The organism is Verrucomicrobiia bacterium, assembly GCA_036268055.1.
GTDB lineage: Bacteria > Verrucomicrobiota > Verrucomicrobiia > Limisphaerales > Pedosphaeraceae > DATAUW01.
Map to the genome: position 1 here is coordinate 115344 of DATAUW010000012.1, position 115343 is coordinate 230686.

Consider the following 115343-nt stretch of genomic DNA (forward strand, 5'->3'; position numbering starts at 1 on the left):
CCAGATAACTGTGCTTCACGATCGGCAACGTCATCCCAAAAAAATCGGTCTCCTGAAAACCGCCCTTGCCAATCATCGCCTGCGGCACCTGCCCCGTGATCACCACCAGCGGGATCGAATCCATATACGCATCCGCGATGCCCGTCACCAAATTCGTCGCCCCCGGCCCACTCGTCGCCATGCACACCCCCGCGCGCCCGCACGCCCGCGCGTAACCCTCCGCCGCGAACGCCCCGCCCTGTTCATGGCGCGGGAGAATCGTGCGAATCTTCGACTTCGTCAACGCCTGGTGGAACTCCATGCTCGCCCCGCCCGGATACGCGAAAATCGCCTCCACCCCCTCGCGCTCCAGACACGCGATCACGATCTCACTACCCTTCATCGCCGGGCCCACCTCAGCCCGTTTGCGGGTGGAAGCTTTTCTATCAGACAACAATGTTTTGCTCATTTTATTATTTAAGTTGAAGCCGGTCGGCGCGAGTCACAATAAAAAACCCACGACCGTTGCCAGCCGTGGGTTTTTGTCGAAATCCGTTTTAGCCTCGACAAGCCCCGGCCACGCCGCCTACTACGACGACTACCAGGACCTGTTGAACATTTTTAATCATTACGCCACCCATCCTACCCAACCCGCGCCCGACCGTCAACCCCCAATATTCCACCACAAACCCCACTAATTCCAAGCCCACAACGTAAATCAACCCATAATACGGCAGGGCGGAGCGGCGGAGATGGCGTGCCGGGTTAGTGAGTTGGGAGGCGGAGTTGTGGTGCGTTTATGAAGGGGTGTGGCGGTTTTTAGGATCCCGCAACCTCAAGGGTTGCGGGGCGGACGGCGGACCGGCAGGTCCGCCGTACCAAGTTAGTGGTTGGAGGAGTGGGGAATAGGGTGTTTTGGAACGGTGGTGGGATGTGGAAGCGGTGGGTTGGTGGGTGGGCTTGCCTCGCTGCGCTCGGGATAGTTTTTTGGCGGGGAGGTGCGTACCCCGGGCTGAAGCCGCGGGGTTAATGAGAAGGGCTGGGTTGTCGGGGGTGATGGTAAATTAATGTTCGTGAGCGTTGTTTGGTTTGGAGGTTCTTTCGTCCCGTGGTTGACGGGACTTGGATGGAATGGGAATTCGACCCAGCAATAAATTGCTGGGCTAAGGTCTGCCGTCCCTGTCGGGACTTTGGCCGGCGGAGCGGCGGGGATGACGTGGCAGGTTAGTGGGTTGGACGGGTGAGTTTATGAAGGGGTGGGGGCGGTTTTAGGATCCCGCAACCTCAAGGGTTGCGGGGCGGACGGCGGACCGGCAGGTCCGCCCTACCAAGTTAGTGGATTGGACGGGGGGCGGTGGAATGAGTCGGAGGCGGCAATCTTTGTCGGGGTTGCTGCGGGTCATAGACCCGCGATCCATTGGGAGGCCGTCGCCGAGGCCCGCATCATACCACTTATTGACGTTGCTGCGGGTCATAGACCCGCGGTCCGTTGGGAGGGGAGGCGCAGGGGCGAGGTTACGGCTTGCGGGTACGTTCGGCCTTACATTTTAGACTATGCGAGGTCTACGGGGTCTATGTCTATGGAGATGAGGATGTCTTCGGGGGTTTTTAGATTTTCCATGAGGGTGGCGAGGCGGTGGCTGATGGTGGTCATTTGCCGGGCGCGGAGCATGATTTGATAACGGTAGAGGGTTTCGGCGCGGGCGAGGGGCGCGGGGGCGGGGCCGGAGATGACGAGGTCTTTGATTTGGACAAGGGCTTTTTCTAGTTCTTTGCGGAGATAGTTGGCGGTCATTTCGACTTTTTCTTCGTTGCGGCCTTTTAAGGTGAGCAAGGCGACGCGGCTGGTGGGGGGGTATTTTAGTTGTTCGCGGTATTCGATTTCTTGTTCGTAGAAGCCGTTGAAGTCGTGGCGTCGCGCATATTGGATGGCGGGGTGGAAGGGGGTGAAGGATTGGACGAAGACTTCGCCTTCGATGTCGCCGCGGCCGGCGCGGCCGGCGACCTGGGTGATGAGTTGGAAGGTGCGTTCGGCGGCGCGGAAGTCGGGGAGGTGGAGGGCGAGGTCGGCGTGGATGATGCCGACGAGGGTGACGTTGGGGAAGTGGAGGCCTTTGGCGATCATTTGGGTGCCGACGAGGATGTCTATTTTGCCGACGCGGAAGTCGCCCAGGATGCGGCGGAAATCGTCTTTGCGTTTGAGGGCGTCGGAGTCCATGCGTTTGATGCGGGCGTCGGGAAAGAGTTTGAGGAGGGTGGCTTCGACTTTTTCGGTGCCGAGGCCGGAGTAGCGGATGCCGGGGTTTTTACATTTGGGGTTGGGGCAGAGTTTGGGTGCGGGTTCGGTGTGGCCGCAGACGTGGCAGGCGAGTTTTTGGTCCTGGCGATGGTAGGTGAGGGAGACGCTGCAGTTGGGGCATTGGGCGACGTAGCCGCAGAGTGGGCATTGGAGGGAGGTGGAGAAGCCGCGGCGGTTGAGGAAGAGGATGGTTTGTTCTTTGCGTTCGAGGCGTTTGGTGATGGCTTCTTTGAGTTGGGGGGAAAAAATGGGAGGGCCTTTGCCGAGACGGGCGGCTTGTCGAAGGTCCACGACGCGGACGATGGGCATTTGGATGTTGTCCACGCGTTCGAGCATTTCGAGGAGGGTGTATTTGCCGCGCTGGCAGTTGTAGAAGCTTTCGAGTGAGGGGGTGGCGGAGCCGAGGACGACGGTGGCGGCTTCCATTTGGCCGCGGACGATGGCGACATCGCGGGCGTGGTAGCGGGGGGCTTCTTCCTGTTTGTAGGTGTGTTCGTGCTCTTCGTCCACGATGATGAGGCCGAGGGGGTCAACGGGGGCGAAGATGGCGCTGCGGGCGCCGATGACGATGCGGGCGCGGCCCTGGCGGATTTTGTGCCATTCGTCGTGGCGTTCGCCGGCGGAGAGGTGGCTATGGAGGACGGCGACGAGGGTGCGAAGGGGGCCGGTGCTGAAGCGGGCTTTGAAGCGTTCGACGGTCTGGGGGGTGAGGGAAATTTCGGGAACGAGGACGATGCCGCCGCGGCCTTTTTCAAGGGTGTGGGCGAGGGCTTGGAGGTAGACTTCGGTTTTGCCGCTGCCGGTGACGCCGTGGAGGAGGAAGACGGGATTGCGCGCGGTCGTGGGGGATTGCGCGCGATCGTGGGAGGAGAGAGGGGGTGGCTCGTCGAGGGCGGTTTTGATTTTGTCGAGGGCGACGATTTGCTGGGGGTTGAGGGTGTGGGGTTGGGTGGGGAGAATTTGTTCGCGGGCGTAGGGATCGCGTTCGGAAATTTCGGTGGTGATGGCGACGAGGCCTTTGTCTTCGAGATGGCGGACGGTGGCGGCGGTGGTCTCGGCGAGGGTGAGAAGTTCGGCGAGGGGAAGTTCGCGTCGCTCTTCGATGAGGTGCCAAACCTGGAGCTGGCGTTTGGGAAGTTTGGGCAGTGCGCCGGTGACGGGGAGCATGCGCACGAAGAGGCGTTCGCGCCAGCCGGCTTGCTCTTTGCGCACGGCTTCGGGCAGCACGCTCTTGAGGGCGATCTCGGGCGCGCAACAATAATATTCGCCGATCCAGCGGGCGAGTTGGAGGACCTTGGGGGTGACGAGGGTTTGCGCGCCGATGACTTTGACGATGGATTTTAAATTTGCGTGCGCGGATTCTTCAGCGAGCGCGGTAACAACGCCCAAAACTTTGCGCGAGCCGAAGGGGACTTGGACGCGGCTGCCGATATCCACCTGCCCGGCGAGCGCGGCGGGGATGGCGTAATCGAACTCCTTGCGGAGGGCGAGTTCGAGAGTGACGCGGGCGATCATGGTTTTTGGTTTGGCGAAATTTTTTTCACGCGCTCGCAATGATGACGATGAGCATGCGATGAAATTACGAGGAAACGCGGGAAAGTAAAATGAGGATTCGCGGCGGGTGGGAATTTTAAATAATGGAAAAATCAAAATCGCCAAGCGCGGGTTGATGGGTTAGAAGGAAGCGGTGAAGGGCAGGCATTGGATGACGATTTTGTTGCTCGTGCTTTTGGGCGCGGGGAACGGCTATTGGTATTACCTGGATTGGCGCGATCACAGCCAGGACTTGCCGATTCTCGCGGCGTCGCAGCGGTATGGAGTGGAGCCGGCGCTGGTGAAGGCGGTGGTTTGGCGAGAGAGCCGGTTCAACGCAACCGCGCGCGGCAGCCGTGGAGAAATAGGTTTGATGCAGGTGTTACCGAAGGCGGCAGGACGCGATTGGGCGGCGGCGGAACATGCGCAACTTGCGTCGGCGGCGTTGCTCGATCCGCGGACGAATGCAATCGTCGGCGCATGGTATCTGGAACGGTTGCTCAAGCGTTATGCGCAGACGGATCGGCCGATGGCTTATGTGCTGGCGGATTACAATGCGGGCCGCAGCAATGTTTTGAAATGGATGCAGGGGGCGGGGGCGACAAACAGCGCCGTGTTCCTGGAACAAATCAATTTTCCCAGCACTCATAATTACGTGGTGTCGGTGCTGCGGCGGTATGAACATTACCGGCCGATTTTTCCGCCAAAAAGTTGATTTATGCCATATAAAGCCCGCTTTTCGTCATAAAAAAGTTACTTGATTTCGCGCGAAAGTAGTAGCATTGTGCCCGGCTTACAAAAGCATTGAATGACGTAGTTGGTCTATTCATTGATTTGGCCCGCCACGAAATGCGATGCGCAACCGGCATAACATTAACCCATCAGAATCGCTTGGCTAAAGAAGAACCAATAGAACTGACCGGCGCGGTGACTCAGGTATTGCCGGGCACGATGTTTCGCGTAGCTCTCCCCAATGGCCATGAAGTGCTGGCGCACATCTCCGGGAAGATGCGCAAAAATTTCATCCGCATCAGCGTGGGTGATCGCGTGAATGTGCAGATGTCTCCCTACGACCTCGGCAAAGCCCGCATCACTTTCCGGCACGCCTGACGCCCGTCAACGGGTGTGCAGCGTGCGTCCGCCCGGGCTGCCTTTCTGCGGAACTTCCATGCGGAATTTCGGGATGCGCGCGATGACGCCGCGTCCCTTTTCATCTGAGCCAAGGTAACTACCCTCGGCGATTGCGGTCAGCGTATCGAGCAGGTGATAGCTGTCGTAGCTAAAGCTAGAACCCGGTTCGATGAGCGGAGTCTTGCCGACGACTCCCGCGCCTTCCACCGCTGTGATTTCGCCGCGCTCATTCGTGACGACCCATTTGCGTCCGCGAATGGTGATTGTGTGCTCGGTGCGATTGTGGATGGTGATGAAATAGACGAAGCAATGCGGACGATCCAGCGGTGTCTGCGCTTCGGCGTGATAGACGACGCGATCCACGGAGACCGTCAACCCCGGCAGCTCAAGAAAATGACGATGGGTGTTCACGCGGTTTAATGCGGAGACTGCCCGGCAAGGCTAAACGCCAGACCGAAATGAGCAGCCATCAGGGCGGCAACCAGCGAGATCCGTTTCATGTGATCATTGAGGCAAGGCGGCGGCTCCAAAGCCAGCAAAATTTTTACATGTTTCCGAACCGGCGGCCTTGAAGATAAGAACGTCCGGTTATGGGTTTTGTTCCCGTTGAGCAGTAGAATTTTTGGTGAAGAAAAAGGAACAACCGGCTAGCAGTGCGGAGTGCGGAGTACGGAATTTGGGAATGTGAATTCTTAAATTATTGGTTCGATTTTAATTTTTGTCGAAGTCAATGCGGTTCTTCGCTGAAAACTGAACACTTGAAACTTGAAACTTCTTCCCATTCCGCACTGTCACGTTCTGGGACACGAGCGAACCGTTTTTGGACAGAGTGGATGAAGCGGCAGGAGACGCGCCAAAAGAACCATTCGCGTTCGAGGCAGTTTGCGAATGGCAGCGCACTTGCTTGTATCCCGTCGAACCGGGCCCGCGGTGGTTGCAAGCGTTGGCTACAGTTCATAGGCGAAAGTTTGATTATCCCGGTGATTATTGCCGTGAAAACACAGTTAAAAAATTTACCTCGCAAGAGCGGATTTACCATCGCGGAGATGGTCGTCTGCTTTACGATCATCACGCTCGTGATCGGCGGCACCATGACGGCTTATAACCGGTCGGCGCTGTTCACTGAGCGTGCCGGTTATCAGTTGGCCGCGCAAGCCCAGGCGGTGCAGCAATTCGAGCATGTGCGCGCCGCGTTGTGGGACACGATGTCCACGCCGCCGGTGGACAACACCACCAATTTTTCCAGCTTCATCAACGTCGCGATTCTCGAATTGCCCATCTCCGGTACGAACGTCATCTATGCGACGAATTATCTTACCGTCAGCACCATCACGGTGACCAACAACCCGCCGACTTACGTCAAGCTGGTGCAGGTGGATACCTTCTGGCCCTGGAACGGCGTCACCATGAGCAATGTCATGGTCGCCTATCGCGCTCCTGACGAATGAAAATCATAATCAAACAACTTCGCGGCGTCCGGGGCACCCGGGGCATGACGCTGGTGGAACTGATGTGCAGCGTGGCGATCTTCGCGTTGCTGATCGCCGGATTGATTTCGGTCAACCTCTTCGGCCTGCGCCAGGACGAGCTGGTCAACAGCGCGCTCGGGGCGAATGACCAGTCACGCCTGAACTTCAATTTGATGCTCGATGAAATCCGTTCGAGCAAAGACATCCAGATCGGCCACGGTGATTACACCACCTTCGTCGCGTTGACCAACGGCCTGGCGCAACAGGGCGAGACGTTGCAGATCATCCCCAGCACGAACCTGACGATGTTCATCTATTATTGGTTCGACACCAATAACTGCGTGCTCTGGCGGGCGGGCGTCACCAATGGAAGCATCACGACGAATATCGTGGCGCAATACCTGACCAATATGACCAGCGCGTGGCTGACTAATTCGATGACCTTCCGCGCGATGGACTACACCGGCACGACGAACCTCACGGTGGATCCGACCAATTATAATTTCAACTACGTGGTGAATATCCTGATGCAGTTCTACCAGTATCAATACCCGCTGACCACGGTGGGAAGTAATTACCTGTATAACTACTACCAGTTGACTTACAGCGCCACCCGCCGCAGTCCTTAGTTTTATCATAGTCAGAGACGAGATGTATTATGAAAATTAAATCCTCATCCCGCGCCCGCCGGCAAGCGGGCTACAGTGCCCTGTTCATCACTTTGGTGTTGGTTGGAGCCAGCCTTCTGGTGCTGGGCGCGACCCTGAGCCGTTCCACGGCCAGTTCAAGATTGACGGACCGCAATACGCTGTTCATCGCCTCGGATGGCGCGGCGGAAGCGGCGGTGGAAAAAGCGCTCGCCCGCGTCATGGTGGACTTTGCCAACGGCGGCGAATCCCTCGTGTTGACCAACCTGACTTACTATCAAACCCAGTTGTTGCCGACGTCTGCCGAAAGTTCCTACTGGACCAATTTTACCTGGTCCGACGGCCAGGGGCATGACAACCAGATTTATGTCGCGCGCACAACCAGCGGAGCCAATGCGCCGTACGTCGCCCTCGAAGAACAATACCAAGGACTTTCGGGCTATGCTTCGACCTATCGCATCCTCTCGAATGTGCGGATGAAAAGCAGCACCTTCGGCTATACCTTCACCAACGCCGTGCAACAAGACGTGCAACTCGCGCAGATTCCCGTGTTCCAGTTTGCTATTTTCTACAATGGCCTGCTGGAGTTCAGCGATACGGCGACGCTCGTCGTCACCGGTCCCGTGCACGCGAACAGCAATATCTATGTCGGTTCGCCAGATAATTTGACCTTTAATTCCATCGTCACGACCACGGGCAACGTCAGCAAGCCCGGCAACGCCGGTTACAGCACGAACAGTTGGTCGGGCCAGGTCTATTACAACGGCACGCCGACTCCCGGGTTTCTGACCGGCCAGCCTTCGTTGAACCTGCCGATCGGCACGAACAGCAGTTCCTCCACGAACGTGCAACAGATCCTCTATCCACCGCCTACCAACGAAGTGTATAGCTCGGCGATGGGCCAGCAACGCTATTGGAACAAGGCCGATTTGACTATCGTAGTGAGCAATACCTTTTTCACCTGCACTTTCAAGAGTGCGGCGAATGATCCGCTTCCCTGGGTGTTCAGCACGAATATCAATTACCTGACAAATTCGTATGCGACCCAGACAGGCGCGAAATTGCCCTGGCTGTCCGCCACCAATAGTTTCTACGACTGGCGTGAGAACAAGACGGTGAATCTCATGCAAGTGGATGTGGGTGCATTGACCAACTGGATGGGACTTAACGGCTGGCTTACAACCAATGCCTACACCAGCGCGAAGTTCGGCAATAACAATCCGTTCAACATCATCTATATCGTGGATTATCGCACGACGAACAGTTCCACCTTGACCGCGGTCCGCCTGGTGAACGGCGCAAACCTTCCCGCTGCGGGCCTGACTGTGGCCACGCCGAACCCACTGTATATCCAAGGCGTTTATAATTGCCCGAACTCGGCTTATCTTGACACGACCAATACTACGCAATCAGCGCCGGCTTCCGTGGCGTGCGATGCGTTGACGATCCTTTCGCCAAGCTGGCAGGACTATGGCCCAACATATACTAACGGCACCAAAAAATCAGGCGGAAAGACTGTGCCAAATGTGGTGAGTTCTGAATTGGCCCAAAATGCAGCGAATGATACAGTGAACGCGGCGATCATCGCCGGAATCGTTCCCTCCACAGGCACGACTGCGAGTACCTACAGCGGCGGAGCGAACAATCTTCCGCGCTTGCTGGAAGATTGGGGCAACAGTGTTTCCGCAACGCTGACGTTGAACACGTCGATCGTCTGTCTCTACAACAGCACCTGGGCGACCGGTCCGTTCGTTCTGCCCGGAACTTACTACTATGCACCGTCGCAACGTAATTTTAGCTTCGATTTGAACTACACGCTCTCCTCGAAGATGCCGCCGGGCACGCCGAACATCTGCCGCCTGGTGCGCGCCGCCTGGTGCAATCCGCCGCCGCAAACCGTCACCTTCGCGCCGTCGCCGACGCTGGATTTCGTTCCGCAATGATTTGAATCATCCACCAGAACTTATGTTGCGCTTCACTCTTACTCTGGGCCTGCTTGGCACGCTGGCGGCCGCTTCACAAGCCGGCACGCTCGTGCCGAGCGGCGAGGCGATCACAACCTCCGTCCAACGCGAACAGGTGGACACCGTCGAACCATTCTATCGGGCTTATCTGACCACCGACGCGGAAAAATTCGCTTTTCTCATGCCGGACAAATACCGCCTGGGTGGCGATCCGGCCCACGGCAAGCTGCTCCTCGAGAACATGGAAAAGGGGGGGATGATCTCGTTCACGTTCATGCGTTCCTCCGATTCCGATCCGGCGGAAACCGGTCGCGACGCCTACCGTCAATTACTGGCGAGCCGTTATCCGAAGGCAAAATTTGTTGGTGAATTTTCCACCTCAGCGGGAGGCCATAGCGGAGATGGCTTTGAATTTCAATGGGTGGCGCCGAATGGCCTGGTGGAAAAAACCCGCGCGGTTTATCTCCACACCAACGCGGGCCTGCTGGAATTGATTTCGACACGAAGCGCGACCAACGCTCCCGAAGCCCAGAATTCCCTCGATGAAATCATCCACACCTTCGCGGCCAGCGCGAGCGCGAATGGACAATTAGTTGTGCATCACATCGCCCGCTCCAATTAACGCGTCATTCGGCGGCCAGACACATCGCTTCAGAAAATATTTCAGAATCTAACGCATCACCGAAACTACAACACGGTTGATGCGGCCGGCCTGCGTGGGCCGGTTTTTTTATTTTTGGAGAGAAAGCCGTGAATTGCGCCTTCAAAATGGGATAATGGAGAGCGGCGGTCTATGACCACCGAATCCGTTGGGAGCGCGGGTCTATGACCCGCAGCAACTCCCGCGAAGATTGCCGCTTTCGATTAGGCATAGGTTTTAAAAGTAACCGATCCGGGATGCGACAATTAAACATGTGGTGGGCTAAGCCGCAGACGGCTTGACCTTATGGACCTTGCTGCGGGTCATAGACCCGCGGTCCGTTGAACATCAAAGTTACGCCTCCGGCTTTTTGTAGGCTTCAATCGTATCAATCCGGTAACGCTTCTTTGCGCCGTCCATTTCAAAGTCCACCATCTCGCCGGGTTTTTTGTTGAGCAAGGATTGGGCGACGGGCGTGAGGTAACTGATGATGCCGGTTTCGGGATCGGAATCCCACGCACCGAGGACGGCGAATTGTTCGACGTTGTTGGTGTTAAGGTCGGTGACCTTCACGGTCGTGCCGATGTTGACGGCGTCGGTCTTGACGTTGGCGAAGTCGGTTCCGCGCGCGCGGACGAGTTGCGCTTCCAATTCGGATTTGCGGCGCATCAGAAGCTTCTGCATTTCCTTCGCGGCCTTGTATTCGTGGTTTTCGCGCAAGTCGCCGTAGCTGCGGGCGATGGCGATTTCCTTCGAGTTGGCCGGGATTTTCTTTTGTACCAGCTCGGTATATTCGTCTTTGCGGCGTTCGAGACTTTCCCACGAAACGAGGTAATTCGCTTCCTGTTTGGTCGCCTCGCCGGAGATGAGCGATTGGATGGCGGGGTAACTCTTGACGATGCGCGCGAGGAGCGAGCGTTTGTCCATGTCATCAAAGCACGGCGAAAGTTGCAGCGCGCGGGTCAAGTCCTTGATGACTTCCAGATCCGCGGAGCCGATGAGTTCGACGAGCAACTGCTGATCGTCGAGAATGAAATCGCGCAAACGGTTCGAGCGTTTTTCGTTGAACTGGTCGCGTTCCATCGCGCTCAGCATCGCGCGGAAAACTTCCGGCCCGAGGATGTCCGCAAAGGCATCCGAGCGTTCCTTGGCGAGCCACAAAAGCAATTCGCTGCTGGCGGTATGCTGGCTGATCAGGCGAGCGAGGGTTTCCTTGAGCAAATCAATCTTGCCCTCGCTGATAAGCAACTGCGCGCACTCGCGGCAGAGCTTGGCGGGAACCACATTGAGGGTCGCGCGAACGATTTCGAGCCAGCGATCCGGATTGGCGTCCTTGAAAGAGTCGAGCGTGCGGCGATGCTTCACGGCGGGCATTTGCTCGACAAGCTGGCCGAGACGGTTTTCCTGGGCCCAAATGCTTTTAGCGGTCAATTCGCCTTCGATCGGCGGAATTTTGGCGGCTTCGCGCAAATCGTCGCGGATGAAAATACCTTCGAGCGCAACGGGCGCCTGGGTGCGCTGATGCGTGAGGATCTCGGTGTTGAGTGTGGTGATGACTTCGGTCGCGGCGGCTTTGGGATCGCTAAGATCGGCGACGCTCTTGAGAATTTCGCTGGCGACGGCAATGTGCGCTTTCAAACCTTTGGCCGCGCGATAATCACCGAGCAAACGGTCCTGCAAGGAGACTTCCTTGACCTGGTAAATGATCGGGTCGGTCTTCTTGAGCGGCACCTGGAAATGGCCGTCCTTTTTCAACTCGCGTTTTGCTGCTTCCCACCATTTTTTCCAATCGTCCTTGATGACATCCGGCACGAGCACCGCCTGAATTTGATCCACCGTGGCGCGGCCGTTGTAACTCGTCAGCACAAGCTTGATGAGATCGAGATGATGCAACGCGGCCATCTGGCGCAGACCTTCGATATCCGCAGCTTTACGGGCGAGAATGTGATCCTTGGGAATCGGTTTCAGCGATTCAGCGGCGAAGGAAAGGTCCATCGTGTGATTGGCCTTGCCGGGAAAATCAATCGTGAACCGCGCAAACACCGTGTCCACCGTCGTGATCTTTCCAAATCCCCAACTGCGGTGCATACAATATCCGCTGGTGGTGAGCTGGACAAGCGGCTCGATCTGCTGCTTGTCGAGCTTGCCCGCGGCCGCCAATTTTTCGAACTCTTCTTTCATAAATGTATCTTATTTCTCGCCTGCTGACATGACAATGGCATTATTAAAAGTCGTGAGCGAACAAAAACCAAGACAAATTGCCGTGCAGGTCCTCAGGCAACGGCTACTGGAACAGGACTATACTGAGAATTTATTTGAAAAAGAATTGTCGGCGCACCGGCTGACGTCGTCCGACCGGGGGCTTTGCCAGGAGTTGGTTTATGGCATCGCGCGCTGGCAAATGACGCTCGACTGGCTCATCGCGCGCAAGACGGAAGGGCGCACGCAGAAGGAGGAATTGCGGATTCTTTTGCAGTTGGGACTTTACCAGATGTTCTGGCTGGATCGCATTCCCAACCATGCGGCGGTGCACGAGACGGTGGAATTGGCGAAACATCTCGGGCTGGGGCCGCAGGCGGGTTTTGTGAATGCGGTGTTGCGCGGCTACACGCGCGAGCGGGTGGAAACGGAAACGCTGCTGGCGGATTTAAAAATCAACCAACCCGCGCTGGGGTATTCGCATCCCGAATGGATTTATCAACGATGGTTCGCCCGCTGGGGCGCGGAAAAGACGGCCCAGTTGATGCAGTTGAACAACACGCCGCCGCCGACTTTCGCGCGATTGAACACGCTCAAGGCGGACGCTACGAAACTCATGGCGCAGTGGGACACCGAGCGCGTGAAGTTCGCGAGGCGAAGTTTCGATTGGACGGGCGGTGGGCTGGTGTATCAGTTGGAGTCGCATCCGTCGCTGGCGGAAATGCGGAGTTTCAAGGACGGGTGGTTTTATGTGCAGGACCCAAGCACGCTGCTCGCGGTGCGGGAACTCGACCCGCAACCCGGCGAGGCCGTGCTGGATTTGTGCGCCGCGCCAGGGGGCAAGACGACGTTCATCGCCCAGCAAATGCAGAATCGCGGACGCATCACCGCGCAGGACGCGCAACCGGATCGCCTGGATTTGATCCGGGAGAATTGCGCGCGATTGGGTGTGATCGTAGCGGAAATGTCCGTGGCGCCGAGCGGCGTGATTGCGAACCCGGCAAAAAAATTCGACCGCGTGCTGGTGGATGCGCCGTGCTCGAACACGGGCGTGATGCGCCGACGCGTGGATTTGCGCTGGCGGATTCGCGCGGAGGAAATCGAGCGCCTGCGCGCGGAGCAATTACAACTGTTGCGCGCCGCCGCACCGCGAACCAAACCGGGCGGACGACTCGTCTATAGCACATGCAGCCTGGAGCCGGACGAAAACACTGAAGTGGTGAAGCAATTTTTGGGTGAACATCCGCAATTCAAATTGGAACACGAACGTGAATTGCTCCCCTTCGTTGAAGGCGTGGACGGCGCATATATAGCCGTGCTAAGCGCAGCCGGACTTTAATTGATTCGACACCACAGAGCGCCGCTAGCGGACGATTATGCAATGACACACCATTGAATATTGGGAAGCCCTATGCTTTCAAATGTTTGATGGTATGATGACGGAAGGTGCGGGCCGATGGTTCGGCGCGCTGGGATGACTGTTATGGACAACGATAAAAAAGCGGCGGCGGAACCGAAAACGGGTTTGGACAGAATCGTAGCGCCGGTCACGGAGACGTTTGGATTGAGTTGGGCACTGGCGGCGGCCTCGGTGCTTCTGTCAGTGGCATTGCTGGCGGCGGCGGTTTTTTATTTTTTTCATTCCGCGCCGCCGCGCACGTTGACGATCAGCAGCGGACCGCCCGGCAGTTCGTTTGAATCCTTTGCGACAAATTATCAAGCCATCCTCGCCAGCAACCATGTGACTTTGAAGATCGTGGAGTCACAAGGTTCCGAAGAAAATCTCGCGCGTCTGAATGACAAAAAATCAAAGGTGGACGTGGGCTTTGTGCAGGGCGGCATCACGAATGGATTACAGGACAGCAAACTGGTTTCGCTGGGCAGCATCACGTATCAGCCGATGCTCATCTTTTACCACGGAACAAACGAGGTAAAGCTGTTGTCCGATTTTCGCGGCAAACGGCTCGCGCTCGGCCCGGCGGGCAGCGGCACGCGCGCATTGGCGACGACCTTGCTGAATCTCAACGGCGTGGACGTGGGTTCCAACGCGACGCTTGTGGACATTGACGCGACGAATTCACCGGAGGCATTGCAGAGCGGCAAAGTGGATGCGGTATTTCTCATGGGGGATTCGGCGTCGCCGCTGATCATGAAAAAATTATTGCTCTCGCCAGGCGTGCAGCTTTTCAACTTCGAGCAGGCGGATGGTTACGCGCGCAAAATCACCTACCTGGACAAACTCGAACTGCCGATGGGCTCGATTGATTTCGGCAAAAATATTCCGTCGCAGGACGTGTTTCTGCTGGGGCCGACGGTGGAGCTTTTGGCGCAGCCGAACTTGCATCCGGCGCTGGTGGATTTATTGCTGGAGGCCGCAAAAAGGGTGCATGGCTCAGCGAATTTGCTGCGGAAAAAAGATGAATTTCCCGCGCCGCTGGAACACGATTTTCCGATCAGCGCGGAAGCGGAACGATTTTATAAATCGGGAAAAGGATTTCTGTATAATATGCTGCCGTTCTGGCTGGCGAGCCTGGTGAATCGAATTTTAGTCGCGTTCGTCCCGCTGGTGGTACTGCTGATCCCAAGTGTGAAGGCGATTCCGGCGGCTTATAAATGGCGGATACGCATGCTGATTTACCGGCGGTATCGGTTGTTGCTCGCGCTGGAACGCGAACTGGATGAGAACGGCTCGCCGAAGAAGATCGAAGAATTATTGGCGCGGCTGGACCGCATCGAAGCGACGGTCAATGGAATGAAAGTGCCGGCGTCGTTTGCGGATGCGTTTTATGGGCTGCGCGGGCACATCGGTTTTGTGCGCCAGCGGTTGACGGATCGCCAGGGGCAGAATTAGCTGGCGTTCATTTATTTAACTCCGCCCGCGGTTTGACCAGTTCAAGCACTGGTGTTAGGATGAAATCGTTCCCTTCATTCGATTCAGATTCCTTCTGGATTACGAATTCCTTAATACAAAATCATTCAACACCGACTTGTTACTATTATGAGAAAGACACTTGCGATTATTTTTTCAGGCGCGGCGCTCGCCGGCACTTTGGCTTTCACCTTGCCTTCGGTTTTTGCGGAATCGAATATCGTGCCTACGCCGATGGCAGAAAATCGCCCAGCCATGCATCGCGCGATTGATGCGCTGGAAGCCGCGAAAACGGAAATGGAACACGCCGGCCACGATTTCGGCGGCCACAAGGCCGCAGCCATCGCCGAATGTGACAAGGCGATTGTCCAGTTGAAAGAGGCGCTGAAATACGACCGCTGATTCGCGAGTGCGGATTTGAACCGCGGAGGCACGGAGACGCGGAGGAAGAAGAAAGTTTTAGCCACGGATGGAACACGAAACAAACACTGATTGAGAACATTTTTCTGTGTTCAATCCGTGTTTCATCTGTGGCTGGTACCTCCTTTTTCCCTTTGGCCGTTCGCAAGGACCTCCGCGTCTCCGTGCCTCCGCGGTTAATTCTGATTTCCACGCACCATGTTTTGTGGACAAGGCGGAATTGCGGCTTATCATTGGGAAAAATTTAACGCGCAAAAACATGGCTAAGGAAAAATTGAAATCAGCGCCGATGCCGGTGGAGTTGCTGAACATGCAGGGCTTCACGGCGTCGCAGCAGGAGGCGCTGCTGGATCTGCTGGTTCTGGCGATGTATCTCGACGGCAATCTCGCCAAGGTCGAGGAGGCGCGCGTGCAACAACTTTTGACCGCGATGGGTTTTGCGACCGAGTATGATCGCAACCGCCAATTCGACGCATCAGTCACGCGCGTGCGGCGGGAATCGCAGACGGCGGAGGCGGTGAAGGCCTGCAGCGGACGGCTCGCGGATAAATTCACGTTGCCGGACCAGCAGCGGCGGATTTACCGGATGTTGCGCGAGTTGACGGCGCTGGATGGAAATATTTCAAAAGAGGAAAGCCAGTTCTTATTGGCGATCAAAGAGAAGTTTGGGATCTGAATAGAACGGAGTCGGGGGGCGCAATGGGGGAGGTGAGCGTACTTGCGAGCCCCATATAGATCTACCGCGTTAATTTTCCATCAGGGGCAACAAATTAATCAGGGCTCGCGATAAGCTCGCCCCCCATATTAATCGGAATTATTCCGCCTGATCTTCTGACTGGCCGCGCATGCGTTTGAACATGCCTTTTACCTGGTTAAAGACGGAGATGCCGGACATGACCTTGGAGATGATACCGCCTTTGCCGGGAGTTGCCGCGGCATTTTTTTTGGCCATGAACAATCCAGCCACCGATGCGCCGACGCTCAGCGCGACCGACGAAATTCCGAGAATGGCAAAACGCTTTTGCAAATGGTCAAAAGCTTCATGCGCGGCGGCCATCTGGACGCGAAATGTCTGCCGATGGATTTCGCTTTGCATCAGCAACAGTTTCTTGCGTTGAGAAAATTCTTTTACTTCGAAGATTCTAACCACTCGCGGTCCTTTTTCATTTCACCGATGGAACCCGCGAACGGCGGCGCCCCGGTTTTGAGAATGGATTTGAGGTTCAACAACGCCAGCAGCGCGCCCACGGCATAGATCACGCAGAATCCCACGAGCGCCCAGATGCGCAACGATTCGGGAAACAGCCACACGATCAAACTGGTGAATACGATGAGAAACATCAACCCCAGCAGACCCACGGCCATCGCCCAGACGAGCAATTCCATCAGGTGCGTCTTCTCCTCCTCCACTTCAAGCAAGAAGAGTTCGCCGCGGTTTTGCAGCGCGGAAAAACCGGTGCTGACCAGTTGCCGGATCTGCGTGAGCAGGCCGACGGGATTGGACTCGGATTCCACGTTTTATTTGCGATTGACCAGGACGCCGATAAGCAGGCCCAAACCAAAGGCGATGCCGATGGATTGATAGGGATGATCGCGGATCACCCTGTCGGTGGCCTTGGCGCCGGCAACAGTTTTGTCCTGGAGTTTGCGGGCGGTTTCCTTGGCGGAATCGAGCGCAGCGGAAAGCTTGGCGCGCGCGGCCACGCTTTTTTCGCCAAGTTCACCAACCCCTGCGCGGAGAACTTCTTCGCCGTCCTGAACGACCTGGCGGAGATCGTGCAATAATTTCTGGGTGGAATCGTGCAATTCACTGCTTGAATGGTCGTCCATAATTTTATCTCTGGTTTGAATTTTGAAATGCTTTTAATGCCGCAACCCGCGGCATCTGACCGGACTTCGGTATGCTCATTTTAACGAAGTCTGTCAACGGGATTGTAAACGAATAATGGGACCGGCGCAAATTTTTCTGCGGGAAGGTTTTTCAGCCGTGGCTGAAAAAAGGAATTTATGAATCTTTGTGGATGTAGCAGGTCACCTCACGGCGGGGTCTTGACGCGGTAGAAACGCTGGGGGTCAATGGGCGGATTGGGATCGCTGATGCGGAGGATGCCGCCAGTGCCGTTCACATTATTCGAGAGGGTGTTCCACGAGCCGTCCACGATGTTGCTGGTCCACATGACGCGATAGAGCGAGAGCGGCAGGCTGTTGAAACTGAGTTGAAGGCCTTTGCCCTGAAGTTGAATCTCAGTGAGTCCGGGCGTGGCGAGGGATTGTTTCAATGCGTCGAGCAGTGGCGCGCGCTGGGCGCCGGTTTGGGCCGGGAAAAAATCCAGACTGAGTTCCCAAATCATCACGCCGCCGAGGCCGCGATTGCGCGCATAACTGACTTTGACCTGGCAGGTGCGTTCGTCATCATAGGAAATAAATGCGGGCGAATTCGTTTTGCCCAGGTAAGCGGCCTGGGCGTTGGTGTCCCAATGATATTGATTGGACGCGTAATAGCTATTGATGATGTTCGCGTAGGAAGGCGTGGTGACGGTGGGCGCGTTGGTGGTCCATGATTGGCGCGGAATGGTCACGCCACCGGCAGGGACGGTGCCGCTGCCACCCGTCCACACGTAGCCATAGAACGCCACGCCGATGCCGAGCCGATACGGCGCCACGCCGCTGGAGATGAAATTATTGACTGCGCCATCCACGGACGGTAGCAAACCGCCGGTGCTGGGAAAATGGTAACCGTCATCATAGAGCGGCGAGTTGAACCACGTGACCCAGCCGGCGTACGGGCCGGACAGATCGTAAGTCATGATGTTGATCTGATCGAAATTCGTTTGGAGGGAAGCGAAGAGTTGATACTCGGCATTCACCGGATCGCGATAATCGGAATATGCACCCGCAGCGGCGGTGAGAAATTTGGGTTGGACGAAACCATTGAGATTCGTCCGCAGGCCGATGATAAAATTTGTGTATTGATTTGCGTCCGCTTGAAGCAGCGGTTCCCAATCCACATCAATGCCATCGTATCCGCGGGACGACATGAAATTGATCAGGTTCGTAATAAATTTTGCGCGATTAGCGTTCGTCGTCGCGCCTTCAAAACCCGCTCCGCTCCCCGCGCCACCGACGCACACGAGCACTTTTTTTCCGGCGGCATGCGCGCGCGTGATGAGGTCGCTGGAATGCGACGCGCTCAGGCCGTTGCCGCTGGTGTTCAGCGAGCCGTCGGTGTTTGGAATGATGCTGAAATGGATGATGTGCGAGAGCGCGGAGAAATCGAGATTGGAGGCAACCATCGTGTCCTGCTGATAACCGGCGTAATAGCCAGTGTTCCAGAGGTCGGCGCGCGCGGGTTGCGCGAACCAGCACGCGGCAGCGATGGCGATGAGAAAAAACGGCAGCGTCCAATTTTTTTGGCGAACGGCTTGGGCGCGGCCCGGTGTGGCGAACATCATAAAACTAATTTCCTGCAAATTCGGCGGTCACAGACTGGCGCTACAGGCGGAGGCGATGACGCGGCCGGGGACTTCTAAATTCTTCACTTGGACTAAAAAGGCCGGGGTGTTGTGCTCACCCCGGCCCCTGGCTTGCGGCTCAAAGGCCAGCTTCAACTATTGTGTCTGCACCTTGAAGAAGGTGTTCGTGCTGCCGATGCTATTTGTATAGGGCGAAGTCGCGCCAACGACCGGTGTATAAATGCCGTTAAGCGTGTGCGAGGAGAGCAGTGTGCCGACCGGCCAGCTCAACACCAGCTTGCCGCCCGACGTGCTCAACGGAGCCGCCGTTACCTTCACGGCATTATTGAAATGCGATACGACTTGTTGCGGGCTCAACGCGTAGTTGTAGAACGCGGTGTCATCCGCCGTGCCGACGAACGTGCCGAAAGTCGCGTCCGAGCGCTGGCCGATGACCGTATCGCTAAAGCCGCCGACACCCAACTGGTTATTGGGCAGGATGCCCGCGCCGTTGGCGATGAACTGGTCCCCTGCAACCGAGAAGGACGTGCGCGCTTCACCGTTGATATACATGGTGAAGGTGGTGCCATCATCCGTCACGACCAGGTGATACCATTTGAAAGGTACGATCAGATTATTATTCGCCGGATCATCCGGGCCGGCGACGATGAAGCCATTGCCGGGTTGTGGCACGAAGGCGAAGTTAGCGCTCGGTTGCTGATAAATATACCAGCCGTTGTAAGGATTCGGGAACGAGTTGAATTGCGAGGAGAGCACAACGCGATAATCGCCGAGTGAATAGGGCTGTATCCAGGTTTCCGCCGACCACGCGACTTCGGGATTGAGTTCGGGCGCATAGGCGATGTGAATCGAAGAACCGTTGGTCAGGCCGACGGCATCATTGGTTTCGTGCGGGATGCCCGTCGGAACGTCGAAGAGGAAACTGCCCAGGCCATCCATATACACACCGTCGAAGCTGCCCACGGCATCCGTGGCCGTGCCGCCATCGGCATTGGTTTCATCGAGACGCCAGTAAGCGACCGGGCTGTCGGCCACGACGATTCTGGCATATCCGGTAATCGGTACGGTGACCGCGCGCGGTTGAACCGTGAGGTTGACCATGAGCGGATCGTTCGTCATGAACGGATTGCTGACGATGACGCCGTAAGTGGCATTGGTGAACAGGCCCTTGAACCAGACGGTGTCGTTGGTTGCGCCGGGGATGACCACGCCCGAACCGCTGGTGAAGTCTTCCCATTGATACTTGATAGGGCCCGCGCCGTTGGCGATCACGCGATAAGCGACCCAACTGTTGCTGCCGCTATTGCGAGTGCTGTCCGTGGGAGCGCCGACGATGTTGAAGTTCGTAAGCACCGAGAGAGTGACGGCTGCGCTGTTGGTAACGCCGACGATGTTTGAGACCGAGAGGCTGAATGTGGAACCATCATCGGTCGGAGTGACGGCGAGCGAATAGGAATTGTTGGTCGCGCCGGTGATTTTAGTAGCGCCACGGAACCATTGATAAGACAGCGGCGCGGTGCCGGCGGCCAGGGCGCTGAAAGTGGCGGTCGTCCCGGCATAATTGGTTTGCGGCGCGGGAGCGGTCACGAAGGACGGCGCGATATTGGCGATCACGCGGAAAGAATTCGTGCCGAGTTGATAATGCGCGAGAATCTGGGCGGGCGTGAGCGCGTAACCGTAAATGGCGGCCTCATCGGCACCGCCGGTATAGGGTAATTGGCCGGTAGAGGCACCTGACCCGATAAACTCATCCGTGCCGGGATTTGCGATGTAACCTGTGCCCGGGCTGGTGCTGAAAGGAAGGCCATTGACGTAAAACACGAAGTTGGTGCCGTCGAAAGTGACTGCCAGATGATACCATTGGAGTAGTGAAATTGCACCGGTCTGCGAGAAAATTCCCTTCTGATGCACATTCAAAATCCATGCACTGGCCGGGCCAGGCGACTGATAAAAATTCCAGCCCGAGGTGTTGGGAAGGCCGAAACCGCCGAATTCGCTGAACGGGACAGTATAGTTGGGCGGCTGGGTGGTGGGAAACAACCAGACTTCCGCCGAGAACGGCGTGCCGGTGCCGTCGGGATTGGCGGGGTTGAGCAGTGTGCTGTAAGGAATATCCACATCGCCGAAGGTGTTGTCGGATTCCAATTTAAACGTCACGGAATTGGTATCAATGCCCGGCAAACCGAGCTGCGGGAAAGAACCATCCGCGCCGTCAGCAAAAAGGTACTCTCCGTCCAGGTGATTGGTGGTGGAGTCAAGCGCTGTCGTGCCATTGGTTTCTTCCAGCCGGTAGTAAGCCACCGGATTGTCGGAAAGGATTAACTGCGGATACGTCTGCGTTGCTTTCGCTTTCTGAGAGGAGAATAATGCGATTGCTGATACGCAAGTCATCAAAACACCCAAACTCAGGCCCGATCTTTTGATTAGTTTCATAGTTGTTTCAGTTGATTGGTTAGAACTAAGCGGCAGCATGAACGCCTTTGCCTGTCGCGCGGAATGACAAATACTGCGGGCATCGTATCAATACGATTTAAAAAATCAATATAAATATTTAATAATCTAAATGCAATATGTATGATAGTATCATATAAAGTATGATTTAATTCTTGACGTTTTGTGTATGGTTGGTATTTAATGGCGACACCGTTCTCGGATACCCCTATGAACTCGCCACGAATTTTACCTAAACGAAGCAAAAATGGATTCACCCTGATCGAACTGCTGGTCGTGATCGCCATCATTGCGATTTTGGCCGGCTTGCTTTTGCCCGCGCTGGCCCGCGCGAAGGTGCAGGCGCAAAAAGCCAAATGCGCCAGCAACCTCAAGCAGCTGCAACTCGGCGCGATTATGTATACCGGGGATTACAATGGCTATCTCCTGCCCAATTCGCCCGACTCGCCAGCGTCGCTGGCCGGGCCGGGCAAAGCGTGGATTGACAGCGATACCGGGACGGAAGGCTGGGACATAGCGTCCACAGGCAATACCAATTATGCCATTTATACTGCCGGTCTGATGGCACCTTACATGGCCAACCAGATCGGTGTTTATAAATGTCCGGCCGATAGAATTCCTTCGGCGAATGGTGACCGTTTGCGCAGTGTTTCAATGAACGGGCAGATGGGCGCGGACTATCTGGTGAAAGTTAATTTCAATCTTGACGCTCCCGCAGTCCAATATGTTAAGGACACCGATGTGACCTGCCCAGATCCGTCATCGGCTTTTGTATTCTGTGATGAAAGTCCCGATAGCATCCAAGATGGCTTTCTTGAAGTAGATACTCATGGGACGATGGGTTTCTTCCCGGATGTGCCTGCTTACTGGCACGGTGAGTCCTGCGGATTTTCCTTCTTTGACGGCCACGTCGAGGTGCATAAATGGCAGACGAGCGTGTTGAACATTCCCGTCAAGGTGAACAGCGACACCCACAATGTCACACCCTCCAACGGAGCGAAAAACGTGGACTGGATTTGGTTTCGTCAACATGCTGCGTGTGACCCGGGGCAGTCTCCCGGGAGTTGAGCCGTGCCATTGCAGGCCCGGCAATCATTCCACCAGAACTAACGTATGAACGAGACCAGTGGCGGCGAAAAAGGTACGACGAAGAATGGTTATAATCGGTTTCTATTATTAGTGGCGGGGCTTGGGGGTTTGCTGTACGGCGTGGACGTGGGAATCATCGCGGGCGCGCTGCCGTACTTGGAGGCGACGTCTGGACTCAACGCCGGGCAACTTTCTTTCATCGTGGCGGCGGTGCTGCTCGGCAGCGTGATCTCAACCCTGTTCGCCGGCGCGCTAGCGGATTGGATGGGGCGAAAGCCGCTGATGGCGTCAAGCGGCGTTCTCTTCGTGGCCAGCATCCCCATTATCGCGCTTTCACACGGTTATGTCCCGCTGGTTTTGGGGCGCTTGCTGCAAGGCATCAGCGCGGGGTTGATCGGCGTGGTCGTGCCGCTGTATTTGGCCGAATGTCTGGACGCGAAAAGCCGCGGCAAAGGCACGGGCATTTTTCAATGGCTGCTGACGCTCGGCATCGTGGCGGCGGCGTTCATCGGATTTTATTTCAGCTATCGCGTGGATGAAGTCGCGAAGCTCGGCGATCCCGCAAAATTACTCGCGTTCAAAGACACGGCGTGGCGCGGAATTTTTTGGGTGTCACTGCCGCCGGGAATTTTGTTCGTGATCGGCAGCTTCATGGTCGCGGAATCGCCGCGCTGGCTGTTCCGCCGCGGGCACAAACAAGCCGCGTATGCCGCGCTGTTGCGTTCGCGCACGGAATCGCAGGCGCAGGTTGAACTCAAGGAAATGGAAGAAACCGCCGCTGCCGCTTCGACCACCGCCGTGAAGATCAAGGAATCGTTGCTGCGCCGCAAATACGTCCTGCCCTTCGTGCTCGCGTGCATTATCCTCGCGTGCAACCAGGCCACGGGCATCAATTCCATTCTCGGCTACAACACGGCGATTCTTTTGCAGGGCGGCCTTTCCGATTTGCAGGCGCATTGGGGCTACCTGATTCTCACGCTCGTCAATTTCCTTACGACCATCGGCGCGGTACTGCTGGTGGACCGCAAGGGCCGCAAATTTTTGCTCTCGCTCGGCACGGCGGGCATCATCGTTTCGCTGATCTGCGCGGGCGTTTTGTTTCGCGGCACGGAACAATATCGCGTGGATTGCAAGGACTCGCTGCAAGCGCTCGTGACCGCGGATCAAAAACTGACCGTGGATTTCAATGAGCCAACCGCCGTGAAATTTCTCGCCGCGACCGGCGCCGCCCGCACCGCCATCAGCAGCCAGCCGACGACGCTCATCGTGATTTATTCCTATGGTGATTATCGCGCGGCCACGAAAGTTTTGCGCTCCGACGATGCTTCCGCGCAACCGCTGGTGATCACACGCGATAGCTGCGTGCCGCCCAACCGGGTTGTTTCCTTTTTCTCGAATCCATTCGCCGACTTGAAGGCCGCGCAAACCGCGCCGTTGAAAATCGAGAATGCCTTGATCACGCCGGTTCCGAGCACACGCAACGGCTGGCTCGTCGCCATTTCACTATTCGTGTTCATGGCGTTCTTCGCGGTCGGTCCGGGCGTTTGCGTGTGGCTGGCGTTGTCGGAATTGATGCCCACGCGCATCCGCTCCAACGGCATGAGCATCGCGCTTCTCATCAACCAGGCGGTTTCGACGGGCATCGCCGCGACGTTTCTGCCGATGGTCGGCAAGCATGGTTACTCAACGGTGTTTTTTGCGTTCGCCGGCTGCACGGTGATTTATTTCATCACGGCGGCGTTCTTTTTGCCGGAGACGAAGGGCAAGACGCTCGAAGAAATCGAGGAGCACTTTGAAGGGCGCGACAAGGCGAAAACTTAACCCGATTTAATCGCGAGGGGCGCGGAGAGAAAAAAAATTTATGAAACATGTGAAGAAAATTTTGATGATGGCGGCGGTGATGTCAGTTGCAAGCGCGGGTCGCGCGGAAACGCCGAGCATCATTCCCGCGCCGGTGAAGATGGAAGTGCAGAGCGGCAGTTTCGTTTTGCCCAATGGAGACTCGGCGAAAATTATTGCGACGCCGGGTGCTGAAGACACCGCGCATTATCTCGCCGATGAAGTGGCGCCGGCCCTTGGCTATAAAATAACTATCGTCAACAACAACTCCTCGACGGCGGGCACTATTTTACTCACGACCAATGACGCCAAAGCTTCACTCGGCGAAGAAGGCTATGAACTCACGGTCACACCGGCGAATGTGATCATTCGTGCGCCGACATCGGCGGGTTTGTTTTATGGCGTGCAGTCGTTGTTGCAACTGTTACCGCCGGAAATTCTCTCGAAGACCAGCGTCAGCGGCGTGAAATGGGAAATCCCCTGTGTGCAAATCGAGGACCAGCCGCGTTTCCAATGGCGCGGCATGATGCTCGACGTGGTGCGGCATTTTTTCAACAAGAACGAAGTGGAAGAATTTATTGATGGCATGGCCTTGCACAAGATGAACCGGTTTCACTGGCATCTCGTGGACGACCAGGGCTGGCGCATCGAGATCAAAAAATATCCGCAGCTCACCAAAATTGGCGCGTGGCGCAAGGGCATTGATTTCAAACTCGATCCGAAATTGAGCAAAGCTTACGGGCCCGACGGCCGTTACGGTGGTTTTTATACGCAGGATGAAATCCGCGAAGTGATCGCCTACGCGCAAGCGCGACACATCGTGATTGTTCCTGAGATTGAAATGCCCGGGCACTCGACCGCGGCGTTGATGGTGTTTCCTGAATTGAGTTGTTTTGGCGGGCCTTACAACACGGACCTGCCGGGCGGCGTTTTCAACGGCGAGTTTTGCACCGGCAACGAGCAGGTGTACGTTTTTCTGAGCGATGTGCTTGCGGAAGTGAGTGATCTTTTCCCGGGCAAATATATTCACATCGGTGGCGATGAAGTGCCCACGAAGAATTGGGAAAAATGTCCCAAAGACCAGGCGGTCATCAAAGCGGAAGGTTTGAAAGGGCCGAAGGAATTGGAAAGTTATTTCATCCGGCGCATCGAAAAAATTGTGAACTCGCACAACAAAACTTTGATCGGTTGGAGCGAGATTCGCGAAGGCGGGCTGGCACAAAGCGCGGTCGTGATGGATTGGGTCGGCGGCGCGGTGGAAGCGGCCAGCGCGGGCCACGATGTCGTGATGTCACCGCTCAAGTATTCTTATTTCGACCATTATCAATCCACTAATCATACGACGGAGCCACACGCCATCGGCGGCTATCTGCCGATGAAAGAAGTTTATGAGTTTGAACCCATCCCGGCGAAACTTGATGCGCAGTACGCCTCGCACATTCTGGGCGCGCAGGCGAATATCTGGACCGAATACATGCCGAACATCGGGCACGTGGAATACATGGCGTATCCGCGTTTGTGCGCGTTATGTGAAGTTGTGTGGTCGCCGAAAGCCGCGCGCGATTGGAATAATTTTTCGACTCGCCTGCCCGCGGATTTGCGCCGCCTGGACGCGATGGGCCTCACCTATCGCCACGACCCGCCGCAACCGCTCCCCATCATGAAAACCGTCTCGGCGAACTAAACAAGTAAAAGTGCAGAAAAGTTTATTTCCCGTTCACGGCTTCCAGGGCGCTGGCGCGCGCGAGCAGGATCCCCAACTGTTCGAGGCACAGCCGCGACCAGGATTCATAGCCGGACAAATCTTTGGTGGCTTCAGCGATGCGAATAAATTCCGGCGCGACAATCCCCGTGCGATTCGCCGCCACACTTTCGTCGGGCACGCGTAAAATGTGCACGACGCCGAAATGCACGTAGCCGACTTCGGTGCTGTCGTCGTTGATGGCGGCAACTGAGGGCTCGCTGCCGACGTCAATGCCCACTTCCTCGATCAATTCGCGCCGCATACCGGCCTGATAACCGCGGTCGCGCGAAAATTGCCCATTGTCCTCGTCGGAAATATGCCCGCCGATGCCGACGGAAAAAAGTCCGTGCAGGCGCGCCTCGCCGCCGGCTTTGCCGCGCCGATAGCGTAAAATTTTATCGCCGCAAACAATCAACACGTAAGGGATAAGTTGTTTGTAACGCTTGTCGAGTTCGGCTTCGCTGCGATTCAGATAAACGAGGTGCGGCGTGGAAGTGACTACGGACATGTATTTTTCCACGTCGGCATTGAGTCCTTGAAAGACGCCGAGTTTTTCGAGGAGTTTTCGTTCAAAACAAAGGACGCGTTCTTCGATGGCGGTGGGCATTTTAATTAGGCGGTTCAGGTTTGCGATCGCGGAAATGATGGCCAGCCACGCACAGCGTGACGAGATAAAATTGCTCGGATGCTATTAACCGTCAATGAACAGCTTATTCACAATACGGATGGAGTAAAATTCCGTGCGGACTGCGGGTCTATGACCCGCAGCAAGGTGCATACGGTCAAGCCGCCTTCGGCTCAGCCTGACGCGGCAATCTTCTTTTCGGATTGCTGTGGGTCATAGACTCGCGGTCCGTTGGAGAGGGAATTGTGCGCTGAAGAAAAACAGGTATGCTACTTTCAACATCAGGCAGTGGTGGGGCGAGGCCGTTAAAAATTTTATGGACATCAAAGTTGAAGGCGCGGAGACGAAGTTGATTTATAATATGCTCATCGGCTTGGTCGCGCCGCGGCCGATCGCGTGGATCACGAGCTTGAACCTCGCGGGGCAACTGAATGCCGCGCCGTTCAGCGCGTTTAACTATATGGGCACGGACCCGCCCATCGTCGCGATTGGCGTCGGCAATCTTCCCGGGCCGGGAATTGTCGGCAAGGACACCGCGCAAAATATTCGCAACACGCGCGAGTTCGTGATCAATGTCGTGAATGAAGACGTGGCCGAGGCGATGGTAGTCACGGCGGTGGATTTTCCGCCGGACGTGAATGAACTGGAGATCGTGAGCTTGCGCACCGAGCCATCACTGGTGGTGAAAGTGCCGCGCATCGCCGCCGCGCCCGCGAGCCTGGAATGCCGCGAGATCACGACAATGGAGATCGGGCGTTCGCGCGTGGTGCTGGGCCAGGTGGTGGCCTTTCATGTGAAGGACGAATTTGTGGATCCCAAAGGGCCATACATCCTCGCGGAAAAAATGCACGCAATCGGCCGCATGAACGGTTTGGGTTCTTACGTCAAAACGCGGGATGCCTTCCTGCACATCGAGCGGATGAATTACGAGGATTGGAAAAAGAAGAATGGGAAGTCGGACGCGAAAGAGTAGAGGCGATGCGTCCCCCCAAAAACAAAAGCCCCCGCCGGGGAGAACCGGCAGGGGTTGAGCAGAACTGAACTAACTTAAATTAGAACTTATAGACCACGTTGGCGATCAGCTCGAAGGAATCCTTCTGAGTGCCAGGACCATTGATGCCCGTAGCCGTAGTGCCGCCGAAGGCGTCACGACCATCGAGCGCGTGATCCCAGCGGAATTCCGCGCGGGTCAGGACGTTCTTCCAGAGGTCATACTGAACGGTGCCGGTGAGCGCGAGGATCTTACTCGCGGTGCCGGTCGGCAGCCCAGTGGTCGGTTGTGCACCACCGCCGGCGGGCGTGGGTCCGGTCGCGATACCAGCCGGGAAACCAAATGAAGCATATTCAATACGGCCACTGGTGCTCAATTTTTCCGTGGCCTGATAGGTCACGTAGCCGTCGAAGGCATTCGCGTAACCGTGGTGACCACCGATATTAGCAGGTGCTCCGCCGGGCGTTATTCCACCGGTCAAGCCCTGGTCGCGGACGTCTGCGTAGTCAAACGAGGCGCCAACTTTGAGGGCGGTGAGGGGAGTATTCATCGTCAGGCCGACATAATAGCTGGTTTGGTCAGCAGCGATTCCATCTGCCGCAGGTGAACCACTATTGAAGCCGTTGATGATGCAAGCCGAGAGGGTCGAACCACCGATCCAGCCCCAGTTCGTGGAAGCCGTAAAGGTCGCTGCGGCCATATAAGCTTTGTAGGATTCGCGAGTATTGCCGGAAATATCCGTGGCGCGGCCATTGATGGCCGGTCCAAAAGTATCCGCAACACCGGCGGAGACGCTCAGCATTTCGTTGACGGTATAGCTGGCCAACACACCAGTGTGAGTGGTGGGTTCGATGCTAAAGCCGTAGGAGCGGGTGAAGTTGGGGTTGTTCGGGGAGTCAGCGACTTCGTAACCGATCGGGGTGTCGAACACGCCGACTTTGAAGTCAATGCCGTTGCCGACGGGAGCCTTGAGGTCCACATAGGCGTTCTTGACCGAAAGATCGCCTTGACCACCACCAACACCGGCAGCATGGGTTCCGAGGGTATCAGCATCCGGTCCGAGCCAGAGTTCAACGCGATAGCCAGCGCCCCAGCCGTCAGCGGCATCAGCGTCTTTTTCGAGGTTGAGGTCAACGACGTTCAGGTTGAAACCGTCAGCCTTGCTAGGTCCACCGAAGCCGTAGGCCGGGGCATGCGAGGTTCCGCTGCCGAGGTTCCACTGGGCTGAGGTATCCACATAGCCGCTGAGCGTGGTTGAAGAAAGCGCCGTCATCACAGCGCTGGGTTTTTCGTCCGCGCGAGCTGCGGAGGTCAGACTGACCAATCCGAGAGCCGCCAATCCCAATGTCCATTGATTAAACTTCATTTTTTTTAATTCCTATGGTTAGTTAGTTAGTTTGTTGTTCTGCGTTATTTACTTTTCCGTTCCTGCCGACACAAACAGATTTGACATGAGTCCCCGCATGGCACAAGCACAAAAATTGCAGGAAACTCGATGGCAAAACGATTTCCGCCGACCGATATGGCATTTGTTATGCCAAGGTTTCCGGCTATTGCAAGCGATTTGTTACAAGCAAATTACAGTTTGGCGACCCTTACGTAACCTCAAAATTCATGAGTTCAATTAAGCAAACTGGTCAAAATACGCCAGTGATATTTATTTCGATAAATTACTTTCCTTGTGAAATTTAACGGGTGAATTCGTTCCACAAGGCAGCGGTTTTCGACGAAACCCACCCCACAATTTCGTCCCATCAACGAGTGTGGAGGTCCGTTTATCAGAAATTCGACCAGAAATAAAAATTAGGGCTCAAACAGCCGAAAAGGTAATCCAAGCCGCGAAGATTCCCGACCATATCTATATATACAGTCTCGCATTGCTAAAAGAAAAAGGCCGGCACAGGTAATACCCATGCCGGCCTTTGAAGACAGCTTTTTAGGCTTCCCAGCCCGCGCGGTTGTTCCGCTTCACGAATGCGGCGGATTCCGGCAGGTTCGGCGAGGTCATGTTCGGGCCATCCCATTCCATGCGGCGGCCTTCACCGCAACGCAGGGCGACGCAGCCGAGCAGGATGACTTCCGCCAGGTAGCCGGCGATCTCAAAGTTCGAATAGGACGGTGTGCCGGTGCGCATCATAATGAACCATTCATTCATGTGGCGCGTGGTGATGCCGCCGCCGCGGGGCAGACCCTGAATATCGGGGATCGTTACCGGCTGGACGCGGGGGATGGTTTCCGGCACGGCCTTGGCAGCTTCGTGCGTGTCGCCCGGGGTGAATTCCTGGCCGTTCATGGCGATGTAGAATTTTTCGCCGTAATCGCTCGGAGAGAAAATCTTGCCTTTTTCGCCGATAATCAAAGCGCCGCTGCCCGGGAGGCGGTCCTGCATATTGACGATTTCACGAACGGTATCAGCCGAGGGACGCAATGGGGCGAGGCTTGTGTCCGACGGATTGCCGTCATACCACCAGAATTTCATCGGCGGCAGGCCTTCGCGTTCGGGGAATTCAAAGCGGATGCGCGAGGTCTTGGGATACGATTCGGCGAACGTGCGGGAAGCCAATTCGAGTTCCACGACATTAGGGTAGCCGAGCTTGCAAGCGCGGAAGGGCATGTTGACCGTATGGCAGGCCATATCGCCGAGCGCGCCGGTGCCGAAATCCGACCAACCGCGCCAGCTAAAGGGATGATAGACATGTCCACCAGCCTGGTAGCCGACGAAGGTCGAAGGCGGATATTTATCCTTGAAGGGGCGCGGCTGCGTGGGGCCGAGCCACAAGTCCCAATTCAAATTTCCCGGGACGGGATCTTCACCCTCGGGACGGGGCATGCCTTGAGGCCAGATCGGGCGATTGGACCAAACGTGCAATTCGCGCGGCGCGCCGATCACACCGGCCTGAATGACTTCGACCGCGCGGCGCAGACCCGGTTCGGCGCTGCCTTGGTTGCCCATCTGCGTGGCCAATTTCTTTTCGCGGGCCAATGCGCGGACGATGCGCGCTTCATTCACGGTTTGAACCAGGGGTTTCTGGCAGAAAGCATGTTTGCCGAGCTTCATCGCGCGGATGGCCGCGACGCCGTGATGATGGTCGGGGGTGGAAACCGTGACGGCATCGAATTCACTATTAATCTTATCAATCATCTCGCGGTAATCGCTGAACTGCTTCGGCTTCTGGGAGAAGTGTTCGAGCTGGCGGGCCTTGCGTTCGAGGGCATTGCTGTCCACATCGCAGATCGCCACGATGTTCGCGCCGCAAAGCGCGGCGTCCAGGCTGTCCTGATCGCCCTTGCCGCCCACGCCGATGCACGCCACGTTGATGCGGTCATTGGCGCCGAGGACATTCCCGACATACGGGAAATATATCGCCGCCGCGCCGGTGGCGAGGGTGGTGCGTTTGATAAAATTGCGGCGGGAAAGTGCCGAAGACATTTTCAGTTTCTTTTTTTGCATCGCTAATAACTTTCTGTTTTGGGCGGTTGAAAATTTTGGCTCGACCGAGTAAACCGCCAACTGCTGGTCAGGTCAAGAGTGGTTTATGTACTCTGATTTGACGACAAGACGGGGGCGATGATTCATCCACGCCGTCAAAACCGCCGGCAAAATCAAAGCGAAAAGAATTTCATCACGATCAATTCCTCCCGGAACTGGATGAGTATCCAATTATTTTGCATCTCGGTTTTGAAGATATGTTCGTTGCCCCGATGGATGGACCAAATGTCGTGGCCATTCTTCGGATCGAGCAAATTCAAATAATAGTGGCGATCAGGCCCGTCCTCGAGATGCAGCGCGGCCATGGCGGTCGAGGCCATCGTGGAATACAAAAATTTTCCCGAGACGTAACAGGTATCGCCGACGGAAATCAGGTTCCAATCCACTTTGCCGGTGTCAGGATTGAGCCTCGCGATGACCGGATGGATTTTGTCCTTGATGTTCACCTCCTGCGAATACGTGATGGATTCGGGCCCGGCGGTGGTGGTGTCAATATAGATCGCGCCGCTGCGGTCGGTCTGGATTTTGGAAATGCCCACGGTGTTGTAACGCCAGCGGACATTGCCGGTTTGAAGATCGAAGCGTGTAAGCACTCCAAGATCGGCAAAATAGAGTGCGTCCTTGGTTTCAAGACAAGGATCGCCCTTGAAACGGTTCGCCACGGAAAAAGTGAGCTTGGCGTCCCACAATTTTTTATTGTTCTTATCGAAGACATAAATGCTCTGGCCGGCGCAAATAATATCCACCGTCTTGAGCGCGTAAAAACGCGGTGGCCCGATGATCTCGCCGGTCCAATCCGCAACGCCGGGCGCGAAGTAACGATGCAACGTCACTTGATAACGGCTGACATCCTCAATCTCCACGCCGCCCGTCGCTTCGCGATGCGAGTCATTCATCATTTCCTGCGCGACATCGAGCCCTTGGCTGGCGGTGACCTCGCCGCTATCGAGGATGGATTTTCCCTTGGCCTTCATGGCGACGTGCGAAATGGTTTTGTGTTCGAGAACTTTGGTTTCCATTTGCACGACGCTCGTGCCGTCCGGGATAAATGGATTTTCGCCCGCGTCTGATTCGTCTGAGGCGGTGTTGTCCGCGGCGGGTGCGGCTTGGGATTGAGTCACAAGATTTTTGATGCCGCCAATGGGAACTTTATCCACCGACGCATCCGGCCTGATGGAGCGGCCTTTGGTTGCGCTTGCGATGCCGGAAGGCGTCATGGATTTCAAGGATTCGTTCTGAACCTCGCCGCCCGCCATGGAGATCCGGTTAAGCGTTTCGCCGCCGTCCGAGTTTTCGGAGACTGCGATAATGGCGTCGCCGTTGCCACTCACATTTTCGATTTTGCCTTTGATGGGAACTTCGCGCGTCGAGCCAGTCGCGCGATCAAAGCGGCTAATGCGATCAGGGAAATAAATCCAAATGTCATTGGTCGTGGCGATGATGTGCGGGTCGCTGGACAAATTGTCCGCAAGCAAGTTCGCGGTCCAAATGGTTTTGTTTTGCGTCGTGTCGAAAAGAGAGAGTTTTTTGTCATCCGCCAGAACCAGGTGCCCCGGCCCGATCAATTCATAAAACGGCGGCGGTACATATTTGTCGCCTACAGGCGCGAGAAATTTGACCGAATAAACAATCTTCGGATCGCGCGCGAACCACGCGTACCAAAACCAAAAACCCAGCAACGCCACGACGACGAATGAAATCGCGTAAGTAAGCCGTTTCACAAGCGCATCTGATTTTCCCGCGACGATGGTTTTTTGATAGGCATAAACCGGCACGTCAATCCGGCGGCGCTCGGCTTGCTGGCGGCAATAAACGCTGCACACGTAACCGAATTGTTCCATGCACTTGAGACAAATCGGTTTTCCACACACGCGGCAGTTTTCGACCGCAGGTTCGGTTTTATGTTTCGGGCAAAGCGGCGCGGCGGGAGTTTCTTCGGCTGACGCGCTGGGCGCAGAGCTTTGGGCAGGTGCGGCATGACCTTTGTTGATTCTCAAACCGGAGACGGAAACTGGAATCGGCGGAGCGGGCGCGGCGGCGGGTGATTGACGCTGGATGACTTCGTTGGCGAGGGCGGTGGCGTCCGCACCGCAAGTCGGACAACTGATGGCCACGGGCATGCGGCCATTGACCGGCTCGACTTCAAATTCAAACTTCGACCCGCACGGACATTGGACTTTGACTTTCATGGATCAAGGTTTCGGATTCAGGAGCGTGACGTTCGTGGGAAACGTCAAATTGAAATCCGCGCCCGGCGAACTTCTTTGCACGTTGCCATCGCAGAACATGACATTGCCGCCATATTTATTATGGTTATTGCCGGGTTTATTGCCATCGGTGGAAAACAGCGGCTGGCCCGCGCTTTTGGAACTCGTATTCACCTGGCGGTCGGAAAGGAGCGGTTGCGTGGCGCCATCGTTCAACGTGTGCCCCATATAATAGGCGTAACTGATGCGGCGATCCGCGAACGGCTGCGCTTCCGGCAACGCGCTATCGTGAGTGCCGGGGCAGATGAAAAATTCGGTCTGCGTGGTGTCGCGCGGAATCAGCAGACTCAACACCGGCTCGGAAGTTTCCGCGTTGGTCAGCGCGGGAAGCTGATCGTGATTATCCAGGGAAAACGTCCGCAGTGCGACGTAAAGATTTTGCAGGTTGCGTTCGCACTTGGACATCTGCCGAGCCTGAAAAGACCTTGAGCCGCCGCTCCAATACATCGTGAACAGGATGACGATGATGGCCATGACGACGAGCAATTCGACGAGCGAGAAAGCGCGCAGCGCCGGCGTGGCATGGCCGCGAGGATGAAGTTGCGAATCTTTGAAAGCGCCGTCCGGAGTCACGATGTAATATGGAACATCGGGGGGAAATAAGGAATTAAAAATTTAAAATGCAAAAGGTAAAATGAGAACGAGCGCCCCAGGATCATTTGAAAGTTCGATATGCAACCACCGCATCCCCGCGATAGACCTGTGAAAGTGCCGCGATGCTGTGGTATCGTCGGGAATTAATTCGCCATGAGAAAGCGCCGGGTCATCGTGGGTTGCGGGTTGATTGCTGTGATTGCGGCGGTCGCCATGTGGATCTTTCATCCGCGCGAACCGGTGGTTGAAGGCAGGCGGCTGGGCGATTGGATCGAAATGATGCAGACCGACCGTTCGCGAGTGATGCGCGATCAGGCGCGCATGGTCGTTCGCCAGCTTGATACGAATAACGTCGCCGTCCTGCTCAAATGGCGCGATGAAGAACCCACGGACAAAATCAACTTCAAGGAACGCATCGCCAGTTGGTATGGCCGGTTGAGTGTTTTGATCGCGCGGCACGGTTTCGGAAGGGGATTGCCAAGTTGGGCGATCACCCGGCCTTACGCGCGGATGGATCATAGCAGTCTCGCGATGTGGGCGTTGCCGGAACTGGGGCCGGCCGCGCGGGAATTTGCCATCCGCGGTTTAATTGAGCGTTTGCCCAATACGAACGAATGGATCATGGGCAGCGCATGGCTCTCGCTGGAAAAGCTGGCGCCCGATTCCATCCCGCCGTTGCACGAGTGTCTCGCCAATACCAACGCCCAGGTGCTCGCGCTCGCGGTCAGCGCGCTCGGCGACATCGGCGATTTGTCCGCCGTCCCGCTGGCCACGCGCCTGCTTCAAGACACGAACATGGAAGTCGCCATCACCGCCGCGGAAACACTTGGCAAACTCGGCACTCCACCGTCACTGTTCCTGCCCGTCGTCGTTCGCGGCTTGAAAAATTCGACCGACCCCGAGGAAATATCCTACGAATTGCAAATCCTCACGCGTTATCCCGACGCCGCGCAATCAGCCGTGCCCGTGCTGAGAGAAATCCTGGATCGCACCCACAAATCCACCAACGGCGCCGAGGTCCGCGAATACGGCGAAACGTCCGAAGCCCTGCGCATCTTGAATTCCACCAACTCCATGCCAACGCCAAAGTAATATGGAAAGACCAGCCGCGTTAAAAAACTTTAGGCTTAGTGCACGACCGAGAATTGTCTCACCATGAACAAACGCTGGTTCATCAATATTTGCCTGCTGATCATCGCCATCGGCGTGGGCGTTTATTGGGTTCTTCAGACACGCGATCCATATATAAATGGCAAACCATTGAGCAAATGGATCGAGCTTGCCAATACCGGGTCACCCGAGCCGTTACGAGAAACAGCGCGGTCGGTGATTCGCAATTTAAGCACTAATCACGTGCTGGTTTTGTCGAAGTGGCTTAAAGAGCCGCCGATCTCGCTGCGCCAGCGATTGACCGGATGGCTGGTGCAGCATAAATATATTAGAGACCGAGGAGACCCGTTGTGGATAAACCAACTTTCGGGACATCGCACCGATCCATTTTTGGCCTTTTGGGCTTTGAGATATCTTGGACATGACGCACGCGTAATCGTAGCTCAAAGCCTCATTCCAGATTTAAGTTTGAAAAGAGAAAGAGAAAGGGTTTCAGCTCAACTGGCTTTAAAATTTATAGCGCCTGAATCTGTGCCGCTGCTCATCGAGTGCCTTTCAAGTCCCAATCCTGAAGTCCGCAAGGCGGCCGTTGAAGTGCTGGGTGATATCGGTTCCCCGGCAATCGCGGCGGTTCCCGCATTGAAAAAAATAATTGATGGCTCCGATGCCACCGCCGCATTGACCGCTGCCGACAGTGTGGCGGAGATTGGCGGTGAGCCGGCTATTTACATGCCGCTGGTGCTTCGTGGATTGGAGACTTCAAAGGATTTCACTTATGTGAATTCTTTGCTGGGCATACTCAGCCACAACTATGCCGATTTTCAACTGGCTGCTCCTTTACTTCAACAGATCGCAGATCAAACCGCCGATTCAAAAGATAAAAACGATTTCATGATTCATCAGCGCGTAAGCGAAGTGATGCGTTCCATGAATCCAGGGCCGGAAATGAGGACGCCAGGGCGTGGTTTTTAGCGAAAAGATACGTTTTTCGTTACATTTCACCGACGCAATCCGTCTATTTAAATGTGAACTTGAATTTGGCTCATCGTAATTTATAGTGAGTTGTGTGGTCGCCGATACGGCTACCGTTTCGCGGCACACTTGACCAACCCATGTCAACCAACCAAACAAGCTGGCAATCCTTTGAGGATATCAAAAGAGCCGCTGAAGCCGGAGATCCGGCTTCGCAATGCTACATCGGCATCTGCTACCAGACCGGCCAGGGCGTGCCGCTGGATTATACCCAGGCAGTGATTTGGTTGCGCAAAGCCGCGGAACAAAACGATTCCTCCGCGCAATGTTATCTCGGCGTTTGCTATCTCAACGGCTGGGGTGTGCCGCAGGAATTCGGCGAAGCGGCCAAGTGGTTCCGCGAAGCCGCCGAGCAGGATGATCCCGCCGCGCAATTCAATTTGGGTGTGCTTTACGAAACCGGCCAGGGCGTGACGCAAAATTATGCCGAAGCCGTCAAATGGTATCACGCCGCCGCCGACCAGGGCGAACCCCAGGCGCAATTCAATCTCGGCGTGTTTTACGAGATGGGCCAGGTTGTGCCGCAGGATTATGCTGAAGCCGTGAAATGGTATCTGGCTGCCGCTGACCAGGAAGTAGGCCCGGCGCAATGCAATTTGGGTTTGTGTTACCAGACCGGTCGCGGAGTTCCGCAAAGCAATTCCGAAGCGGTGAAATGGTTTTGCCGCGCCGCCAAGCAGGGCGACAAAACCGCCCAACACAATCTTGGTCTTTATTACGCAAGTCTTGAAGCCAAGCAAGCCGCTGCCGCAGAAGCGGCTGCCGCTGCTGCTGAAGCCGGCACTGAAACCGCCGCGTAATTAGCCAAACAGGACTAAACGCCCTTTCGCTTTTTCCGAAGCTCCTTCACTTTATCAATTCGTGCCCGCACGCGGCCATGCAGGCGAGCCTTCAATCCACCCGATTTTTTCTCCGGCTGCTCGCGTCGTAAAATATATGTCACATGCGGCACGGAGGTGCGTGAGATGTCTTCCGGCGTGGTGTTTTTTCCCGCGATGCCCGGCACGAGATCCAGGCCCGCTTTGCCGAACAAATGTTGGACGAATGCCGAGCAATAAATCGAACTTTCGCGCGCCAATAAATTTTCCTTCGCGCGCAATTTCGGCTCGCGCAGCGCGATCAGCGTGCCGATCAGTTCTCGCAGCGAATATCGCGTGCGCGCGGCCACCAGTTCCAGGCCTTCATGCAGCAACTTCGCCACCGACGTTTCGGGCAAAGCGAAATCCAGCACCGCCAGCGTCGTGTAAAAATTCTCGTCGAAATATTTCGCGATGCGATTTTCCTGCACGCCGAGCCGGATATGTTTGCGATTGATCTGGATGTCCGATTCGATCACCCAATGATGGCCGTCGTGGCGCGAACCCTGGAAAAGAAATGCATGTGACCACGCGCCCCACTCGCCAAGGGGATCAATGTGCCGCTCGGCGCGAAGGATGGCCTTGTCCACGAGCGTGCTGCCGCCGCAAAGCCCGACGCGGCCGGGACGCGCGTATTGCTCCAGAAATTCGCGATTGGAAATCCCCGTGACCACGACAACTTGATTTTGTGCCGCGCCCGTTTGCTTTTCTGCGTTTGAATTATCCATGCCTTTTCGAGAAAGTAATAATTTGAGGAAGAGAAGGCCACCCAAAATTTTTGTCTCTTGCTCCTTCTGTTTTTTCTCCGCGCCTCCGCGTCTCCGCGGTTAAACAAGGTTTCGACTCACGTAATTTCTCATGTTCAAACGCCCCGTTTCGCGCTTAAATCCGCGGTTCATGTTTGAATTATTCAAGACCGATACGCAATCGCGCGCGCGGCTGGGCCGGCTCACTACCACGCGTGGCGTGATTGATACTCCCGCGTTCATGCCCGTGGGCACGCAGGGCAGCGTGAAGGCGCTCGACCCCCGCGAACTGCTCGAAATGGGCACGCAAATCATTCTCGGCAACACCTATCATCTGCACCTGCGTCCCGGTCTGGAAATTATTACTGCCGCCGGCGACCTCCACAAATTCATCAACTGGCCCAAGCCCATCCTCACCGACAGCGGCGGCTTCCAGGTTTTCAGCCTCGCGAAGATTCGCAAGGTCAAGGCGCACGGCGTCGAATTTCGTTCGCATCTCGACGGTTCATTGTTATTTCTCGGGCCGAAGGAATCCATGCACATCCAGCGCGTGCTCGCTTCGGACATTGCGATGGTTTTTGACGAATGTCCCGCGCACACGAGCGCGCCTCATGAGATGCGCGATGCCGTCGAACGCACCATTACCTGGGCGCGTGAATGCCGCGAGCAGCCGCGCGCCGATGGACAAATGGTTTTCGGCATCGTGCAGGGCGGGAGCGACGCCGCGTTGCGCGAACAATGCGCGAAGGAATTGGTCGCGATGGAATTTGACGGTTACGCCATCGGCGGTGTGAGCGTCGGCGAACCCGAACCCGAGATGATGAAAGCGGTGGAACTGACCGAGCCGTTTTTGCCGGCGCACAAGGCGCGTTACGCGATGGGCCTGGGCACGCCCGCGCAAATGGTGGAACTCGTCGCGCGCGGCGTGGATATGTTCGATTGCGTTTTGCCGACCCGCGTCGCGCGCAACGGAACCGCGTTCACGACCAAAGGCGCCGTCAACATCAAGGGCGGTTTTAACAAGTTGGATTTCCGGCCCATCGAGGAAGGCTGCGAATGTTATGCCTGTAAAAATTTCACCCGCGCGTATTTACGGCATCTGCTCAAGGTGAATGAAATCCTCGGCCTGCGCATGGTGAGCGTCCACAACTCGCACATGTATCTCAAGCTGATGGTGGACATCCGCGCGGCGATTGCGGCGGGGACGTTCGCGGAATTCCGCCGCGAGTTCATTGCGAATTTCGTGCCGTCGAATAAAATTCTCGCCGCGCGCGAGGAGGCAAGCAAAGCCGGCATACAAACCTAAGCCCGCTTCTTAAAAATTAGTTGCAGCGCAATCGCCACAACCAGCAATCCCACGCCGAACATCAACAACTGTTTTTTGTGCAGTGACAAATAATCGCGGCTGAACATCGGCGGGTTCGGCACGGCATCAGTTTCGGCGGTGACTAAATTGGTAACCGTTTCGTCCGTGACTACGGGATGAAGGGTGCTTTCGCATTTGCCGATGATGCGATAGAGATGGTTGATCTGCACCATCTCCGCCTCGGTAAGTTTTTTCTTTGGCAAGGTGCGATCAATATAAAAGTATTTTGTATTCGCGTTGAATTCCAGTTCGGCGCCAAGAAACACCACGCCCGGATTCAAATCCGAAGTGACGTAGCGGTTTTGCGCATAAGGAGATTCCACCGTGGTGCGGATGTCCACATTGTTGTAGTCCGGTATATTCGCGCCGGGGTGAAACCAGCCCGGTCGAAATATTCCCACGTCCATGTTCGCCGCGCGGGCGAATTTGTGCACCGGCTGATTCACGATGGCCTTCACGCGGCGGAGGGCGTCGTCCATCACCGATTGCGCGTTCGTGCTGTCAATCACGGGATCGAAGGGCGCCATGGCCGAAGCCAGCGCCTGTTCGGGCGAAATCCTGGGAGTGGAATCGTAATGAAAATGTTTTTGCATCGTGGGATCGAGCGCGCTCAATTTCGCATTCGTGCGCCCCTGGTCGGACTTGAAATAAATATCCGTTGCCGTGACCGTGGTGACGGTGACGTTGCTGTAAGTGTTCCCGCCGGCTTTCAAGGTTGGGAATGACTCATCGGCGCGAGCAGAAACGGCGGCAATAACCAAATAGAATAACACAAAAAATCTACGGCGCATTGAAAAACTATAGTCGCGCCGCTATCGCGCACCAATAAATTTTACGAAATGCCTTGCGCCCTAAAAAACCGTTTTCCATGATAGATTAGGATGAGTAAAGAAAATCCAATCGAAGAAAACCAGACGTCCGCGAAGTCCGCCCCGGGTCCGCGCAAAGACAAACTCGACATCTACCTTGATGCCGTAAAGACGCTTCCGCCCACGCCCTCGCTCATGCTGAAATTGATGGCGATTTTCAAACAGGCGAATCCGGACATTGACGAGGTCGCCACGCTCATCAGCCGCGATCCTTCGCTGACTTCGGAAGTTTTAAAGTGCTGCAATTCGCCGCGTTATCGTGGTGAAAAAAATGTGGCGGACATGTTCGAGGCGATTGCACGGCTCGGGTTTTACGAAGTCTATCGCATCGTCATGATGATTTCAGCGACGCGCAGCATTTCGCTGGATAACATCGAGTCGGTGCTGGTGGTCGAAGCGCTTTGCCGGCATTCCAAAGCGACCGCCGTGGCGGCAAGTGTGGTGGCCAAGGCGACGGGAGAGGATTCCGACGCGGCGTTCATCGCCGGCTTGCTGCATGATATTGGCAAAATCGTTTTGGCCTCGGCGGAAGGCATGCGCTACCGGATGCTGTTCCAGAAATTCAAGACTTCAGGCGGCTCCATTTCGCAATCGGAAAAAGAGGATTTCGGATTTGATCACAGCGAGATCGGCGGACGTTTGCTGGATCGCTGGGGATTGGCCCCGGAAATTGTGATCGCGGTTCGTTATCATCATGACGTAGCCGCCGCAGTGGCTTCGGCGGAACTGACGGCGGTGGTCACCCTCGCGGACATGATCGCGAACGGCTGGAAAAAACGGTCGGCCAGCGACCCGGCCAGCCTGAATAATTTCACGAAAGCGATTGAAGCGCTCAATTTGGATGCCGACGCCGTCGCGGCGATCACCGTGCAGGTGGATGATCAATTAAAACTCGAAGCCGCGCTTTTAGCCACGCCCACCAAGGGGAAATCCACCTCGCCCGCGGCAAAAAAATAGTCCGATCCCCATGGACCGCGGGTCTGCGATCCGCAGCAAGGTCAATAGGGTCAAGCGGCTTATGGCTCCGCCCGCATCGTTCTATATGCAAGAACCAAACAGTTGGTTTTTTAAATGATTTCCAAATCGTGAGCGGCAATCTTCACGGGAATTGCTGCGGGTCATAGACCCGCGGTCCGTGGGGGAAGTGAAATGCCGCTGCTTACGAACCCGATAATCTATCACTGCACGAAAGGCCGGACGCTGACCGCAACGGCCTTCAATTTCAACACTCCATCCGCCACTTGCGGCGAATGCGCGGTCAGCACGATTTGACCAGGCTCGCCGGTGGATTGCACGATGACTTGCGCGAGGCCGCTGAAGAGACTTCGTTTCCATGGGCCGCAAGGTTTTGTCACGCACACTAGGCCCGGCTCGCCGGTGATTGGATTGCGCCGTGAGTCCCGCGAATTTTTCAGCGCAACCGCGATGATGTTTTTTCCATCTCGTAAATTTTCCGGTGGCAATTCAAAAGCCACGTTGCCGTCATTCCAGTTCGCGCCATGCGCCAGCGGACGCCCGTTGAGACACACTGATTCTTCATCACCCGTCGCGCGCCAGACCAGTGTGAGGGCCGCATCGCCCGCATTGGCCGGTCGCTCGAAACTTGCGCGATACACGAGGGGTTGCGCATTTTGATTTCGATTGCCGCGCCCATCGCCGGGCTTGAACGACACCGTTTGCCAATTCGAATCATCCACCTCGAAGGCCATCTCCGGGCGGTTTGTTAGCGACTCCACCGTTTTCATCCGCCAATTCTCCAGCGGCAACGCGCTCGTGGTCTCGACAAATTTATCCGGCTCATGCGACGAGGGATCGCCGTTGCCCACGCCGATGATCCGACCCGGCCCGGTGATGGAAAAAGTGATTTCGTTCGTGGCGTTGGGAACGAGGCGGCCTTGCGCGTCGTTCACTTGAGTGGTGATGACCGAAACATCTTCGCGGTCAGCGCGAAGATTTTCGCGATGCGGCGTGAGTTGGATCGCGGCGGGCGCGCCGGTCGTTTCCCGCTGGTCGGCGAGAATTTCCTTTCCGCCATTGAAGCCGCGCGCGAGCAGCGTGCCCGGCGCATATTTCACTTTCCATTCGAGATGCGAATTGCGCGGCATCTTTTTGCGGCCCTGGCTTTGACCGTTGAGGAACAACTCGACTTCCTCGCAATTACTCTGCACCCACACGTCAATGTCTTCGCCCTCGCGCCCCGGCCAATTCCAGTGCGGAAACAAATGCAGCACTGGCGCATCCGACCACCACGCCTGGTAATAATAAAAATTGTCCTTGGGAAAACCGCAGACGTCCATGATGCCGAATTGCGAACTGATCGCGGGCCAGCCGAACGGCGTTTCCTCGCCGCGATAATCAAAGCCGGTCCATTGAAAAGTTCCGGCGATGTACGGCCGCTCGACATAATGCGTCCACGCGGGTTCCGCGAGTTCGCCCCAATCAGGTTTGTTTACGTCGTAGGCGCTCAAATGTTGATGGTCGCGGTCGGTGACATAAATCCCGCGAGTGGAAAAAGTGCTGGCTTCCTCCGTCGCGACCATCGGCTTGCCGGGAAATTTCGCGTGAAACTGGTCTTCGCTGCCGTGGCTGAAATAATTGAGGCCCATCACATCCACAATCGTGGACGCGCCGTAACCCCAGCCGCCGCTGATTGCCGAAGTCACGCGCCGCGTCGGGTCAAGGCGCTGCACAAGCGACTGCATCGCCTCGGTGATGCGACGCCCGCGCTCATTGCCCTCGAGGTTCCATTCCTCATTGCCGAGCGACCAGATAATGACACTGGGATGATTGCGATCACGGCGGATGAAACTTTCCAGTTCGCTGAGAACTTCCAGGCTTGCGCCCATCCGGCGATTCTCGTCCATCACAAGCAAGCCGAGGCGGTCGCAAGCGTCGAGCAACTCCGGCGTCGGCGGATTGTGGCTGGTGCGAATGGCGTTCGAGCCCATCTTCTTGAGTTGCGTGAGGCGAAACATATTCAATTCATCCGGCACCGCCGCGCCGACGCCAGCATGGTCTTCGTGGTCGCACGTGCCCTTGAGTTCAACGTGCTTGCCATTGAGGAAAAAACCTTCGTTCGCATCCCAGCGCACCGTGCGAATGCCGAAGGAAGTTTCGTAACGATCCACGACCGCGTTTTCGGTGCGAATGGTGGTGACCAGCTTATGCAGATACGGTGATTCGCATGACCAAAGCGCGGGATTTGTGACGGTGAGCGATGACGAAAATTCACCAGGCGTGCCAGCAGCCAGCGACAGTGATTTTGATACGCCGCTCGCGAGCGGCTGCCCGTTGGCATCGAGAATCGTCTGCTCAATTTCAAATGGAACTGAATTGGTGTCATCGTTGTTCACGGTGACGCGCGCGGTAATGGTGGCGAGGTTATTCGTGACTTCGCTGCTGACGAAAGTTCCGTGATCGGCCACATGCAGCGGCGCGGTTTTTTCCAGCCACACATGACGGTAAATCCCCGCGCCCTCATAAAACCAGCCTTCCTCCAGCGAGGCATCCGCACGCACGGCAATGACATTTTCGCCGCCGTAATTAAGCACGGAGGTCAGGTCATAATTGAAACCAGTGTAGCCGCTGGCCTCGCGGCCCAGATAAAAACCATTCACCCAAACTGTCGAATCGCGGAAGACGCCGTCGAATTCCACACTGATGCGCCGCCCGGCATCGCTCGCGGGAATGAAAAAAGTTTTGCGATACCATCCGACGGAGGTCGCGGGAAAATTCCGGCCAATGGCTTTGTAACCGTGACTCGCGCTGCCCGCACGGTCGAACGGAACCTCCACGGCCCAATCATGCGGCAGGTCAAGCAAGCGCCAGCCGCGGTCGTCGAAATCAACCGCCGCCGCGCCCGCGCCGTTGCCGGCCTTGGCGTAGTAAGAAAAATAATTTCCGGCGGGATCGAAATCCTTGCCAGGCTCGCGCGCGTGGCCGAAGGCGAACCGCCAGTTGAAATCCATCAGCAAGCGTTCGCGCACGGCGCCATTGGTGGCTTGATCTTCCGCGTGCGCCACGCCCAGCACGGCCAGGCTAATCAACACAGCGGCGCAGAAAAAAATTCTGCCGCCGCGAATAATCTTTGCGCGATTGACGCTCATCATTTTCCCGAGCAGGGGTTTTGAAATTTCGCGGGCAAACCAAATTCCCGTGAGCGAACGCAAAACGATCCGATGCTGGACGGACAGTTTAGGCCAACGGGCGCGTCCTTGGCTTGTCGTTAAAAATTACGAGGGAAACCGGGGGAGGAAACTTTTAAGCTGGCACCTGAATTGACGTTATTTGGATATTCCTTGCGCATGGTGGCGGGCTGCAACAAAATCTCGCGTGTGTTCACCCCGCGTCCAGTTTCGAAATGTCCGCGACCGCGCGCTGGCGCATGCATCCGAAGCGGGCGAACATTTTTCTCGCCGCAAATCCAAATCGTTTTCGCGCTGCTGATAATATTGGCACCATTTTTCCACGCCTTAGCCACCACACCCATGGCGACCAATGGCATGGATTATTTTATTCGCCTGTGGCAGATGGGCGACAACGGGCTTCCCGAAAACAATGTCACCGCCGTCATTCAGGCCAGCGACGGATTTCTTTGGCTCGGCACGCGCAGCGGCCTGGCGCGTTTCGACGGCACAAGCTTCGAGGTCTTCAACAGCGGCAACGCCCCGGAGATGCGCAGCAGCCATGTCACGTGTTTGTTTGAAGGGACGAACGGCACGCTGTGGATCGGCCACGACAACGGGGATGTCACGACTTACCAGGCGGGAAAATTTTCGGCGGTGCCGGTGCTGGCGCATTGGCTGGGCGGGAAAATTTTTGCGATCTGCTCGGATGCGGCGGGCGATGTTTGGCTGTTGAACCAGCACGGCGAACTCGGACGCGTGAAAGACGGCGCGGTGATCGAATGTTCCAACGACCGCCCGGTGCATCTGCTCGCGGTGGCGAAAAATCCGCGCGGCGGTTTTTGGATCCAGCGCGATACGGATGTTTCCTTTCTCGACGGGGGCAAGTTGCATCCGATTTTGACCAACACGACGACGAACACTTATGTGCAGGGAATTTGCGCGACGCACGACGGCGGGCTTTGGGTGATGATGGAGCATCACATCAAGCTCTGGAAAAATGGCGAGTGGGCCGCCGATTTTGAACCCGCGCCGTCGGATTGGGCGCCTTCGCCCGCGATGATCGAGACGCGCTCGGGATATTTGGCGGTGGCGACTTCGGACCACGGGTTGTATATCGCGTTGCCGGGGCACGATTCGATGCGATTTTGCCGCACGAACGGCTTGTCGAGTGATTGGATCAATTCGATGTGCGAAGATCGCGAAGGCAATTTGTGGGTGGGAACCGGCAACGGCGGGCTGGCAATGTTGCGGGCGGTGAGTGTGAAAAAAATGGCGCCGCCCGATGCGTGGGAGGGCCGCGCCGTGCTGGCGGTGGATGCCGGAAAAGACGGGCGATTGTGGATGGGCACGGAAGGCGCGGGACTGTATTCGTTCGATGGCGAGACTTGGACAAATTTCACCGAGGCGGTGGGGCTTGAGCATCGGTATGTGTGGTCGGTCGCGCCGGATGCGCCCGGCGGAATTTGGGCGGGCACGTGGGGCGGCGGGGTTTACGCGCAGACGAACGGACGTTTTGAGCGTCCCGCCGGTCTCGCGAATTTATTTGTCGCGGCGATCTGCCGCTCGCGAACGGGGGCGATGCTTGTAGGCACGAGTGAGGGTTTGTTGTGCGTGAGTGGCGACAGAACAAATTGGTTCGCGGGAAAACCGGATTTGGTTTCGCCGGACGTGCGCGCGGTTTGCGAAGCTGCGGATGGGACGGTGTGGTTCGGGATGTCGGGCGGCGGGCTTGGTTGCCGGCAGAATGGCAAGGTGCGGCAATATCGGCGCGGCGATGGGCTATCGAGTGATTTTGTCCAGTGCCTTCATTTGGACGAAGACGGCGGCTTGTGGATCGGAACTTTGGGCGGCGGTTTGAATCGCTTCAAGGACGGACGTTTTGCCTCCATCACAAAAAAGCAGGGACTCAATGACGAGGTTATTTGCGACATTGAGGACGACGGGCAGGGAAACTTCTGGATCAGTTCGCACGACGGCATCATGCGCGTCAATAAAAGCGAGCTGGCCAGTTGCGCCAATGGGACGCGCAGCAAAGTGCTGTGCCTGAATTTTGGCTTGAGCGACGGCTTGCCTTCACTGGAATGCTCGGGCGGATTTCAACCGGCGGGTTGCAAAACCGCGGACGGCAACCTTTGGTTTCCCACGGCGAAAGGATTGGCGTGCGTGAATCCGAACACGATTCGCATCAATCCAAAGCCACCACCGGTGGTGATCGAAGAAATGCGCGTGGACGGATTGGCGGTGGCGAATCTTTTCGCGCTGACGAACGAGCTTAAAATTCCGCCGGGGCATCACCGGCTAGAATTCGATTACGCGGGGCTAAGTTATATGGCGCCCGAACGCGTACGGTTTCGGTATCGCCTGGACGGCCTTGATCACGAATGGGGTGAAACGTCGCAGAAGCGGCTGGCGGATTTCAGTTATATTCCGCCGGGCTCGTACGTGTTTCGCGTGACGGCCTGCAACAACGACGGCGTGTGGAGCGAAGACGGGGCATCGCTCGCATTCAATGTGCTTCCCTATTTCTGGCAGACGTGGTGGTTTTTTGGGCTGACCGGATTGGTCGCGGCGGCGGCGGTTGGTGGAAGCGTGCTGGTGGCGACGCGGCGGCGCATGCGGTTGAAACTCGACCGGCTCGAACACCAGCGCGCCATTGAGCGCGAGCGCACGCGCATCGCCAAGGACATCCACGACGACCTCGGCGCGAGCCTGACGCGCATCTCCATGCTGAGCCAGTCCGCGCGCAGCGATTTGACCAACGCGCCCGAAGCGGCGGCGCAGGTGGACCAGATCTGCGGCATGGCGCGCGAACTCACGCGGGCGATGGACGAAATTGTGTGGGCGGTGAATCCCGAACACGACTCGCTCGACAGCCTGGCGATCTACATGGGAAAATACGCGCAGGATTATTTGCGTTCGGCAGGCGTCCGTTCGCGCCTGGATATTCCCGAAGAATTGCCGCCGTGGCGCGTCACCGCCGAAGTGCGGCATAATATATTTCTCGCGTTCAAGGAAGCATTGAACAATGTGGTGAAACATTCCGGCGCATCCGAAGTGCGCGTGACGCTGACGCTCGGCCTCAAGGCGTTCGTATTGTCAGCGCAAGATAATGGGCGCGGGTTCACGCCAGGGTTAATGCTGCACGCAAATTCGAGCGACCCCGACCGCGTGGAAGGCGGCCACGGACTGGCGAACATGAAATTACGGCTGGAAGAAATCGGCGGCAGTTTTGAGATTCAAAGCGCACCACAAGCAGGCACGACCGGGACTTTTTCCGTGCCGTTGAAGGCATCGCGGTTTGAGGATTTGAAAATGGCGGCGACGATGCCTCGTAAAAAATGACGAGAGCAATGTGCTGGCGGGCGGGTGGAAAATTGGCGATAAGAATTTTGTGAGCATAGGCGTTTCGATTATTGAAGATGACGAGCCCACGCGGGAAATCCTGATGGGCTGGATCAAGCGTTCGCGGGATTTTCATCTCGTGAGCAACCACGGCAGCGCCGAGCGCGCGTTGCTGCGGCTGCCCGCGGAGAAGCCGGAAGTCGTGCTGATGGACATCAACCTGCCGCGCATGAGCGGCATCGAATGTGTGCGGCAGTTGAAAACGCTCATGCCCGACACGCAATTTCTCATGCTCACCGTTTATGAGGACTCCGACCATTTGTTCAACGCGCTCGCCGGCGGCGCGAGCGGTTATCTGCTCAAGCGCACCTTGCGCGAGGAATTGATCGAGGCGCTCAAGGATGTCCACTCCGGCGGTTCGCCGATGAGCAGCAACATCGCGCGCAAATTGGTGCAATCCTTTCGCCGCACTCCCGAGCAGGTGGACGGGGTGGAAGACTTGACGCCGCGCGAGCGCGAAGTATTGCGGCTGCTGGCGGCGGGAGATTTGTACAAGGAAATCGCCGACCATTTGCGCATCAGCATCACGACGGTGAATGCGCACGTGCGGCGCATCTACGAAAAATTGCACGTCCGTTCGCGCGCGCAGGCATTGGCAAAATTTCCCCACCTCGCCATGCCGGAAGCGCCGCGGGAGTAGTTAAAATTCACTAGACAAGGGCTAGTTAATTTTAACGACCTGCTTTTTCTTCACTTCAAAAACTTCACGGCTAACATGGCAGGATGAAAGCCATCGCCCCGTCTTGCACGACCACGTTCCTGCGCGGATTTATGCCCGCGTTTGGAAACCCGCAAATGGCTTGTGTAATTTGATCGTTTACCGTCAACCAACAGAAGACCCTCAACCACCTACTATGAAAAAACTACTCCTCACGATGATTGGCCTCGGTGCCCTCGCGGCTCCACTGGCTCAAGCTCAGTTGCTGAACTCCTGGGAGAATTCCCAGGAAGGCTGGGTGATAGACGAAGGCAACTGGACCAGCCAGGGATTCAGCACGACTAATGGAGTAACTCTCGGCACTTATAGCTGGGTGTTGGCGGCGGCGAGCGGCCCGGATTACGGCGCAGCTTTCACGGGGCCATCTTCGACGACGCTCACTTATCAACTCGCGCATGGCGCATCGGTCAGTGTGGACGTGCTCGCGGATGCTGGCCCGGCTTTCGGTTTTTTCATGCAGTGGGATCTCGCCATCAATCAACCGGGGTCGCTGGGCGCGGGTTTTCAATCGCTGGATGGTTTTACCTATTCGCAGAGTCCGAATTTGGGCAGCGAATCCACTTTGACCTGGACCATTCCTCCGGCCATTCGCCAGGCGTTGCTGGATAATCCCTCGCTGGCGACTTCGCTGACGTTTCAGGTCGGCGGCGGCGGGGGCGGGACGATCCGCATGGATAATCTGCGAGTCACGCCGCTGGCATCGCCACCCGCGCCGGTGGCGGCAAACTTGAACGTGCGCGAAACGTGGGATGACTATAACAAGATCGGCGACCTCTATCCCGCGAAGCAGACCGTGACGAACAACGTGTCTTCCCTCGGTTTCGTGGCGACCGCGCCGTGGCTTACGAATCCGCTGGAAAGCGGCCTTAACGGCACGCCGACGAACACGACGATCATGAGCATCCGCAGCTTTTTTGCCGAGCCGTTGCTGATGGGTTTGCCGGCGAATCTGGACGGCACGACGGTGGCGCTGGTGGAGGACAACAGCGGCGGGCCCGGCGGCTTGACGACGTTGTGGTCGAGTGGCGACTGGATGGTGCGCCCGCTCGCGCAGACCAACGCGATTGATTTCAACGCTGAAGGCGAATACTGGTTTTCGATGACGGTGGGGCAACTGTTCGACGCGCAATTTTCCGGTGACATCTCGGCCTCGGGCGCGGGCGGCATCGGTTTCTCGGACGGCGCGAATCCAAATGCGGGCTTCGTTGCCATCGGCATCACAGGCACGAACCTGTTCCTCGGGCCGCCGGATGACGCAGACCCTTTCGGCACCATCAACGCCAGCAAGTCCGTTTATATTTCGCAGGGAACTTTGGGCCAGGCGGGCAATACAAATTCGCTCATCTATAATCCGATCAACGATCCGGCTTACGGGCCGACTTTCGTCGCGTCGAATCCGCAGTCGCTCACGAACTTCACCGGCGGACCTTATTTCGTCAACGCGTTCGGCACGAACCGCCAGGGCATGGCGCAGGGCGAAGGCATCGTCGTGCTGGGCCATTTAGTAACTCACTCGAATGGCAACGCCACCATAGACGCGAAGTTCTATAACGCCGGAAATGGCGATCAGTTGGACTTGACGCCCACGGGCATCACGTGGGATTGCAGTTATTCGTTCCATTACACGAACACGATGGCGAACATGCTGGTGTTTGAGAACGGCGAGTTTCCGTTTTATATCTATGCGTTCCGCGCGGGCACGACCCTCGCGAGTGTGGTGGGCATGGATGCGGGTTATGTCACCGTCGCGCCGCTGGCGAATACCTTCACCGGTTTTCCCATCAACATGACCAACACCGCCGCCGTGGCCACGCCGCTGTCGAACAACCAGCTCTTGAACATCCAGAACTACGGCACGATCAATTATCAGTGGTATCAAAATGGCATCGCGATCCCGGACGCGACGGCCCGCGCATTGAACATCGCCTCCGCCGCGACCAACGATCCAGCCATGCCGGCGGGCACGGATGCGGGTATTTATACCTCGGTGGCCACGGATGCTTCGGGCACGTGGGGTTCTGTTACTACTGCGCCGGTCACGATCACCGTCACGCAGTTGCAACCGCCGCACCTCGTCGGATTCAATCTGATCCATGATGGCTCGACGATTCAACTGACCTATGACGAGCCGAATCTTACCGGCGCGGACCAGGCGACGAATTACACCCTTAACGACGGCGTGGTGGTGACGAATGTCATCATGGTAGCGATCAATGGCGGCACGGAAACGGCGGCGCAATTACAGACTACATTGCAACCGCAATCGGCCCTGCTGACATTGACCATCAATAACATCATCAATCAGACCGGCGGCAAAATCGCGACGAATACGAAGACGAATTTTTGGAGCGATAGTCTCAATCCCGGAATCGCGGTGATGGATATTTGGAGCGCGCCCTCGAGCTTCGACCAGAACTCCTATTACAATGTGTTCCTGGTCGCGACGCCGCATCCTTATATTGAAACCAACGTCATCTTCACACGTTGGGACCAGGGTCCGCCGCAGAACCTGAACCTGCTGCTCTATGGCGTCGGCAACAATCAGTTTGGCGGACGCCAATACGGCTGGTTCACGCCGGCGGTGACCACGAATTATGTGTTCTTCTGCTGCGCGGACGATGGCTGCCGTCTCTCGCTCAGCACGGATGAAGATCCGGCGAACTTGAAAGTCATCGCCGCGGAAAGCCAATGGTCGAACGGAGATTCGTGGACGAATTTTTCCATCGTATCCCCGGCTGGCGACCATCGCGGTGATGGCACGGCGACTGGCGTGATCAACGCGAATGTCGGTTTTGATAATTCAGCCGCCGAAGCTTCGCCCGCGACGGCCGATCTGCAAAATCGTTCGGACCAATTCCTCGTGGCATATAACGACAGCCTGGATGGCGTGGGCAACTGGCCCGCGGCGATCTCGCAAGTGACGTCGGTCGTGGCGGCGGATGCCATGAACTTCTGGCCCACGGTGGATGCGAACGGCCAAGCGTTGATTCATCTTGTGGCGGGCCATCGTTACTTCATGCAGGCGGAGTATCAACAGGGTTTCGGCGGCACGGACCTCGGCGTGACTTATAAGTTCGCCGGTGATCTTGACCCGGCTTCGCCTTCGGTGACGGTGATGAATGCGGCGAGCAATCCGACAGTTTATGGCACGATCTCTTCGCTGGGGCCGTTCACGCCTTCGGTGTCCATCGGCCAGAACGCGGTGATCACCTATACCGGCATCCTGCAAAGCTCGACGAATGTCGCGGGACCTTACAGTGATATTGCGAACGCGACGTCCACGAATGGCCCGGCGACCTTCACTCCGTCCGCCAGTTCGGGAGCGAAGTTCTTCCGCTCACATCGTTAATGAGTATCATCGGCGCCGGGGGGGAATTCCCCGGGCGCCAGCGGCGGTTGCGGGTTGTTAAGTTGAAAGCCGAGAAAATTATGCGTTACCACAAATCACAGCGCGCGGTGCCGGGTTCAGCCGCCCGCGCGGGCTTTACGCTGATTGAGTTGCTCGTGGTCATTGCCATCATCGCGATTCTGGCGGGGTTGTTGCTGCCGGCATTGACGGCCGCGAAGGCGAAGGGGAAAGCCATCGGCTGCATGAACAATCAAAAACAAATCGTGCTCGCCTACATCATGTATTCCGGCGACAACGCCGATTTTATCGTGCAGACGGGCGGTTCTTCTGTCCTCGCGCCCAACCCTTACGCCGCCGGTTATCAACCCAGCGAAACTGATGCGAACTGGGTGCTCGGCAGTGTGTCCAGTGGCATCACCTCGACGAATCAGGATTGGATCCGCCACGGTTTGCTTTATCCGTATCTCAAGAACATCAATGTCTATAAATGTCCGGCTGACTCGCGCACCGCGAATTATCCTTCTCCGCTGGGCGCGCCTACCATTCGCAGCATGTCCATGAACGCGTGGATGAATCCGATTGCCACCGAATCATTGCTGACGACGACGGTGTTTACCGTTTTCAAAAAACAAGTGGACCTTTCAGTGCCTTCGCAGACGTGGGTGACGATTGACGAATCGCCGGGCACGATCAATGACGGATGGTTTGTCGAAGATCCCGGTTCGCATTCCACGGATTGGGTGGACATCCCCGCGAGCTATCATCTCAAGGGCTGCGATCTCTCGTGGGCGGACGGCCATGCCTCCATCAGAAAATGGACCGACCCGGCCATCCTCAGTTCGCCGCCGCCCGGCAATAATACTCCTGCCACAGCCGGCAACGGCGACCTTGCGTGGCTGCTCGCCAGCACGACGCAGCGCAAATAAATCGGCGGCGGCTTGCGCGCCTCCAAGGATTTTGTTTCATGAAAAATTTTCGCGCGGGCTTTACGCTGATTGAATTGCTCGTGGTCATTGCCATCATTGCGATCCTGGCGGGATTGTTATTGCCCGCGTTGAACCGCGCCAAGTTGAAGGCCACCCAGGCCGCGTGCATTAATAATGAGAAGCAGCTGGCGTACGCGTATTCGCTTTACGCGGATGACAACACCGACTTCATCCTGCCGATGGACAAGGGCGTGGCGAATTCCACGCTCTATCCGGCGGGCGGTTATTGGAGCGGGCCGAACAACGGCCTGGGGCCGAATCCCATTTCGGTCATTCCCAATCCCAGCATGTCCGATGCGCAGGTGCAGGCTTATGTGGGCGATGGTTTCGCGTCCGCGCCGCTTGGCAAATATATTCCGGGCGTGGGTGTGTATCATTGTCCCGGCGATCTGCGCGCGAAGATCATCAAGATCGGCGGACCCGGCTGGGCTTACGATAGCTATTCCAAAACGCAAAATGCCGGCGGCGAATCCTACGACAACTTTTGGGGCGCGGGCGCGGTCTATACGAAGCTCATCACCATGGCCGATGCTTCGTCCACTTTCATTTTCATGGAGGACTCGGATTCCGCCACGACGCCGTATAATAACGGCACATGGGTGCAGACGTGGTCACTGCCCGCGAAACGATTCACGTGGACGGATCCGCCGGTGATGTATCATGGCAATGTCAGCACGTGCGCCTTCGCGGACAGCCATGCTGAATCCCACAAGTGGAACGATCCCGCGCTCATCGCGGCCGGGCAGAGTGAAGCGCATGGCATCCACGCGGCGTATCCCGCGGCGGCGATCACGGGGCCGGATTATCAATACGTTTACGATCACTATCGGCATCCGAATTGGCAGGCGAATTGAAGGGGTGATTTACAGTGCTTATGTGGAGTAAAGCGTCATAAAGACAATTCCGCCAATATTCCCGTATTGGTATAAATGACTCGGTTTCGCCAGCTGGAATCATCTTGTTTTCGGACGTTTAACATTTTAAAAGAAGGCTGTGAATATATTGAATCGTTGGGTGGATTTATGACGGTTGAGCCGACTGACCCATTGCGGTATGCCGGATTCTGGCCACGCCTTGGCGCAATATTGCTGGATATGGTATTTATGCTGCTTCCCGCTGCCATAGCGGTATGGGGCTGGAGACATTATCGTTTATTTGGCCTATATTATTTAATTCTCGGCATATTGTTCGGCCTGTTTTATGGCGTCTATCTGGTGAAGCGCTTGGCGGCACCCCCGGCAAATTAATAGTGGGAATTCGGATTAGGAAAGTTAGTGGAGAACCGGTCGGCTATCGTGAGGCGTTTTTGAGATACCTTCCGGATTGTATTTTTGGGATCTTAATGTCGGTGGCCTTGTTGATATCGGCGTTACACATGTCCGACGCGGAATACGATGCGATCCCGGCCAAGCTTCGTTTGCAGCAAATCCTTGAGCGCGCACCATCCTGGCACAAACCAGAACAGGTTGTGGAGAATATTTGGGTATGGAGTGAGCTGGTTGTCCTGCTCACGAATCGGAAGCGGAGGGCATTGCACGATTTCATCGCGGGCACGGTGGTGATCAAGGTTGCCGCAAAAGAACCGCCGATGATCTCAGCCACGATTCCGGCTGGTTGATCGCTGGTGAGAATCGCTGTTATTGGATTAATTTTTGGTCATATAATTCTCGCGAACCACGAAGACTTCAGGCTGACTTTGTTTCTTTTCGACGGCCAAAAGTTTTCCTAAATCTTCTTTGTCAATCTGCCGATGAGTTGTCGTGGGTATTTACCAATCCAGACAACTAATGATGAATCAAAATACTTTCGCGGCGAAATTTAATTTCTTTACCGGCATTTTTAAATCTAACCGTACAGTGCGGCTCGTGGCGGTGGCGCTGATCGGGTTTGCGGGTTCGGCTCGGGCGGATGATAATTTGCTTACGAATCCTGGATTTGAGACTGGCAGTTTCAGTGGCTGGAATGTGGTGGGGCCGTTCCTCGGAATTCAAGGCGGCCATAATAGCACGTATTCCGCCTACTGTGGCGCGGGTCCCGGTGATAATGGCACGACGGGGGATTTATTTTCTCAAACTATTCCGACGACGGTCGGATTGAATTATGATGTTTCGTTGTGGGTGGTCGGCACGAGCGGCGGGAATGGGAATAATTATATCCTCTGGGACGGCGCGCGGGTGCTTGACGAGGTCAATCAGAATTTCGGCGATTGGACGCAAATCGAGGTGAGGGTGGAAGCCACTTCTTCCAGTTCGACGGTGGGTTTCGGATTTGTCTCGAATAATTCCTATAACTTCGACGACGCTTCCGTGGCGCTGGCCACTCCGGAACCTTCGACGTTGGCGATCGGCGGCCTGCCGGTGGCGGGTTTGGCTTTTTGGCGTCGGAAGAAGTAACTCCATCCTTGTCCCGTAGCGGGCGATTTGCAATCGTGCCCGCATGACCATCAGCAATATTGTCGTCGTCATTACGCGGATTTATGGTTTGCAGTGGTGTATAAGCGGTGCCGTCGGTTTGATCGAAATTTTTTCCGTAATACACGGCTCCAAATCTTTTAGCGGTCTGCTTCCATCAATGCTCATTGGCTTGTGGGGCGTCGTAGCGTGGCTGCTCGCGCCGGTTCTCGCTCGGTTTATCACTCGCGGTTATGATGGACCGGTTTCAATCAACGGCTTGACTCTGGCCGATCTCTACACGTTCGCGTTTATATTTCTGGGTCTGTATTTCATGCTGGGTAATCTGGCCAATTTATTGACCTACCTATATTACGCTCTCAGAGTAATCATTTCCAGAGACTACGATTCCGTAATAAACAGTTCGCTCTACTCTCTTTCGCAACCGCTGATCACGTTTGCCGCCGGTGCGGCGTGTCTCTTTAATGGCCGGCGCTGGGCGGGCAGGCTTTCGGCACGAGACATGTAAATCTGATTCACTTTTACTATGAATATGCGCTCGAATTTTGTCACTCTTTTGAAGGAGGATCGGCACTGGCACGTCCTGAACATTAATTCGGCCTCGATGGGTTATCTTAATCTTCGCCTTCACCTCGTCATCTTTCACGCGATGAAGATGCCTTATCCAAAAAGCGTCATTCTGCACTGTATCAATGCCGTCGAGTATTCCATCAAACCTAAGGATCCGGCGACGATGGAGGGCGGTCCGCCGATCCAATATCATGAGCAACATTTGCTACTCGATCAACCCGGCCTTCAATGCGAGCCGGGCGGCGATGGCGAAGTCTTTAATCCGCCATTAAAACTCAGTCTTCTCATTCTCGACCAAAGCCACATCATCGCTGAAAAATTTGAGATCGAAATGCCGCCGCCCAAATCGGCTGTGACTCAACCCGCGGTGGCCCAATGAAAAAACTGCTCGCGGCGATACTGGTTGTGGTGGTGATTGCACTGGTGTGCTGGCTGGCGCTGGCGGATAGAAAATCGCCGCCGCTTGCTTCGTTCGTCAGGTTGCCGGATGGGTCGCTGGTGCGCATTGTGGCTGTGACTTATGGAACGAATCATGTCATTGGGAGTCCGGTGGCGCGGGTGGCGAGCCGGTTGCCGCTGTTTTTGCGGGATATTTTGAGCGAGATGTTCGGCGCGCGGGTTCAGCTTGTGGGAAGCACGGCGACGGCCACGCCGCAGTTGCTGGTGTGGCTTGATCAACGGACGAATGGCCCTTCGCTGCCTCCGCTCAATGGGTATTGCGAAGCGGTGCTGGGCGATGGGAATGATTTCAGTTCTGGCGGGCAAATGGGACTTAATTCCATGCCGATGTCGCAGGTTTACCCGCTTTATTTTGACGCGTTTCCCCGGCGTGACCGGCAGATGACGTTGAATATTTTTTATCATGATGCCAAGGGAATCGCTCATCTGACCAACCGGCTTTTTTTCAACAATCCGTTGTCTCAGACTTATCCCCAATGGCAGGCCGAGCCTTTGCCAGCGACTCATCGCGCGGGGGATGTGGAGGTGACGTTGCTGGGTATGGAGACGGGTCACGATGGCAGTGTGAGTTTCATAGATGGCGGGGCGCTCTATGGCACCAATCGGTCGGATGGAAGAAACAGCACGGCGGTGAATTTGAAATTGCGCTCGCTCTCCAACTCCAATGAAATCTGGCAGGTGGCGGGCGTAGAGATTTCCGACGCCACGGGCAATCATATCAATAGTTCGAGCATGACCTGGAGCGGGCAAAGCGCATCGTTCGCCTTTTCGCCGAGCCTTTGGCCAAGTGAGGCCGCGTGGAAAATAAAGTTCGAAGTGAAAAAAAGCGGAGGTTTTAGCCCGGAAGAAATGTTCGTTTTCAAAAACGTGCCACTGGGTGAATTGGACCGCACCAATGTGCTTGAGTGGACGACCAATGCCGCGGGCATCTCGGCGACGCTTGAGAGCATCAGCCGGCGCGCGCCGATCAAGAATGGAGCGTGGTCCAGTTCGCAAGTATCCACTGTCAGTTTCCATTTCGGCGGACTGTCGCCGGGGACGCAGTTGGACTTGCTGCAAATGGTTTGTGACAGCGGGAAAACCAACCATAGCGAATCGTGGAGTTCCAGCGGCAGCGAGCGCAGCTATTCGTTTCGGGAAATTCCGCTGAAGGCGAAGACGGCGGATTTTACTTTTGCAGTGCAGCGGAGCCGGACGGTGGAATTTATTGCGAAGCCGGAATTGCCGAAGGCGCAAGTGAAGAAGTAGATTGGGCGCGTTGTATAAGTATAGATTAGTTCAGACTATATTTTATGAGTTCAAGCACCAAGCGAGCATTGATAGCGGCAGTGGTGATGAGCATGGTTGCTGGTCTGCTCACGACGCCGGACGTTATTACTGTGGTTGCGATGGCGGTGGTTTCGTCCGTGATGATTTTTGGTGTTTTGCTGGTTGGTTTGAGGTTTTTGCCAGTGGCAAGTTGGCCGGTTGCCAAGCAGCGCACTTTTATTTGGCTGGTCGCGGTGGGGATTGGCGCCGGGGTGACGTTTCTGCCTTGGATGATTCATTCATCGAGCAGATGACGACCCGATCTAATAGAACTTTGCGAAGTTGAAAACGCCTTATTATCAGTCTATTTTTGGGGATGCGTTATCACGGAAGCGCTGCGTAAAATAATGAAAATAATGGAAAAGCTTTTGGCGGGTAAAAGAAACCTGAGCTTTTTTAATTTGTTATTGGTGGCGCTGTTTTCAGCGTGTTTGTGCGGCTGCGGGCGGCAGCATTTGGGCTCGCAATATTATAAGCAGTGGACAGTTCAAGTGGTGGATAGCACGACTAAGGAACCGGTTGCTGGAGCCAAGCTAAACCCGCTTTGCATGGGCGGAACTCCGTTTGAAACGAATACGTATGAAACTGATTCCAAAGGAATAGCGAGTATCTGGTCGAATCCCGCTATGGTCGCTCTCAGAATTCAAAAAGAAGGTTATCAGACTAACTTTCCTTGCATCACCATCAGCAATTACGTCGTGAGCCTAAATCGGTTATCCAAATAAATTTGCAGGCTGTTTATGGGAGTCAATTATTATCGCGCGGTCGCAATGTTTTCGCGTATGGGGACGGAGACTCACAAGTGAAGCATCGTTTATGTCCCGGCTCCGGGCGCGAAAGTCTCAATGTCTTGGGGGAGAATCGCCTTGTTTTCTTAGTGCGCGCACGTTCACAGTATAATAATTATTCAATGTAAACAATGTTGCGTGAGGAAATTCATAGTAGTTTTGCTAAGCGATTTTCTGCCCCACGCACCACACCTTTGGTGGCAGTCAACGCCGGGGATTTGCGTCGGGTTGAAGACGAACTCAAGGTTACATTTCCCGCGTCTTACATTTGCTTCCTCACGCAGCAAGGGCCGGCCTTCACACCCGGGATTCTTGAGTTGGTGACGGGCGGCCAGCCGGAGCACCGGCCAGAGGGAGCGGGTTTCGATGTTCAGGAGTTCTTCGAGCCCGATGAAATCATCGAGACGCATCGGCTCTACTCAAGCGGTGGAATGGAGGACTGGTTGGTTCCGATTGCTATGGACAGTATGGGCAACGTGTTCGGCTTCAAGCGGGAGGAGCATCACCCGCGTCCCGACGACAGCGCACTATTCTTTTTCGATCACGAATTCTGCGAGGTCCATCTGCAGAAGGATTCTTTCGACGCTTGGTTAGAATCATTCCTGCAGCTTGGAAAATGAAAATGCTGAACGAGCTAAAACCGGCGATGGCGGCTTGGTTTCTGCTGTACGATAGCGGCGCGGCATTGCTCCGGTCAAAATGCGACTTTAAGCGCCTGCGCCTGGCTGTGGTCGTCCGGCAAGTGCTGAAGGTGTAGATTACGTTATCTGGTATGGATATTGATTCTGATAATCCGCTTGCGATGGAAATCCGGCAGGAGATGGCGGAGGTCTATTTCGCCGCGTGCAAAAAGATGGTTGATTCTTTTGAGGCGCTGAAGGCCTTTGATCGTGCGGTTGTTTCGTCAATTCTGGACAGAGAGCAAATCACGCGCAGGGCTGGACTGCTCGAAGAGGCGTGTGAACGGGTTTTCTTCGTCGTGATCCAACGTGAGGCGATGTCGTTCTCGTGTTTCGAGGAGTTTTTCAAAGATTACGAAATTCCGAACGAGGTGAGAATACGGTTGGGGCCGAGGCGGTAGAGGTAGCTTCAAATCGTTTACCACGGATTAATTGTTCGTGGCTCGATAATTATGGGTATTCTTTCACGCCTGGGGACGGAGACTCACAAGTGAAATATCGTTTATGTCCTGGCTCCGGGCGCGAAATTCTCAATGCCTTTAGTCATGCTTTAACCGCTACCCTGATTTGGTCTGGGCAATTGGTTGACTCTGGATAGTACAGGCATATGCTGGCCCACGGATTTTTCATGTTGCGCACAAGGTTTTATCTTATTTGCGCCATTGCATGGCTTTGCCGCACGGTGGGCGCGATGGCTTCTCCTTTGGCTCCGTGTCCGTTGCCTTTGGAAAAGGGGATGCAATGGACGTACGAAGGCAAGGTAGAATGGACGGAGGCGAATTCAACAGTTGTTCTTACCACAAACGTGCATTGGGTCATGGAAGTCGTTGATGTAATGGAACAGGGTGAAGTCCGGGCGTCTGTTGTTCGTGGGATGCCCGAAGAACTCGCTTGGTATGAGCCGAAGCAGCAACCGGGATTCAATGTACTACTCGCCATTAGCAATCGCGTTTACCGTATTCTGGTCAACAGCGAAAAGGAAGGAGAGAGCGTCGGTCGCACGCTCACGAAGGATTATTCCAAGATGCCTCCAACAGCAGAGGAATGGCTAGCCCTGCCTCTCGCAAAAGGCCAACATTGGGGACGGGACACCGAGCGCGACGACAATAAATATTGTTGGTATGTTGAAGACGGGAGCGTAAAAAATCCGAAAGTCGAGGGTTTTCAGGCCGATAGCCGCGTAACATCTTGGACTCTTGCCTACCGCACTAACCCGGATTATCAAATCATGGAAATCGTGGATGGACTTGGCGTTACGCGTTATTCGTACGTCCATCACGGAACTGTTGCCTCGGCAGATGTGCGATTGGTCTCATTCAAAAGACCAAACACGACCAAGTAGAAAATGTGTATTAACACGTCTTCGCTTTTATAGATTCAGAACGCAACTTTAAGCGCCTGTGCATGGCTGTGTTCGTCTCGTAAGTGTCCATAGGTTTTCATGCAGAGTGCGCCGCCGTCCTGATGGCCAAGCCAGCGTGAAACCGTTGGAATATCCACACCCTCCAGAGAACGCCAGAAAGCGGAACAAGTTCGCGCAGTCGTGGGCCTGTCCTGCGCCGGATGTTTCGATGTGCTCGGCCATCGCCCGGAACTGGTCCTGAGCGGGAGGGTTCAACCGCTTCGATTTAACTCCTAGCCGGCTGACGGCGGTGGCGGGGTTATTCGGGCGCGAATAATATAAACGAGCGACATGCCAATGTAGCTCAGTGGTAGAGCAACGGTTTCGTATCTCAGAACGGAGTTTTTCACTCAATTTCCTTCAACCGCACTTGATTGAATTTGATTTGATGAATAAAGGGCGAAATAGCGTTTTAAAAACTTCGCGAGTGCATTCGATTGAACTCAAATACCCGCAAAAAATCGGCTACGGGATACAAAAGAGGGATACAAATGAGGGATACAATGGTCGAAAAGCTGCTTGAACTTGTCGGTGGGAAATCGCTTTGTTTTATCGCTGGATGGAACTTACTCTGCTAGGCAGGTACAGGCGCTATGAAATCCTTCTCCGGACACAACATCTCCAGATTATTGGCCAGTGTTGTGGTGTTCAGCGTAATGCTAATGCTGATGATATTTTTTTGCACGTGGGGCTGGGACGCATTTGTAAATGGTAAAGTTTACTATTGCACTGATGGCGGAACTCTTGACTTCTGGTTTGTTGGAGATTGGGTTCACCATCCCGAATCGGTCGCTCACGTCGTCCCTCGTTCCATGAGTGAGCCGGATGAAATAAAAGCTGGGTGGAGCCTTGCGGGATTGTGGATTCTCTGGGCCGGGTTCATTGCGGTTTCGGTCTGTATCAGCGGCGTAGCTGCCCGGATAATTTGGCTGACCGGCATTGACGTACGTAACGATAAAAGCTCTCCGCTCAAGTCCTCCCAAGTGGACTCAATTCCTCGCTGAGATTTTCTTTCAGGTTTTTTGAAACTTTTCCTGGGCTTCGGAGTCTATTCAAGTGGAGGGGAATGAATTTCCTCCCGTGTGTGAGGTTCTTTGAAAAACTGATTTTGTGGGAGTTGTTTCCAATGATTGGAATGGTTGCCCTTGACATGGGTTTAAGTAAAACTTAGTTTGACAGCGTGACCAAAACGATCACAAAAATCGGAAATTCCCAGGGGTTGATGCTCGATAATCCGCTGATGGATCTGGCGCGCCTCAAAGTGGGCGACCAGGTCACCATCACCGTTCATGAAAGCGGTTCGATTATTTTGACACCTCTGCGCCCGGTGGTGACGCCGGAAAAAGCGGCTTCGACGGCGAAGCGATTGATCAAGAAAAATTCCGAGCTTTTCCGGCGTTTGTCGTGAAGCGCCCACTTGCGCACCTTACAATCGGGGCGGTAAAGGCGATTCACGTGGAAGTGCTGGCGGCGCACGGCGGCTCCGGGGGTTTGCGTGATGAAGCGCTATTGGCGTCGGCGGTGGCGGCGCCACAAGCCACAATGATGGGCGAACCGATATTCACCAAGCCGGTCGAAATCGCAGCGGCATACCTTTTTTATCTTTGTCGTAATCATCCTTTTGTGGATGGCAACAAGAGGACCGCACTGGCAACTTGTCTGGTTTTTTTGAGCGAGAATGAATTGTTGCCGGAAGAGGTGCTTGATATTGAGGCATGGGAAAAATTGACTTTGGAGGTTGCCGCCAGCCGGATTGACAGGGAGCAGACAACAAGACGACTGCGAAAATTACTCAGCCTTGGCAAGTGAGCAAACAAACCGCGCGTTTCTTGCGTGTGTGCCGATAAAATCCGCTTTCAATTTTCCGTTGATGCGCTATATTCGTGGGCCGATTAGTTGCCAATGTAGCTCAGTGGTAGAGCAACGGTTTCGTAAACCGTCGGTCGCCGGTTCAATCCCGGCCATTGGCTCCATGTTTTGGCGGTGGTTCCGAATGTCTGGCTGGTCTCTTGCGCTGCCGCGCGGGTTGAATTGACCGTTCAGGGCTTGTATGGCTTTTGCTTCGTTACGTTTGGGTGGTGACTCGAGGCTAATTCTTCCTTCGCGAAATTTTTCCATTGGGCTTGCGCTGGCTTTGATGTTGATGGTGATGGGGGTTTATTTTCCGGCGGCGAGGTTCGGGTTTATCAATTTTGATGATGATCTTTATGTGACGGCGAATCCGCAGGTTCAGGCGGGGATATCGGTGCGGAATATCGAGTGGGCGTTCACGCATGCGGTGGCTTCGAATTGGCAGCCGGTAACGGTGTTGTCTCATGCGCTGGACTGCCAGCTTTTTGGCGCGAATGCGGGGATGGCGCATGCGGAGAATGTGTTTATTCACGCGCTGAATGCGGCGCTGGTTTTTGTTTTGTTTCTCGAATTGACGGGGGCGGCGTGGCCGAGCTGGTTTATCGCATTGCTGTTTGCGATTCATCCGTTGCGCATCGAATCGGTGGCGTGGATATCGGAACGCAAGGATGTGTTGAGCGGGTTCTGGGGGTTGGTTCGCTGATCTTTTATGTTCGTTATGCGCGGAAGCGAGACGCGTTGTCTGCGGAGGTAATTTCTATTTCGCCGAAGCGTGATTATGGGCTGGCGGTGATTTTTTTGGCGCTGGGGTTGATGAGCAAGGCGATGCTGGTGACGTGGCCGTTGGTGATGTTGCTTTTGGATTATTGGCCGATGAACCGATTTCAATCGCGGTCAGTAAAGTTTTTGCTGCACGAAAAAATTCCGTTCTTTGGGCTGGCGGCGATGGCGAGTGGCGTCACTTTTGCGGTGCAACATTTTGCGGGGGCGATGGCATCGGTGGAGAAGCTTTCCATGCTGGCGCGTTTCGAAAACGGTTTGGTTTCTTATGCCCGTTATCTCGGCAAATTATTTTGGCCGGAAAAATTGTCGGTGTTTTATCCTTATCCGGGTTCGTGGCCGGTGGGGGAAATTGTTTTGGTGGCGCTTTTGATCATCGCGATTTCGGGAATCGCTTTGGGGAAAAGGCGGGCGTATCCATTTTTGATAATGGGGTGGTTATGGTTTCTTGGCACGCTGGTTCCGGTGATTGGGCTGGTGCAGGTGGGAGATCAAGCGATGGCGGATCGTTATACTTACATTCCGTCGCTGGGGATTTTAATTATCGTGGTTGGGGGCGCGGTGGAATTGGCGCGGCGGTGGAGGTTCGCGGTGGTTCCGTTGGGCGTGTTGGGCGGGGTGGTGATTATTTTGTGCGTGGTCTCGACCCGACGGCAACTTGGTTATTGGCGGGACAGCGAAACACTTTTTCAACGCGCGCTCGCGGTGACGGAAAATAATTATGTGGCGCATAATAATCTAGGGGCGGTTTTGGAAAGCCGCGGACAAATTGATGAGGCGATGGCGCATTACGCGGAGGCGTTTCGCTTGCGGGCGGATGATGAGCCGGCGCATTATAATTTGGGTAATGCGCTTTATAAAAAAGGCCAGTTCGACGAGGCCATCGCGGAATATCAAAATGCGCTTCGCCTGAATCCGAAGGACGCGGCGGCGTTGAAAAATTTGGGCAATGCGTTTCTCAAAGACGGGCGCGCGGATGAGGCGATTGTTGAATATCAGGCGGCGATGCGGTTGCAACCGGGCAATGGGTTTATTTGCTATGATCTGGCCAAGGCTTTTTTGCAAAACGGGCGCGCGGACGAGGCGATCAAGGAGTATCGGCAAGCGATTTTGTTAAAACCGGATTATGCCGAGGCGCATAATAATCTGGGTTCCTTGTTGCAGGCGCAGGGGCGGCTCGACGAGGCGATTGCTGAATATCAGGAGGCGATTCGGTTGAAGCCGGATTATTCCCTGGCGGAGAATAATCTTGCGGAAGCGATGCGGTCGAAGAATTCGCGCAGGTAATCGAGGTCGGTTTCGACGACGTTTTTTTCAAAGGGGTGCAGGCGGTTGGTGGTTTTTTCTCGGGTCCAATCGCAGAAGGGATGGCTTTGGCCGGTGAAAAGTTGGGTGGTGTGGGCGGCGATGGTTGGGAGTTCTTCGCGGCAATCAATCGCGGTGGAGTTTCCAAAATTTCCTTGAGCCCAGCCGGCGGGCATGCCGACGAAGCCCAAATGCGGATGGACGGCGAACCAGATGAGCCGCACGAGCACGCCGCGCAGGACGATGGCGCTGGCGCCGGTGGGGCCGAAGTTTTGCCATGGTTCGACGGGCGATTCGGTGACGCTTAATTCGAATTTTTCATGGATGGTGCGCCAGTTTAGGAAGCGGGGTTTGGCGGGCCAGGTTCCGGCGCGGTTGAATTTGGGTTTGAGGGAGCGCAGCAGTTCGGCTTCGCGGGCGAGGGCGGAGATTTCGTCGGGACATTCCTGGAGTTCGATGCGTTCGACGGCGCGGAGTAAGCGCAAATGGCGGCGGGCGAGGCGGTCGGGATTGGCGACGCGGTAGCTGCCCAGGCGTTTGCGCAGGTTTTTGGCTTTGCCGACGTAGAGGACGGTGTCGAGGGCGTCGCGCATGAGATAGACGCCGGGGCGGTCGGGGAGGTGGCGGAAAAAGTCGCGGCCGAGGCGTTCGACGAGCGGGCGCGGGTCGGGGAAGAGTAAGGCTTGCGACATGACGGGGTTATTAAAACGTCTGGCGGGAGGGATGCCAATGCTGAATGGGGAAGTTTTCAGTTTCAAGTTTTCAGTTTTCAGTGGGGATGGTGGTGGGGGCGCGGTGGTGGATTCTTTAGCTATGGGTTTATGGATGGGGTGGGGAGATGCTCGCTTGGGCTCGCCTCGCGTTGCCGTTCATCCGTGTGTGTTCGCGAATTGTTCGGCGAATCTCTCTCGATCTTTACGCGTCAGGTTCTGGGTATCTAAATGATGCCCAATTTCGTGCATTAAAACATTGCGCAGATAAAATCGTCGTAGCGAGGTGAGTTCAGCTCGTCCAAATGGGCAGGCGTGAAGAAAGACACAGCGGTTCCAATAATGGCCGTAAAAAGTCGTCGCGCTTCCCCAACTCTTTAATTGCTTCTGAGTGCCCGATAAAATGAAGATTGCGCGGAGACCTTTCAGGAATTCGGGCGAACAGTTGGTTAATTGGGCTTCCACCTCGCCCGCCGAGCACGGTCTAATAAAACCTTCCAAAGCCGGGAATTCAATAATCTTTGGAAACGCCGGACGTTTGGCAATCTTTCCATCAAAACGCTTGAAAACTGCCTGGATTTCAAGCCACCAAGGCTCATACTCGGACCAGTTGGTAAACCGATTTTCCGAATAGCTATTGGAGCGCGGTCCCGAACCATGGCTGTGCGCACTCATGTGATGCCATTCAATTTCTACGACCGTCAGCCGGATGGCAAGATGATTGCAAATGTGAAACAAGGCGAATTCCCGTCAAACATAGTTGTGCATTCTTCAGCATTTGTATCCCGTAAGCGATTTTTTGCGGAGGATTTGAGTTCCGTTGGATGCGCTGGGACTGATCACCGACCTCTTGTCCGCTTTCGAATAATCTTCTCGACCTTTTCTTTCATTGCACTCAGATGATAAACCTCGACCTTCCCGCAATCTGAACAAGGAAACTCGTGCAACTGTTCGCTGGTGAGGACAACGTCATAGGCCTTTCCGCACTTGGAAGCAGCGAACCGTCAGCGGCATGAGGAAGTGCCATTTCCGGACCATAAGCAGGTATTCTTTGCGGCTTGATAATAATATACGACTGGCTGTTGCATATTAAAAAATATCCAAGCTGTTAATGATGGATTGAGCCATTCGCAACTGCGCATGGTCAGGTTGCGTTGTCTGGTTTCTTGCAATCCTGGGCGCGCCGGCCATACAGAATATCTTTTACCATCTCATTTTCATAGTGCGGACCGCGAAACGCAATCGCCAGCAGCAACGCGATCACTTCCCAGGGACCCACCACCGCGAGCTTTCTCCCCGAAGTGACGACCCTGGGCTTCGGCACAACAAAGCGCCCGATTTTCTTGAGGGCCTGCACGAACGCGATGTCTTCACCCGCATACAAGCGCTCGGAAAATCCGCCGGTCGCGTCGTACGCCTCCCGCGTGCAAAAGAGGAAACAACCTCCCACCAATCGGATAAGCCGGCCAACCACGACGGCAAAGAAAGTGATGGCGCGTCCCCACAGGGGCGACCGGCTGTCGAGTTCGGGAGCGCATCCGCCACCGACGGCGCCAGACCGGAGCGCGGCAAGAGCGGTGCTGACAGCGCGTTCATTTACCTGCGTGTCCGCATCCACGAAGAAAAAGATTTCACCACACGCCGCGCGGGCGCCGGCATTGCGCACGGCGGAGATTTTGCGATACTCGACGCGAATAGTGCGGGCGCCCAGTTGCTGCGCTATCCGGGGAGTCGCATCGGTGGAGGCGTCATCTACCACGATCACTTCGTACGGCTGGGCGAGTTTCGCCATGGTCATGCGGAGGCTGCCCAGGCACTTGCCGAGCCACAATTCTTCGTTATGGGCTGGTACAATGAACGAGATCATGTCAGTCAAGGGGGCTCAACTCGCAGAATTTGGAAAATGTTGGTTCGCTCTTTGTTCATCGAATCAAATTCAATGCAATCCACTGAATAGACTTCAAAGCTCAGGAAAAGCTTCAGAAATTGTGGAAGATTTTTTCAGTTCTTTCACCGTGAGGAATTGAGTCTGCGTAGAAGAATGTGAGAGCACAATCAGTTTAGTCTTCTTCCTTCAATTTCATTTGTTGAGCACTTTTCCCCAGACATTTGTCAGGGGCACCGCACCATACTGGCGGCTATCCAACGAATTTGCCCAATTATCGCCGATGACAAAATATTGTTTCGCCGGAACGGTGTATGGAAATGTCACGCCGCCCGCGTCCGCCAGTGGGAGTTTACTTAAAGGAAAGGAAGCGTTGGGCGAGTATTAAGGGGTTTATTCCAAGTGATTGATTCTTTCGTCCCGGTCGGGACTTGGTTTGAAGGGGGATTTCGACCCAGCAATAAATTGCTGGGCTAAGGTCGGGCGTCCCTGGCGGGACTTGCGAGGGAGGTTGGATGGGCAACTTCGTTGAAGTTGCAGATTGTTTTTTTTGGTTTTTCCCAGGGTAGGTTTGAACCAACCCTGGGCTTTGTAGGCACAACATCGTTTATGTTGCCGGAGGAGACGGCGGAGCGGCAGCACTATCCTGCGGCGATGGTCTGCGGCAGGTGAGGATACCGAGACTCAATTCGTCGGAGGCAGCTAAGAAGCGGTCGAGGATGGAGAGGGAGCCAATTTCAATCCGTGCGGCACAAAGACCTTGAAATCCGATTGGTTGACTGTGGCCACTTCCGCTTGCGCGAGGATCGCCGTTGCTGCAATCAGACAGTCGAATCGCGATCCGCGGCGGCGTCCAGTCTGGTTAAATAAACCGGCGGCGAAAACCGCTTCCGGTTGGCCGAACGGGGTAATTTGCGATTGCAAGACTGCTTCGGCACGGCTGACTTCGAGCGGCGTGACTGGGCCGTTCAGAAATTCCGTCCACGTGATGGCACTCGCGGCTATCGTTTGACCGGCGGTCAGCCAGCGGTCCACATCCCGCGCCTGCGGCGACCCCTTAACCAACAAACCGATAAGATAATTCGTGTCGAGGTGAATCATGTCCGGGGCTGATTTTCAGCCGCCAGCCGTTCCTCGCGCACCTCGTCCAAATATCGTTCCGCTTGCTGCGGTGACAAGCGGGCTTCCTCCTGCAAACATCTCAGGGCTTCGCGTGGGGTTAACTTTTCCTCCGCGACGGACTGGAATGGCTGCGCGGGTCGCAACTCCACTATTCCATTTCCCTTGCGGATTTGGATTTGTTCACCGGCTAGCGCCAGTTCCACCAACCGGTCCAAGCTCGGAGTCGCTTCTTCCACGGTCAATGTTTTCATGCGAGCAAAACCTACTCCAATAATGGAGCTTCGCCAAGAACTCATTACCCAAGGGTTCGCGCTCGCAAATGATCTAAATTGGCGCGGAATAGGAGGTATATCGAAGATACGACTCACGGGGGTGAGTCGCGCTCGCGCATAGGTTTTTATAGGGGGGTTGGGGTTATAAACGTGTCGGGCCGATGGCCCTTGGGATGCGGCTTGGGTTCCGGGCGGGAATTGGGACGGAGATTGAATGGGCAACTTCTTTGAAGTTGCAGATTGGGTTTTTTGGTTTTTACCAGTTGGTTTGAACCAACCTGGGCTTTGTAGGCACAACATCGTTGATGTTGCCGGAGGGGACGGTGGAGCGGTGATTCCGACTTACCAGATTAGAGGGTAGGACGGTGCGAGAGATAGATATCGGTCGTTCCAAGGCGTTCTTCCGCCGTCCCTGCCGGGACGGATTATTTTGTTGGGGCGTTTTCCGGGGATGTTATCCCGGGCTAAGGTCCGGCAACCCTCCGGGTTGCGGGATGGTATGCGTCTGGCGTGGCGGGTTTTTTGAGTCATCTTGGACGGTATTTTTTTTCGTGGGGTGTGAGGAAATTGGGGCTCGCGGGTACGCTCTCCCTCCCATTTTTTGGGCGGTTGGTTGGTGGGGACGGTGGTGGAGGGGTTTAGTTTTTCTTTTGTTCGGGCGCAGGAGTTGGGACGGCTGCGCGGCAGCGCAGCCCTACCAAGTTAAAGGGTTTGGGGCGGCGCTTTGCGCCGCTTGGTGGTGTGGTGTGAAATATTGGTTGGGCGATTGTTTGAATTTTGGCGAGGGCATTTGGGAACTGAAAAGTTGATGCGGAATGGGTTGAACGGCTAGTGATAAGCGGGGGTTTGCCATTCGGCTTGAATGTTGGGGGGTGAATCTTGAAACTGCTTCCCATGTTGTCGGAAAAAAATTGGACGGCGATGGGGATGCTCTGGCTGATTGCGTGTATCTTTGTCTGTATTTTTTTTGTGACGATCTGGCAGGGGGTGGTGCAGCATTTCGCAAGCAAGGGGACTTTTGATGAGGGGACGCTGCCGTTTTTGGTGTTTTCTTCTTTGGCGTTGCATGGGTCTATTTTGTTTGGGACGGGGTTTTATCTTTGGATCAATGAGTGGTCGTGGTCGGAGACGTTTGGGTTTAATTCGCCGCATAAATTGTATGCGTTGTTGCTGGGGGTGGTGGCGGCTCTTTTGTTTTTGCCGGTGGGGATGGTGTTGCTGGATGTGATGACGAAGGTGCTGAGTTTGATGCACATCGAATCGCCGCCGCAGGCGGCGGTGGAGGAGTTTTCTAAAACGGTTTCGCTTGGCAGTCGCATTTATTTGATTGTGTTCGCGACGGTGATTGCGCCGGTGGCGGAGGAGGTTTTTTTTCGCGGGGTGTTGTATCGCGGGCTCAAGCAGATTGGGTATCCGCGGGTGGCGTTGTGGGGGACGGCGCTGGCGTTCGCGGCGATTCATAAGAGCCTGGCGATTTTTGTGCCGCTGTTTATCCTGAGTTTGTTGCTGTCGTGGCTTTATGATAAGACGCGGAATTTATTGGCGTCCATTGCGGCGCATTCGGTTTTCAATACGTTGAATGTGATTCTTTTGTCGCAGGGGGATTCGATTCAGGATTTTTTTGACCGGCATTTTCATCATTTTTCATGAAGGAATTTGAACTTATCGGACGGTTGATAAAATCGCTGCCGGGCAATGAATCGCTGGTGGTAGGCGCGGGGGATGATTGCGCGGTGCTGGACGTGGGGATGGCGGATCGGGTGCTGCTGTTCAAGACGGATGCGGTGGTGGAGGGGGTGCATTTCACCGCGGAGACGCCGCCGGAAAAGATCGGGCGCAAGGCGCTGGCGCGCTGCTTGAGCGATATCGCGGCGATGGCGGGCGTGCCGACGGCGGCGGTGGTGACGCTGGGGTTGCCGCGCGATTTCGACGCGGAGCGGGTGGAGAAAATTTATGCGGGTCTGAATGCGCTGGCGCTTGAGAATGGCGTGGCGATTGCGGGGGGTGAGACGGTGTTGAACCCGGAGCGGGTGTTGCTATCGGTGGCGCTGATCGGCACGGCGGGGCGGGGGAAGTGTGTGTTGCGAACGGGCGCGCGGGCGGGGGATGCGATTTTTGTGACGGGGGAATTGGGCGGTTCGATCACGGGGCATCATTTGGATTTTTTGCCGCGATTGGCGGAGGCGCGCTGGCTGGCGGAACATTTTTCGGTGCATGCGATGATTGATGTGAGCGACGGGCTGGCGGGGGATTTGCGGCATTTGCTTAACGCGGGGCGCGTGGGCGCGGAACTTTTGGGCACGGCGATTCCGGTGCGGCGCAGCGCGAAATTGGCGTCGAAGGCGGAGTCGTCCGCGAAACCGCCGTTGCTGGCGGCGTTGACGGACGGGGAAGATTTTGAGTTGTTGTTCACGGTGGCGAGCCGGGATGCGGTTCCGCTGCTGGATGCGTGGAAGACGCAGTTTCCAGAGGTGAAATTGAGTTGCATTGGGAAGATCACGGCGGAGGAAGGGTTGAGGATTCGCCAGCACAATGGGGTTCGACCTTTTACGGCGCATGGCTACGAACATTTCGCATAGCGCGGAGGAGACGCAATCGCTGGGCGAGTCGTGGGGTCGCGCGGCCGGAAGCGGGCTGGTGATCGCGGTGAGCGGCGACCTGGGCGCGGGCAAGACGCAACTGGCGAAGGGCGTGGCGCGCGGGCTGGGCGTGACGGGGCGGATTCAATCGCCGACGTTCGCGCTGGTGAATCATTATGAGGGTGGGCGGCTGCCGTTTTTTCATGTGGATTTGTATCGGCTGGAGACGGCGGAACAGATTTTCGCGGCGGGTCTGGAGGAATATTTTCATCCGGCGGGGGTGTCGCTGATCGAGTGGGCGGAACGCTGGCTGGGGGACGATGCGTCGGCGGAGATAAAAAATGTGAAGCGGGGAATTATTTTTCGCCGGGTGCGGATTGAGGTGGTGAGCGAGACGGAGCGGCGGATTATTTATGAAGATTTTGGCGGTTGAATTTTCGTCGGAGCAACGGAGCGTGGCGATCGCGGTGGATGGCCGGGTGGTGGCGTCGGCGAGCGAAATCGCGACGCGGGCGACGCATGCGTTTGGGTTGATCGAGCGGGCGTTGGGGGAGGCGAAATTGGAGCGGGAGGAGATCGAGGGAATCGCGGTGGGAATTGGGCCGGGGTCTTACACGGGGATACGGAGCGCGCTGGCGCTGGCGCAGGGGTGGCAACTGGCGGCGGGGGTGAAGCTGGTGGGAATCGCGAGTGTGGAGTGCCTGGCGGCGGGGGCGCAAGCGGCGGGGTGGTTCGGCGTGGTGAATGTGGTGATTGACGCGCAACGGAATGAATTTTATCTGGCGAGGTATGAGGTGGGGGGATCGGGGTATAGAGAGGTGGGGGAATTGAGGCTGGTGCGCGCGGATGAGGTGGGGTTGCGCGCGAATGTGGGAGAAATAATCGTGGGACCGGAGGTGACGCGATGGTTTGGCGGGGGGAAGATTTTATTTCCGGAGGCGAGGGTGTTGGGGGAGTTGGCGGAGGGGAGAAATAATTTTGTGAGCGGGGAAAAGTTGGAGCCGATTTATTTGCGCGAGACGAATTTTGTGAAGGCGCCGCCGTTGAGGGTGTTGCCGGGAGAGAAGGGATAAACATTCCATTGGCGGTGGCGGGATTTGATGGCATAAAGGGGCATGCGCGCGGCAGTTTTATATGGGCAGGAGCGAATCAAAATTGAGCAGATTGCGCCCAAGGCGCTATTGCCGGGAGAGGTGCGCGTCGCGGTCGAAGCGGCGTTGACGTGCGGCACGGATCTGAAAGTTTACAAGCGGGGTTATCACGCACGGATGATCGTGCCGCCGGCGGTCTTCGGGCATGAACTCGCGGGCATCATCAGCGAAGTGACGCCGCAGGCGGGCGAATGGAAAGTTGGCGAGCGCGTGGTCGTGGCGAATTCCGCGCCGTGCGGCAAATGTTTTTATTGCCACAACCAGCAGGAAAATCTTTGCGACGATTTATTATTTCTCAATGGCGCTTACGCGGAATCCATCGTTATCCCGGCGCGGCTGGTGGAGAAAAATCTTTTGCGGCTGAAACCGGAAACGGAATTTCTCGATGCGGCGCTCGTCGAACCGCTGGCGTGCGTGGTGCAGGGCGTGGCGGATTTGCAACTGCGCGCGGGACAAAATGTATTGGTGATCGGCGCGGGACCGATTGGCTTGATGTTCGTGGCGCTGGCGAAGCATTTGGGTTGCTCGGTGACGGCGGTGGGACGCGGCGATGCGCGGTTGAAGACGGCGCATGATCTGGGCGCGGAGAAGGTGATTGACCTGGCGGGCCACTCGAATTTGATGCGGGCGATCCAGGGCGAGCCGAATCCGCCGTTCGATGTGGTCATCGAAGCCGTGGGCAAAACGGAAGTGTGGGAGGCGGCGACGCGGCTGGTGCGCAAGGGCGGCAAGGTGAATTTCTTTGGCGGCTGCCCGTCGGGCTCGGCGGTTTCGCTGGACACGGGATTGATCCATTATTCGAACCTGGCATTGCTCGCGAGTTTTCATCATACGCCGCGGACGATCCGGCGCGCTCTGGAACTGGTGGAGAGCGGAGTCATTCGCGCGAAGAATTTTGTGGATGGCGAGTGCCCGCTGTCGGAGTTGCCGGAGCTTTTCAAATCCATGACGGCGGGAAATCGCGTGGTCAAGACGCTCGTGCGCGTGCGGGAGTAAAAGCGCGCGATTGCCGGCGTGCTGTTTGAAGATGCGGGTCGGCTTTATCTTTTCTGTCCTCATATTTTTTCTAGCCAATTTTCTCCCCTTAAATCAGAATCGCGCCGCTCTTGCTTTAACCACGACGCACTTCGTGTGCGCTGTGGCGGCGGGGTTTTATTCAGATAGTTTGCCAATAAAAGTTTCTAACCAGGACCTCATCATGAAATTCAAAAGCCTTCGCTTTTTAATTGCCATCACTTTGTCGCTGCTCGCGTTCAGCCAGTTCGCGTCCGCACAAAGCACGGCCTTCACTTACCAGGGCCGGCTCAATGCCAACGGCGCGCCCGCGACGGGAAATTACGATTTGCGCTTCGGCCTGTACGCGGGCAGTTCTGGCGGCTCGCCCGTCGGCTCGCTCGTGACGAGCCCCGGGGTCGCGGTGTCGGGTGGCTTGTTCACCACCACGCTCGATTTTGGCAATGTGTTCAGCGGCACGAATTATTTCCTCGAAATCGGCGTGCGCACGGCTGGCAGCACGGGCGTGTTCACCACGCTGGCGCCGCGTCAGCCGATCACGCCGGAGCCGTACGCACTTTTCGCGCCCACGGCCGGCACGATCACGGGCGTCCTGAGCACGAATAATCTTCCGACGAATGTCGCGCTGCTCAACAACGCGAATTTCTCCGGCACGATCAACGGTTCCGCGCTCAACCTCGGAGCGAGCAATCTGGTCGCGCCCTTGACGGTGGTGCCGAAGATGCCTATCGCCGCGGTTGGTTCAGTGGCGACGCTCGCGCAACCGCTCTCGCTCGCGGTGCTCGGCCGTTATGTGACGGTGGTGGATGCGAATGGCAACGCCCTGCAAATCGTGGACGCGAGCAACCCGACAAACCCGGTGGTGGTGGGCGCGGCGACGACAGGAGCGTATCCGGTTTCAATCGCCACGGCGGGCCGATTCGCGTACGTGGTGAATTACACCGACAGCACCATGCAAATTTTCGACATCAGCAATCCTTCGAGCCCGGTGGCGACGGGAATTGTGGGCACGGGCGCGCAGCCTTATTCATTGGCGGTTTCGGGACGTTATGTTTACGTGGCGAATTTTGGCGCGAGCACCTTGCAAGTATTGGATGCGAGCAATCCGACCAGGCCGGTGAGCGTGGGTTCGGTGAGCACAGGTTCAGGGCCGGTGTCGGTCGCGGTCGCGGGACGCTATGCGTACGTGGGAAATTTCACGGCAAATAATCTCCAGGTTTTCGATTTGAATAATCCGGCGAACCCCGCGCTCGTGGGAACGGTGGCCGCGGGAAGCGGGCCTTCTTCGGTGGCGGTCATGGGGCGTTACGCGGTCGTCGGCACGACCAATGCGCTGCAAATTTTTGATGTTAAAAGTCCCACAGCTCCGGTTTTGGCCGGAAGCATCGCGGCAACCGGCGGCCCGCGGTTTGCCATGCTCTCGGACCGCTATATATATGTGGCGAATGAAGGCGGTTCGACCAATGGCCTGCAACTGTTCGACATCAGCAATCCCGCCGCGCCGGCGCTGGTGGGTTCCACGCCAACGGCCAATTCGCCTTCGGACGTCGTGGTGTCGGGCCGTTACGCGTATGTCGTGGATTACAACAGCGACCTGTTGCAAATTTTCGATTTGGGCGGCGCTTACTTGCAGCAGTTGGAAGCGGGGAGTATCGAGACGGCCAACTTGCAAATCCGCGATTCCGCGACGGTGGCGAATGGGTTGAATGTGCGCGGCGGTTTCACGGCGTCGGGCAGCGCGCGCATCTCGGGCGGCTTGAGCGTGGATAACGGCAAAATCACCGGCGATGGTTCGGGACTTTCCAATTTGGTTTTCACCTCCACGACTTCGACGGCGATCACGAATTTCACCGGGCCGCTGGTCGGTGATGTGACGGGCACGCAATCGGCGACGGTGGTGAGCACGGTCGGCGGGGTGAATGCCGCGAGCATCGCGACGGGCGCGACGGCGGCGAATGCGGCGACGAGCGCGAACAGTCCCGGCGCTATTGTCAGCCGCGATGGCAGCGGCAATTTCAGCGCGGGCACGATCACGGGATCATTTGCGGGCAACGGCTCCGGGTTGACGAGCGTGCCAGCGGGCAATCTTACTGGCGTCTTGCCGAATTCCGCGCTGGCGGGAACGTATTCGAGCGCGTTGCAAATCACGAATACGAACAACGTCATCGTGGGCGCGTTCACTGGCAACGGCGCGGGTCTGACGAACTTGAACATCGCGGCGGGGAGCGTGGCGAATTTCACCGGTTCGCTCGCGGGTGACGTGACCGGCACGCAAGGCGCGACGACCGTCAGCAAAGTCGGCGGGGTTTCGGCGATTGGCGTGGCGACCGGCGTGAGCGCGGCTCTCAGTGCATCGAGCGCGAATACTCCTTCGCGGATCGTCACGCGCGATGGCACCGGCAGTTTTTCCGCAGGCACGATCACAGCGGCATTCAGTGGCAACGGCGGTGGTCTGACGAATCTTTCCGCCGGAAATTTGACGGGCACTGTGCCGCAAAGCGCGTTGTCGGGAAGTTATTCCAACGCGCTTTCGTTGCCCAACACCAACAACGTGATCGTGGGCACGTTCACCGGCAACGGCGCGGGGTTGACCAACTTGAATGTCGCGGCGGCGAGCGTGGCGAATTTCACTGGCTCGCTCGCGGGTGACGTGACGGGGACGCAAGGCGCAACGACCGTCAGTAAAGTCGGCGGCGTTTCGGCAATCGGCGTGGCGACCGGCGTGAGTGCGGCACTGAGCGCCACGAGCGTAAACACTCCGTCGCGGATCGTGACGCGCGACGGCACGGGCAGCTTTTCCGCGGGCACGATCACTGGCGCATTCTCCGGCAACGGCGGTGGGTTGACGAATGTCAGCGCCACGACGGCGACGAATTTCTCAGGCGCATTGGCGGGTGATGTGACGGGAATTCAAAGCGCGACCACGGTGGGCCGCGTTGGTGGAGTGACCGCGGCAAATGTCGCGAGTGGAGCGAGCGCGGCGAATGCGGCGACCAGCTTGAACACGCCTTCGACACTCGTCAGTCGTGATGCTTCGGGAAATTTCAGCGCGGGAACGATTACGGGTTCGTTTATTGGAAATGGCGCGGGGGTGGCTAATCTGAATGCGGCGAATCTTACTGGCACATTGCCGCAGGCCTTACTCAGTGGCACGTATTCCAATGCGCTTTCGCTGACAAATGTTACGAATATCATCGCGGGAACTTTTACTGGCAGCGGCGCGGGCTTGAGCGGATTGAGTGCGGTCAACGCTACGAATTTTTCCGGGCCGCTGGCGGGTGATGTCACGGGAACGCAAGGCGCAACGGTGGTGGGTCATGTCGGTGGAGTGACGGCGGCGAATCTTGCGACGGGCGCGACCGCGGCGAATGCGGCGACGAGTGTGAATACGCCGGGCACGATTGTGACGCGCGATGTATCAGGCAACTTCAGCGCGGGAACCATCACCGGCGCATTCTCCGGCAACGGCGGCGGGTTGACGAATGTCAGCGCCACGGCTGCGACAAATTTTTCCGGCGCACTGGCAGGCGATGTGACCGGAACTCAAAGTGCGACAGTCGTGGGCCGCGTCGGCGGTGTGACTGCTGCAAATGTCGCGAGTGGCGCGAATGCCGCGAATACCGCGACGAGTGTGAACACGCCTTCGACACTCGTCAGTCGTGATGCCTCGGGTAATTTCAGCGCGGGAACGATCACGGGTTCGTTCGTTGGAAATGGCGCGGGGGTGGCCAATCTGAATGCGGCGAATCTTACCGGCATCCTTCCGCAAGCTTCAATCAGCGGTACGTATTCCAATGCGCTTTCGCTTACTAATGTTACTAACATCATCGCGGGAACTTTTACCGGCAGCGGCGCGGGCTTGACTGGCGTCAGTTCCACGACAGCGACGAACTTCACGGGAACGCTCGCGGGTGATGTCACGGGAACGCAAGGTGCGACGGTGGTCGGCCGCGTCGGCGGTGTCACGGCGGCGAATGTTGCCACGGGAGCGAATGCGGCCAATGCGGCGACGAGCGTGAATACGCCGGGCACGATTGTGACGCGCGATGTTTCGGGAAGTTTCAGCGCGGGAAATATCACGGGCGTGTTCATTGGCAACGGCGGCGGGTTAACGAATGTCAGCGCGACGACGGCGACGAATTTCTCCGGCGCACTCGCGGGCGATGTCACGGGCACGCAGGGAGCGACGACAGTTTCCAGAGTTGCCGGAGTCGCCGCAGCCACAATCGCAAGCGGCGCGCAGGCGGCGAATGGAGCCACCTTTTCCACCGTGCCTTCGACCATCGTCAGCCGCGATGCCAACGGCAGTTTCAGTGCGACAACGATCACGGCCAATTTTGTTGGCAATGGCGCGGGTCTTACCAACCTCAACCTGAATGCGACGAACCTGACGGGCATCCTGCCGCAGTCTGCGCTTGCGGGGACTTACTCGAACGCGCTTTCACTAACGAATGTTACGAACCTCATCGCAGGAACTTTCACCGGCAACGGCGCAGGATTGACTGGATTGAATGTAGCGACCAACACGGCGGCGAATTTTTCCGGGCCGCTGGCGGGTGATGTCTCCGGCATACAAGGCGCGACGATTGTTGGCCGCGTCGGCGGTGTTACTGCGGCGAATGTCGCGAGCGGCGCGAATGCGGCGAATGCGGCAACGAGCGCGAACACGCCGGGCACGATTGTGACGCGCGATTCGGCTGGCAGTTTCAACGCCGGCACGGTCACGGGAGCTTTCATCGGCAACGGCGGCGGGTTAACGAATGTTAGCGCCACGACGGCGACGAATTTCTCCGGCGCACTCGCGGGTGATGTCACCGGCACGCAGGGAGCGACGACGGTTTCTCGAATCGCTGGAGTTGCGGCGACCACGATTGCAAACGGCGCGCAGGCGGCGAACGGCGCAACATCCTCCACCGTGCCTTCCACCATCGTCAGCCGCGATGCCAACGGCAGTTTCAGTGCGACAACGATTACGGCCAATTTTGTCGGTAACGGCGCGGGTCTTACTAACCTCAATTTGAACGCGACGAACCTGACGGGCATCCTGCCGCAGTCCGCGCTTGCCGGGACTTACTCGAACGCGCTCTCGCTGACGAATACCACGAATATTTTTGCGGGCACGTTCACCGGCAACGGCGCAGGTCTGACCGGTTTGAACGTGGCGACAAACACGGCGGCGAATTTTTCCGGGCCGCTGGCGGGTGACGTTACAGGAACGCAAGGCGCGACGATCGTTGGCCGCGTTGGTGGAGTAACGGCGGCGAATGTCGCGAGCGGCGCGAATGCGGCCAATGCAGCGACCAGCGTGAATACGCCAGGCACGATTGTGACGCGCGATGTATCAGGCAACTTCAGCGCGGGAACCATTACTGGCATATTTTCCGGCAACGGCGGCGGATTGACGAATGTCAGCGCCACGACCGCGACGAATTTCTCCGGCACGCTTGCGGGTGATGTGACGGGCACGCAAGGCGCGACAGTGGTCATGACCGTTGGCGGCGTGCCGTCCACGATCGTGGCGCAGGATGCGTCGCGGCTCAGCGCCGCCACGAGCCTCTCGGCTCCGGGCACGCTCATCACGCGCGACGTGAGCAGTGGGTTCGCGGCGGGGCCGATCACGGCGTCGTTCATCGGCGATGGCGCGGGTCTTACGAATCTTAATCTGAATGCCACGAACCTCACGGGCGTTCTGCCGCAATCCGCGCTCGCGGGGACTTACTCGAACGCCCTCTCGCTGACGAATACCACGAATATTTTTGTGGGCACATTCACTGGCAACGGCGCGGGATTGACCGGCTTGAATGTGGCGACGAACACGGCGGCGAATTTCTCCGGGCCACTGGCGGGTGATGTCACGGGAACGCAAGGCGCGACGATTGTTGGCCGCGTCGGCGGTGTTACTGCGGCGAATGTTGCCACGGGCGCGAATGCGGCGAACGCGGCCACGAGCGCGAACACGGCGGGCACGATTGTGACGCGGGATACGTCGGGCAGTTTCAGCGCGGGCACGATCACTGGCGCGTTCTCGGGAAATGGCGGTGGCTTGACGAATGTTACGTCGGCGAATTTCTCAGGCGGCCTGGCGGGTGATGTTATCGGCACGCAGACCACGACCAGCGTGAGATTCGTCGGTGGTGTCGCTGCCACGACGGTCGCAAACGGCGCGATCGCGGCCAACGCCGCAACGAACGCGAATGTGATCGGCACGATCGTCAAGCGCGATGCCTCCGGGAATTTTAGCGCCAGCAACATCGTGGCGTCATTCACCGGCAACGGCGCGGGTCTTACCAATCTTCCCGCGAGCAATATTGTTGGCACGTTGCCTGGCGGCGCGTTGTCCGGCGTTTATTCCAATGCGCTCTCGCTGACCAACACGACCAACCTAATCGCGGGCACGTTCACCGGCAATGGCGCGGGCTTGACTGGATTGAGCGCGGTCACGACCACGAATTTCTCCGGCCCGCTCGCGGGTGATGTGACGGGCACGCAAGGCGCAACGGTGGTCGGCCATGTCGGCGGATTGACCGCTGCGAACGTGACGGCCGGCGTGAATGCGGCGAATGCGGCGACTAGTGCCAACACGCCTTCGACCCTGGTCAGTCGCGATGCCTCGGGCAATTTCAGTGCGGGAACCATCACCGGCGCGTTCACCGGCAACGGCGGCGGGTTGACGAATGTCAGTGCGACGGCCGCGACGAACTTCACTGGCACACTCGCGGGTGATGTCACTGGAACCCAGGGTGCGACGGCGGTTGTTAAAATTGACGGAGTCACGGCGGCCACGGTTGTGAGCGGCGCGCAGGCGGCGAACGGCGCGACTTTCCTGACCGTGCCCTCCACCATCGTCAGCCGCGATGCCAACGGCAGTTTCAGCGCCACGACCATCACCGCCAATTTCATTGGCGACGGTTCGGGCCTCACCAATCTCAACCTGAACGCCACGAACCTCACCGGCATCCTGCCGCAGTCCGCGCTCGCCGGCACTTATTCGAACGCGCTCTCGCTGACCAACACGACGAACCTGATTGCGGGAACATTCACTGGCAACGGCGCTGGCTTGACGAACTTAAACATCGCGTCGGGAACGGTCGCCAATTTTACCGGCGCGTTGAGCGGTGATGTCAACGGCACGCAAGGCGAGACGCTCGTGAGCAAAGTCGGCGGCGTGACCGCCGCGAGCGTGGCCAGCGGCGTAAATGCCGCGAACGCCGCGACCAGCGCCAATACTCCCAGCACCATCGTCACCCGCGATGCCTCCGGCAATTTCAGTGCCGGAACGATCACCGGCATCTTCACTGGCAACGGTTCGGGTTTGACCTCTCTTAACGCCTCCAATCTCAGCGGCACGATTCCCACGACCAGCATCGCCGCCGGATCAATCGTAAATTCGCAACTGATGAGCAGTTCCATCACGATCACTCCGGGCAACGGCATCGCCAGCGCGGGCACGGTATCGCTCGGCGGCAGCGTCACGCTCAATACTACGGCCACACCCGGCAATACTTTCAACGCCATCGTCAGCCGCGATGACGGCGGCAGCTTCTCGGCCAGCGGCATTAATTTAAGCTCATCATTGAATCTGCCAGTGAGCACGGGCGGCCCGATTATTTTCTCGGGCATGAATTCGCTGATTTCCGATGCCGGCACGGGAAACTTTTTTGCGGGCCCCAACGCTGGCAACGTCACACTCACCGGTTCGCAGAACACCGGCCTGGGCGATTCCTCGCTGCTCAACATCAGCACCGGCGCATCGAACACCGCAGCGGGCAGCGCCACCTTGCAGGGCGACACCACCGGCAGCGGCAACACCGCGATTGGCCAATCCGCCCTTAATCAAACCACGGGTTCGTTCAACACCGCGCTCGGCTATAACGCGGGCGGTTTCACCACAAGCGGCTCGAACAATATTTTCCTCGGCGCGAACGCGGGTGATAACACCGATCCCGCGGCCTCCGGCCAATTCATCGCCGGCTCATCTATCGCGCCGATCGCAAATGTTTTCTTCGGCAACGGCCAGAGCAACACCGCTCCGCAAAGCGTCACGATCCAGGCGACGTCCGGTGCCGGTCCCGGCACGGCCGGCGCGAACTTGAACCTCGCTGCCGGGGCTGGCACCGGCGACAATTCAGGCGGTTCATTGGTATTCCTGACGTCGCCAGTCCCGACTCCGGCGCCGGCTGGTCATGCCAATCCTTTGATGGAACAAATGCGCATTACTTCCACCGGTCAGGTGGGCATCGGAACCAATAATCCAGCGACCGCGCTGCAAGTCGTGGGAACCGTGACCGCGACGGCTTTTGTCGGCGATGGTTCGGGGCTGACTAATTTGCCGGGCGGCATGGGCGGCGGTGGAACGCTTGCGGGCGATGTCTCCGGGCCGGCTACCAATAACGTGGTCAACACCGTGGGCGGTGTGTCGTCGGAATTGATCGCCAACGTGGTTGGCACCGTGCAGAACGCTTCCAGCACGGGCGGCAGCGGCAACCTGGTTTCGCGTGATGGCGAAGGCAATTTCTCCGCCAATGTAATCAGCGCCAGCTTCGCCGGTGATGGCACCGCGGTTACGAACCTTCAAGCGGCGAACCTGGTCGGGGTATTGCCGAACACCAATCTGGCGGGTGTGTATTCGAGCGCGTTGCAACTGACGAACGCGAACAATGTCATCGCGGGCACGTTCACGGGAACCGTGGCGCAAAATGGCGTCAATCTGAATACCGGCACGCCCAACTTCGCGCCGTTGACGGTGGTGCCCGATGCCACCAGCCCGGCGATCACCACCATGTCCACCGGCGCGCCCGGCGGAGCGATGGTTATTTACGGCCGCTACGGCTTTTTCGGGGATGTCCCGGAAAGGTTGCTGAAAGTCTATGACTTCAGCAATCCGCAAGCTCCCGTCCAGTTAGGCACCACCGAATTGCCGCTCGCCCCGATTTTCCTGACCACGGATGGAAACTTCATTTACATAGCCGATTCATCGCTGAATGTCCTCGTCATGGACGTGACGAATCCAGCCCATCCAAGCCAGCTTGGCACGGGATCGTTCAGTGGCGATGGAGGCGTTACTACGTCACTCACAGTGGCGGGAAATTATCTCTATATTGGCGGAGCGAACAGCGGAGTGGACACGATAATCACGGTGGATATTTCCAATCCTTTTTCCCCGAACCAGGTGGGCAGCGGAACTTTTGGTTCTGGCACCGCTTTCATCGCCAAGAGCGGCCGCTATGTTTATGCGGTGGATCCGACCGACAATTCCCTGGGCGCATTTGACATGAGTGATCCGACCAATCCTCAGTTGGCGGGCAACGGTACTACCGGCAACATCCCCTCAGCCATCGCCGTTTCGGGTCGCTATGCTTATGTTGCCAATGATGGCGATACCAATATGCAGATCATGGACGTCAGCAATCCGGAAAATATCCACAGCGTGGGAACGGTTCCCACGGTGGGCTTGCCGATCTCGATTGCGGTGGCGGATCACTACGCTTACGTGGCCGGTGGCAGCGGCAGCGGATTTCTCCAAATTTTCGACGTGAGCAATCCCACTGCGCCAGTGAGTCTCGGCAGCCGCTCGGCGGCGAACAGCGCCCGGTCGTTGACAGTCTCGGGCCGCTACGCATTTTTGATCAGTTCAAATAACGCTTCGATGCAGGTCTTCGATCTCGGTGGCAGTTTTCTCCAGCAGGTTGAGGCGGGGACCATCGAGACGGGCAACCTTCAGGTGCGTGATAATGTGAACCTCGGCGGTGATCTCAATGTTCGCGGGGGATTGAGCGCGAGCGATGCCCGTTTTACCGGCAACGTGGGAATTCACGGCGACATCGAGATTTCCGGCGTTATCAACGCCGACCAATTCAACGGCAGCGTGAATGGCGCAAATATTGGCGGGACACTTAATGCGTTTGCGTTGTCAGGCGCTTACGCTCAGCCGCTGCAATTCACTTCGATGGAGAACACCTTCAGCGGCGCCTTTACCGGCGACGGTTCGGGGCTGACCGGTTTGCAATTCTCGAGCTTCAGCGGAATCCTTCCGGACGCGGACCTCTCGGGAACCTATTCACAGGCGCTAAACATGGTGAATATGGGGAATGTCTTTGGCGGCACATTTATCGGAACGGTTTCGCAAGGCGGTGTGACGCTTACGTCTGGTTCCGGGCCGGGTTTGTCGGCCGTACCGGAATCTACGAGTCCGCAGATTGGTGCGGTGGACACAGGGGGACCGGTCGTCACGGTCGCCGTTTTTGGGCGCTATGCTTATGTGGGCGACGCGCAGGAGAACTTGCTGTTGGTTTATGACGTCAGCGTTCCCTCTTCGCCGCAACTCATCGCCCAGTCGGAAATCGAAGTTTCTCCGAACATGCTCGCGACCGACGGCAACTATGTTTACGTCGCGGACCTTGACTTGAATTTTGAGGCGATTGATGTCACCGATCCTTCGCAACCGGTCAACCTCGATCGCGTATCGCTCAATGACATGGGATTTGCCACGTCGCTAAGTATCGCCGGGCATTATGCGTACGTGGGTGGCAACGATGGCGAGGCGGACATTGTGTATGTTGTGGATATTTCCAATCCGAGCACGCCGGTTCTGACTGGCAGCACGAGTTTTGGTTTTGGCGCAAGCCTTCTCGCGCAGGACGGGCGCTATGTCTTCGGCGTGGATGAAAATGACAACACCATCGCGGGTGTGAATGTTTCGGATCCAACGAACCCGAGCGTCATTGGCACGACCGGCATCGGCGCGAACCCGGTCGGCATCGCGGTTTCGGGCCGTTACGCTTACGTGGTCAACGCGGGTGACGGCAATTTACAGGTCGTGGACATCAGCAATCCCGGCAATCTGACCAGCGTCAGCACGACGCCCACGGCGGGCACGCCTTCGAGTATTGTGGTTGCCGATCATTATGCGTATGTCATCGGCGAGAGTTCCGGCGGCTTCCTCCAGATTTTTGATGTGAGCAATCCCACAACGCCGGTGAGTCTCGGCAGCCGCTCGACTGCCGATTCGCCGATCCAGGTAGTGGTTTCTGGCCGCTACGCCTTTCTCGTCAGTTCGAATGACCACGAATTTCAAGTCTTCGACCTCGGCGGCGCGGACCTGGCGCAAGTGGAAGCGGCCTCGATTGAGGCGGGCAATGTGCAGGTGCGCAACAATGTGAACATCGGCAACGACCTCGCCGTGCGCGGCGGCATCAGCGGCGCCAATGGCCAGATCGGCGGAGATTTGGGGGTTCAGGGAAATGTCACCGTTGTTGGCAATGTCGGCATCGGAACCGACACGCCGGGTTTCACGCTTCAGGTCAACGGGACCGTGGCCGGTGTGGGCGCTTACAACAATATTTCCGACGAGCGTTACAAACAGAACATCACGCCGCTGACCCACGCGCTCGATAAGATCATGAACATCGAAGGCGTGGAATATAATTGGCGCACGAACGAATTCCCGAAGATCAATTTTGATCACGGCACGCAGATTGGATTCATCGCGCAACAGCTTAAGGACGTGTTGCCCGAAGCCGTCACGCAGGATAGCTCCGGCTATTATTCCATCGCTTACAGCAAAGTCATTCCGGTGCTCGTGGAAGCCATGAAGGACCAGCAAAAAGAAATCGCGAACAAAGATGCCGAGTTGTCGGCCATCAAACAGCATGACGCCGAAGTTGAAGCGCGTTTGACGGCGTTGGAAAATGCGCTGAAGACGGTTGCGGAAAATAAACGCTAAACCGCGCGGAGCAGGATAAAAGTTTTAGCCACTGATTGAACACGGACGAAACACGGATTAGAAATTATTCTTTTCTGTGCTCAATCGGTGTTTCATCCGTGGCTAATTCTTTTCCCCGCTCTGCGTCTCTGCGCCTCTGCGTTAAAATGAATTGACCCAGAGGCCAACTAAAACACCTCCGGCACGCCCTCCTCCAGCATGCGGACTTTCTCACTCACGCCGTGGTCGTTCGCCAGTTGGCGCAGCCAGCGTGGCGGTTCGTCCATGTCCTCGAACGAAAGCCGGAACGTGCCGTAATGCATCGGCACAAACCATTTCGCGCAAACGTCGTGAAATACTTTCATCGCCTCGTCCGGCCCCATGTGGACATTGCGAAAAGACTCGGGCCGGTAGGCGCCGATCGGCAGCAACGCGATCTCCGGCGCGAAATGCTGGCCGATTTGTTTGAAGCCCTCGAAGTACGCGCTATCGCCCGCGTGATAAATTTTCCGGCCCTGATGTTCGAGCACGAAGCCGCCGTAGCCGCGATGATTATCGCGCAGCACGCGCGCGCCCCAATGTTTGCAAGGCGTCAGCGTGACCTTCCAATCGCCATGCTGAAAACTTTCCCACCAGTCGAGTTCGATGATGCGCTCGAAACCGAGATTTCGCGCGAGGTCGCCCATGCCCCAGGGCATCACGCCGATTTTCGGATGCGGCAGTTTGCGCAAACTTGGTTTGTGAAAATGATCAAAGTGCGCGTGTGTGAGCAGCACCAGATCAATCGGCGGCAAATCCTCAATGCGCAATCCCGAGCGCTTGATGCGTTTCAGTAGAAAAAGCCAGTTCGCAAAATTCGGATCAATGAGCACGTTGAGATCGGTGAACTGCACGAGAAAGGACGCATGCCCGATCCAGGTGAGCGCGACCTGCCCGCGCGTAAGTTTTGGAAAAACCGGTCGCTTATGCTGGCCCGTGCGCGGCGTGAGAAACGCCTTCCAAACCATGTTGTGAAAAAACGTGCGCGGATTGAAGGCTTTTGACGGCGTCAAGTCCTTGAACGATTTCGGCAATGCCTGGCGAGTGCGCGGCGGGCGGGCCTTGGCGGGCGGTTTTGACATAAGTATTTGCTATGATGATTGATGCGATAGGATGAATAAAGACTCCTGCATCCCGTCTTATCTTTTAGTTGTTAGTTGGATCATAAACTAAAAAGGCAAATATGAAAAAAATTATTTTAGCGATGACTCTTCTGGGATTTGTAGCGACACAAGCGCCCACCGCAAAAGCGCACAGTTTCCCCGTTGCAGCCGCGGTAATCGGCGGTGTCACGGTCGGCGCGGTTGTCGCTGATGTGGTCACTCACCCGGTCTATTACGCCCCGGCTCCGGTGGTGTACGCGCCCGCGCCGGTTGCGGTGGCTTATGCGCCTGCGCCCGTGGTCTATACCCAGCCCGGGTATGTCTGCGCGCCGGTCGTGACTTACGGCTTCGGCTTTGGCCGTCCCGTCTATGGTGGATATTATCATGGTTATCACGGCCGTTATTGGCGCTGAGTGATTGAGAATTGAGGAACCGAGAAAAATGCACTAACCCGCCGCGTTGAGTCGGCGGGTTTTTTATTTCCTCCTTGTGGACCGCGGGTCTGTGACCCGCAGCAAGATACATAAGGTCAAGCCGCTTGCGACTTAGTCCACTGCATGCTCAATCCGTATTCAGAATCTGTTATTTTCAAAACGTCTTGATCGAAAGCGGCAATCCACGCGTGGGTGGCTGCGGGTCATAGGCCCACAATCCATGTAGAGGCGATGAGTTTATGTTGCCACTTTAAGTCAAGGCTCGGTGGACGCTCGCCCTCCGAACGCTTCTCATTAACCCCGCGCTTCAGCGAGGGGACTTTGCGACCCACGACGTCGTAAACCGTTTTAACGGTTTACCGATCCGCGACGTAACTCATGACATCCCTCACCTTTAATGTTATAACTCCCCCCGTGGGCGATCTCGACCGACAACTCGATAAATTTCTGCGCGCCAAACCGCAACTCGGCGCGGGCGTTTACATCGCGCGCGGCGCCGTGGTGTTGGGCGACGTGCGAATCGGCGATCATTCGAGCGTCTGGTATAACGCCGTCGTTCGCGGCGATATCAATTACATTTCCATCGGCCATCACAGCAACGTCCAGGACAATGCCGTGCTGCATCTCGCCGATGATTTTCCCTGCATTCTCGGCAATTACGTCACCGTTGGCCACTCCGCGATTGTGCATGCCTGCACCATCGGCGACGAAGTCCTGGTCGGCATGGGAGCGGTCGTGCTCGATGGCGCGGTGGTCGGCGCGCAAAGTCTTATCGGCGCGAAGGCGCTGGTGAAAGGCGGCATGGAAATTCCCCCCGGCTCCCTCGTGCTGGGCGCGCCCGCCAAAGTCGTTCGCGCCTTGACCGATGAAGAACGCGCCGGCCTAAAACATTGGGCGGACAAATACGTGGACAACGGCGCCTACTGTTTGAAACACGGCATCAACGTCGGCGGCCCGCTCGCGAGCTGATCAAATACCCGATTCGCGCTCCAACTTCGCCAGCACTTCGGGATCGCGCACGTCCACCCAGCGCCCGGCGATTTCCATTCCCGCAATCGTGTGATGCGCATCCGACAATGCGCTGATGGCGTCCGTCAGTTCATATTCCCCGCGCGGAGATTTTTGCAGCTTCGCGGTGAACTCAAACAGTGACGGGCGAAAAATATAGATGCCCGCATTATACCATGCGATGCCGCCCGGTTTGAGCCAGCCTTCATCGGTCAACGTCTGGATCTGCGCCGCATTCGGCTTTTCCACCAGCCGCTTCAAACAAAATTTCTCGTCGAAAAATACCAACCCGCCTTTCGTCACGTCTTCGCTGCCCGTCACCGTCAGGACGCCCGAAAAATAATCTTCGTTATAACGATGCACCATTTGGCTGTAAGTCTCGGGCTTCACGAGAATATCGCCATAGCTCAAAAAAAACGGCGATGCCCCGATAAATTCCCGCGCCAATTCCGGCGCTTTGCCCGTGCCATCCTGCACCGTTTGACGGCCGTAAGTGATGCGAACCTTCCATTTCGTTCCATCGCCAAAATAATTTTCAATCACCTCGCCGCGATAACCGATCACAATAAAAAATTCCCGCACCCCCGCCGCCGCGATGCCGCCGATGATATGTTCGAGGATGGGTTTGCCCTGCACCTTGAGCATGGGCTTGGGCGTCTCGTTGGTGAGTTCGCCCATGCGCGTGCCTTTGCCCGCGGCTAGAATAATCGCTTTCACAATTTTTAATTTATCGAAATTTTTTTTACAGCGCCCGACAAGCACAGCCTGAGGCTTATGGAAAAACAATAAAAATATTCAACCGCGTCCCTCCACGAATCAATCTTGACTGGCACGCGGCAAGGCGTAGCGTAGTCGCCGTGCTCGCCAGACTGAGTAAATTGGCCGTGATTCTCGCGCTTGTCGCGACGGTCGGCTTGCATTGGGTGGCGCTCCAAACGGTCGCGTGGACCACCATGCTGGCGGACAATCTTCAGTCCACTTCCATCGAGGAAGCCTTCGTCAAAACCTTCGATGGCAAACATCCCTGCCCTCTGTGCAAAGCCATTGCCGCCGGAAAAAAATCCGAGCGAAAGAATGAATCCACCGCGCCGTTGCAGAAATTTGAATTTCCTCCCACCACCGAAAATGTTGTTTTGATCGTGCGCGAACAATTTGACCTTTTGCCACCTGCAAATGTTCGCGCTGATACGCGCTCCCCAAGACCGCCGACACCTCCGCCCCGCACTCTTCCTGCCTGATCTTCTCATTCGTTTGCCGTCGTCGCGTGATGCCGGCATATAGGTTTTCCTTTTAATTTTGAAGCCCGCTCGCTGCGGATGCTTCGCAACTTTGAAGTTTCAGCCATGAAGAATAACCATAAAAAAATGTCCCCGCAGTTTTTGAAAAATGGATTTGGCATGTTCGCCATTTCCATCAGTGCCGGTATCATTATTAACCTGGGAGCGGCAAACGCCTCCGCGCACGGGTTTGTCGGCGACCGTTTTTTTCCGCCGACGATCGCCACCGACGACCCATTTGCAGTTGATGAATTACTGCTGCCGTCCGTTTCCCATATCAAAAGCCCCGGAGACGATGGCCCGGTCCGCACGACCGATATTGGTTTTGAATTCGACAAGGAAATCTTTCCCAAATTCGCGCTCGGCATCTCGGGAGATTATTTGCATTTGAAGCCGGATGACGGCCCGTCAGTTCACGGTTTCGACAACTTCACCTTGAGCGCCAAATACCAGCTTTGGCAAAACGATGAACACGAAGCCATTTTTTCCGTCGGCGGCGAGTGGGAAATCGGCGGCAGCGGCAACAAAAATGTCGGCGCGGATTCCACCAGCACATTCACCCCGACGATCTATTACGGCAAAGGTTTCGGCGATCTGCCGGACGCCGTGAAATACGCCAGGCCATTCGCCATCACCGGGACGGTGGGCGAAGATTTGCCCACGAGCGCGGATAATCCCAACGCTCTCGAATGGGCATTCGCACTGGAATACAGCCTCCCATATTTGCAGGCGCAGGTGAAAGACGTCGGCCTGCCGCGCGCGTTTAAAAATCTGATTCCCCTCGTGGAATTCTCCTTTGAGACACCGCAGAATCGCGGCGGCGGCCCGACGACCGGAACCATCAATCCCGGCGTGCTCTATGAGAACCGCTATTTCCAAATCGGCGCCGAGGCGATCATTCCCGTCAACAGCGCCACCGGCAATAACGTGGGCGCAGTCGTGCAGGTGGAAATATTTCTGGACGATATTTTCCCAAAACTTTTTGGACGCCCGCTTTTCGGAAATTAATTTGAAACGATAAAAATTTAACTTCAAAAAATTATGAAACATTTTGAAAAAGCTGGTTCGTTGCAACGCTGGGTAATCACCCTGTTTTTATTCGCCATCTGGCAGGCTCCCGCGTGGGCTCATGCATTTTTGGATCATGCCGAACCTCGGGTCGGCAGCGCCGTCGCACAATCGCCTGGCGAAATAAAAATCTGGTTCACCCAAAATATTGAAGCCGCCTTCAGTTCGATGGAAGTTCGCGATGCGCAAGGCAAACAAGTGGACAAAAAGGATTCGCATCTCGATCCACAGTCCAAATCGCTGCTGCTCGTCTCCGTGCCGGCGCTGGCGCCCGGGACTTATACTGTGGCGTGGCACGTCATTTCGGTGGACACGCATAAAACCCAAGGCCATTTCGAATTCACCGTGCGGCCCGGGCAAAAATAAGCCCGATGCGAACACTGGAAAAAGCGCCAACATGCCCGCCAGCCTGAATGCCTGGTTTATCCTGGCGCGCGCTGTTCACTACGGCGCGTGCCTGATTTTCTTTGGCATTTTTGCGTTTGACCGTTTCGTGGCGGCGGCGGTCGCCACCGAAGCCGCCGCGTACTGGAAATCTTGCATGCGCCGGTTCAGCTTGGTTTTGCTGCCGCTTATTTTTATTTCCGGCATCGGGTGGTTTGTCTGCGTGGCTGCCACCATGAGCGGCCAATCGCCGGAAATGGAAACCTTGAAATCGGTTTGGACCCAAACGCAGTTTGGCGATGTCTGGAAAACTCGGTGGATTTTTTGGTTCGCGGCCAGCGCGGCCGCGATTTGCCAATCATTCGAACTTCCGGCGTCATTTCAAAAAATCCTGATCTGGCTGCAACTCGTTTTCAGCGGCGTCATCCTCGGCAGTCTTGCCTGGACCGGGCACGGACTCGAAGGTTCCGCGGGGCATTTGATCGCCGATGTATTGCACTTACTCGTCGCCGGGTTTTGGCCCGCCGGACTACTGCCATTTACGTTGCTGCTGCGCAAACTCGTCCAGCCTTCGGCCATTGCTTCCGGCGATTCAATCTCAACTTTGATTCGCCGTTTCTCCGCCTGGAGTCTGGCCAGTGTCGTATTGCTGGCCGCAACCGGGTTCGTCAACAGTTGGTTCCTGGTCGGTTCGCTTTCCGACTTCATTGATCACCCATACGGACGTTGGCTGCTCGCCAAAATTATCCTGTTCGTTTTCACCGTCGTACTGGGCGCAGTGAATCTCCTGCGTTTGAAACCGCGTTTGACGATGAAAACCCCAAATTCTCCCGCCGCCGCCGCCGCGATTTCGGGACTGCAACTCAATGTGCGCTGTGAACTGTTTCTCAGCACCCTCATCATCATTGTCGTCGCGATTCTCGGGATGCTTCCGCCAACCTTCCGCTAGTTCCGCTTCAGCCGGATCCGTCATTAACTTTTGAAAAATCTGTGATGCGCCTGGAGCGTGTTGAATGATTCTAAAGGCGGGTGCCATTTTAATAATTTCTTTATGCTTAGGTATGGCATTTTAATTATCGTGCCCTGACGGTTCCGCTTATCTTGGCCTATGCTGAAACTTCAGCGCGAAATGCCGTTGCTGAAAAAATCCGCATCCCGAACTATCATTCTACCGTGAACGACGACGCCAGAGCGGACCCCGATAGTCTCCTGCAAGCCATCCAGCGGCAGGAAGGCCGGCCGCAGCGCGGGCATCTCAAGATTTTTCTCGGCATGGCCGCCGGCGTTGGCAAGACCTACGCCATGCTCGAAGCCGCGCGCAAACAACTTTCTCTCGGCACCGATGTTGTCATCGGCTATGTCGAAACGCACGGGCGCAAGGACACTGACGCCCTCGCCGTGGGCCTGCCGATGATCCCTCGTCGCGCCAGCGAACATCGCGGAATGTCTCTTTCCGAAATGGACGTGGACGCTGTGCTCGCGCGCCGGCCCAAGCTCGCGCTCGTGGATGAACTCGCCCACACGAACGCGCCCGGCTCGCGCCATCCCAAGCGTTATCAGGACATTCTGGAACTGCTCGACGCGGGCATTGATGTTTATACTTCGCTCAATGTCCAGCACGTCGAAAGCCGCGCGCAAACAGTCGAGGAAATCACCGGTTCGACCATGCACGAGACCGTGCCCGACAGCGTGCTCGATCAGGCGGACATCGAATTGATTGATATTTCGCCCGAGGATTTGATGCGCCGGCTTGACGAGGGAAAAGTTTATATGCCCGACCGCGCCGCCGTCGCGATGGTGAATTTTTTTCGCGAAGGTAATTTGACCGCGCTTCGTGAAATGGCGTTGCGCCTGGCTGCTGAGCGCGTCGGCCACGACGTCCGCGATTATTTACAGGTGATGCAAATCCAGGGGCCGTGGAAGACCGGCCATCGCCTGCTTGTCGCGGTGAGCCCAAGCCCACTCTCCGCGCAAATGATCCGCTGGACGCGCCGCTTGGCCGACAGTCTCGACGCGCAATGGATGGCGGTGCATGTCGAGTCTGCCCGGCCATTGTCCGAGACCGCGCAAGAACGGCTCAATAAAAATCTCGCGCTCGCCCGAGAACTCGGCGCGGAAGTGATTGCGACCGCTGACGAAGATTTCGCGCGGGGTTTGCTGCGCGTTGCTCGCCAGCGCAACGCCACTCAAATCGTCGTCGGCAAACCCGCGCGCGGCGGCTGGCGCCAATTTTTCCGCGCAAACAATTTCCTGAAACGTCTCGTGGTGGAAAGCGGTGACATTGATATCCACGTCGTGCGCGCGGACAAGTCCGAGACCGCCGTCAACGAACCGGCATTTCATTCGCACACGCGCGTGGCGTGGGACCAATATTTTCTCAGCGCGGGCGTCGTCGCCGCCTTGACCGTGCTGAATCTTTTTCTAACTCGCCTCATCGGTTACCGCGCGGTGGGTTTTGATTTTCTGCTGGCGGTGGTGGTGTTGGCACTTTTTATCGGACGCGGGCCGATCCTTGTCGGCGCGGCTTTGAGCGCGCTTTGCTGGGATTTCTTTTTTGTGCTGCCGCCCTACACTTTTTACATTCACGAGACTGAGGACGCGATGATGTTCGTGATGTATTTCATCGTGGCGATCGTGATGGGCCAGTTGATCGCGCGTTTTCGCGGCCAGGAAAAGGCCGAGCGCCGCCGCGAGGAACGCACCACCGCGCTTTATCTGCTCACCCGCGAATTGGCCGATGCCGCGACCGTGGATGAGATCGCCAGTGCGTTGGTGCGGCACGTCGGAAAATTATTGAATGCCGAAGTCGCCGTGCTGCTGGCCGAGAGCAACGGCAAACTGGCGCGCCAGCCGCAAGCGCCGAGCACGCTTGCGCTTTCCGAAAAAGAATGGGGCGTCGCGGTGTGGGTGTTCGAGCACAAACAAACCGCCGGGCAATTCACCGACAACCTGCCGCTTTCCGAAGCCCACTATTTGCCGGTTGCAACTTCGTCCGTCGTGCTGGGCGTGATCGGCGTGCGGTTCGCGCAGACCACCGCGCCCAGTCTTGAACAAAGTAATTTGCTCGAAGCCTTCGCGCGGCAGGCGGCGCTTGTGCTGGATCGGCGGCGCTTGCACGAAGCCGCCGAAGATACCCGCGTGGAAGCCGAGTCCGAGCGCCTCGGCAAGACGCTCCTCGATTCCATCTCTCACGAGATGCGCACGCCCATCGCCGCGATCACCAGCGCGGCGAGCGCGTTGGGTGACGCGAACCTGATGTCGCAACCCCAATTCACCAGTGCCATTGCGGGCGAAATCCGCGAGGCCGCCGCGCGGTTGAATCGGCTGGTGGGAAATCTGCTCGACAGCGCGCGAGTCGAGTCCGGCCATGTGAAGCCAAAAATGGATTGGTGCGATGTCAGCGATTTGATTAACGTCACGCTCAAGTCGGTCACGAAGGAACTGGCCGCGCACAAAATCGAAGTTACAATCAAACCCGAGATGCCGCTGGTGCGGATGGATTTTACGCTGATGGAACAGGCGCTGACCAATATACTACTCAATGCGGCATTTCATACTCCGGCGGGGACAAAAGTCGAACTGCGCGCCGAACGCGAGCGGGACGAATTGGTGTTGAGCGTGGCGGACCGCGGGCCGGGCATTTCGGCGGACGCATTGCCGAAAATATTTGGAAAGTTTTATCGCGCTCCGGGCGCGCTGACGGGCGGGTCGGGCCTGGGATTGGCCATTGCGAAAAGTTTTGTCGAGGCGCAGGGCGGTCGCGCGCGCGCGGAGAACCGGCCCGGCGGCGGCGCGATTTTCACATTATATTTGCCGATCACGGAACCGCCGGCATTTCCCAGGGAAGCTGTATGACTCAGGAGCGTTTGAATCCAGTGGTGCTCGTGATTGATGACGAAATCCAAATCCGCCGGCTGCTCAAGATCAGTTTGGAGGCGAATGGCTATCGCGTATTTGAAGCGGCCAACGGCACTACCGGTCTCGCGGAAGCCGCGCAACGCCGGCCGGATGTCGTCGTGCTCGACCTCGGTTTGCCCGACTTCGATGGCGTGACGGTGCTCAAGCGTTTGCGCGAATGGAGTAGCGTCCCGGTGCTGGTGCTTTCCGTGCGCGATCGCGAAGAGGATAAGATCGCCGCGCTCGACAACGGCGCTGACGATTATCTCACCAAGCCGTTCGGCACCGGCGAATTATTGGCGCGCTTGCGGGTCGCCCAACGCCACGCCAAGCCCGCGGAGGATTCGGTCATTTTTCAAAATGGCCATCTCGAAGTGGACTTGTCCGCGCGGCTGGTGAAAGTAAAAGGCAAGCCAATCAAATTGACCGCCACGGAATATGCGCTGCTGCAATTATTCGTGCGGCACGCGGGCAAGGTTTTGACGCACCGCCAAATCCTCAAGGAAGTTTGGGGGCCGACCTACGTGGAGCAAACGCATTATCTCCGGGTTTACATGACGCATCTGCGCGAGAAAATCGAAGTGAATCCTTCGCAGCCGGAATTGCTCATCACCGAGTCGGGCATCGGTTATCGGCTGATGGACAAAATTTAAAAGGATGGGCATCTTTTGGGGATGCTTAAGTTTTCTGGTTTTCGCAAAGCAAGCGTCGCGCTCCGATTCGGATTTTTGTTATTGATCTCGATCGCTAGCCCGCAACTACGCGCCGACGAATCTTCGCCTCACGGAAAACCGAATGTTAAAGCGTGGTCGGCCAAGCGCGAAGCCGGGCAAAAGGCTTTCGAGAAAAAAGATTTTTCCGCAGCTAAGGGATTTTTCACGGAAGCGCTCGAACAAGCGCGAAACTTTGATGCCAAAGATTATCGCCTCGCGGAATCACTCAGCGACCTCGCCGCTGTGGATGGGCGCTTGGGCGATTTGACCGAGGCGGAGCCGCTGTTTCACGAGGCCGCCGAAATCCGCCACGGAGATGCCAACGCGGGTTACGAATTGAGCGCGCTGTTCGGCTGGGGCGCGGTCAGCCAGGCGCTGAAGCATTTTGACGATGCCGCCACCGCCTATCAACGCGCCGAAGATCTTTGCTCGCGGAAGTTCGGACGCGACTCGGGCGAAACCGTGCTCTGCTCTTTTCGCCTGGGTATGGTTTATTATCACCAACGCGATTTTGCCAAGGCCGAACCGCTGCTCCGGCGCGCATTCACCTTGTTCCGAAATCCGGCTTCTAAAATTGTTTTCCGTAAAACCGACCCGATGTGGGGCGGCATGGATGTCTTTCGCGTGGAGTTTCGTCCGAATCACGTTTATGCCCTGCAAGCCATCGGCGCACTCACGCAGATTTATATCGCGGAGAAAAATCTTCCCGAGGCGGAGCGGGCGCTCAAGGACGCGCTCGATCTCGTGGATGAATATGCCGGGAAAGACGACCCGGAGATTCCCGACGTTCTCAGGGTATTATCCAATTTCTATTATTCGACCAGCAATTACGTTTCGGCTGAGCCGATTCTCCAGCGTTTGATGAAGATTCAGGACCGCAAGCAGGGCGCTAACGATGAAACGACCTTGTTCACAGAAGACCGGCTGGCGCAGGTTTACGCGCACGAAAACAAATCAGCTCAAGCCGAGTCGCTCTACGAAAAAATCATCGCGCAACGTGAAAAAAATTCCGGTCCGGAGAGCCGTGACACCATGATTGCCGTCGCCAATCTTGGGAAGCTTTACCTGGCCGAAGGCAAATATGAAAAAGCCGAACCGCTGTATCAAAGGCTATTCGCGCAAGTGGAAAAAAATTCCGGCGGCGATGTGGCGTTCACTCCGATTCTCGCCGACCAGGTAATTATCTACTCCAAGCTCGGCAAGGATGCGGAATTGGAAGCCGCGTTGCGCCGGCAAATTTCAGTTTTCGAAAAAATGTTCGGGCCAAATTCTCGCGCGCTCGTGAAGCCATTAACCGATTGCGCCCAGGTCCTGCGCAAACAAAAACGCGACGCCGAAGCGGAGCCGCTCGAAGCGCGGGCCAACGTGATCAAGGCTGCGCAGGCGAAATAGCCGGGCCTTGATTATTTCTGCGTCGCCAAATATTCCACAAGGTTGCGCAGATCGCCCTTCGACAATATTTTGGCGATGCCCTCCGGCATCGGCGATTGTCCCTTCACCTGCGTCTTGATATCGCTCTTCTTCAATTTCACCAGGGCATTGTCTTCGATCGAGAAAAGGCTGAGCTGCGTGTCGTCCTGGCTTTTCACCACGCCCGCATAGGTTTGGCCGGCTTTCATTTCCACCAGCACGCTCTCGAAGCCCGGCGCGATCACTTTGTTCGGATACAAAATGGATTCCAAAATATATTCGCGATCATGCCGTTTGATGATATCCGTCAAATCCGGGCCGACTGCGCCGCCCTCGCCCTTGATCTTATGGCAACGCACGCACGAGGCATCCGGACGCTCGAAGAAAATGCGTTTACCCTCGACGGCATCGCCGCCATAAAGCACCGCGCGATAGCCATTAAATTCATCATCCTTGGGCTGGCTGTCGGCGTATTGCTGGAGCTTCGCTTTTAGCAACGGCGTGTTGCGCGCGGTCGCCGCCGCCAGCACGTCGAATTGGATTTCCTTCTGCACTTTGCCGGCGTTGAGCTTGTCCATCCAATCGGCCAGCAATTTTTCCGAAGCCTCGCCCGGCGTCGTGCCGAGCGCGGTCAATGCGCCCTGCTTCTCGCCGATCGAACCGGTCTCGACCACCATGCCCAATTCTTCCACGGCGCCGCCCGGTTTCACTTTGCTGCGCCAGCGGTTGCCTTCCTTGTGCAAATCCTCGCTCGGATCGGCGAGCGCAACCCCGACGGCCTCCGTCAAATGCGGGTCGCCAAACTCGCCGAGCACATGCAACGCCGCCACGCGCACATTGTCCTTGAGATGTTTGTCCGCGACCGCCGCGCGCAAGGCTGGCGCGGAATTGGTGATATATAATTGGCGCACGGCCAGTATCGCCGTGATCTGCGCCTGTCCCGGCGCGTCGTGCAGTAATTGTGGCAAAACTTTTTCCAACACTTGTGCCGCCGGATGCGGGTCGCGCCTGGCCAATGGGCGCACCATGCCGGTCAGGCGGTCGCGCTGATCGGGGTCATCCCACGTGCCCAGATCCTGCAAGGCTTCACTGCGCAATTTTTCGGGCGCGCTATGATTGAGCGCATAATCGCCCAGGGCTGCCGCATTTTTTTCGCTGCCCAGGCGGTAATTGGCGTTGACGATGCGCCAGTCGAGCATTTCGTTGCCGGTCGGATGATCAATCATTTCGGCCAGTTGCGGCAACGATTCGGTGATAGGCAGATCGTTGATCGCGCGCGCGGCTTCGAGCACGATGAGTTGGTCGGAGTCATGCAAAAATTGTTCAACTTGCGGCAGATGACGCCGACGCATCACCAGCAGCGCGGCCATGCGCACCGAGCGCGACGGGTCTTTCGCGAGATCCAGCAAGGGGGCGACTTGAATTGTGCCCAGCAAGCCCATCACACCGGCGTGCCGGAGAAAAACATCCTGATCGGCATTCGTGCGCAACATCTCGACGAGTGGAGTGACGGCGGCCTGATTGCCGAGTTTACCAAGGCTCAACGCGGCGAAGAAACGCACGCGCAGGCTGGCGTCGGCCAGAGCGTTGGTAAGCTTATCAAACGCCAGCGCAAAATGCGCTTCGCCCAAAACTTTTGCCGTTTGCGCGCGCACTTCGGCGTCTGCGTCGTTGAGCAAGGGAAGCATCTCGCGCATGACATTTGGGCGTGAGCGGCCAATTTGGCCCACGCCCCAGATGCCATGCAAACGCGCCAAAGCGTTTGCGTCTTTGGCCGCGATGCGCGTCAGCGCGGCAGTGTATTGGTCATCACCCGCGAGCGCGCGGTCTACCATTTCAAACTGGGCTTCCTGGCGGACGCGTTGATCGGCGTGGCTGAGAAGTTTTTCCAATTCCGCCGGCGGACGCTTTTCCATGCCGTCGGCGATGATCTTTTTCGTTTCCAGCACGAGCGGAGTGTTCACGAAATTTGTGTTGGAGACGCGATAGATGCGGCCCAGCGCGGACTGCGGCCAGCCGCGCACCCAGTCCGTCACAAACAACTGGCCGTCCGGGCTGAAATCGCAATCAGTCGCGAGGATGTGCCAGAAAAAATGATCGTGATCAATCATCGTAAAGCCCGCGCCCTTCGCGCTCACGCCGAAAGAATGCACGCCGCTGTTGACACTCGCGCCGCGAAAATCGCACAGGAAAAAATGATCGTCGTAGGCGGGAGGAAAGCCGATGCCCGGATTGTGCGCCAGTCCCGACGGGCCGTCGCCGAGGTACGCAATCGGCGGCACGATATACGCCGCCTGTTCGGGAAACTGCGTATGCCAAAGATTCTCGGAATTCCACACGCCGGCGGCCGTTGTCTCGCTGAATTGATTCGCCGTGCGCCAGCCGCTGTCGCCGCCCTCGACGACATACACAAGACGCGCGGCATCGCCGTGATCGCAATTATTATCGCCGGTGAAAAGATTTCCGTGATTGTCGAACGCGAGTTCCTGCGGATTGCGTACGCCGTAGGCAAATACTTCGAGGTCGGACCCGTCGAGGTTGCAGCGCAACACCGAACCCATCTCCGAATAATCGAGATGCTTGCCTTCATGCGTGATCACGTTCAGTGCGCGGTCGCCGATGGTGAAATAAAGTTTGCCGTCCGGGCCGATGCGTAAACCGTGCAAATCGTGGCCGGTATAGCCAAAACGCACGCCGTAGCCGTAGCTCAACGACTTGCGATCGGCGCCGTTCGTCTCGGACAACTGCCACAAATTCGGGATGTCGGTGTAATAAATTTCGCCCTTGCGCGCCAGGATGCCGGCGCCGATGCCGTCAAGAATGGTATTGAAGCCGCTCGCAAAAACTTCCGCGTGATCTGCCATGCCTTTGCCGGAACGGTCCTCGACGAGTTGAATGATTTCCGATTCGCGCGTGAGTTCATTCGTTTTATCGCCGAGATATTTTTGCAGCAGTTTCACGCGATCCTCCACCGTGCGGCTGGCCAGATCGTCGAAATACATGTTCATGTGGTCGCGGATGTCATACACGCTCGTCTTGTAACGAAACGTCTCGGCGACAAAAACACGGCCCTTTTCGTCGAACGTGAAAGCGACGGGATTCTCCAGTTGCGGCTCCTTCGCCCACAAATCAATCTTGAAACCGTCCGGCACTTTGAATTGCTTGATCGCGAGTTCGGCGTCAATCGGCGCGTCCGAACCGCGCTGGTTGTTTTCCACGTCTGCCGCGTGCAGCGCGAAAGAAAAGCAAATGGTGGCGATCGTTCCGAACACTCGGCCGGCTTTCAGAAATGGTTTGGAGGCAAACATGTTTAATAAGCATAAACCGGCAAAGGGCGGAATCAAGCACCCAAAATTGAGGATAATTTCCTGGGAGTTTTTAGCCACTGATTGAACACGGACGAAACACGGATTGATAAGAAATGGAACGGGCATCGGTGGTGAGCGCCAAATTTCCTGCGGACCGCGGGTCTATGACCCGCAGCTATGTAAGAATGAGATTGCCGCTCAAGGCCGATTCGAGAACGGCTTGACCGTATGTACGTTGCTGCGGGTCGCAGACCCGCGGTCCGTTGGGAAGCAACCATTCTGGATAGTGCAAAAAACTCGCCGACGCGCAGCGGACAGGCCATGCTGTCCACGTGCATCTGGCCCATCTGCGACTTCGCGACTTCCGCAATTATGCGCGGTTGGATGCTGATTTCACGCCCGGCTTTCACGTCCTGCTCGGTGAGAATGCGCAGGGCAAGACCAATATCCTCGAAGCGATTTATCTCATGGCTACGCTGCGTTCGTTTCGTGGCGTCGGCGGCGCGCAAATGATCCGGCATGGGCAAAAGGGTTATTTTGTCGGCGGCAAAGCGGTGGGCCGCGACGCGCACGAAATCAAAATGTATTGGTCCGTTGGCGAACGCAAATTGAGTCTCGACAGCCAGCCTGTCCGCAAACTCACCGATTATCTGGGCGTGCTGCGCGTGGTGATTTTTTGCACCGAAGATTTGCAACTCGTCAAAGGCCCGTCGCGCGCGCGGCGGCGTTTCGTGGATTTGTTGCTTACGCAAACTCACGCGGGTTATTTGCCGCTGCTCCAGCGTTACGCGCGCGCCTTGCGTTCGCGCAACGCCATCCTGAAGCAGCGCGCGCCGGATGAAGCCGCGCTCGAAAGTTTTTCCACGGAACTGATCAAGCTGGGCAACGACATCATCCGCGCGCGGCGAGAATTGTCGCCGCGTCTTTCTCCGCTCGCGCGGCTGGCCTATCGCCGCATCTCGAACGACGCCGAGGAATTGCGGCTCGAATATTCGCCGAGTGTCAAAAATGATTTTGCCGTCGAGTTGGCGCAATCGCGCAAACGCGAACGGGCGTATCGCTCCACGCTCATCGGGCCGCATCGCGACGAATTCCCCATGCTGCTCAACGACCGGTCCGCCGCACAATTCGGGAGCGAGGGCCAGAAACGCACGCTCGCGATGTCCTTGAAGATGGCGCAGGCGGAATATCTCACGGGCATCCACGGCTCGCCGCCGATTTTGCTGATTGACGATGTAATGGGCGAACTCGACGTGAAACGACGCAGTGGATTTTTGCCGTTGCTTGAGCGCACGCATCATTCGAGCGGCCAGGTTTTCATGACCTGCACCGAAGAAAATTGGCCGCGCGAACTCGGTCGCGACTTGCAGCGCTGGGAAGTGAAGGCGGGAACGATCAAGAAGATTTGAGGCATAGGCAGGCACTTTTCACCGATTGACTTTTTCCGAGAGCGGGCCAAGTTGTCCGGGTCTTTCAACTTTCAGAAACAAGGCGTAATAACATTGGTTAATCAGGAAATTTTATGTGCTGTTTCACGCGATACGTCCTCGCGCTGGAACTTGATTTCAAAACGCAATTTAGAAAACTTCCAACAACTTAAAAAAATTATGCCAAAAACCATGAAGGTCGTGCAGGTCCCCAGCGCCAGAGCGCCGTTTGAAATCGTCGAACGCCCCATTCCCGAGCCGCAACCCGGCTGGGTGCGTATCAAAGTGCAGGCGTGCGGCGTGTGCCATAGCGATTCGCTCACGAAAGAAGGCCTGTATCCCGGCCTGACTTTTCCGCGCGTGCCAGGCCACGAGGTCGTGGGCGTGGTGGATGCCGTCGGCGCGGGCGTGGATAATTGGAAACCGGGCCAGCGCGTCGGCGTTGGCTGGCACGGCGGGCAATGCGGTCAGTGCGACCCTTGCCGTCGCGGCGATTTTTTCGCGTGCGTGCTGGGACGTGTCACGGGCATCACGACCGATGGTGGTTACGCGGAATATATGGTCGCGCCGGCGTCAGCGATCGCGTTGCTGCCAAACGATCTCACGCCAATGGAAGCCGCGCCGTTGATGTGCGCGGGCATCACTACGTTCAACGCACTGCGCAACAGCGGCGCGAAGGCGGGCGAATTGGTGGCGATCCTCGGGCTCGGCGGGCTTGGCCATCTTGGCGTGCAATTTGCCGCGAAGATGGGCTTCAACACTGTGGCCATCGCGCGCGGAAAAGACAAAGAGCCGCTTGCGAAACAACTGGGCGCGCGGGCCTACATTGATACGCAAGCGCAGGACCCCGCCGCTGAATTAAATAAACTCGGTGGCGCAAAAATAATTCTCGCCACCGTGACTGATGCCGCCGCGATGACCGCGCCGCTGGGCGGCCTCGCCTCGAACGGCACGCTCCTTGTGCTGGGCGCGCCGCATGGGCCGTTATCGGTCTCGGCATTGCTGTTGCTCGGCGGCCGCAAATCGGTCAAGGGCTGGTATTCGGGCACTTCGATGGATTCGCAGGAGACGCTTGCGTTCAGCGCGCTCAGCGGCGTCCGTTCGATGAACGAAGCCTTCCCGCTCGAACGCGCGGCGGAAGCCTATGAACGCATGATGAGCGGCAAGGCGCGTTTCCGCGTGGTGTTGACCATGCCATAGTCTTCGGTCAAAATTCGTTTCAAAGCCGGTTACTAAAAAATTATGGCGGAAAAAATTGGATTCGTCGGCGTGGGCCGGATGGGCAGCAACATGGCGCGCCGTCTAGCGGAACAAAATTACCAGGTCAGCGCCGTGTATGACGTCAATGCCGCCGCCGCGAAGGAATTGGCAAAAGAACTCGGCTGCGTCGCGTGCGGAAAACTTGAGCAGGTGACGCAATTGTCCGACGTCATCATTACAGTTGTCACCGATGACGCGGCGATGAAAAAAATCTTCACCGGCGGATTGTTGCGCGGCGCGAAAGGCAAATTATTCATCAACTGCGCCACCATTACCCCGGAGGTTCACGTGCAAGTGGACAAGCTCGCGGCGAAAGCCGGCGCGCAATCGCTCGAAGCGTGCATGGCTTCGAGCATCACCCAGGCGCGCCAAGGCACGCTGTATTTGATGTGCGGCGGAAACCCAAAAACCTTCGAGCGCGCCAAGCCGATTTTGGAAAAATTAAGTTCGTCTTTGCGATATATCGGCCCGGCGGGCAAAGCCGCGCAGGTCAAGGCGCTGGTGAACATGGTCATGAACATCAATACCGCGGGACTCGCCGAAGGGCTCGGGCTCGGCGCGGCGCTCGGCCTCGACCTAGCGATGTTGCGCGAAGTCTTTGGGCAAACCGGCGCGCGTTCCGGCGTGTTGCAAACCGACGGCGAGGACATGCAGAACCGCGAGCATAGCTGCTTTTTTTCCTGCGCCCACGCGGCGAAGGATTCGGGCATCGCCTTGAAACTCGGCAAGGCGCAGAAATTAAATCTGCCGCTCGCCGCAGCCACGAAAAAACAATACGACAAAATGGTGGCCGAGGGCATGGGCGAATTGGACAAGTCGGGCATTGCCGAATTGACGTTCAAGGGACGCGGCCAGCGCAAACGCAAAAAGTAGCGCAAGGATTTTCGCAAATGCCCAAGCCTCGTTCTGAACAGCGGAGACGCGGGCGATTGCGCGAGGGCACGGACGTCGCCGTTTCGGAAATCTGGCAAAGCGGCAAACGCGCGGGGGCGGCGAAACGAAAAGATTTTTTGGCGCGGGAAGAACCGCTGGAAATCCGCGTGCGCGGAAAAAGCGTCGCGGTGACGATGCGCACCCCGGGCCACGACGCGGAGTTGGCCGCGGGCTTCCTGCTTTCGGAGGGCGTCATCCGCGAGCGCGGCGATGTCGTGGAAATTGCTCCCTGCGCAACGGCGTCTGCCGGCGATGCCGAAAATATTCTGAACGTATTTTTGGCCCCGGCAATCGAGTTGGATTTGGCGCGGCTCGCGCGGCATGTGTTTGCGTCGTCCAGTTGCGGCATCTGCGGCAAGGCTTCGATAGACGCGGTCCATCAACACTTCGCGCCGGTGGAATCGAATTTAAAAGTTTCCCGAAAAACCATCGCGAACCTGCCCGAACAAATGCACAGGAAACAAAAATTATTTGCGAAGACCGGGGGCGCCCATGCGGCGGCGATTTTCGACATGCGCGGTAAAATGATCGTGATACGTGAAGACGTCGGGCGGCACAACGCGGTGGACAAAGTTCTTGGTCATTGTTTTTTGCGCGGATCATTGCCTTTGGAAAAGCATCTGCTGTTGGTCAGTGGCCGCGCGTCCTTCGAGATCATGCAGAAAGCGCTCGCGGCGCGGGTGGCGATCATTTGCGCCGTCTCCGCGCCTTCGAGTCTGGCGGTTGAATTTGCGGAGGAAAGCCAGCAGACGCTCATAGGTTTTTTACGTGATGGCGAGATGAATATTTATACGAACCCGAATCGGATTGAAGGGTAAACAGTACCGTGGGTTCGAATCCCGGCGGTGGATTGCGCGGGCCGGGTTTCACATTGACCGGATTGTGTGGCATTCTTATTGTGAAACTGAAAATCACCAAATAAATTGAAAACATGAATACGATTGTTCCTCTCATCAGTTCGGGTGTCGCGGGTCCGCTGGGTGTGCTGCATCTTCCGCGCCTGTGGCTCAAAAGCTCGCTCGAAGCGCAAGGCAAACTCGCCGCCGGTTATCATGGTTGCGGCCAGGGCTACGATCAAATGGTCATTGATGGCCTCGGCTTGAAACGCGAAGCGCTCCTGGAATTTATCAAGACGAGCCACCCGACTTACCCGCAATTCGAAGCGTGGGTCAAAAAGAATGGCACCAAGCTCGACAAAACTTCCGTTGATAAACTGAATGCGTCCATCAAAGGCTACATGCACAGCGATGCGACTCGCAAAAATATCCTGGGCGCGAACGGATTACCGGACGATTTTTCATGCTGCAAAGACGCCGTGAACCTCAACAACCTCGACGACTGGAAGGAATTCCACGAAGCGGTTTTGAAATAATTCGCGAAAAAAAATTGGACCGGCATGGGGAGACCTGTGCCGGTTTTTTTTGTTTTCGGGTTCGACAAACCGCGCGCGGTTCGATTAACTTTATTCGTTGACCCAGACCACTCACGTTTATGAAAACCAAAGATTATCTTTTTCCCCATCGGCTGACGCGGCGCGATTTTCTCAAGATGGCCGGGGCTGCTTCCGCGGCGCTCGTAGTGCCGGGCTGCGCGACTTCATCGGCGGAGAAAAATTCCGGCGTGCGCATCGGCAGCGGCTACCATACTTACGAACTCGTTGACGATTGGGGCAAGCTGCCCGAAGGCATGACCTACGGTTTCGGCTGCGGCATCGTCGTGGACGGGCACGACCGTGTGTTTGTGACCTCGCGCGCGCCAAGCCACACGGTTTCGATTTTTGATCGTCACGGCAAATTGCTGGAAACGTGGGGCGATGATTTTGCGGAAAAGGTGGGATTGACCCAGGCGCAAGTCGCGAAGACGGCGCACGGACTGTACTGGAGCCGCGAAGGCAGTCAGGAATATTTGTATTGGACGGAAAATGTGAACAGCACGAAGAAGCCCAATTACGGCGGGCGCGTCTATAAGACCGACCTGCACGGCAAAGTGCTTTACACCATCGGCAACGTGGAAAAGGAAGGCAGCGCGTCGCAAAAATTCGATTGGACCAATCCGACCGATGTGGCCGTCGCGCCGAATGGGGATATATATGTCGTGGATGGTTACGGCAGCCAGCGCGTGAGTCACTTCGACAAGAATTTCACACATATCAAGACCATTGGCGGCCCGGGCAAGGAACACGGCCAGTTCAATACTTGCCACGGCGTCTGGATCAACACGCTCCAACCCGAGCCCGAAGTGTACATCGCTGACCGCGCGAATGGGCGTATCGAAGTTTATTCCCTCGCGCTCGACTATCGGCGAACTGTGCTCGAAGGCGACGTGCGCAACCCCTGTTGCTTTTTTCAGCACAAGGACAAGATTTACATTCCCGACCTCGATAGCCGTGTGACCGTGATGGACGCCCATGACAAAGTCGCTGCCCAACTCGGCGACGGCAAGGGCGATAAAAATAATGAGACCAATCCGGCGGTGTTCGCCAAGCCGCACGCGCTGAATGTGGATTCGCGCGGCGATTTGTATGTGATCGAGTGGATCGCTTCGGGCCGCCCGCGCAAGTTCAAGCACGTTCCGCAAGCCAGCGCGTAAAAATTTTCGGCATTATCCGTTGGCGGATTTTTTGCCGAACTCAGGATCGAGCGGAATGAGTTTCACGATGAGCACGCCGGGAAGCGTCGCCAGCAGCACCCAAAGAAAGAAATGCTGGTAGCCGATGATTTCCTGAAGCCAGCCGCTGAACATTCCCGGCAGCATCATGCCGAGCGCCATGAAGCCGGTGCAAATGGCGTAATGGGCCGTCGCGTAGCGGCCGCGCGCGATGTAAATCATGTAGAGCATGTACGCGGTGAACCCGAAACCGTAACCGAATTGCTCGATGGCGATGCCGGCGTTGATGACCCAAAAATTATCCGGCAATGCGTAAGCGAGATAGACGAACACCGCGTCCGGCAGGTGAATCGCCAGCACCATCCACCACAGCCAGAATTTTAAACCCTTCTTCGCCGCGACCATGCCGCCGAGCAATCCCCCCACAGTAAGCGCCGCGATGCCGACGGTCCCATAAACAAATCCGACCTGGCTGATGCCGAGTCCAAGGCCACCGACCTCGCGGGCATCCAGCAAAAACGGTGTGACCATTTTCACAAGTTGCGCTTCGGCGAAGCGGTAGAACAGGAGAAAGAGCAGCAATATGCCGATCTTCGGCTTGCGAAAAAACGCGGCAAACGTGTGAAAAAATTCGCGCCAAAAAAGCGCCAACGAATGGCTCGTGCCCGGCTGATCGGTGACGGGATAAGGCAGCATCAGCCAATGATAAATGCCGAACACGGCGAACATTCCAGCCAGCAACACGAAGGTGAGAGACCAGGCGAGTGGAAGATTGCCGGAGCGAATCTCCATCACGGTCGCGGCTGAGGCGTTGAGCTTGGGATCAAGTTGGATTGCGGTAAGGGCGTTTTGATTCCAGTTTTGGTCGTTGAAAATAATCCGGGAACCTTCGGCCACCGAAAAACTTTTATCATCGCTGGATTTCAACCCGAACCCGACACGTGATCCGAGCGTGACCACGACTTCATGGCCTGGCGGCTGGGAAAGATGCAACGATACGAGGCCGAGATTGCCAAACGAATCGCTTTTGATATGAGACTGCGCTCCGAAATGCTGGCGCAACCAAGGTTCGACGACGGAGCCAAAAGCGCGAAAAGGTTTTCCGAGCGCGTCAAAAAATAAACTAAGAATGGAAGGAGTGCCGGCCTTTTCTTCCACCGTGTAGAAATGATGTTTGGTGTTCCAGGATTTTGTCTGCGCGAGGAGATTTTTGATTTCATCATGAGCGCGCGGGACGGGATTGATTTCGACTAACTCAGAACTGGTAACAATGCGCAATGGCCCATCTAGCGGAGCGTTGGTTAAAGAGTTGAGAGGAAGTGATTGAACGATGGCGACGCCCGGCTTCGCGGCAACAGCGAGATCAATTTTTGGCAAGCCGGTATGATTTTGAATGACGCCCGCAAAAATCACGAGCAATCCCTGGCCGAAAATCGTGGAGATGCGATAGAACGTCGTGCGAATGCCGACGAAGAAAGCCTGTTCCTTTTCCGTCGTCGCCAAAAGATAGAAACCATCAATCGCGATGTCCTGCGTGGCCGAACTGAAGGCGAGCAGCCAGAACGCGGCGAGGGAATATTGAAAAAAGCGTGGCGCCTGCAACGTAAGCGCGAGCGCCGCCAGGCCGCCGCCGATGAGAATCTGCATGAACCAAATCCACGCCCGGCGCGTTTTCAGAATGTCCACGATCGGACTCCAAAACGGTTTGATGACCCACGGCAGATAGAGCCAGCTTGTGTAGAGTGCGATGTCGGCATTGGAGATGCCGAGCCCTTTATACATGATCACCGCCACGGTCATCACGACGACGTAGGGCAGGCCTTCAGCGAGATAGATGGTGGAAACCCAAGCCCAGGGATTGCGATAAGTTACTTTTGGATTGGGCATCGGTTCGGCGCGGGCTTGCGCGCGCGCATTGGTTTTTAGCAGTAACTCCGGCGAATTTAAAATCAATAATTCCACCGCCCGTTTGGATTTGCGTTGGGAAATTTAAATTCGGATAATCGAGTTACTACATGCACCACTTGAAACCTATTGAGGCTGCCCGCAAGGGTTCACGCCCCGTTCGCAATGGATACTGATTTTGCTTTTGAGAAACTCGCGGAATTGATCGAGGCGATTCGCGAAAGCGAAAAACTCACGCAATGGTTCGGCACTTTGGCCGCGCTGGAAGAAGCCGAGCGCAAGGACAGCGTCCAAAGCATGGCCAAGAAAATGTCGTTGGAAGACGAACCGGAAGATGTGGTGGCGTCGCTGTGGCTTTTGGCTAACCCGATAGTCTTCGCGGCTGTAAAACGCGCACTGGAAGAACCGCCTGAAGAATAATCGCGCGCGGGCATGTTCCCCGGTGAATCTCCTTGCCCGCCCCTGCCAGCTTTGCAAAGCTGTTACACGGATAAAACCGCCGCCATGCTGAAATGGATTAAATTCTCAGGCCCGTTGCTGCTCGCCTTGTGGGCTGTGACTTTGTACGCCGCGAATGAAGCGTCCACCAATGATGAGAGCGGATTGCTGGAGATACGGTCGGTATCGCTTTCGGGCAAAGCAATCCCGCTGCATGGTGATGCGAAGTTGAATCTCGGCCGGTTTCCGGAAAATGTTGTTTTTGGATTTGGCCCGAGCAAGGGGGCGACGCGGGTGCCGGTGCGGTTGCGTTATAAACTCGAAGGGTTTGATACGCAGTGGCACGAAGGCGACAGCGAAATGCACCTCGCCGTTCGCTTTAACAACGACGCCGGCGACCAGGTTTTCCAAAAAATTTATCCGGTCAGCGGTTACAGCGCCGGCTGGCAGGGCGAGTTGACAAATTCGTTCTTTACTCACCGGCGCGAAACGCTGGTCGTGCCGCCGCAAGCGTCGCGCGTCTTAATCGTGATCGCATCCGCCGGTCCGCCGACGACGGTGGGAGTTTACGTGGTCCAGGGTTTAGTGGTGTCGCGGCTCGGCGCGGACAATCACACCGAAGTACTGTTGAAATCGCCATTCAGCGACCAGGGCGAGAATGAGTCGGACACGGCGGCATTGCGCACGTGGGCGCGAGACGGATTGCAACCCAGCATGGCAAAGATAGTGGACGTGGGCCAGGACCCCACGACGAAAGCATTCGCGTTATTCGACGACGATCCGTTTGGCCATTGTGAATGGCACAATCTTTTTCAATACGCGCCGCGCGTCAAGCCGGGCGACCACCTGGTGGTGGAGTGGAACGAAATGTTTTGCATGGGCAGCGGTGACGTTCGTTCCGCGATATATCCCTCGCTTCCGCCCGGCAAATTTCAATTTCGCCTGGAAGAACTGAATTTGATGGGCGTGCCGACCGGCGTGGAAACCTCGCTGGCGGTGATCGTGCCGCAGCCTTATTGGAAAGAGCCGTGGTATTGGGTGATGATCAGTCTGGCGGTCACGTTGATCCTGATCGTGATCTCGCGTTATTTCATTTCGCAAAAATTGCGGCGCGAAATGATGCGACTGGAAAACCAGCGCATGCTCGGGCAGGAGCGTTTGCGCATCGCGCACGACATCCATGACGACCTCGGCGCACGCGTTACGCAGATTTCGCTCTTGAGCGCGATGGCGCACGACAATTTGAACTTTCCCGAAAAAGCACGCGCGGATTTTGACCAGATTTCCCGGATGTCGCGCGACCTGGTTTCCGCGCTTTACGAGACGGTCTGGGCGGTGAACCCGGATAACGACAACCTGGACGCGCTGGGGAATTATATTTGCCAGATGGTGAACCAGCTTTGTTCGCGGGCGCATTTCGGCTGCCGCTTTCACATGCAGGATTTGCCGCGCGAGGTGGAAGTCTCGAGCCAGACGCGGCATAATATCAGCATGGTCGTGAAGGAAGCGGTGCATAACGTGATCAAGCACGCCAAGGCTTCCGAAGTGACGGTGAGCATGGCGTTCACGGACGGGATTTTGACGGCTTCGGTGCATGACGATGGCTGCGGTTTCAAGCTCGGGGAGTCCTCGGCGGGCAATGGTTTGACGAACATGAAACAGCGGCTTGAGGATATTGGCGGAACGTGCTGGATCGAAAGCGCGCCCGGCAAAGGCACGACGGTGCATGTGCGGCTGCGGGTTAAGCCGCTTAGTTAATTTCAAATTTTCACATTATGAAAAAATCAGTTGTTGTGGTTGAGGATGACCGCGGTTTGCGCGAACAGCTTGTGCAAATCCTCGGGACCGCCGCGGACATCAAATGCCTGGGCGCGTACTCCTCGGCGGAAAAAGCGCTGCCGCAAATTTTGGAAAAAAATCCCGACGTGGTGCTGATGGACATCAAATTGCCCGGCATGTCGGGGATTGATTGCGTGACGGAGATCAAAAAAGTTTCGCCCGCGATGCAGATCATCATGGTCACCATCTACGAAGACAGCGAACGGATTTTTCGCGCGTTGAAAGCCGGCGCCAGCGGTTATCTGGTCAAGTCGAGTCCGCCGGAGCAATTACTGGAGGCGATTCGCGATGCGTATAAAGGCGGCGCACCGATGTCGAGCCACATCGCGCGCAAAGTGGTGCAACATTTTCATTTGATTGGGCCGTCGTTGAAGGAAGCGGAAAATCTTTCGCCACGCGAACGCGAAGTGCTGGACCTGCTCGCGCTCGGTTTGATCTATAAGGAGATCGGCGCGAAGCTGGACATCGGCGCGGAGACGGTGCGCACGTACGTAAAAAATATTTGCCAGAAGATGCACGTCCGCAGCCGCATCGAGGCGGTCGCGAAACACAAGGCGGAATCTTACTGATGTGGCGTTAGAGAAATGATCGCCATGACCCAGTAGAGTAGCACTGCTGAGACTGCCTCCGCTCCGCCGCCTCTGACCACGAGCCGAATTTATGAGCCCTAAACTCCATAATTTTGTTTTATGGCAAATGTCGGAAAGCCTTATGAAACGTCGGAAAATCTTACATATTTCGGTAAATTCAGCCAGACTAGCCAAAAGACTAATAAAAGCTTAATGATCTGCGCATTAGGCTTTTACATAATGACAACCCATTAAGCCAAATCATTTGGTACAGTTTGGGCTCACCTTGCGCCATCACGGATTGATACCAACAGCATTATTGTCGCGACTCGGTAAAATAAATTATATGAAAAGCAAATTCTTTGTAATGGCGTCCTCCCTCGCTATCAGCAGCACGATGGCTTTGGCGCAGGGCAGCACGACCTTCGGCCCTTTGCCCGCCGCCACCTTCAATCCGACGGGCGCCAATAGCGGCAACCCAAACAGCCAGGTTGAAATCACGACCATCACCAGCCCGGTTTTTGGCGACACCATCACGCTCGGTCTCGCCGCGCAACAGCGTTATGACAATCCCGCGTTGACCGCGAATAACGGAACCTATCTCGCGACCCCCGGCGCCGATATCAAAGGTACGCCTCCGACACTCGGCGCATTGTGGAATGTGGATTTCTACGCGAACGTCTCGGGCGGCCAGGGCACGGTGGGCAATTACACCTTTAAACTGTTTTATGATTTCGATCCCGCCGCCGGCACTCCCAAGAGCCAGCTCGGCGTTTTGAATTTGAACGTCGCCAACCTCGCGCTCGGCGGCAGCCCCACAGTCAGCACTCTCCAGGATTCGGAAAATCTTGATTTCCCGTTTTTCGCGTCTTCCCTGGTTCCCGGAGTGACTCCACCCACCGGCGTGACCACTTTCGATCCGAACGCCACCGGGGAATACAGCTTCATCCTCGAAGTGGACCAGGATGGCCGTGAAATCGGCGAATCTGACATCACCGTGGACGTGCAAAACGCCCCCGACGTTTCCGCGACGGCTCCGTTGTTCGCGCTCGCGCTTGGCAGCCTCAGCGCCTTCGCCTCGCGCAAAAATCGCGCCGCGAAATAATTAACCATCGGTTTCAAAAAGCGCCGGAGATTTTTCTCCGGCGCTTTTTTATTTCACAGCGAGCCAACCAAAAACTTTAATGGATTCAATTTTCAATTCCTTGCTGAAAATTTGAAACTTGAAACTGAAAACTTTTCCTTACTTCATCACTCGTGCCAGTGCTGCAACCCGTTTCACATCCACCGGATTCGCTAGTTTCCCAGATTTTTTGAGCGAACTGCCGACGATAAAGCCATCGGCGAAAGGCAGGAATTCCGCGGCGTTTTCGCGCGTGACACCGCTGCCGAGCAGGATGCGCGCGTTCGGACACGCCGTGCGGACTCGCCGTACGTCCTCGGGATCTGCCGCGTGACCAGTGCCCACGCCCGAGATGATCAGCCCATCCGCAAGCCCGCGATCCAGCGTATCGTGCGCCGCGTCTTCCAGCGTCCAATCGCCCAGCGGCACGGCGTGTTTCACGTGAACATCAGCGAAAATTTCGGCCGCCGGACAAATCGTTTGGCGATAACGCAGCGTGGCAAAGGCATCGCCCTCAATGAGCCCCTGGTCGGTGAGCATCGCGCCGCTATGGACATTGACGCGGATGAAATCGCCGCCACACGCGGCGCACAACGCCAGCGCGGCGCGGGCGTCATTGCGGAGGACATTGAAACCGATCGGCAGCTTCACCGCCGCACGAATCGCGCAGCCGAGCGCGGCCATCGCCGCGATCGTTTCGGGTCCCACGGCGGATTTGGTGAACGGAACATCGCCAAAATTCTCGATGAAGATCGCGTGCGCGCCGCCTTGCTCGTAAGCCCGGGCGTCCGCGACCGCGGATTTGATGATGGCGGCGAGATTCCCCTGCCAGCGCGGCGAACCCGGAAGCGGCGCGAGGTGAACCACGCCGATCAACACTTTGCGATTTCCATGAAATAACATTGGGGGTTTGTCGCCGATTCCAGCGCGCGCTTCAAGCGGAATGGCACGCCGCACCCGCCGGATTTTTTCCTTTTGTTTTTCCCGCATCCGCGCAAGCTGTTCGCCGCTAATTTTATTTATGTTAAAAGCTGGAATCGTCGGTCTGCCCAACGTAGGCAAGTCCACCCTGTTCAACGCGGTCACCCGCACGCGCAAAGCCGTCGCCGCGAACTATCCCTTTTGCACGATTGATCCCAACGTCGGCATCGTCACCGTGCCGGACGCGCGGCTCGAAGTCTTGCGCAATATCGCCAAGACCACGGTCGTGATTCCCGCTGCGGTCGAGTTCGTGGACATTGCCGGGCTCGTGAAAGGCGCGGCGCAGGGCGAAGGTCTGGGCAATAAATTTCTTTCCGCCATTCGCGAAGTGGATGCCATCGTGCAAGTCGTCCGCTGCTTTGAAGATGCCGACATCCATCACGTAGCCGGTTCGATCGATCCCGTGCGCGACATCGAAACGATTTTGACGGAACTCGTCCTGTCGGATTTGGATGCCGTGAAAAAGCGCATCGAAAAAGGCGCGAAGGACGCCAAGCGCGGCGACAAAGTGGCCATCGCCGAAGCCGAAGTGCTCGCGAAACTCGAACCGCATCTCGACGCCGGCAAGCCCGCCATTCTGCTCGATCTGACGCCCGAAGAAAAAATCATCTCGCGCGGCTTTTATTTGCTGACCGACAAGCCCACAATTTTTGCCGCCAACGTCAAGGAATCCGAACTCGCCACCGCCGATACCAACGCGCACGTGAAAAAAGTCCGCGACTACGCCAAGGCGCACATCGCCTGCGAAACCGTCGTTATCAGCGCGCAAATCGAGAGCGACCTCGTGGACCTTTCGCCGGAGGAAGCGAAGGAATTTTTGAAGGAACTTGGCGTGGCGGAATCGGGCATCGGCGCGCTCATCCGCAGCACCTATCATTTGCTCGGTTTGCGCACTTACTTCACCGCTGGCGAAAAAGAAGTTCGCGCTTGGACCATCCACGCGGGCGATACCGCGCCGAAAGCGGCGGGCGTCATCCATAGCGATTTCGAGCGTGGCTTCATCAAAGCCGAAACCGTCGCCTACGATGACCTCGTCAAGTGCGGCTCCGTCGCCGCCGCCCGCGACAAAGGCCTCTACCGCATGGAAGGCAAGGAATACGTGGTGAAAGACGGCGACGTGCTGCTCTTCAAGTTCAACGTGTAAAACTTATTGCGGGCTCTAAGATTTTTGATCCTTCCATCCGTGTTTCGCAATTCCCATCCGTTGGGAATGATAAATCCCCGAATGCCCGCTGAAGAAATACGCGATGAAACACGCCGTCGCAAAATAGACGGTGTTGCTCGCGCCGAATAATTCAATGCCCATGATCGTGCAGGCCATCGGCGTATTCGTCGCGCCCGCGAACACGGCGATGAATCCCAGTCCCGCGAATAAATCCACCGGCGCGTGAAATAAAAACGCGAGCGTATTCCCCAGCGTCGCGCCAATAAAAAAGAGCGGCGTCACTTCGCCGCCTTTGAATCCGCTGCTCAACGTCACAACCGTGAAAAGCAATTTCCAAAGCCAGCTCCACGCGTAGGAGCCGTCCGGTTGAAACGCCGCGAGGATGGAGACCGGCCCGTCGTGCGGCGCAAAAACTCCGATGCCCAGATAATCCCGCGTGCCGATCGCGTACGTTCCGCCAATCACCAGCAACCCGCCGGCTACCGGACGCAGCCACGCGATGGGAATATATTTTTTGAACAGCGTTTGTAGCGCGTGCGCCGATTCCGAAAACAAAAGGCTCGCCAATCCAAACGCCGCCGCCGCGATGACCACCTTGCCCAGCAGCAGCGGGTCCGCATGCAGAAATAATCCCGTGCCCACGTCGGCAAATTGAATGTGATACGCCGCATGTTTGATGCCCCACGCGGAACAGGTCATGTCGCCGACCACACTCGCGATGAGTACCGGAATCAATGCTTCGTATTGCATCTTGCCGACCGTGAGCACTTCCATCGCAAACACCGCGCCCGTCAACGGCGTGCCGAAGACCGAGCCGAAACCCGCCGCCACACCCGACATGAGCAGCACGCGCAAATTCTCCTTCTCCAGGTGAAATAGTTTGCCGAAGAAACTGGAAATCGCGCCACCCATTTGCACGGCCGTTCCTTCGCGTCCTGCCGAGCCACCGAATAGATGCGTCAGCAAAGTCCCGATCAAAACCAGCGGAGCCATTCGCACGGGCACGCCGCCGCCGGGTTCGTGAATCTGGTCCACGATCAAATTATTTCCTCCCTCAACAGATTTTCCCAGCCAGTGATAAATCAAGCCGACGAGCAAGCCCCCGGCGGGCAATAAAAACAGCAGCCACGGATGTTCCCAGCGCAATCGCGTGACTTTATCCAGCGCCCATAGAAAAAATGCGCTCGCCGAACCGGCGGCAATCGCCGGAGGAATGATCAATGCCGACCATTTAAGAAGTTGAAGAATGCTCGCGAGATGATTTTCAAAATTCAGAAATTTTTTCATGTCAAAATGAACCCTGGTGAAACCCTGTTTTCTGTGGAGCGAATAATTGCGGCGAAGTTGGGAACAAGATAATCATCCTCGGCTGGAGTTGTCCCCAACCAGTCAGTGCATGCCCTTTGATTTTTGTTGAAAATCATACCCGACTCTTACCCAATCAAGACGCGATTGCTCTATCTGGTAGGAGTCATCAGCACTGAAACGATTCAGGCGGTTTTCCCGGAAGGGATGGCAGACAAACCATTGCCGGGCTTAGGAATACGGCTTGGGCTTCGCGAAGTCAATGCCGGAGCAAAAAGCAAAAACCCGCCGTCACTTGCGCAACGGCGGATTCTACAAATCCGAATCTTAACGGATTAAAACTCGACCTTCTCCAAATACTTCAAACTCACAGGAATTTGCTGCTCCGAATTCGGCGATTCGTCTTCGATAAAATAAAATTTGATCCCCGCCTTCTGCCCGGCAGCCAAAACCTCCCGCATTTTGATCTGGCCCGTGCCGAGTGCGACGTCATTTTTCACGTCCGTGCCGCCGCTCAATGAACCCGTCGCCAAATCTTTATCCATGTCTTTCAAGTGCATCAATTCCCAGCGGCCGGGATATTTTTCCAACAGTTGAACCGGATCCTGGCCGGGGAACACGATCCAGAAAATATCCATTTCGTAATGCACATTTTTTTTGTCCGTCTCGTTCATTAACAGGTCGAGCAGTGTGCCGTCGTGGTAATGTTGAAATTCATAACCGTGGACGTGATAGAAAAATTGCATGCCGTGTTGCGCCAGCACTTCGCCCGCGTGATTGAAAACGGCGGCGGCCTCGCGGCACTTGCTCTCGTCAAAGTTGCCGGTGTGCGGAATCCACGCGCAGCCGACATACTTGAGGCCGAGCGCCTGTGCATCGCGCACGAC

Annotated in this window: 98 protein-coding genes and 1 tRNA gene (2 of these 99 cut by a window edge); 69 read left to right on the forward strand and 30 right to left on the reverse strand. The window is 56.4% G+C overall.

From position 1 onward, the window contains the following. On the reverse strand, window positions 1-448 hold the 5' end (the start) of the coding sequence (ilvB, locus tag VH413_06105; GenBank protein ID HEX3798258.1) for a biosynthetic-type acetolactate synthase large subunit. 1421 nt of this gene lie to the left of the window's left edge; only the first 448 of its 1869 coding nucleotides appear in the window; it begins with the start codon at window positions 446-448; its stop codon lies off the left edge, out of view. On the opposite strand from ilvB, the gene VH413_06110 reads away from it, so the two are divergent. Continuing rightward, a complete protein-coding gene (locus VH413_06110) occupies window positions 441-677 on the forward strand; it encodes a hypothetical protein (protein HEX3798259.1) in 237 nt (78 codons plus the stop codon). The two genes, ilvB and VH413_06110, sit on opposite strands and share 8 nt — an antisense overlap. 854 nt (window positions 678-1531) lie before the next feature. Here VH413_06110 and priA read toward each other — a convergent pair. After that, complete coding sequence (priA, locus tag VH413_06115) at window positions 1532-3793, reverse strand: primosomal protein N' (GenBank protein HEX3798260.1); 2262 nt, start codon at window positions 3791-3793, stop codon at window positions 1532-1534. Window positions 3794-3965: 172 nt separating this feature from the next. Here priA and VH413_06120 point away from each other — a divergent pair, with 172 nt between their 5' ends. After that, window positions 3966-4526, forward strand: coding sequence for a lytic transglycosylase domain-containing protein (locus VH413_06120; protein ID HEX3798261.1), 561 nt, complete (start codon window positions 3966-3968; stop codon window positions 4524-4526). A gap of 176 nt (window positions 4527-4702) precedes the next feature. Continuing rightward, window positions 4703-4921 (forward strand): translation initiation factor IF-1, encoded by a 219-nt coding sequence (infA, locus tag VH413_06125; protein ID HEX3798262.1) that lies wholly within the window; start codon window positions 4703-4705, stop codon window positions 4919-4921. A gap of 6 nt (window positions 4922-4927) precedes the next feature. Here infA and VH413_06130 read toward each other — a convergent pair whose 3' ends face one another. Next, window positions 4928-5353, reverse strand: a complete 426-nt coding sequence (locus VH413_06130; protein ID HEX3798263.1) for an ApaG domain — start codon at window positions 5351-5353, stop codon at window positions 4928-4930. Window positions 5354-5934: 581 nt separating this feature from the next. Here VH413_06130 and VH413_06135 point away from each other — a divergent pair. From VH413_06135 to VH413_06150, 4 genes are read left to right on the forward strand one after another with little or no spacing between them, the layout of a single operon-like run. Then, window positions 5935-6390 (forward strand): prepilin-type N-terminal cleavage/methylation domain-containing protein, encoded by a 456-nt coding sequence (locus tag VH413_06135; GenBank protein HEX3798264.1) that lies wholly within the window; start codon window positions 5935-5937, stop codon window positions 6388-6390. Further along, complete coding sequence (locus VH413_06140) at window positions 6387-7040, forward strand: prepilin-type N-terminal cleavage/methylation domain-containing protein (GenBank protein HEX3798265.1); 654 nt, start codon at window positions 6387-6389, stop codon at window positions 7038-7040. Before VH413_06135 ends, VH413_06140 begins: the two co-directional genes overlap by 4 nt. A 29-nt stretch (window positions 7041-7069) precedes the next feature. After that, complete coding sequence (locus VH413_06145; protein ID HEX3798266.1) at window positions 7070-9001, forward strand: hypothetical protein; 1932 nt, start codon at window positions 7070-7072, stop codon at window positions 8999-9001. Between the two features lie 22 nt (window positions 9002-9023). Then, window positions 9024-9644 carry a hypothetical protein gene (locus tag VH413_06150; GenBank protein ID HEX3798267.1) on the forward strand — a complete coding sequence of 207 codons (621 nt, stop codon included), beginning with the start codon at window positions 9024-9026 and terminating at the stop codon, window positions 9642-9644. A gap of 372 nt (window positions 9645-10016) precedes the next feature. On the opposite strand, the gene VH413_06155 is transcribed toward VH413_06150, so the two are convergent. Further along, window positions 10017-11843, reverse strand: a complete 1827-nt coding sequence (locus VH413_06155) for a GreA/GreB family elongation factor (protein ID HEX3798268.1) — start codon at window positions 11841-11843, stop codon at window positions 10017-10019. A gap of 52 nt (window positions 11844-11895) precedes the next feature. Here VH413_06155 and rsmB point away from each other — a divergent pair, with 52 nt between their 5' ends. From rsmB to VH413_06175, 4 genes are all read left to right on the forward strand, one after another. Next, window positions 11896-13200, forward strand: coding sequence for a 16S rRNA (cytosine(967)-C(5))-methyltransferase RsmB (rsmB, locus tag VH413_06160; GenBank protein ID HEX3798269.1), 1305 nt, complete (start codon window positions 11896-11898; stop codon window positions 13198-13200). Between the two features lie 144 nt (window positions 13201-13344). Further along, window positions 13345-14712, forward strand: coding sequence for a TAXI family TRAP transporter solute-binding subunit (locus VH413_06165; protein HEX3798270.1), 1368 nt, complete (start codon window positions 13345-13347; stop codon window positions 14710-14712). Between the two features lie 147 nt (window positions 14713-14859). After that, window positions 14860-15132, forward strand: coding sequence for a hypothetical protein (locus tag VH413_06170; GenBank protein HEX3798271.1), 273 nt, complete (start codon window positions 14860-14862; stop codon window positions 15130-15132). 277 nt (window positions 15133-15409) lie between these two features. Beyond that, a complete protein-coding gene (locus VH413_06175; protein HEX3798272.1) occupies window positions 15410-15826 on the forward strand; it encodes a TerB family tellurite resistance protein in 417 nt (138 codons plus the stop codon). A gap of 138 nt (window positions 15827-15964) precedes the next feature. On the opposite strand, the gene VH413_06180 is transcribed toward VH413_06175, so the two are convergent. The 5 genes from VH413_06180 to VH413_06200 form a co-directional block, all read right to left on the reverse strand. Then, window positions 15965-16246: a hypothetical protein gene (locus VH413_06180; protein ID HEX3798273.1), complete on the reverse strand. Its 282-nt coding sequence runs from the start codon at window positions 16244-16246 to the stop codon at window positions 15965-15967. A gap of 32 nt (window positions 16247-16278) precedes the next feature. Beyond that, window positions 16279-16665, reverse strand: coding sequence for a phage holin family protein (locus tag VH413_06185; protein HEX3798274.1), 387 nt, complete (start codon window positions 16663-16665; stop codon window positions 16279-16281). 3 nt (window positions 16666-16668) lie between these two features. Further along, window positions 16669-16980, reverse strand: coding sequence for a DUF883 family protein (locus tag VH413_06190; GenBank protein ID HEX3798275.1), 312 nt, complete (start codon window positions 16978-16980; stop codon window positions 16669-16671). Window positions 16981-17186: 206 nt separating this feature from the next. After that, window positions 17187-18602, reverse strand: coding sequence for a glycoside hydrolase family 18 protein (locus VH413_06195; protein ID HEX3798276.1), 1416 nt, complete (start codon window positions 18600-18602; stop codon window positions 17187-17189). A gap of 156 nt (window positions 18603-18758) precedes the next feature. Continuing rightward, window positions 18759-21056, reverse strand: a complete 2298-nt coding sequence (locus VH413_06200; protein ID HEX3798277.1) for a LamG-like jellyroll fold domain-containing protein — start codon at window positions 21054-21056, stop codon at window positions 18759-18761. A 228-nt stretch (window positions 21057-21284) separates the two neighbouring features. Between VH413_06200 and VH413_06205 the strand changes: the two genes are divergently transcribed. Genes VH413_06205 through VH413_06215 form a run of 3 tightly spaced genes read left to right on the forward strand, consistent with a single transcriptional unit; the run spans window position 21285 to window position 25686 of the window. Next, entirely contained in the window at window positions 21285-22142 is an 858-nt protein-coding gene (locus VH413_06205; protein ID HEX3798278.1) for a type II secretion system protein, read from the forward strand. A 45-nt stretch (window positions 22143-22187) separates the two neighbouring features. Further along, complete coding sequence (locus VH413_06210) at window positions 22188-23984, forward strand: MFS transporter (GenBank protein HEX3798279.1); 1797 nt, start codon at window positions 22188-22190, stop codon at window positions 23982-23984. Between the two features lie 40 nt (window positions 23985-24024). Continuing rightward, window positions 24025-25686, forward strand: a complete 1662-nt coding sequence (locus VH413_06215) for a beta-N-acetylhexosaminidase (GenBank protein ID HEX3798280.1) — start codon at window positions 24025-24027, stop codon at window positions 25684-25686. A 22-nt stretch (window positions 25687-25708) separates the two neighbouring features. Here the strand turns inward: VH413_06215 and VH413_06220 are convergent, their stop codons facing one another. Continuing rightward, the gene (locus VH413_06220) at window positions 25709-26353 is read right to left on the reverse strand and encodes a phosphoesterase (GenBank protein HEX3798281.1); all 645 of its coding nucleotides are present in this window, start codon (window positions 26351-26353) and stop codon (window positions 25709-25711) included. Between the two features lie 334 nt (window positions 26354-26687). Here VH413_06220 and VH413_06225 point away from each other — a divergent pair, with 334 nt between their 5' ends. Continuing rightward, window positions 26688-27344 (forward strand): flavin reductase family protein, encoded by a 657-nt coding sequence (locus VH413_06225; protein HEX3798282.1) that lies wholly within the window; start codon window positions 26688-26690, stop codon window positions 27342-27344. 79 nt (window positions 27345-27423) lie between these two features. On the opposite strand, the gene VH413_06230 is transcribed toward VH413_06225, so the two are convergent. The 4 genes from VH413_06230 to VH413_06245 form a co-directional block, all read right to left on the reverse strand. Beyond that, window positions 27424-28728, reverse strand: a complete 1305-nt coding sequence (locus tag VH413_06230) for an outer membrane beta-barrel protein (GenBank protein ID HEX3798283.1) — start codon at window positions 28726-28728, stop codon at window positions 27424-27426. Between the two features lie 570 nt (window positions 28729-29298). After that, window positions 29299-30813: a Gfo/Idh/MocA family oxidoreductase gene (locus tag VH413_06235; GenBank protein HEX3798284.1), complete on the reverse strand. Its 1515-nt coding sequence runs from the start codon at window positions 30811-30813 to the stop codon at window positions 29299-29301. Between the two features lie 152 nt (window positions 30814-30965). After that, window positions 30966-33041, reverse strand: coding sequence for a hypothetical protein (locus tag VH413_06240; GenBank protein ID HEX3798285.1), 2076 nt, complete (start codon window positions 33039-33041; stop codon window positions 30966-30968). Between the two features lie 3 nt (window positions 33042-33044). Beyond that, the gene (locus VH413_06245; GenBank protein ID HEX3798286.1) at window positions 33045-33692 is read right to left on the reverse strand and encodes a type II secretion system protein; all 648 of its coding nucleotides are present in this window, start codon (window positions 33690-33692) and stop codon (window positions 33045-33047) included. 174 nt (window positions 33693-33866) lie between these two features. Here VH413_06245 and VH413_06250 point away from each other — a divergent pair, with 174 nt between their 5' ends. The 3 genes from VH413_06250 (at window position 33867) to VH413_06260 (ending at window position 36655) form a co-directional block, all read left to right on the forward strand. Next, window positions 33867-34805: a HEAT repeat domain-containing protein gene (locus tag VH413_06250; protein ID HEX3798287.1), complete on the forward strand. Its 939-nt coding sequence runs from the start codon at window positions 33867-33869 to the stop codon at window positions 34803-34805. Window positions 34806-34868: 63 nt separating this feature from the next. Continuing rightward, on the forward strand, window positions 34869-35795 hold the full coding sequence (locus tag VH413_06255; GenBank protein ID HEX3798288.1) for a HEAT repeat domain-containing protein: 927 nt from the start codon (window positions 34869-34871) through the stop codon (window positions 35793-35795). 140 nt (window positions 35796-35935) lie between these two features. Then, on the forward strand, window positions 35936-36655 hold the full coding sequence (locus VH413_06260) for a tetratricopeptide repeat protein (protein HEX3798289.1): 720 nt from the start codon (window positions 35936-35938) through the stop codon (window positions 36653-36655). 14 nt (window positions 36656-36669) lie between these two features. Here VH413_06260 and VH413_06265 read toward each other — a convergent pair whose 3' ends face one another. Beyond that, complete coding sequence (locus VH413_06265; protein HEX3798290.1) at window positions 36670-37440, reverse strand: hypothetical protein; 771 nt, start codon at window positions 37438-37440, stop codon at window positions 36670-36672. Window positions 37441-37570: 130 nt separating this feature from the next. Here VH413_06265 and tgt point away from each other — a divergent pair, with 130 nt between their 5' ends. After that, window positions 37571-38764 carry a tRNA guanosine(34) transglycosylase Tgt gene (gene tgt / locus VH413_06270; protein HEX3798291.1) on the forward strand — a complete coding sequence of 398 codons (1194 nt, stop codon included), beginning with the start codon at window positions 37571-37573 and terminating at the stop codon, window positions 38762-38764. On the opposite strand, the gene VH413_06275 is transcribed toward tgt, so the two are convergent. Then, window positions 38761-39597, reverse strand: a complete 837-nt coding sequence (locus VH413_06275) for a hypothetical protein (protein ID HEX3798292.1) — start codon at window positions 39595-39597, stop codon at window positions 38761-38763. The two genes, tgt and VH413_06275, sit on opposite strands and share 4 nt — an antisense overlap. 108 nt (window positions 39598-39705) lie before the next feature. On the opposite strand from VH413_06275, the gene VH413_06280 reads away from it, so the two are divergent. After that, entirely contained in the window at window positions 39706-40650 is a 945-nt protein-coding gene (locus VH413_06280; protein ID HEX3798293.1) for an HDOD domain-containing protein, read from the forward strand. Between the two features lie 221 nt (window positions 40651-40871). Here VH413_06280 and galA read toward each other — a convergent pair whose 3' ends face one another. Further along, window positions 40872-43742, reverse strand: coding sequence for a beta-galactosidase GalA (galA, locus tag VH413_06285; protein ID HEX3798294.1), 2871 nt, complete (start codon window positions 43740-43742; stop codon window positions 40872-40874). 402 nt (window positions 43743-44144) lie between these two features. On the opposite strand from galA, the gene VH413_06290 reads away from it, so the two are divergent. The 22 genes from VH413_06290 (at window position 44145) to VH413_06395 (ending at window position 63811) form a co-directional block, all read left to right on the forward strand. Further along, window positions 44145-47162 (forward strand): two-component regulator propeller domain-containing protein, encoded by a 3018-nt coding sequence (locus tag VH413_06290; protein HEX3798295.1) that lies wholly within the window; start codon window positions 44145-44147, stop codon window positions 47160-47162. A gap of 49 nt (window positions 47163-47211) precedes the next feature. Beyond that, complete coding sequence (locus tag VH413_06295; protein ID HEX3798296.1) at window positions 47212-47862, forward strand: response regulator transcription factor; 651 nt, start codon at window positions 47212-47214, stop codon at window positions 47860-47862. 214 nt (window positions 47863-48076) lie between these two features. Next, the gene (locus VH413_06300; protein ID HEX3798297.1) at window positions 48077-51289 is read left to right on the forward strand and encodes a hypothetical protein; all 3213 of its coding nucleotides are present in this window, start codon (window positions 48077-48079) and stop codon (window positions 51287-51289) included. Between the two features lie 80 nt (window positions 51290-51369). After that, complete coding sequence (locus tag VH413_06305) at window positions 51370-52215, forward strand: type II secretion system protein (GenBank protein HEX3798298.1); 846 nt, start codon at window positions 51370-51372, stop codon at window positions 52213-52215. 38 nt (window positions 52216-52253) lie between these two features. After that, window positions 52254-53129, forward strand: a complete 876-nt coding sequence (locus tag VH413_06310) for a type II secretion system protein (GenBank protein HEX3798299.1) — start codon at window positions 52254-52256, stop codon at window positions 53127-53129. 75 nt (window positions 53130-53204) lie between these two features. Beyond that, the gene (locus tag VH413_06315; protein ID HEX3798300.1) at window positions 53205-53522 is read left to right on the forward strand and encodes a hypothetical protein; all 318 of its coding nucleotides are present in this window, start codon (window positions 53205-53207) and stop codon (window positions 53520-53522) included. Next, window positions 53405-53893 carry an RDD family protein gene (locus VH413_06320; protein ID HEX3798301.1) on the forward strand — a complete coding sequence of 163 codons (489 nt, stop codon included), beginning with the start codon at window positions 53405-53407 and terminating at the stop codon, window positions 53891-53893. The genes VH413_06315 and VH413_06320 overlap by 118 nt, the downstream gene beginning before the upstream one ends. A gap of 169 nt (window positions 53894-54062) precedes the next feature. Then, window positions 54063-54668, forward strand: coding sequence for a carbohydrate binding domain-containing protein (locus tag VH413_06325; protein HEX3798302.1), 606 nt, complete (start codon window positions 54063-54065; stop codon window positions 54666-54668). A 43-nt stretch (window positions 54669-54711) separates the two neighbouring features. Continuing rightward, window positions 54712-55194 carry a hypothetical protein gene (locus tag VH413_06330; protein HEX3798303.1) on the forward strand — a complete coding sequence of 161 codons (483 nt, stop codon included), beginning with the start codon at window positions 54712-54714 and terminating at the stop codon, window positions 55192-55194. A gap of 18 nt (window positions 55195-55212) precedes the next feature. After that, window positions 55213-55635: a hypothetical protein gene (locus tag VH413_06335; protein HEX3798304.1), complete on the forward strand. Its 423-nt coding sequence runs from the start codon at window positions 55213-55215 to the stop codon at window positions 55633-55635. Beyond that, entirely contained in the window at window positions 55632-56963 is a 1332-nt protein-coding gene (locus tag VH413_06340) for a hypothetical protein (GenBank protein ID HEX3798305.1), read from the forward strand. Before VH413_06335 ends, VH413_06340 begins: the two co-directional genes overlap by 4 nt. A 44-nt stretch (window positions 56964-57007) precedes the next feature. Further along, window positions 57008-57277, forward strand: a complete 270-nt coding sequence (locus tag VH413_06345; GenBank protein ID HEX3798306.1) for a hypothetical protein — start codon at window positions 57008-57010, stop codon at window positions 57275-57277. Between the two features lie 93 nt (window positions 57278-57370). Then, complete coding sequence (locus VH413_06350; GenBank protein ID HEX3798307.1) at window positions 57371-57748, forward strand: hypothetical protein; 378 nt, start codon at window positions 57371-57373, stop codon at window positions 57746-57748. A gap of 194 nt (window positions 57749-57942) precedes the next feature. Then, entirely contained in the window at window positions 57943-58431 is a 489-nt protein-coding gene (locus VH413_06355) for an SMI1/KNR4 family protein (protein HEX3798308.1), read from the forward strand. Further along, window positions 58428-58568, forward strand: coding sequence for a hypothetical protein (locus VH413_06360; protein ID HEX3798309.1), 141 nt, complete (start codon window positions 58428-58430; stop codon window positions 58566-58568). Before VH413_06355 ends, VH413_06360 begins: the two co-directional genes overlap by 4 nt. Window positions 58569-58583: 15 nt before the next feature. Then, window positions 58584-58892: a hypothetical protein gene (locus VH413_06365; GenBank protein ID HEX3798310.1), complete on the forward strand. Its 309-nt coding sequence runs from the start codon at window positions 58584-58586 to the stop codon at window positions 58890-58892. A gap of 227 nt (window positions 58893-59119) precedes the next feature. Continuing rightward, a complete protein-coding gene (locus VH413_06370; protein HEX3798311.1) occupies window positions 59120-59833 on the forward strand; it encodes a hypothetical protein in 714 nt (237 codons plus the stop codon). A gap of 1240 nt (window positions 59834-61073) precedes the next feature. After that, window positions 61074-61301 (forward strand): AbrB family transcriptional regulator, encoded by a 228-nt coding sequence (locus tag VH413_06375; GenBank protein HEX3798312.1) that lies wholly within the window; start codon window positions 61074-61076, stop codon window positions 61299-61301. Next, the gene (locus tag VH413_06380) at window positions 61298-61702 is read left to right on the forward strand and encodes a type II toxin-antitoxin system death-on-curing family toxin (protein ID HEX3798313.1); all 405 of its coding nucleotides are present in this window, start codon (window positions 61298-61300) and stop codon (window positions 61700-61702) included. The genes VH413_06375 and VH413_06380 overlap by 4 nt, the downstream gene beginning before the upstream one ends. A gap of 89 nt (window positions 61703-61791) precedes the next feature. After that, a tRNA-Thr gene (locus VH413_06385) sits at window positions 61792-61866 on the forward strand. A 77-nt stretch (window positions 61867-61943) separates the two neighbouring features. Then, window positions 61944-62447: a hypothetical protein gene (locus VH413_06390; protein HEX3798314.1), complete on the forward strand. Its 504-nt coding sequence runs from the start codon at window positions 61944-61946 to the stop codon at window positions 62445-62447. An 86-nt stretch (window positions 62448-62533) separates the two neighbouring features. Then, window positions 62534-63811 (forward strand): tetratricopeptide repeat protein, encoded by a 1278-nt coding sequence (locus tag VH413_06395; GenBank protein HEX3798315.1) that lies wholly within the window; start codon window positions 62534-62536, stop codon window positions 63809-63811. Here the strand turns inward: VH413_06395 and VH413_06400 are convergent. The 6 genes from VH413_06400 to VH413_06425 form a co-directional block, all read right to left on the reverse strand. After that, the gene (locus VH413_06400) at window positions 63751-64521 is read right to left on the reverse strand and encodes a nucleotide excision repair endonuclease (protein HEX3798316.1); all 771 of its coding nucleotides are present in this window, start codon (window positions 64519-64521) and stop codon (window positions 63751-63753) included. The two genes, VH413_06395 and VH413_06400, sit on opposite strands and share 61 nt — an antisense overlap. A 177-nt stretch (window positions 64522-64698) precedes the next feature. Next, window positions 64699-65214: a hypothetical protein gene (locus tag VH413_06405; GenBank protein ID HEX3798317.1), complete on the reverse strand. Its 516-nt coding sequence runs from the start codon at window positions 65212-65214 to the stop codon at window positions 64699-64701. Between the two features lie 469 nt (window positions 65215-65683). After that, complete coding sequence (locus tag VH413_06410; protein ID HEX3798318.1) at window positions 65684-66406, reverse strand: glycosyltransferase; 723 nt, start codon at window positions 66404-66406, stop codon at window positions 65684-65686. Between the two features lie 213 nt (window positions 66407-66619). Further along, complete coding sequence (locus tag VH413_06415; protein ID HEX3798319.1) at window positions 66620-66751, reverse strand: S26 family signal peptidase; 132 nt, start codon at window positions 66749-66751, stop codon at window positions 66620-66622. A 375-nt stretch (window positions 66752-67126) separates the two neighbouring features. Beyond that, the gene (locus VH413_06420) at window positions 67127-67525 is read right to left on the reverse strand and encodes a PIN domain-containing protein (GenBank protein ID HEX3798320.1); all 399 of its coding nucleotides are present in this window, start codon (window positions 67523-67525) and stop codon (window positions 67127-67129) included. Continuing rightward, window positions 67522-67797 carry a hypothetical protein gene (locus VH413_06425; protein ID HEX3798321.1) on the reverse strand — a complete coding sequence of 92 codons (276 nt, stop codon included), beginning with the start codon at window positions 67795-67797 and terminating at the stop codon, window positions 67522-67524. The genes VH413_06420 and VH413_06425 overlap by 4 nt, the downstream gene beginning before the upstream one ends. A 900-nt stretch (window positions 67798-68697) precedes the next feature. Between VH413_06425 and VH413_06430 the strand changes: the two genes are divergently transcribed. The 6 genes from VH413_06430 (at window position 68698) to VH413_06455 (ending at window position 84284) form a co-directional block, all read left to right on the forward strand. Next, on the forward strand, window positions 68698-69468 hold the full coding sequence (locus VH413_06430; protein ID HEX3798322.1) for a CPBP family intramembrane glutamic endopeptidase: 771 nt from the start codon (window positions 68698-68700) through the stop codon (window positions 69466-69468). Continuing rightward, the gene (gene thiL / locus VH413_06435) at window positions 69465-70397 is read left to right on the forward strand and encodes a thiamine-phosphate kinase (GenBank protein ID HEX3798323.1); all 933 of its coding nucleotides are present in this window, start codon (window positions 69465-69467) and stop codon (window positions 70395-70397) included. The genes VH413_06430 and thiL overlap by 4 nt, the downstream gene beginning before the upstream one ends. Beyond that, entirely contained in the window at window positions 70375-70830 is a 456-nt protein-coding gene (tsaE, locus tag VH413_06440; GenBank protein ID HEX3798324.1) for a tRNA (adenosine(37)-N6)-threonylcarbamoyltransferase complex ATPase subunit type 1 TsaE, read from the forward strand. The genes thiL and tsaE overlap by 23 nt, the downstream gene beginning before the upstream one ends. Beyond that, complete coding sequence (gene tsaB, locus VH413_06445; GenBank protein ID HEX3798325.1) at window positions 70811-71470, forward strand: tRNA (adenosine(37)-N6)-threonylcarbamoyltransferase complex dimerization subunit type 1 TsaB; 660 nt, start codon at window positions 70811-70813, stop codon at window positions 71468-71470. The genes tsaE and tsaB overlap by 20 nt, the downstream gene beginning before the upstream one ends. Before the next feature lie 42 nt (window positions 71471-71512). After that, entirely contained in the window at window positions 71513-72544 is a 1032-nt protein-coding gene (locus VH413_06450) for an alcohol dehydrogenase catalytic domain-containing protein (GenBank protein HEX3798326.1), read from the forward strand. Window positions 72545-72746: 202 nt separating this feature from the next. After that, complete coding sequence (locus VH413_06455; GenBank protein HEX3798327.1) at window positions 72747-84284, forward strand: tail fiber domain-containing protein; 11538 nt, start codon at window positions 72747-72749, stop codon at window positions 84282-84284. 167 nt (window positions 84285-84451) lie between these two features. Here VH413_06455 and VH413_06460 read toward each other — a convergent pair whose 3' ends face one another. Then, window positions 84452-85384, reverse strand: coding sequence for an MBL fold metallo-hydrolase (locus VH413_06460; GenBank protein HEX3798328.1), 933 nt, complete (start codon window positions 85382-85384; stop codon window positions 84452-84454). A gap of 101 nt (window positions 85385-85485) precedes the next feature. On the opposite strand from VH413_06460, the gene VH413_06465 reads away from it, so the two are divergent. Beyond that, on the forward strand, window positions 85486-85818 hold the full coding sequence (locus VH413_06465; GenBank protein ID HEX3798329.1) for a hypothetical protein: 333 nt from the start codon (window positions 85486-85488) through the stop codon (window positions 85816-85818). Window positions 85819-86217: 399 nt separating this feature from the next. Continuing rightward, entirely contained in the window at window positions 86218-86808 is a 591-nt protein-coding gene (locus VH413_06470) for a gamma carbonic anhydrase family protein (GenBank protein ID HEX3798330.1), read from the forward strand. Here VH413_06470 and VH413_06475 read toward each other — a convergent pair whose 3' ends face one another. Next, the gene (locus tag VH413_06475) at window positions 86809-87564 is read right to left on the reverse strand and encodes a sugar phosphate nucleotidyltransferase (protein HEX3798331.1); all 756 of its coding nucleotides are present in this window, start codon (window positions 87562-87564) and stop codon (window positions 86809-86811) included. It abuts the gene before it with no gap. Window positions 87565-87731: 167 nt separating this feature from the next. On the opposite strand from VH413_06475, the gene VH413_06480 reads away from it, so the two are divergent. The 7 genes from VH413_06480 to VH413_06510 all read left to right on the forward strand — a co-directional run bounded on the left by VH413_06480 (window position 87732) and on the right by VH413_06510 (window position 95578). Further along, window positions 87732-88085, forward strand: a complete 354-nt coding sequence (locus tag VH413_06480; GenBank protein HEX3798332.1) for a hypothetical protein — start codon at window positions 87732-87734, stop codon at window positions 88083-88085. A 105-nt stretch (window positions 88086-88190) separates the two neighbouring features. Next, window positions 88191-89132, forward strand: coding sequence for a hypothetical protein (locus VH413_06485; protein HEX3798333.1), 942 nt, complete (start codon window positions 88191-88193; stop codon window positions 89130-89132). A gap of 33 nt (window positions 89133-89165) precedes the next feature. Beyond that, entirely contained in the window at window positions 89166-89558 is a 393-nt protein-coding gene (locus VH413_06490) for a copper resistance CopC family protein (protein HEX3798334.1), read from the forward strand. A gap of 31 nt (window positions 89559-89589) precedes the next feature. Continuing rightward, window positions 89590-90525, forward strand: coding sequence for a CopD family protein (locus tag VH413_06495; GenBank protein ID HEX3798335.1), 936 nt, complete (start codon window positions 89590-89592; stop codon window positions 90523-90525). Window positions 90526-90749: 224 nt separating this feature from the next. Beyond that, window positions 90750-93431 carry a sensor histidine kinase KdpD gene (locus VH413_06500; GenBank protein HEX3798336.1) on the forward strand — a complete coding sequence of 894 codons (2682 nt, stop codon included), beginning with the start codon at window positions 90750-90752 and terminating at the stop codon, window positions 93429-93431. Next, the gene (locus tag VH413_06505) at window positions 93428-94126 is read left to right on the forward strand and encodes a response regulator (GenBank protein HEX3798337.1); all 699 of its coding nucleotides are present in this window, start codon (window positions 93428-93430) and stop codon (window positions 94124-94126) included. Before VH413_06500 ends, VH413_06505 begins: the two co-directional genes overlap by 4 nt. 21 nt (window positions 94127-94147) lie before the next feature. Next, a complete protein-coding gene (locus VH413_06510) occupies window positions 94148-95578 on the forward strand; it encodes a tetratricopeptide repeat protein (protein HEX3798338.1) in 1431 nt (476 codons plus the stop codon). An 11-nt stretch (window positions 95579-95589) separates the two neighbouring features. On the opposite strand, the gene VH413_06515 is transcribed toward VH413_06510, so the two are convergent. Continuing rightward, window positions 95590-98904 carry a HEAT repeat domain-containing protein gene (locus VH413_06515; protein HEX3798339.1) on the reverse strand — a complete coding sequence of 1105 codons (3315 nt, stop codon included), beginning with the start codon at window positions 98902-98904 and terminating at the stop codon, window positions 95590-95592. A 332-nt stretch (window positions 98905-99236) separates the two neighbouring features. Between VH413_06515 and recF the strand changes: the two genes are divergently transcribed. The 6 genes from recF (at window position 99237) to VH413_06545 (ending at window position 105113) form a co-directional block, all read left to right on the forward strand. After that, the gene (gene recF, locus VH413_06520) at window positions 99237-100313 is read left to right on the forward strand and encodes a DNA replication/repair protein RecF (GenBank protein HEX3798340.1); all 1077 of its coding nucleotides are present in this window, start codon (window positions 99237-99239) and stop codon (window positions 100311-100313) included. 198 nt (window positions 100314-100511) lie between these two features. Next, complete coding sequence (locus VH413_06525; GenBank protein ID HEX3798341.1) at window positions 100512-101531, forward strand: alcohol dehydrogenase; 1020 nt, start codon at window positions 100512-100514, stop codon at window positions 101529-101531. Window positions 101532-101573: 42 nt separating this feature from the next. Further along, complete coding sequence (locus VH413_06530; protein HEX3798342.1) at window positions 101574-102464, forward strand: NAD(P)-dependent oxidoreductase; 891 nt, start codon at window positions 101574-101576, stop codon at window positions 102462-102464. Window positions 102465-102481: 17 nt separating this feature from the next. Further along, the gene (gene fdhD / locus VH413_06535; protein HEX3798343.1) at window positions 102482-103342 is read left to right on the forward strand and encodes a formate dehydrogenase accessory sulfurtransferase FdhD; all 861 of its coding nucleotides are present in this window, start codon (window positions 102482-102484) and stop codon (window positions 103340-103342) included. 113 nt (window positions 103343-103455) lie between these two features. Next, window positions 103456-103896, forward strand: coding sequence for a DUF5069 domain-containing protein (locus tag VH413_06540; protein HEX3798344.1), 441 nt, complete (start codon window positions 103456-103458; stop codon window positions 103894-103896). A gap of 119 nt (window positions 103897-104015) precedes the next feature. Further along, window positions 104016-105113 (forward strand): twin-arginine translocation signal domain-containing protein, encoded by a 1098-nt coding sequence (locus VH413_06545; protein ID HEX3798345.1) that lies wholly within the window; start codon window positions 104016-104018, stop codon window positions 105111-105113. A 12-nt stretch (window positions 105114-105125) separates the two neighbouring features. Here the strand turns inward: VH413_06545 and VH413_06550 are convergent, their stop codons facing one another. After that, a complete protein-coding gene (locus VH413_06550; GenBank protein HEX3798346.1) occupies window positions 105126-107093 on the reverse strand; it encodes an MFS transporter in 1968 nt (655 codons plus the stop codon). 144 nt (window positions 107094-107237) lie between these two features. Between VH413_06550 and VH413_06555 the strand changes: the two genes are divergently transcribed. The 4 genes from VH413_06555 to VH413_06570 all read left to right on the forward strand — a co-directional run bounded on the left by VH413_06555 (window position 107238) and on the right by VH413_06570 (window position 110987). Next, window positions 107238-107456, forward strand: a complete 219-nt coding sequence (locus VH413_06555; protein ID HEX3798347.1) for a hypothetical protein — start codon at window positions 107238-107240, stop codon at window positions 107454-107456. An 84-nt stretch (window positions 107457-107540) separates the two neighbouring features. After that, window positions 107541-109232: a sensor histidine kinase gene (locus VH413_06560; protein ID HEX3798348.1), complete on the forward strand. Its 1692-nt coding sequence runs from the start codon at window positions 107541-107543 to the stop codon at window positions 109230-109232. A gap of 17 nt (window positions 109233-109249) precedes the next feature. Then, window positions 109250-109882: a response regulator transcription factor gene (locus tag VH413_06565; GenBank protein HEX3798349.1), complete on the forward strand. Its 633-nt coding sequence runs from the start codon at window positions 109250-109252 to the stop codon at window positions 109880-109882. A 346-nt stretch (window positions 109883-110228) separates the two neighbouring features. After that, window positions 110229-110987, forward strand: coding sequence for a hypothetical protein (locus tag VH413_06570; GenBank protein HEX3798350.1), 759 nt, complete (start codon window positions 110229-110231; stop codon window positions 110985-110987). A 138-nt stretch (window positions 110988-111125) separates the two neighbouring features. Here the strand turns inward: VH413_06570 and VH413_06575 are convergent, their stop codons facing one another. Next, window positions 111126-111995: a BtpA/SgcQ family protein gene (locus tag VH413_06575; GenBank protein HEX3798351.1), complete on the reverse strand. Its 870-nt coding sequence runs from the start codon at window positions 111993-111995 to the stop codon at window positions 111126-111128. Window positions 111996-112026: 31 nt separating this feature from the next. On the opposite strand from VH413_06575, the gene ychF reads away from it, so the two are divergent. Beyond that, window positions 112027-113130: a redox-regulated ATPase YchF gene (gene ychF / locus VH413_06580; protein HEX3798352.1), complete on the forward strand. Its 1104-nt coding sequence runs from the start codon at window positions 112027-112029 to the stop codon at window positions 113128-113130. 15 nt (window positions 113131-113145) lie between these two features. Here the strand turns inward: ychF and VH413_06585 are convergent, their stop codons facing one another. Further along, the gene (locus VH413_06585; GenBank protein HEX3798353.1) at window positions 113146-114438 is read right to left on the reverse strand and encodes a voltage-gated chloride channel family protein; all 1293 of its coding nucleotides are present in this window, start codon (window positions 114436-114438) and stop codon (window positions 113146-113148) included. A 123-nt stretch (window positions 114439-114561) separates the two neighbouring features. Here VH413_06585 and VH413_06590 point away from each other — a divergent pair, with 123 nt between their 5' ends. Then, entirely contained in the window at window positions 114562-114795 is a 234-nt protein-coding gene (locus VH413_06590) for a hypothetical protein (GenBank protein HEX3798354.1), read from the forward strand. Here the strand turns inward: VH413_06590 and VH413_06595 are convergent. Then, window positions 114792-115343: the 3' portion of a sugar phosphate isomerase/epimerase gene (locus tag VH413_06595; protein ID HEX3798355.1), read on the reverse strand. Its footprint extends 333 nt past the window's final position; only the last 552 of its 885 coding nucleotides appear in the window; its start codon lies beyond the right edge, outside the window — the gene reads right to left on this strand; the stop codon is at window positions 114792-114794. The genes VH413_06590 and VH413_06595 overlap by 4 nt on opposite strands.

Excerpts from the sequence above, each read along its gene's own strand:
- VH413_06345 (HEX3798306.1), top strand. The coding sequence starts at position 57,008 with ATGAGTTCAAGCACCAAGCGAGCATTGATAGCGGCAGTGGTGATGAGC.
- VH413_06230 (HEX3798283.1), bottom strand. The coding sequence starts at position 28,728 with ATGAAGTTTAATCAATGGACATTGGGATTGGCGGCTCTCGGATTGGTC.
- VH413_06565 (HEX3798349.1), top strand. The coding sequence starts at position 109,250 with ATGAAAAAATCAGTTGTTGTGGTTGAGGATGACCGCGGTTTGCGCGAA.
- priA (HEX3798260.1), bottom strand. The coding sequence starts at position 3,793 with ATGATCGCCCGCGTCACTCTCGAACTCGCCCTCCGCAAGGAGTTCGAT.
- VH413_06260 (HEX3798289.1), top strand. The coding sequence starts at position 35,936 with ATGTCAACCAACCAAACAAGCTGGCAATCCTTTGAGGATATCAAAAGA.
- VH413_06310 (HEX3798299.1), top strand. The coding sequence starts at position 52,254 with ATGAAAAATTTTCGCGCGGGCTTTACGCTGATTGAATTGCTCGTGGTC.
- VH413_06410 (HEX3798318.1), bottom strand. The coding sequence starts at position 66,406 with ATGATCTCGTTCATTGTACCAGCCCATAACGAAGAATTGTGGCTCGGC.
- VH413_06220 (HEX3798281.1), bottom strand. The coding sequence starts at position 26,353 with ATGCCCACCGCCATCGAAGAACGCGTCCTTTGTTTTGAACGAAAACTC.
- VH413_06145 (HEX3798266.1), top strand. The coding sequence starts at position 7,070 with ATGAAAATTAAATCCTCATCCCGCGCCCGCCGGCAAGCGGGCTACAGT.
- VH413_06530 (HEX3798342.1), top strand. The coding sequence starts at position 101,574 with ATGGCGGAAAAAATTGGATTCGTCGGCGTGGGCCGGATGGGCAGCAAC.
- VH413_06150 (HEX3798267.1), top strand. The coding sequence starts at position 9,024 with ATGTTGCGCTTCACTCTTACTCTGGGCCTGCTTGGCACGCTGGCGGCC.
- VH413_06585 (HEX3798353.1), bottom strand. The coding sequence starts at position 114,438 with ATGAAAAAATTTCTGAATTTTGAAAATCATCTCGCGAGCATTCTTCAA.
- fdhD (HEX3798343.1), top strand. The coding sequence starts at position 102,482 with ATGCCCAAGCCTCGTTCTGAACAGCGGAGACGCGGGCGATTGCGCGAG.
- VH413_06305 (HEX3798298.1), top strand. The coding sequence starts at position 51,370 with ATGCGTTACCACAAATCACAGCGCGCGGTGCCGGGTTCAGCCGCCCGC.
- VH413_06490 (HEX3798334.1), top strand. The coding sequence starts at position 89,166 with ATGAAACATTTTGAAAAAGCTGGTTCGTTGCAACGCTGGGTAATCACC.
- VH413_06460 (HEX3798328.1), bottom strand. The coding sequence starts at position 85,384 with ATGTCAAAACCGCCCGCCAAGGCCCGCCCGCCGCGCACTCGCCAGGCA.
- VH413_06235 (HEX3798284.1), bottom strand. The coding sequence starts at position 30,813 with ATGCAAAAAAAGAAACTGAAAATGTCTTCGGCACTTTCCCGCCGCAAT.
- tsaE (HEX3798324.1), top strand. The coding sequence starts at position 70,375 with ATGGCTACGAACATTTCGCATAGCGCGGAGGAGACGCAATCGCTGGGC.
- VH413_06485 (HEX3798333.1), top strand. The coding sequence starts at position 88,191 with ATGAAGAATAACCATAAAAAAATGTCCCCGCAGTTTTTGAAAAATGGA.
- VH413_06540 (HEX3798344.1), top strand. The coding sequence starts at position 103,456 with ATGAATACGATTGTTCCTCTCATCAGTTCGGGTGTCGCGGGTCCGCTG.
- VH413_06495 (HEX3798335.1), top strand. The coding sequence starts at position 89,590 with ATGCCCGCCAGCCTGAATGCCTGGTTTATCCTGGCGCGCGCTGTTCAC.
- VH413_06420 (HEX3798320.1), bottom strand. The coding sequence starts at position 67,525 with ATGATTCACCTCGACACGAATTATCTTATCGGTTTGTTGGTTAAGGGG.
- thiL (HEX3798323.1), top strand. The coding sequence starts at position 69,465 with ATGAAGGAATTTGAACTTATCGGACGGTTGATAAAATCGCTGCCGGGC.
- VH413_06175 (HEX3798272.1), top strand. The coding sequence starts at position 15,410 with ATGGCTAAGGAAAAATTGAAATCAGCGCCGATGCCGGTGGAGTTGCTG.
- VH413_06280 (HEX3798293.1), top strand. The coding sequence starts at position 39,706 with ATGAGTAAAGAAAATCCAATCGAAGAAAACCAGACGTCCGCGAAGTCC.
- VH413_06455 (HEX3798327.1), top strand. The coding sequence starts at position 72,747 with ATGAAATTCAAAAGCCTTCGCTTTTTAATTGCCATCACTTTGTCGCTG.
- VH413_06350 (HEX3798307.1), top strand. The coding sequence starts at position 57,371 with ATGAAAATAATGGAAAAGCTTTTGGCGGGTAAAAGAAACCTGAGCTTT.
- VH413_06400 (HEX3798316.1), bottom strand. The coding sequence starts at position 64,521 with ATGTCGCAAGCCTTACTCTTCCCCGACCCGCGCCCGCTCGTCGAACGC.
- VH413_06315 (HEX3798300.1), top strand. The coding sequence starts at position 53,205 with ATGACTCGGTTTCGCCAGCTGGAATCATCTTGTTTTCGGACGTTTAAC.
- VH413_06240 (HEX3798285.1), bottom strand. The coding sequence starts at position 33,041 with ATGAAAGTCAAAGTCCAATGTCCGTGCGGGTCGAAGTTTGAATTTGAA.
- VH413_06205 (HEX3798278.1), top strand. The coding sequence starts at position 21,285 with ATGAACTCGCCACGAATTTTACCTAAACGAAGCAAAAATGGATTCACC.
- VH413_06200 (HEX3798277.1), bottom strand. The coding sequence starts at position 21,056 with ATGAAACTAATCAAAAGATCGGGCCTGAGTTTGGGTGTTTTGATGACT.
- VH413_06155 (HEX3798268.1), bottom strand. The coding sequence starts at position 11,843 with ATGAAAGAAGAGTTCGAAAAATTGGCGGCCGCGGGCAAGCTCGACAAG.
- VH413_06515 (HEX3798339.1), bottom strand. The coding sequence starts at position 98,904 with ATGTTTGCCTCCAAACCATTTCTGAAAGCCGGCCGAGTGTTCGGAACG.
- VH413_06300 (HEX3798297.1), top strand. The coding sequence starts at position 48,077 with ATGAAAAAACTACTCCTCACGATGATTGGCCTCGGTGCCCTCGCGGCT.
- VH413_06465 (HEX3798329.1), top strand. The coding sequence starts at position 85,486 with ATGAAAAAAATTATTTTAGCGATGACTCTTCTGGGATTTGTAGCGACA.
- VH413_06165 (HEX3798270.1), top strand. The coding sequence starts at position 13,345 with ATGGACAACGATAAAAAAGCGGCGGCGGAACCGAAAACGGGTTTGGAC.
- VH413_06505 (HEX3798337.1), top strand. The coding sequence starts at position 93,428 with ATGACTCAGGAGCGTTTGAATCCAGTGGTGCTCGTGATTGATGACGAA.
- VH413_06170 (HEX3798271.1), top strand. The coding sequence starts at position 14,860 with ATGAGAAAGACACTTGCGATTATTTTTTCAGGCGCGGCGCTCGCCGGC.
- VH413_06180 (HEX3798273.1), bottom strand. The coding sequence starts at position 16,246 with ATGCAAAGCGAAATCCATCGGCAGACATTTCGCGTCCAGATGGCCGCC.
- VH413_06545 (HEX3798345.1), top strand. The coding sequence starts at position 104,016 with ATGAAAACCAAAGATTATCTTTTTCCCCATCGGCTGACGCGGCGCGAT.
- VH413_06340 (HEX3798305.1), top strand. The coding sequence starts at position 55,632 with ATGAAAAAACTGCTCGCGGCGATACTGGTTGTGGTGGTGATTGCACTG.
- VH413_06225 (HEX3798282.1), top strand. The coding sequence starts at position 26,688 with ATGGACATCAAAGTTGAAGGCGCGGAGACGAAGTTGATTTATAATATG.
- VH413_06370 (HEX3798311.1), top strand. The coding sequence starts at position 59,120 with ATGTTGCGCACAAGGTTTTATCTTATTTGCGCCATTGCATGGCTTTGC.
- VH413_06425 (HEX3798321.1), bottom strand. The coding sequence starts at position 67,797 with ATGAAAACATTGACCGTGGAAGAAGCGACTCCGAGCTTGGACCGGTTG.
- VH413_06190 (HEX3798275.1), bottom strand. The coding sequence starts at position 16,980 with ATGGACGACCATTCAAGCAGTGAATTGCACGATTCCACCCAGAAATTA.
- VH413_06320 (HEX3798301.1), top strand. The coding sequence starts at position 53,405 with ATGGGGCTGGAGACATTATCGTTTATTTGGCCTATATTATTTAATTCT.
- VH413_06525 (HEX3798341.1), top strand. The coding sequence starts at position 100,512 with ATGCCAAAAACCATGAAGGTCGTGCAGGTCCCCAGCGCCAGAGCGCCG.
- ychF (HEX3798352.1), top strand. The coding sequence starts at position 112,027 with ATGTTAAAAGCTGGAATCGTCGGTCTGCCCAACGTAGGCAAGTCCACC.
- VH413_06255 (HEX3798288.1), top strand. The coding sequence starts at position 34,869 with ATGAACAAACGCTGGTTCATCAATATTTGCCTGCTGATCATCGCCATC.
- VH413_06250 (HEX3798287.1), top strand. The coding sequence starts at position 33,867 with ATGAGAAAGCGCCGGGTCATCGTGGGTTGCGGGTTGATTGCTGTGATT.
- VH413_06570 (HEX3798350.1), top strand. The coding sequence starts at position 110,229 with ATGAAAAGCAAATTCTTTGTAATGGCGTCCTCCCTCGCTATCAGCAGC.
- VH413_06405 (HEX3798317.1), bottom strand. The coding sequence starts at position 65,214 with ATGAGTGCGCACAGCCATGGTTCGGGACCGCGCTCCAATAGCTATTCG.
- VH413_06560 (HEX3798348.1), top strand. The coding sequence starts at position 107,541 with ATGCTGAAATGGATTAAATTCTCAGGCCCGTTGCTGCTCGCCTTGTGG.
- VH413_06510 (HEX3798338.1), top strand. The coding sequence starts at position 94,148 with ATGCTTAAGTTTTCTGGTTTTCGCAAAGCAAGCGTCGCGCTCCGATTC.
- VH413_06335 (HEX3798304.1), top strand. The coding sequence starts at position 55,213 with ATGAATATGCGCTCGAATTTTGTCACTCTTTTGAAGGAGGATCGGCAC.
- VH413_06195 (HEX3798276.1), bottom strand. The coding sequence starts at position 18,602 with ATGATGTTCGCCACACCGGGCCGCGCCCAAGCCGTTCGCCAAAAAAAT.
- tgt (HEX3798291.1), top strand. The coding sequence starts at position 37,571 with ATGTTCAAACGCCCCGTTTCGCGCTTAAATCCGCGGTTCATGTTTGAA.
- VH413_06355 (HEX3798308.1), top strand. The coding sequence starts at position 57,943 with ATGTTGCGTGAGGAAATTCATAGTAGTTTTGCTAAGCGATTTTCTGCC.
- VH413_06330 (HEX3798303.1), top strand. The coding sequence starts at position 54,712 with ATGACCATCAGCAATATTGTCGTCGTCATTACGCGGATTTATGGTTTG.
- VH413_06390 (HEX3798314.1), top strand. The coding sequence starts at position 61,944 with ATGGCTTTTGCTTCGTTACGTTTGGGTGGTGACTCGAGGCTAATTCTT.
- VH413_06360 (HEX3798309.1), top strand. The coding sequence starts at position 58,428 with ATGAAAATGCTGAACGAGCTAAAACCGGCGATGGCGGCTTGGTTTCTG.
- VH413_06450 (HEX3798326.1), top strand. The coding sequence starts at position 71,513 with ATGCGCGCGGCAGTTTTATATGGGCAGGAGCGAATCAAAATTGAGCAG.
- VH413_06265 (HEX3798290.1), bottom strand. The coding sequence starts at position 37,440 with ATGGATAATTCAAACGCAGAAAAGCAAACGGGCGCGGCACAAAATCAA.
- VH413_06325 (HEX3798302.1), top strand. The coding sequence starts at position 54,063 with ATGATGAATCAAAATACTTTCGCGGCGAAATTTAATTTCTTTACCGGC.
- VH413_06210 (HEX3798279.1), top strand. The coding sequence starts at position 22,188 with ATGAACGAGACCAGTGGCGGCGAAAAAGGTACGACGAAGAATGGTTAT.
- VH413_06575 (HEX3798351.1), bottom strand. The coding sequence starts at position 111,995 with ATGCGGGAAAAACAAAAGGAAAAAATCCGGCGGGTGCGGCGTGCCATT.
- VH413_06140 (HEX3798265.1), top strand. The coding sequence starts at position 6,387 with ATGAAAATCATAATCAAACAACTTCGCGGCGTCCGGGGCACCCGGGGC.
- VH413_06215 (HEX3798280.1), top strand. The coding sequence starts at position 24,025 with ATGAAACATGTGAAGAAAATTTTGATGATGGCGGCGGTGATGTCAGTT.
- VH413_06365 (HEX3798310.1), top strand. The coding sequence starts at position 58,584 with ATGGATATTGATTCTGATAATCCGCTTGCGATGGAAATCCGGCAGGAG.
- VH413_06470 (HEX3798330.1), top strand. The coding sequence starts at position 86,218 with ATGACATCCCTCACCTTTAATGTTATAACTCCCCCCGTGGGCGATCTC.
- tsaB (HEX3798325.1), top strand. The coding sequence starts at position 70,811 with ATGAAGATTTTGGCGGTTGAATTTTCGTCGGAGCAACGGAGCGTGGCG.